81 protein-coding genes and 2 pseudogenes (2 of these 83 running past the window's edge) are annotated in these 115,343 nt (G+C 59.5%); 31 read left to right on the top strand and 52 right to left on the bottom strand.

Annotation, left to right across the window (positions count from 1 at the left end; translation table 11 throughout):
* Positions 1-1,639: pseudogene (locus tag JOE39_RS04140) on the top strand (transporter substrate-binding domain-containing protein); it begins 1,982 nt to the left of the window's first position.
* A 94-nt stretch (positions 1,640-1,733) separates the two neighbouring features.
* Here JOE39_RS04140 and JOE39_RS04135 read toward each other — a convergent pair.
* Positions 1,734-2,078, bottom strand: coding sequence for a 50S ribosome-binding protein YggL (locus JOE39_RS04135; RefSeq protein ID WP_003346101.1), 345 nt, complete (start codon positions 2,076-2,078; stop codon positions 1,734-1,736).
* Positions 2,079-2,416: 338 nt separating this feature from the next.
* On the opposite strand from JOE39_RS04135, the gene dacB reads away from it, so the two are divergent.
* Positions 2,417-3,883, top strand: coding sequence for a D-alanyl-D-alanine carboxypeptidase/D-alanyl-D-alanine-endopeptidase (gene dacB / locus JOE39_RS04130; protein ID WP_003346102.1), 1,467 nt, complete (start codon positions 2,417-2,419; stop codon positions 3,881-3,883).
* A 52-nt stretch (positions 3,884-3,935) separates the two neighbouring features.
* On the opposite strand, the gene JOE39_RS04125 is transcribed toward dacB, so the two are convergent.
* From JOE39_RS04125 to rlmKL, 3 genes are all read right to left on the bottom strand, one after another.
* The gene (locus JOE39_RS04125) at positions 3,936-6,326 is read right to left on the bottom strand and encodes a diguanylate cyclase (RefSeq protein ID WP_024693498.1); all 2,391 of its coding nucleotides are present in this window, start codon (positions 6,324-6,326) and stop codon (positions 3,936-3,938) included.
* Between the two features lie 166 nt (positions 6,327-6,492).
* Entirely contained in the window at positions 6,493-8,112 is a 1,620-nt protein-coding gene (locus JOE39_RS04120; RefSeq protein WP_210077839.1) for a methyl-accepting chemotaxis protein, read from the bottom strand.
* A gap of 514 nt (positions 8,113-8,626) precedes the next feature.
* On the bottom strand, positions 8,627-10,879 hold the full coding sequence (gene rlmKL, locus JOE39_RS04115) for a bifunctional 23S rRNA (guanine(2069)-N(7))-methyltransferase RlmK/23S rRNA (guanine(2445)-N(2))-methyltransferase RlmL (RefSeq protein WP_210077841.1): 2,253 nt from the start codon (positions 10,877-10,879) through the stop codon (positions 8,627-8,629).
* A 588-nt stretch (positions 10,880-11,467) separates the two neighbouring features.
* Here rlmKL and JOE39_RS04110 point away from each other — a divergent pair.
* Complete coding sequence (locus JOE39_RS04110; protein WP_002553055.1) at positions 11,468-11,683, top strand: ribosome modulation factor; 216 nt, start codon at positions 11,468-11,470, stop codon at positions 11,681-11,683.
* A 141-nt stretch (positions 11,684-11,824) separates the two neighbouring features.
* Here JOE39_RS04110 and JOE39_RS04105 read toward each other — a convergent pair whose 3' ends face one another.
* On the bottom strand, positions 11,825-12,856 hold the full coding sequence (locus JOE39_RS04105; protein WP_003346110.1) for a quinone-dependent dihydroorotate dehydrogenase: 1,032 nt from the start codon (positions 12,854-12,856) through the stop codon (positions 11,825-11,827).
* Positions 12,857-13,107: 251 nt separating this feature from the next.
* On the opposite strand from JOE39_RS04105, the gene JOE39_RS04100 reads away from it, so the two are divergent.
* A complete protein-coding gene (locus tag JOE39_RS04100; protein ID WP_024663903.1) occupies positions 13,108-14,319 on the top strand; it encodes a CmpA/NrtA family ABC transporter substrate-binding protein in 1,212 nt (403 codons plus the stop codon).
* 14 nt (positions 14,320-14,333) lie between these two features.
* Positions 14,334-14,909 (top strand): ANTAR domain-containing protein, encoded by a 576-nt coding sequence (locus tag JOE39_RS04095; RefSeq protein ID WP_003392969.1) that lies wholly within the window; start codon positions 14,334-14,336, stop codon positions 14,907-14,909.
* Positions 14,910-14,968: 59 nt separating this feature from the next.
* On the opposite strand, the gene JOE39_RS04090 is transcribed toward JOE39_RS04095, so the two are convergent.
* Positions 14,969-16,216 (bottom strand): glycoside hydrolase family 68 protein, encoded by a 1,248-nt coding sequence (locus JOE39_RS04090; RefSeq protein ID WP_032660683.1) that lies wholly within the window; start codon positions 16,214-16,216, stop codon positions 14,969-14,971.
* 904 nt (positions 16,217-17,120) lie between these two features.
* Here JOE39_RS04090 and JOE39_RS04085 point away from each other — a divergent pair.
* The 5 genes and pseudogenes from JOE39_RS04085 (at position 17,121) to cobA (ending at position 24,996) form a co-directional block, all read left to right on the top strand.
* A complete protein-coding gene (locus tag JOE39_RS04085; protein WP_024649053.1) occupies positions 17,121-18,332 on the top strand; it encodes a nitrate/nitrite transporter in 1,212 nt (403 codons plus the stop codon).
* Positions 18,333-18,339: 7 nt separating this feature from the next.
* Positions 18,340-20,001, top strand: coding sequence for a bifunctional protein-serine/threonine kinase/phosphatase (locus tag JOE39_RS04080; protein WP_210077844.1), 1,662 nt, complete (start codon positions 18,340-18,342; stop codon positions 19,999-20,001).
* 276 nt (positions 20,002-20,277) lie between these two features.
* Positions 20,278-21,483, top strand: a pseudogene (locus JOE39_RS04075) (FAD-dependent oxidoreductase); the annotation flags it as partial.
* Positions 21,484-21,503: 20 nt separating this feature from the next.
* The gene (locus tag JOE39_RS04070) at positions 21,504-24,224 is read left to right on the top strand and encodes a nitrate reductase (protein ID WP_210077848.1); all 2,721 of its coding nucleotides are present in this window, start codon (positions 21,504-21,506) and stop codon (positions 24,222-24,224) included.
* A 10-nt stretch (positions 24,225-24,234) separates the two neighbouring features.
* Positions 24,235-24,996: a uroporphyrinogen-III C-methyltransferase gene (cobA, locus tag JOE39_RS04065; RefSeq protein WP_024684475.1), complete on the top strand. Its 762-nt coding sequence runs from the start codon at positions 24,235-24,237 to the stop codon at positions 24,994-24,996.
* Between the two features lie 87 nt (positions 24,997-25,083).
* Here cobA and JOE39_RS04060 read toward each other — a convergent pair whose 3' ends face one another.
* The 8 genes from JOE39_RS04060 to ppsA form a co-directional block, all read right to left on the bottom strand.
* Positions 25,084-26,118, bottom strand: coding sequence for an OmpA family protein (locus JOE39_RS04060; protein ID WP_003392951.1), 1,035 nt, complete (start codon positions 26,116-26,118; stop codon positions 25,084-25,086).
* A 105-nt stretch (positions 26,119-26,223) separates the two neighbouring features.
* Positions 26,224-26,814 (bottom strand): RNA polymerase sigma factor SigX, encoded by a 591-nt coding sequence (gene sigX / locus JOE39_RS04055; RefSeq protein WP_003315686.1) that lies wholly within the window; start codon positions 26,812-26,814, stop codon positions 26,224-26,226.
* An 82-nt stretch (positions 26,815-26,896) separates the two neighbouring features.
* Positions 26,897-27,721 (bottom strand): mechanosensitive ion channel domain-containing protein, encoded by an 825-nt coding sequence (locus JOE39_RS04050; protein WP_003315687.1) that lies wholly within the window; start codon positions 27,719-27,721, stop codon positions 26,897-26,899.
* 2 nt (positions 27,722-27,723) lie between these two features.
* On the bottom strand, positions 27,724-27,972 hold the full coding sequence (locus JOE39_RS04045) for a hypothetical protein (RefSeq protein WP_024649048.1): 249 nt from the start codon (positions 27,970-27,972) through the stop codon (positions 27,724-27,726).
* A gap of 85 nt (positions 27,973-28,057) precedes the next feature.
* Positions 28,058-29,053 (bottom strand): zinc transporter ZntB, encoded by a 996-nt coding sequence (locus JOE39_RS04040; protein WP_210077850.1) that lies wholly within the window; start codon positions 29,051-29,053, stop codon positions 28,058-28,060.
* Between the two features lie 11 nt (positions 29,054-29,064).
* A complete protein-coding gene (rraA, locus tag JOE39_RS04035) occupies positions 29,065-29,553 on the bottom strand; it encodes a ribonuclease E activity regulator RraA (RefSeq protein ID WP_003315690.1) in 489 nt (162 codons plus the stop codon).
* 98 nt (positions 29,554-29,651) lie between these two features.
* Entirely contained in the window at positions 29,652-30,641 is a 990-nt protein-coding gene (locus JOE39_RS04030) for an alpha/beta fold hydrolase (protein WP_024649045.1), read from the bottom strand.
* Between the two features lie 192 nt (positions 30,642-30,833).
* The gene (ppsA, locus tag JOE39_RS04025) at positions 30,834-33,209 is read right to left on the bottom strand and encodes a phosphoenolpyruvate synthase (protein WP_004418234.1); all 2,376 of its coding nucleotides are present in this window, start codon (positions 33,207-33,209) and stop codon (positions 30,834-30,836) included.
* A 222-nt stretch (positions 33,210-33,431) separates the two neighbouring features.
* Here ppsA and JOE39_RS04020 point away from each other — a divergent pair, with 222 nt between their 5' ends.
* Positions 33,432-34,250 carry a pyruvate, water dikinase regulatory protein gene (locus JOE39_RS04020; RefSeq protein ID WP_003347114.1) on the top strand — a complete coding sequence of 273 codons (819 nt, stop codon included), beginning with the start codon at positions 33,432-33,434 and terminating at the stop codon, positions 34,248-34,250.
* 31 nt (positions 34,251-34,281) lie between these two features.
* Here JOE39_RS04020 and prpF read toward each other — a convergent pair whose 3' ends face one another.
* The 5 genes from prpF to JOE39_RS03995 all read right to left on the bottom strand — a co-directional run bounded on the left by prpF (position 34,282) and on the right by JOE39_RS03995 (position 41,307).
* The gene (gene prpF / locus JOE39_RS04015) at positions 34,282-35,472 is read right to left on the bottom strand and encodes a 2-methylaconitate cis-trans isomerase PrpF (protein WP_210077852.1); all 1,191 of its coding nucleotides are present in this window, start codon (positions 35,470-35,472) and stop codon (positions 34,282-34,284) included.
* 105 nt (positions 35,473-35,577) lie between these two features.
* Positions 35,578-38,166 carry a Fe/S-dependent 2-methylisocitrate dehydratase AcnD gene (gene acnD / locus JOE39_RS04010; protein WP_210077854.1) on the bottom strand — a complete coding sequence of 863 codons (2,589 nt, stop codon included), beginning with the start codon at positions 38,164-38,166 and terminating at the stop codon, positions 35,578-35,580.
* A 239-nt stretch (positions 38,167-38,405) separates the two neighbouring features.
* Positions 38,406-39,533, bottom strand: coding sequence for a 2-methylcitrate synthase (gene prpC / locus JOE39_RS04005; protein ID WP_210077856.1), 1,128 nt, complete (start codon positions 39,531-39,533; stop codon positions 38,406-38,408).
* Positions 39,534-39,694: 161 nt separating this feature from the next.
* Positions 39,695-40,591: a methylisocitrate lyase gene (gene prpB / locus JOE39_RS04000; RefSeq protein ID WP_210077857.1), complete on the bottom strand. Its 897-nt coding sequence runs from the start codon at positions 40,589-40,591 to the stop codon at positions 39,695-39,697.
* A complete protein-coding gene (locus JOE39_RS03995; RefSeq protein WP_024663466.1) occupies positions 40,588-41,307 on the bottom strand; it encodes a GntR family transcriptional regulator in 720 nt (239 codons plus the stop codon). Before JOE39_RS03995 ends, prpB begins: the two co-directional genes overlap by 4 nt.
* A gap of 297 nt (positions 41,308-41,604) precedes the next feature.
* Here JOE39_RS03995 and JOE39_RS03990 point away from each other — a divergent pair, with 297 nt between their 5' ends.
* The 4 genes from JOE39_RS03990 (at position 41,605) to pabB (ending at position 46,077) form a co-directional block, all read left to right on the top strand.
* Positions 41,605-42,141 carry an ATP-dependent zinc protease gene (locus tag JOE39_RS03990; RefSeq protein ID WP_003315699.1) on the top strand — a complete coding sequence of 179 codons (537 nt, stop codon included), beginning with the start codon at positions 41,605-41,607 and terminating at the stop codon, positions 42,139-42,141.
* Positions 42,142-42,145: 4 nt separating this feature from the next.
* Positions 42,146-43,681 (top strand): inactive transglutaminase family protein, encoded by a 1,536-nt coding sequence (locus JOE39_RS03985; RefSeq protein WP_003392920.1) that lies wholly within the window; start codon positions 42,146-42,148, stop codon positions 43,679-43,681.
* Entirely contained in the window at positions 43,681-44,658 is a 978-nt protein-coding gene (locus JOE39_RS03980; RefSeq protein ID WP_161420918.1) for an alpha-L-glutamate ligase-like protein, read from the top strand. The genes JOE39_RS03985 and JOE39_RS03980 overlap by 1 nt, the downstream gene beginning before the upstream one ends.
* Positions 44,659-44,733: 75 nt before the next feature.
* A complete protein-coding gene (gene pabB, locus JOE39_RS03975) occupies positions 44,734-46,077 on the top strand; it encodes an aminodeoxychorismate synthase component I (RefSeq protein ID WP_210077859.1) in 1,344 nt (447 codons plus the stop codon).
* Between the two features lie 134 nt (positions 46,078-46,211).
* On the opposite strand, the gene thrH is transcribed toward pabB, so the two are convergent.
* Positions 46,212-46,829, bottom strand: a complete 618-nt coding sequence (gene thrH / locus JOE39_RS03970; protein ID WP_003347091.1) for a bifunctional phosphoserine phosphatase/homoserine phosphotransferase ThrH — start codon at positions 46,827-46,829, stop codon at positions 46,212-46,214.
* Between the two features lie 139 nt (positions 46,830-46,968).
* Between thrH and JOE39_RS03965 the strand changes: the two genes are divergently transcribed.
* Positions 46,969-47,703 (top strand): phosphoadenylyl-sulfate reductase, encoded by a 735-nt coding sequence (locus JOE39_RS03965; protein WP_210077861.1) that lies wholly within the window; start codon positions 46,969-46,971, stop codon positions 47,701-47,703.
* 112 nt (positions 47,704-47,815) lie between these two features.
* Here JOE39_RS03965 and cysB read toward each other — a convergent pair whose 3' ends face one another.
* The 4 genes from cysB to JOE39_RS03945 form a co-directional block, all read right to left on the bottom strand.
* Positions 47,816-48,790 (bottom strand): HTH-type transcriptional regulator CysB, encoded by a 975-nt coding sequence (gene cysB, locus JOE39_RS03960; RefSeq protein ID WP_003315705.1) that lies wholly within the window; start codon positions 48,788-48,790, stop codon positions 47,816-47,818.
* A 150-nt stretch (positions 48,791-48,940) separates the two neighbouring features.
* On the bottom strand, positions 48,941-49,435 hold the full coding sequence (locus tag JOE39_RS03955) for a universal stress protein (protein WP_003315706.1): 495 nt from the start codon (positions 49,433-49,435) through the stop codon (positions 48,941-48,943).
* 76 nt (positions 49,436-49,511) lie between these two features.
* The gene (locus JOE39_RS03950; protein ID WP_003347087.1) at positions 49,512-50,432 is read right to left on the bottom strand and encodes a 5'-nucleotidase; all 921 of its coding nucleotides are present in this window, start codon (positions 50,430-50,432) and stop codon (positions 49,512-49,514) included.
* A 3-nt stretch (positions 50,433-50,435) separates the two neighbouring features.
* Positions 50,436-51,407, bottom strand: a complete 972-nt coding sequence (locus JOE39_RS03945; RefSeq protein WP_210077863.1) for a putative 2-dehydropantoate 2-reductase — start codon at positions 51,405-51,407, stop codon at positions 50,436-50,438.
* A 233-nt stretch (positions 51,408-51,640) separates the two neighbouring features.
* Between JOE39_RS03945 and JOE39_RS03940 the strand changes: the two genes are divergently transcribed.
* A complete protein-coding gene (locus JOE39_RS03940) occupies positions 51,641-52,717 on the top strand; it encodes a 3-deoxy-7-phosphoheptulonate synthase (RefSeq protein WP_003406774.1) in 1,077 nt (358 codons plus the stop codon).
* 86 nt (positions 52,718-52,803) lie between these two features.
* Here JOE39_RS03940 and JOE39_RS03935 read toward each other — a convergent pair whose 3' ends face one another.
* Complete coding sequence (locus JOE39_RS03935; RefSeq protein WP_003315710.1) at positions 52,804-53,091, bottom strand: GNAT family N-acetyltransferase; 288 nt, start codon at positions 53,089-53,091, stop codon at positions 52,804-52,806.
* Positions 53,092-53,552: 461 nt separating this feature from the next.
* Here JOE39_RS03935 and JOE39_RS03930 point away from each other — a divergent pair, with 461 nt between their 5' ends.
* Positions 53,553-53,804 (top strand): Lpp/OprI family alanine-zipper lipoprotein, encoded by a 252-nt coding sequence (locus JOE39_RS03930; protein WP_003347084.1) that lies wholly within the window; start codon positions 53,553-53,555, stop codon positions 53,802-53,804.
* 172 nt (positions 53,805-53,976) lie between these two features.
* On the opposite strand, the gene JOE39_RS03925 is transcribed toward JOE39_RS03930, so the two are convergent.
* From JOE39_RS03925 to JOE39_RS03915, 3 genes are all read right to left on the bottom strand, one after another.
* A complete protein-coding gene (locus tag JOE39_RS03925) occupies positions 53,977-54,942 on the bottom strand; it encodes a L,D-transpeptidase family protein (RefSeq protein WP_044323451.1) in 966 nt (321 codons plus the stop codon).
* Positions 54,943-55,054: 112 nt separating this feature from the next.
* Positions 55,055-55,336: a hypothetical protein gene (locus JOE39_RS03920; protein ID WP_003315714.1), complete on the bottom strand. Its 282-nt coding sequence runs from the start codon at positions 55,334-55,336 to the stop codon at positions 55,055-55,057.
* 56 nt (positions 55,337-55,392) lie between these two features.
* On the bottom strand, positions 55,393-55,998 hold the full coding sequence (locus tag JOE39_RS03915) for an arylesterase (protein WP_004418247.1): 606 nt from the start codon (positions 55,996-55,998) through the stop codon (positions 55,393-55,395).
* Positions 55,999-56,008: 10 nt separating this feature from the next.
* On the opposite strand from JOE39_RS03915, the gene JOE39_RS03910 reads away from it, so the two are divergent.
* Together JOE39_RS03910 and JOE39_RS03905 are read left to right on the top strand one after the other, a co-directional pair.
* Positions 56,009-56,692 (top strand): ABC transporter ATP-binding protein, encoded by a 684-nt coding sequence (locus tag JOE39_RS03910; RefSeq protein WP_003406778.1) that lies wholly within the window; start codon positions 56,009-56,011, stop codon positions 56,690-56,692.
* Positions 56,692-59,208, top strand: a complete 2,517-nt coding sequence (locus tag JOE39_RS03905) for an ABC transporter permease (RefSeq protein ID WP_210077865.1) — start codon at positions 56,692-56,694, stop codon at positions 59,206-59,208. Before JOE39_RS03910 ends, JOE39_RS03905 begins: the two co-directional genes overlap by 1 nt.
* Positions 59,209-59,296: 88 nt before the next feature.
* Here the strand turns inward: JOE39_RS03905 and greB are convergent, their stop codons facing one another.
* The 5 genes from greB to JOE39_RS03880 all read right to left on the bottom strand — a co-directional run bounded on the left by greB (position 59,297) and on the right by JOE39_RS03880 (position 62,773).
* The gene (greB, locus tag JOE39_RS03900) at positions 59,297-59,770 is read right to left on the bottom strand and encodes a transcription elongation factor GreB (RefSeq protein WP_004410438.1); all 474 of its coding nucleotides are present in this window, start codon (positions 59,768-59,770) and stop codon (positions 59,297-59,299) included.
* 47 nt (positions 59,771-59,817) lie between these two features.
* Positions 59,818-60,147 carry a hypothetical protein gene (locus JOE39_RS03895; RefSeq protein ID WP_003316621.1) on the bottom strand — a complete coding sequence of 110 codons (330 nt, stop codon included), beginning with the start codon at positions 60,145-60,147 and terminating at the stop codon, positions 59,818-59,820.
* Positions 60,148-60,251: 104 nt separating this feature from the next.
* Positions 60,252-60,560, bottom strand: coding sequence for a hypothetical protein (locus JOE39_RS03890; RefSeq protein ID WP_003316620.1), 309 nt, complete (start codon positions 60,558-60,560; stop codon positions 60,252-60,254).
* Between the two features lie 244 nt (positions 60,561-60,804).
* The gene (locus tag JOE39_RS03885) at positions 60,805-61,239 is read right to left on the bottom strand and encodes a DoxX family protein (RefSeq protein ID WP_003316619.1); all 435 of its coding nucleotides are present in this window, start codon (positions 61,237-61,239) and stop codon (positions 60,805-60,807) included.
* A gap of 112 nt (positions 61,240-61,351) precedes the next feature.
* Positions 61,352-62,773, bottom strand: a complete 1,422-nt coding sequence (locus JOE39_RS03880) for a transglycosylase SLT domain-containing protein (protein ID WP_003392892.1) — start codon at positions 62,771-62,773, stop codon at positions 61,352-61,354.
* Positions 62,774-62,953: 180 nt separating this feature from the next.
* On the opposite strand from JOE39_RS03880, the gene JOE39_RS03875 reads away from it, so the two are divergent.
* From JOE39_RS03875 to JOE39_RS03865, 3 genes are all read left to right on the top strand, one after another.
* Complete coding sequence (locus tag JOE39_RS03875) at positions 62,954-63,793, top strand: TatD family hydrolase (protein ID WP_003423655.1); 840 nt, start codon at positions 62,954-62,956, stop codon at positions 63,791-63,793.
* 84 nt (positions 63,794-63,877) lie between these two features.
* Complete coding sequence (locus JOE39_RS03870) at positions 63,878-65,353, top strand: methyl-accepting chemotaxis protein (protein WP_209996625.1); 1,476 nt, start codon at positions 63,878-63,880, stop codon at positions 65,351-65,353.
* Between the two features lie 107 nt (positions 65,354-65,460).
* Positions 65,461-65,703, top strand: a complete 243-nt coding sequence (locus JOE39_RS03865) for a hypothetical protein (RefSeq protein ID WP_010409510.1) — start codon at positions 65,461-65,463, stop codon at positions 65,701-65,703.
* Between the two features lie 12 nt (positions 65,704-65,715).
* Here the strand turns inward: JOE39_RS03865 and JOE39_RS03860 are convergent, their stop codons facing one another.
* The 12 genes from JOE39_RS03860 to kdpF all read right to left on the bottom strand — a co-directional run bounded on the left by JOE39_RS03860 (position 65,716) and on the right by kdpF (position 80,926).
* A complete protein-coding gene (locus JOE39_RS03860; RefSeq protein ID WP_096115892.1) occupies positions 65,716-66,513 on the bottom strand; it encodes a thioesterase family protein in 798 nt (265 codons plus the stop codon).
* Between the two features lie 119 nt (positions 66,514-66,632).
* Positions 66,633-67,394 carry a CHAD domain-containing protein gene (locus JOE39_RS03855; protein ID WP_210077867.1) on the bottom strand — a complete coding sequence of 254 codons (762 nt, stop codon included), beginning with the start codon at positions 67,392-67,394 and terminating at the stop codon, positions 66,633-66,635.
* Between the two features lie 24 nt (positions 67,395-67,418).
* Entirely contained in the window at positions 67,419-69,428 is a 2,010-nt protein-coding gene (locus JOE39_RS03850; RefSeq protein ID WP_209996629.1) for a DUF3488 and transglutaminase-like domain-containing protein, read from the bottom strand.
* Positions 69,425-70,408 (bottom strand): DUF58 domain-containing protein, encoded by a 984-nt coding sequence (locus tag JOE39_RS03845; RefSeq protein ID WP_025168229.1) that lies wholly within the window; start codon positions 70,406-70,408, stop codon positions 69,425-69,427. The genes JOE39_RS03850 and JOE39_RS03845 overlap by 4 nt, the downstream gene beginning before the upstream one ends.
* Positions 70,378-71,295, bottom strand: a complete 918-nt coding sequence (locus JOE39_RS03840; RefSeq protein ID WP_046237764.1) for an AAA family ATPase — start codon at positions 71,293-71,295, stop codon at positions 70,378-70,380. The genes JOE39_RS03845 and JOE39_RS03840 overlap by 31 nt, the downstream gene beginning before the upstream one ends.
* A 1,327-nt stretch (positions 71,296-72,622) precedes the next feature.
* Positions 72,623-72,901 carry a lipoprotein gene (locus JOE39_RS03835; RefSeq protein ID WP_003316607.1) on the bottom strand — a complete coding sequence of 93 codons (279 nt, stop codon included), beginning with the start codon at positions 72,899-72,901 and terminating at the stop codon, positions 72,623-72,625.
* A gap of 96 nt (positions 72,902-72,997) precedes the next feature.
* The gene (locus JOE39_RS03830; RefSeq protein WP_003394668.1) at positions 72,998-73,690 is read right to left on the bottom strand and encodes a response regulator; all 693 of its coding nucleotides are present in this window, start codon (positions 73,688-73,690) and stop codon (positions 72,998-73,000) included.
* A complete protein-coding gene (locus JOE39_RS03825) occupies positions 73,687-76,350 on the bottom strand; it encodes a sensor histidine kinase KdpD (RefSeq protein ID WP_210077870.1) in 2,664 nt (887 codons plus the stop codon). Before JOE39_RS03825 ends, JOE39_RS03830 begins: the two co-directional genes overlap by 4 nt.
* A 67-nt stretch (positions 76,351-76,417) precedes the next feature.
* A complete protein-coding gene (kdpC, locus tag JOE39_RS03820) occupies positions 76,418-76,990 on the bottom strand; it encodes a potassium-transporting ATPase subunit KdpC (RefSeq protein WP_003394661.1) in 573 nt (190 codons plus the stop codon).
* Positions 76,991-77,044: 54 nt separating this feature from the next.
* Positions 77,045-79,123 (bottom strand): potassium-transporting ATPase subunit KdpB, encoded by a 2,079-nt coding sequence (kdpB, locus tag JOE39_RS03815; RefSeq protein ID WP_046266406.1) that lies wholly within the window; start codon positions 79,121-79,123, stop codon positions 77,045-77,047.
* Positions 79,124-79,133: 10 nt separating this feature from the next.
* Positions 79,134-80,828 carry a potassium-transporting ATPase subunit KdpA gene (gene kdpA, locus JOE39_RS03810; protein WP_024665644.1) on the bottom strand — a complete coding sequence of 565 codons (1,695 nt, stop codon included), beginning with the start codon at positions 80,826-80,828 and terminating at the stop codon, positions 79,134-79,136.
* A 2-nt stretch (positions 80,829-80,830) separates the two neighbouring features.
* Positions 80,831-80,926 (bottom strand): K(+)-transporting ATPase subunit F, encoded by a 96-nt coding sequence (kdpF, locus tag JOE39_RS03805; protein ID WP_003406089.1) that lies wholly within the window; start codon positions 80,924-80,926, stop codon positions 80,831-80,833.
* Positions 80,927-81,168: 242 nt separating this feature from the next.
* Here kdpF and JOE39_RS03800 point away from each other — a divergent pair, with 242 nt between their 5' ends.
* Complete coding sequence (locus JOE39_RS03800; RefSeq protein ID WP_003316599.1) at positions 81,169-81,432, top strand: helix-turn-helix domain-containing protein; 264 nt, start codon at positions 81,169-81,171, stop codon at positions 81,430-81,432.
* Positions 81,433-81,511: 79 nt separating this feature from the next.
* Here JOE39_RS03800 and JOE39_RS03795 read toward each other — a convergent pair whose 3' ends face one another.
* From JOE39_RS03795 to JOE39_RS03780, 4 genes are all read right to left on the bottom strand, one after another.
* Positions 81,512-86,353: an RHS repeat-associated core domain-containing protein gene (locus tag JOE39_RS03795; RefSeq protein WP_245227468.1), complete on the bottom strand. Its 4,842-nt coding sequence runs from the start codon at positions 86,351-86,353 to the stop codon at positions 81,512-81,514.
* Between the two features lie 95 nt (positions 86,354-86,448).
* Entirely contained in the window at positions 86,449-86,934 is a 486-nt protein-coding gene (locus JOE39_RS03790) for a hypothetical protein (RefSeq protein WP_003394655.1), read from the bottom strand.
* A 36-nt stretch (positions 86,935-86,970) separates the two neighbouring features.
* Complete coding sequence (locus JOE39_RS03785; RefSeq protein WP_210077872.1) at positions 86,971-92,181, bottom strand: imidazole glycerol phosphate synthase; 5,211 nt, start codon at positions 92,179-92,181, stop codon at positions 86,971-86,973.
* Positions 92,182-92,230: 49 nt separating this feature from the next.
* A complete protein-coding gene (locus JOE39_RS03780; protein ID WP_210077874.1) occupies positions 92,231-96,574 on the bottom strand; it encodes a hypothetical protein in 4,344 nt (1,447 codons plus the stop codon).
* Between the two features lie 281 nt (positions 96,575-96,855).
* On the opposite strand from JOE39_RS03780, the gene JOE39_RS03775 reads away from it, so the two are divergent.
* The 5 genes from JOE39_RS03775 to JOE39_RS03755 all read left to right on the top strand — a co-directional run bounded on the left by JOE39_RS03775 (position 96,856) and on the right by JOE39_RS03755 (position 107,444).
* Entirely contained in the window at positions 96,856-101,916 is a 5,061-nt protein-coding gene (locus tag JOE39_RS03775) for an RHS repeat-associated core domain-containing protein (RefSeq protein ID WP_210077876.1), read from the top strand.
* A gap of 399 nt (positions 101,917-102,315) precedes the next feature.
* Positions 102,316-102,876: a fimbrial protein gene (locus JOE39_RS03770; protein ID WP_003343520.1), complete on the top strand. Its 561-nt coding sequence runs from the start codon at positions 102,316-102,318 to the stop codon at positions 102,874-102,876.
* Positions 102,877-103,028: 152 nt separating this feature from the next.
* The gene (locus tag JOE39_RS03765) at positions 103,029-103,730 is read left to right on the top strand and encodes a molecular chaperone (protein ID WP_003343521.1); all 702 of its coding nucleotides are present in this window, start codon (positions 103,029-103,031) and stop codon (positions 103,728-103,730) included.
* 37 nt (positions 103,731-103,767) lie between these two features.
* Positions 103,768-106,281 carry a fimbria/pilus outer membrane usher protein gene (locus JOE39_RS03760; RefSeq protein ID WP_210077878.1) on the top strand — a complete coding sequence of 838 codons (2,514 nt, stop codon included), beginning with the start codon at positions 103,768-103,770 and terminating at the stop codon, positions 106,279-106,281.
* 47 nt (positions 106,282-106,328) lie between these two features.
* Positions 106,329-107,444 carry a fimbrial protein gene (locus JOE39_RS03755; RefSeq protein WP_003343524.1) on the top strand — a complete coding sequence of 372 codons (1,116 nt, stop codon included), beginning with the start codon at positions 106,329-106,331 and terminating at the stop codon, positions 107,442-107,444.
* A gap of 41 nt (positions 107,445-107,485) precedes the next feature.
* Here the strand turns inward: JOE39_RS03755 and JOE39_RS03750 are convergent, their stop codons facing one another.
* The 3 genes from JOE39_RS03750 to JOE39_RS03740 all read right to left on the bottom strand — a co-directional run bounded on the left by JOE39_RS03750 (position 107,486) and on the right by JOE39_RS03740 (position 113,701).
* Positions 107,486-109,024, bottom strand: a complete 1,539-nt coding sequence (locus JOE39_RS03750) for a hypothetical protein (RefSeq protein ID WP_050585214.1) — start codon at positions 109,022-109,024, stop codon at positions 107,486-107,488.
* 102 nt (positions 109,025-109,126) lie between these two features.
* Positions 109,127-111,325, bottom strand: a complete 2,199-nt coding sequence (locus tag JOE39_RS03745; protein ID WP_210077881.1) for an autotransporter outer membrane beta-barrel domain-containing protein — start codon at positions 111,323-111,325, stop codon at positions 109,127-109,129.
* Between the two features lie 297 nt (positions 111,326-111,622).
* Positions 111,623-113,701, bottom strand: coding sequence for a hypothetical protein (locus JOE39_RS03740; RefSeq protein ID WP_209996645.1), 2,079 nt, complete (start codon positions 113,699-113,701; stop codon positions 111,623-111,625).
* A gap of 406 nt (positions 113,702-114,107) precedes the next feature.
* Between JOE39_RS03740 and JOE39_RS03735 the strand changes: the two genes are divergently transcribed.
* Both JOE39_RS03735 and JOE39_RS03730 read left to right on the top strand, forming a co-directional pair.
* Complete coding sequence (locus JOE39_RS03735) at positions 114,108-114,857, top strand: response regulator (RefSeq protein WP_010426439.1); 750 nt, start codon at positions 114,108-114,110, stop codon at positions 114,855-114,857.
* Positions 114,854-115,343, top strand: partial view of a HAMP domain-containing sensor histidine kinase gene (locus tag JOE39_RS03730; protein WP_210077883.1) — the beginning only. The gene runs 551 nt beyond the window's last position; only the first 490 of its 1,041 coding nucleotides appear in the window; it begins with the start codon at positions 114,854-114,856; its stop codon lies beyond the right edge, outside the window. The genes JOE39_RS03735 and JOE39_RS03730 overlap by 4 nt, the downstream gene beginning before the upstream one ends.

Genomic DNA, 115,343 nt, shown 5'->3' with positions numbered 1-115,343 from the left:
CGATCGACAGCTGACCATCTACCACTGGATCCTGCCGTTTCGTGATTCTCTGGGCGAAGTACAGGGCATCATCGGCGGCTGGATCGACATCAGCGAGCGTCGCCAGCTCATCGAAGACCTGCAGGCTGCCAAGGAACAGGCCGACGCCGCCAGCCGAGCCAAAAGCACCTTCCTTGCCACCATGAGCCATGAAATCCGCACCCCGATGAATGCGGTGATCGGCATGCTGGAGCTGGCGCTCAAACGTGCCGATCACGGCGAACTGGATCGGTCCGCCATCGAAGTCGCCTACAGCTCGGCCAACGACCTGCTCGACCTGATCGGCGATATCCTCGACATCGCCCGCATCGAATCCGGGCGGCTGTCACTCAACCCCGAGCGGGCGAATCTACGCCGGCTGGTAGAGTCGGTGCTCAGGGTATTCGACGGTCTGGCGCAGCAGAAGGACCTCGAGCTGGTGCTGGAACTGGACAGCAGGATCAACGCCGACGTGCTGATCGACCCGCTACGCTTCAAACAGATACTGTCCAACCTGGTCAGCAACGCCATCAAGTTCACCCCGATGGGGCGAATCAAGGTCGTATTGCAGGCAGCCGAAAGCCCGGACCCGCAACTGCTGCATCTGCACATCACCGTTCAGGACAGCGGCATCGGCATCAGTGTCGAAGACCAGCAACGCTTGTTCGAGCCGTTCGCCCAGGCCGATAACACTTGACAAATGGCGCGTACCGGCGCCGGACTCGGGCTGGTGATCTGCCGCAACCTGTGCATGATGATGGGCGGCAATCTCTCGCTCTACAGCACACCGGGGCACGGCACTCGGATCAGCATGAATCTGGTGCTGACCACACTGGAGCCTCTGACCGGGCAGCCCGTCGTTGCGCAGCCGGCAGCCGTCGCTCATCAGGCCCTCAGGATCCTGATCGTCGACGATCATCCAGCCAATCGACTGCTGCTTTGCCAGCAGCTCGGCTTTCTCGGCCATCACTGCGAAATGGCCGAAAACGGCGCGCAAGGGCTTGATCGCTGGAAAACAGATGCCTTCGATCTGGTCGTCGCCGATTGCAATATGCCGATCATGAACGGCTACGACATGACCGCTGCTATCCGCGAACATGAGCGCGCCTGCGAACGCCAACGCTGCCCTGTCTGGGGCTTCACGGCCAACGCGCAGCCCGACGAGATCGAGCGCTGCCGGACGGCGGGCATGGACGACTGCCTGTTCAAACCCATCAGCCTCTCGATGCTCAGCGAACGGCTGACAGCCATCGCCCCGCTGGCGCCCACACGAGCCCTGCCCTTCAGCCTCGACAGCGTCAGCAACCTGACCGGTGACCGTCCTGAAATGGTTGAGCGTCTGCTCGCGCAGCTGCTGCACAGTAACCACGAAGACCGGCTGTTGCTGGCCAGACTGATGCCGGAAAACAATCGTCAGAAAACCCGCGACCTGGCGCACAGGATCAAGGGCGCGGCACGCATCATCACCGCTTCACGGGTGGTCGATGCCTGTGATGCGCTCGAACTGGCCTGCGAACCGGACACACCCGATGAACAGTTCTACACCTGCCAGCAGGCAGTCGAACTGGCCATGATCGAGCTTGAGGACGCACTGATGCTGCAACAGGCAAAACCTGACTGAGCGAGCGCAGAGACGGTACAACGAAGGGGGAGATAAACGGGAGACGTGCGGGGAACAAGCAAGGGAAGCAGGCGCTGGCCTGCTTCCCGTTACATCAGGCGGCCGGATTGATTTCCTTTTCCGGGTACCAGACGTCGATCAGCGGGCTGACAGTGACTTCTGTCAGTTCGCTGCGACCCTTGAGCCAGGCTTCGACAGCAGCACGCTGCTCTTCGCTGACCGAGCCACGCTTGCTCAGGCAAACCAGACCGAAGTCGTCGCCGCCCACATAGCCAAGACCGTTGGCTTCCATTGCTTCTTTCAGGAAAGCGTCAAGGAAAGCATCGATTGCCTTGTCGTCCAGCTCTTGCTTGAAGTCCAGGTTCAGTTCAAAACCCAATTCCTGGAACTCGTCCACACACAGTTTTTTGCGCAGACGGCGGGAGCGGTTAGTGGCCATGGGACAATCCTCATCAATAAATATCGGGCGGCACTTTACCAGCTTGGCGACTTAAAAGCCCGACAATTGCGGCGTGTGATGGATATCCGGCTTTGCGACCGCCGTGCATGCCGATTCAATAAAAAATAGCATTTACCGGCTTGTCCCCCGGTCACAAGCCTGCCCCGCTTGGGGCATAATGCGGCTCGTTTCATGCGTGGCATTGTGTGTTACAAAAAAAGCCCGCCGCGCATTCACTACTATAGTTATCGAAATCGAATCGACATTTGCAATAGTTACCGAGGGAATTCATCCATGCCCTCTTTTTCGTTTCCCTCTTTGCAGTAGGGTTTTAGTCAATGATCAAGTCGCTACGTCCATTGTTGCTCGCGTCACTTCTTTTGCCCCTGGCTCTGCCCTCCTACGCCGCCGTCATCAACACCACGCTGCCCCCCAAGGTTCAACAGGCCATGAAAGCCAGCAAACTCGGCGATGACGCACTGTCGCTGGTGATGTTGCCGCTCAATGGCCCCGGCACGCCCACCGTGTTCAACGCCGACGTCTCGGTCAACCCGGCTTCCACCATGAAGCTGATCACCACCTACGCGGCCCTGGAAATGCTCGGCCCGACCCACCAGTGGAAAACCGAATTCTTCACCGACGGCACCCTGAGCAATGGCGTGCTGCGCGGCAACCTGTACCTCAAGGGCGGCGGCGATCCCAAGCTGAATATGGAAAAGCTCTGGCTGCTGATGCGTGACCTGCGCGCCAATGGCGTGCAGCAGGTGACCGGCGACCTGGTACTGGACCGCAGTCATTTCGTGCAACCGCAATTGCCGGTGTTCAACGATGACGGCAATGACGACAACAAGCCGTTTCTGGTCAAGCCAGACGCACTGATGGTCAACCTCAAGGCGCTGCGCTTCGTGACCCGCAATGACGACGGCAGGATTCTGGTCTCGGTCGAGCCGCCTATTGCCAGCATCCGCATTGATAATCAGGTCAAGGCAAGCGCCTCGAAGCAATGCACCGGGGATGTGCGCTACAACCCGGTCACCCAGGCCGATGGCAGCGTCAACGTGACGGTCACCGGCCAGTTGGGCAATGGCTGCAATTCACAGACCTACCTGTCACTGCTGGACCACCCCACCTATGCGGCTGGTGCAGTGCGGGCCATCTGGCAGGAACTGGGCGGCACCATTCAGGGCAAGGACCGCGTTGGCGTGCTGCCCGGCAATGCCAAGCTGCTGGCCAAGGCCTTTTCTCCGGATCTGGTGGAAGTCATTCGTGACATCAACAAATTCAGCAACAACACCATGGCCCAGCAACTGTTCCTGAGCCTGGGCGAAGAGTTCCGCAACGAAGCTGACGGTGACGACGGCAAGGCCGCACAGCGTGTCATCCGTCAGTGGCTGGCGAAGAAAGGCATCACCGCGCCGCACCTGGTCATGGAGAATGGCTCCGGGCTGTCGCGGGCCGAGCGTGTCAGCGCGCGTGAAATGGCGGTGATCCTGCAAGCGGCCTGGCGTAGCCCCTACGCTGCCGAGTTCATGAGCTCGATGCCGCTGGCCGGCCTCGACGGCACCATGCGCAAGCGACTCAAGCGCACCCCGCTGCTCGGCGAGGCGCACATCAAGACCGGCACCCTGAATACCGTGCGTGCGATTGCCGGCTTCAGCCGCGACAGCAACGGCAACACCTGGGCCGTCGTGGCGATCCTCAACGACCCGCGTCCGTTTGGTGCATCCTCGATACTCGACGAGGTACTGGTCGATCTGTATCGGCAGCCCAAGCTGACCAACACCACGGTCTCGATCCAGCAATAACCAATCGATACCGACAATCAGCAGGCCCGCTTGCGCAGCGGGCCTCTCTGCATCAGCCCTGCTCGGGCTCTACCCGGTCGCGACCGGCCTGTTTGGCGGCGTAGACTCCGGAGTCGGCGCGCAGCAACATCGCGTCGATACCCTCACCCTCGCGCCAGCTGGCGATCCCGAAGCTGCCTGTGACCACCTGATCGACGCCTTCGATAACCTGCTTGCGCAGTTCCTCGCGCAGGCTCAGTGCCAGTTGATAGGCCTGGGCACCCCGCGTTCCGGGGCAGATCACCATGAACTCTTCACCACCCAGACGGCAGAACACATCGTCGCTGCGCAGCCGCTGGCTGATCTTTTCCGAGATGGCCTTGAGCACCTGATCACCTGCGGCATGCCCAAAGCGGTCATTGATGCGTTTGAAGTGATCGATATCGAGCATGATGATCGACAGGTTACCGCCGTGCCGGTCGATTCTTTTCAGCTCGGCCTGCATCCGGTCCTGAAAGTAGCGCCTATTGTAGGCACCGGTCAGTACATCGGTGACCGACAGCGCACGCAACTCCTGCTCGACGCGCTTGAGGTCGGTGATATCCGATACAAAGCCATGCCAGAGCACGCTGCCATCGGCCAGGCGTTCAGGCGTTGACGCCGCGCGTAACCAGCGCAGCCCTTTGCGTGGCAGCTCGACGCGGTACTCTTCGCTCCACGGTGTCAGGTGTTCTGCACTGATCAGAATGGAGCTTCTGACCCGCACCAGGTCCACCGCCTGTATGCGTCGCAGGATAGTTTCAGAATCGCCCAGCAGATGCTCTTCGTCCACCTCGAACAGTTCGCACATGCCGGCGCTGGCGTACCTGAAACGTGCGCTGCCATCGACGGCCAGGTGGTACTGGTAAATGCCGCCTGGCACTTGCGAGCCAAGCTTTTTTAGCAATTGCCCCTTCTCGGCCAGGGCCTGATTGACGCGCTTGTGCTCGGTGACGTCGATGCACACCGCAAGGTACCCGGTCCAAAGCCCCTGATCGTCGCGCACCGCAGTGACCAGCATGTTCACCACCAACGTGCTGCCATCGCTGCGCTGCAGGGTCCACTCCTGCGAAGGGTGGTTACCGTCCTGCACGGCATCGAGAAACATCAGTTGCGAGGCGCTGATAGGTTGCCCACGGCTTTTGCTCAAGCGGCTCGCGCGGGCCTCCAGATCGGCTGACTGGTAAAAGTCCATGAGGCGGAACCTGCCCAGCACATCCTCCTGTGCATAGCCGAGCATTTTCTGTGCACCGACATTGAACGTCTTGATCAGCCCGTCAAGATCGGTCGCGATGATCGCTACTTCGGTCGCCGCGTCCAATACACTGCGCAACTGCCCATGCGCAGCCCTCAATTGCTGCTCGCGCTGGCGCAGCTCGCGGGTGCGCTGCGCCACCCGTTGCAGGGCGCGCTGACGCTGGCTGATCAGACTGTAGAGCAAGGCGCTGAGCATCAGGCTCAAAAGCCCTCCAAGCCACAACACCCGGCCGGGCATCATGATCTGGTTGTTCAGGCTGAAAATCTGCGTAGGGCGAACCTCGACCAGATAATCCCTGTCACCCAGGCTCAGCAGGCTGCTGGCGTACAGCGGACTGCCTATCGCTGGGAGCGGCGACTGGTAGACCTGCTCGGGTGTTTCCGGCGAACTCAGGTCGAGCATGGTCACGGCAAGGTTGTCTTGATCTGCCGTGCCGACGTTCATCAATTGCGTCAGGCTGATCACTGCGGTGACGTAGCCCCTCAATTGTGCAACCGGTTGGCCAATCGAGAACACGGGCGCGACCAGCAAAATGCCGTAGGTGTCAGATGGCTCCAGAGACAACAGGCGGATACGCGGCGTTGCGACGGTTCGTTTCAGCAACCGCGCACGTTCCAGCGCGGCACGGCGCACCGGCTCCGAGGCAATATCGAACCCCGCTGGCGTCGGAATGTTGCTGAGGGTCTGGATGAATCGAACCGGGAAATACTCATTTCGCACGGCAGCGACTTTCAAGGCGCCGTTTTCATCCATCTCGCGTATGGCATATCCGGGCGAGCCGTCCTCACGCGACTGCCTTTCAAAAGCCGCCCGCTCGGCCTGCAGCACCCTCGGGTTCCAGGCATACGCCTGTGTCCCAATCAGCAACGGCGCGACGAACCCGTCGAATTCGGACGGTTCAACCTGATGGGAGTAGATAAAGAAGCGAGCCAGGGTGTCGAGCCGGGTAACCTGCCTGTCCAGACGCTCCTGCAGGCGACTGAAGCGCTCCGCAGCAATGATGTCGAAACGCTGACGCAACTGGCGCTGATACAACTCATTGTCGGCCAGCGCCAGCATGATCGTCAGTGCCGCGCCGACCAGCAATGCCAGGACGGCGATAAGCCACGCTGAAAGCTGACCATTGATGAAACTCAGAATTCTGAGTTTGAAGCGTTTCACTGTCATACACACAAACTCGTGACGCCAACATACGGAAGCGTCAGGCTGGCTATGACTTCTGTTATAGCTATTCGCCAGTAATTTTCATAGGCTTATGCCTGTTTCAGGACGATCCGTTGGTCTGTCCGCAAGGTTGAAGACAGGGCTTAAGCCTTGCGGGCAGCCACTCAAGTTACATCTTGAATCGTGTAACGACGCCGTTCATTTCAATGGCCAGTCTCGACAGTTCGCCACTGGCGAGGGAAGTCTGATTGGCACCCTCGGTACTCTGTACGGAAAGGTCGCGAATACTGATCAGGTTATGGTCAATCGAACGAGCCACCTGCGCCTGCTCTTCGGAAGCTGTAGCGATCAGCGTGTTCATGTCATTGATTTCTTCGATGCGCCGGGCAATCTCGTCAAGCGCCACGCCGGCCTCGTGCGCAACCCCAAGAGTATCCTGCGCGCCCGTGCAACTTTCCTGCATCGACCGGGTAGCTTGTTCGGAGCCCTCTAGAACGGCGCCGATCATTTGCTCGATTTCCTGGGTTGACTGCTGGGTGCGATGCGCCAGTGCCCGGACCTCATCCGCCACCACCGCAAAACCGCGCCCCTGCTCGCCGGCACGAGCGGCTTCGATAGCGGCATTGAGGGCAAGCAGGTTGGTTTGCTCGGCGATGGTACGAATCACCGCAAGGACTTTGCTGATGTCGTTGGATTGCCCGGCCAGACGCTGCACATCGGCACTGGTGGCAAGCACCGTGGCGCTCAGTTTTTCGATCGCGGTGACGGTACTGGCCACTCGCTCAGCGCCGCGCACTGTGGAGGCATTGGATTCTTTCGCTGCGTCAGATGCAGCCGCTGCGTTGCGCGCGACCTCATCGACCGCTGCGGTCATTTCGTTGACCGCTGTGGCGGCCTGCTCGATCTCCTGATTCTGACGACCCAACCCGGTGCTGGACTGCACGGTGATAGAGTTCATTTCTTCGGCAGCGGAAGCCAGCTGCTGTGACGAGTTGCCGATCAGGCCAATGGTTTGTCGCAGGTTCTTCTGCATGGCCAGTGTCGAGCGTTGCAGTTCGGAAAACTCATCGTTGCCCGTGACCGGAATATCACCACGAAGATCACCGCTGGCAATACGCTCATTGACCGACAACAATGATTTCAAAGGCGTGACAATACTGCGCGTCAACAGAATCGCGAGAAATATGGTAATGATCAATGACACTATAATAATAACCACTGTGAACATAAAACCACTTTCATAAGCGGCTTCTGCACGCACACTCAGTTGATCGGCCTGATCAATATTCATCTGAACCAATGCGTCGATGGCGGCCTGCAACTCACCGGTGACGGGCACTATATTAGTATCGGTAAATGTAACTGCATCAGCGTTAGCGCCTTTCTGAACAAGCTCAAGCACCGTATCCAGAAGTGACGCAAACTTCTGGGCGGAAGTAGTAACGGTTTGATAGAGACTTGCCTCATCGGCAGCGTTTACCATCGGCGCATACGCAGCAGATTGTTTGAGCATGTCTTCTCGCGCAGTTTTCAACCGAGTCACGGTAACGGTCTGAGCCTGCAGGTCAGTCTGCGCAATCAACCGCCGGGCATCCAGTCGCAGGCGCAGCGTGGCGCTGCTTATTTTGCTGGCCTGTATGATGCTGGCCATCGCGTCCTTTTCCAGCGATTCCATGCTGGTCCGTAACTCGCCCATTTTCCATAGCGCGATCCCTCCCAGCGCGATGAGCAGGCAGGTGATCAGCATAAAGCTCATCCCGGCACGAACAGCGACCTTGACGTTTCTCATCTTGTTACCTTCGGAGGTAGGTACGGCGTGGACAATCTCGAGGCACGGTCGATACCTTCAGTCGCCCGATTGAACAGGGACTTCACTCAAGAGGTCGACAGTTGAAATTCGATAAACCGCTTTCCCGAGGAAATCATATCGGGAATAAAAGTGCGCAATCCGAGGAAACGAAAACAGACAAGAGATGCAATAAGACAGCCGTTGCATAACCGTAGGATTACGGCCGGAATACTAACAACTAAAAGTATATAGCCATCTGATATCACGAGTATAACACCGCGCAACGCCGTGCAATGCAAAAGCTTCAGACTTCGTGAAATAAATTTCATCAAAGTCCATACACTCAGACTTTTCACATCAAGTTATTGATTCACATGACGTTTATATGCAACAACAAATCAGGCGTTTGCCTTAGGTTTAAACGCGTTTGAGCACAAGGGCATGCAAACGAGTGCAAGAAGTGTCGCGAGACGCGACGAACGGACTGTTACCGATCCGTTCATCGCGTACCGGATCAGCTACGCGCCATGATTTTCCAGGCGCGGTGGATCTTGCCATTACGGGCGAAGTCCTGATCGATGGTCTGCGCGGTAATATCTTCGACCGCATAACGCTGACTCAGGTTTTCATCGAGCACAAACTTGCGGAAGTTGTTGGAGAAGTACAACACGCCTCCCGGTGCCAGACGAGCCATGGCCAGATCGATCAGCTCGACCTGATCACGCTGGACATCAAAAATGCCTTCCATGCGCTTGGAGTTGGAGAACGTCGGCGGGTCGATGAAGATCAGGTCGTACTCGTCGCGGTTGGCCTGCAGCCAGGCCATCACGTCGCCCTGCTCCAGACGATTCTTGTCAGAGAAACCGTTCAGCGACAGGTTACGACGCGCCCAGTCCAGATAGGTCCGCGACAGGTCGACGCTGGTGGTGCTGCGCGCACCGCCCTTGGCAGCATGCACACTGGCCGTCGCCGTGTAGGCAAACAGGTTCAGAAAGCGCTTGCCGGCCGCCTCGCGCTGGATACGCATGCGCATCGGCCGGTGGTCGAGAAACAGCCCGGTGTCCAGGTAGTCGGTCAGATTGACCAGCAACTTGACGCCGCCTTCGTTGACTTCCAGAAACTGGCCCTGAGCACTTTGACGCTCGTACTGCTTGGTGCCGCTCTGACGCTCGCGACGCTTGATCACCACCCGGTTCTTGTCGATGTTCAGTGCTTGCGGAATGGCCGCCAGCGCATCGAACAGTCGCGCCGAGGCCTTTTCCGGATCGATGGACTTGGGTGCTGCGTATTCCTGAACATGCACCCAGTCGTGATACAGATCGATCGCCAGCGAGTATTCAGGCATGTCGGCGTCATACACGCGGTAGCAATCGATCCCTTCGCGACGCACCCACTTGCCCATCAGCTTGAGGTTCTTTTGCAGGCGATTGGCAAACATCTGCCCGCCTTCGCTCAGGCGCGCCTGCTCGACCACCACCGGTTCCGGCTTGATCGGGTTGCCGTTCTTGTTGAGTTTTCGCTCAACGACTTCAACCTCGACAGGGTTTTCGCGTTCGATCTGACGCTGCTCAGGGGTGCGTCGCTCGCCGGTCACGAACTGGTCAGGCGTGACCTTGATCAGCAGCAGTTTGCACGGCAAGGCGCCGTTCCAGAACGAATACTGTTTGTGGCTGCGAATCCCCATGCGCTTGCCCAGATCAGGCGCGCCGGTGAATACCGCAGCCTCCCAGTTAATGCAGGCCTGACGCAGGCGCTCACCGAGGTTCTGGTAGAGATACAACAGGCTGGCTTCATCTCCCAGACGCTCGCCGTACGGAGGGTTGCAGATCACCAGGCCTTTCTGGTTCTGGTCGGGACGCGGTTCGAACGTCGCGACTTCGCCCTGATAGACCTTGATCCAGTCGCTCAGGCCGGCACGTTCGATGTTGTTGCGTCCTGGCTGGATCAGCCGCGGATCGGCTTCGTAACCGCGAATCCAAGACGGGGTCTTGGCCAACCCGGCCTCGGCGCGGGCCAGCGCTTCGTCGTGCAGCTTGCGCCACAGCGCCGGGACGTGGCCCAGCCAGGCCGAGAAACCCCAGCGTTCACGCTTGATGTTCGGGGCGATGTCGGCGGCGATCATACCGGCCTCGACCAGGAACGTACCGACACCGCACATAGGGTCAGCCAGCGCGCCGCCCTCGGAAGCGATGCGCGGCCAGCCGGCGCGGATCAGGATGGCGGCGGCGAGGTTTTCCTTCAGCGGTGCAGCGCCCTGCTGCAGACGGTAACCGCGCTGGTGCAGGCTGTGCCCGGACAGATCGAGGGACAGAATGGCTTCGCCGCGATCCAGACGCAGGTGTACGCGCAGATCGGGGTTGATCTTATCGACCGAAGGGCGCTCGCCATCCGGGGTGCGCAGCTTGTCGACGATCGCATCCTTGACCTTCAGTGCACCGAAATGGGTGTTGTCGATGCCCGAACCATGGCCACTGAATTCCACGGCAATGGTGCCGTCGGATTCGAGGTGGTCCTGCCACTCGACATCCAGTACGCCGTGGTAAAGGTCTTCGGCATCCTTCATCGGGAAGCGCTTGAGCACCAGCAACACGCGGTTGGCCAGGCGCGACCAGAGACACAGCCGGTAAGCGGTCTCCATGTCAGCCGAGCCGCGAATGGCTGAAGTGTGCTCGCGGGTCTCTTGCAGACCCAGCGCAGTGGCTTCCTCGGCAAGCAGGCCCTCGAGGCCTTTGGGGCAAGTGAGGAAAAGTTCGTAGCGATCCGACATGTGTATTCCAGGGCCTGAGCCGTCTGCGGCGGGCAACGCATTGCCCTGCCAGATTTGAACAGGCGTCTTTCATGGAGAACGCCTGCGTGGCACGTGATGTGTGCCGGTCCACCGCATGATCCTGTCATGTCATTGCGGCAGTTTTGGCGCGTATTAGAACAGATATCAGGCAAGGCGATGTCGGCAATAGAGGCGCGCAGTCGAAAGTCTTTTTTTGAAAAGTCACATTTTTGCAGCCTTGCTGTGACCCTTCGTCGCTTAAGCAGCCAAGGCATTGAGCCAGTATATGAGCCTGATAAGCGATCTCAATGAGCTCGCAAACCCCCATGTTCACGGGGCTGCAGAAAAAATCGTGGTTGAAACAGGTCAGCGCTTATTGCTCGACAGACCTGAATGTGACGTGCTTATGACAAAACGATCATTCACACCGCCCTGCGCTTTGGTTAGAAATCGTCTCAGGTCATCGCCGCAACGGTGATGGCATCAAGGCCCGCGACGCCGGCAGCGGGCCCCAACGGCAGAAGATTCTGCCCGACCTCAACACGGGGTCTCAGGGATATTACAGTCAACAGACGAGGGCATTACCCTATGAGAAGACTTAAGCGTGATCCGTTGGAAAGAGCATTTTTACGCGGTTATCAATACGGCGTTCATGGTAAATCCCGTGAGCTTTGCCCTTTTACTCTACCGTCAGTACGCCAGGCATGGATCAATGGCTGGCGCGAAGGACGCGGCGACAACTGGGACGGTATGACCGGCACTGCGGGCATCCACAGACTCAACGAACTTCACGCGGTCGGATGAGGCGATTCACATCAAAGACTTTCAGGCCTCTGTCGGGCCATACATGACTGACTGATTCACACCTGCACCATGCACGCCCGACCCGGGCGGCGGGCCAACGCCCAGGGGCTCTCTTGCAGAGCCCCTTTTTTTACCCCGGGTTCAGCGTGCGGCGCGAGGCATCGCCGCAATGGCATCCACAGACTCGCGAATCAGCGCAGGGCCCTTGTAGATGAACCCCGAATAGATCTGCACCAGACTGGCACCCGCAGCGATCTTCTCGGCGGCATGCCGGCCTTCGGTGATCCCCCCGGCGGCGATGATCGGCAGACGACCCGCGAGCTCACCGGCCAGAACCTTGACGATGTGCGTGCTTTTTTCCCGAACCGGAGCGCCCGATAAACCGCCTGCCTGATCAGCATGCGGAAGGCCTTCGACGCCTTGGCGGCTCAGCGTGGTGTTGGTGGCAATGACTGCGTCCATACCGGACTCGATCAGGGCTGCGGCCACCAGCACGGTTTCTTCGTCGGTCATGTCCGGGGCAATCTTGATCGCCAGCGGCACACGCCTGCCATGCCGTTGCGTCAGTTCCTGCTGACGCAGGCTCAGGGCCTGGAGCAGTTGCTTGAGCGAATCGCCGAACTGCAGGCTGCGCAGCCCCGGCGTGTTGGGCGAACTGACGTTGACCGTGACGTAGCTGGCATGGGCATAGACCTTGTCCAGGCAGATCAGGTAATCGTCGACCGCGCGCTCGACCGGCGTGTCGAAGTTCTTACCGATATTGATACCCAGAACGCCGCGATACTTTGCCGCTTCGACGCGGGACACCAGATTGTCGACGCCCAGATTGTTGAAGCCCATGCGATTGATGATCGCCTCGGCGTTGGGCAAGCGGAAAATACGCGGCTTGGGATTGCCCGGCTGCGGACGTGGCGTCACTGTGCCGATCTCGACGAAACCGAAGCCCAGTTGCGCGAAGCCATCGATCGCCGCACCATTCTTGTCCAGGCCGGCTGCCAGCCCCACGGGGTTGGGAAACTCAAGGCCCATCACACTGACCGGCAACTTCGCCGGGGACTTGCTCAGCAGGCCATTGAGGCCCAGCCGTCCGCCTGCACCGATCAGGTCCAGCGACAGGTCATGAGAGGTTTCCGGGGAAAGTTTGAACAGTAACTGGCGGGCCAGGTTATACATGGCGGGATGGGCTCGTGAGCAGCTGAATTCAGGGTGGCGATTATAGACGTGTGCGGGCCTGTCAGGCGAGGCGCGCGACAAACTTGTTGCTCGCCCTCCCCCGGCGATGGCATATGCCTTGCTTGAAACCGCTATCGGCACTCACTCCAACGGCGGAGCGGTGCATGGACAACGGCGTCGCTTCGACACTTGCATTGCAATGGGTCGGACGACGCCTTTTTTCTGGACGGACCTTTGATGAAGCACGCGCGATGAAAGAACGAACCGGTAATGCGCTGGACTGGGTGGCCGGTAGTGACGCCCCGGAAATGAACAGCCTGGACGTGGGCTTCATGGCGTTGACCGACTGTGCCCCGCTGGTGGTCGCGGCCACGCAGGGTTTCGCCCAGCCTTACGGCCTGAGCCTGAACCTCGAGCGTCAGACCTCCTGGGCCGGGCTGCGCGACAGACTGGTCAGCGGGCAGCTGCAGGCGGCACACAGCCTGTACGGTCTGATCTATGCGGTGGAACTGGGCATCAGCGGCGGCCCAGCGACCGACATGGCCATCCTCATGGGGCTCAACCAGAACGGCCAGTGCATCAACCTGTCCCGCGAATTACAGCAGGCCGGCGTGATCACTCCTGAAGCACTGGACAAACGCGCGCACCAAAGCGGCTCAAAGCTGACCTTCGCGCAGACCTTCCCCACCGGCAACCATGCCATGTGGCTCTACTACTGGCTGGCCAGCCAAGGCATTCATCCGCTCGATGATGTGACCAGTGTCGTGGTGCCGCCCACGCAAATGGCGCAACACCTGCAGGCCGGGCGCATCGACGGTTTCTGCGTCGGCGAACCCTGGGGCGCCAGCGCCGTACAGCAGCAACTGGGCTTCACCATGGCGACCAGCCAGTCGATCTGGCCGGATCACCCGGGCAAGGTGCTGGGCTGTACCCGTGAGTTTGTCGAGCAGAACCCCAACACTGCCAGAGCGCTGATCATGGCCGTACTGGAAGCCAGCCGCTTCATCGAGGAAAACGACGATAACCGGCGCAGCACCGCGCAACTACTCAGCGGTGCCGATTACCTGGACACCTCGGTGGACTGCATCGAGCCGCGTTTGCTCGGCCAGTACAGCGATGGTCTCGGCAATCGCTGGCAAGACCCTCACGCGGTCAGCTTCCATGCCCAGGGACAGGTCAACTACCCCTGGCTGTCTGACGGCATGTGGTTCATGACCCAGTTCCGACGCTGGGGCCTGTTGCGCGAAGACCCGGATTACCTGGCGGTGGCCAGCCGTGTGCAGCAACTCGACCTGTACCGTCAGGCCGCCAGTGCGCTGGGCATCGACGTACCTGCCGCGACCTTGCGCAGCAGCCAGCTGATCGATGGCAGGGTCTGGGACGGCAGCGATCCGGCGGGCTACGCGCGTAGCTTCAAGCTCCACTCGCTGGCCGACGACGCGCCCGCTGTGGCCAGTCGTTGAAGGAGAACGTAACCATGCTGCGTATCCTGCTTATCAATGACACGGCCAAAAAGGTCGGTCGCCTCAGGTCAGCCTTGATAGAGGCCGGTTTCGACGTGATCGACGAATCCGGACTGGTCATCGACCTGCCCGCGCGCGTTGAAGCCGTGCGCCCGGACGTCATCCTCATTGACACTGAATCGCCAGGTCGCGATGTGATGGAGCAAGTGGTGCTGGTCAGCCGCGACCAGCCACGTCCCATCGTGATGTTCACCGACGAGCACGATCCAGGCGTGATGCGCCAGGCGATCAAATCCGGGGTCAGCGCTTATATCGTCGAGGGTATTCAGGCGCAACGGCTGCAACCGATTCTGGATGTGGCGATGGCCCGCTTTGAAAGCGATCAGGCGCTGCGCGCGCAATTGCATGCCCGCGACCAGCAACTGGCCGAGCGCAAGCGCATCGAACTGGCCAAGGGACTGCTGATGAAGATGAAGGATTGCAACGAAGAGGACGCTTACACGCTGATGCGACGTCAGGCAATGAGTCGTCAGCAGAAGCTGATTCAGGTGGCAGAGCAGATTATCGCGATGAGCGAACTGCTGGGCTGAAGCCACGAAGAACGCCTGTCCGCACAGGCGTTCTTCACAGGTTACAGGGGCACAGCCTGTCAGCTCAGCTGTACATCCTTCATAGCCGGGACGTAGCCGTAGTCATACTCTTCCTGCACGAACGAGCGGTCGCCCTTCAACAGGATTCTAACCGTCGGCGCCTCGGTGCCGCCGATACGGTAGTCATCGCCGCTGGTGGGCACGCTGTCGATGAACGAAGTCACCAGGCCGTTCGGCATCACGCAGTGGGAGTACGTCTGAAAAGGCTGTGCAGGCGGATTGCCCAGCACCAGCCCGGATGCGTTCATCGGCCGGTAAGGCCCGAACAAATGCTCGCCCACAAAACCGTAAACGCCATCCGGCCCGGTTACACCGTCGGCATACGTAAACTTGTGGCTGATGGTGAACAGATAATACTTGCCGTCCTGAAAGACATAATGCGGACGTTCGGTCTGATCATTGACACCCACCGCCGTCACCAGTGGCGGCAATATTTCCCACTCTTCACCGCTGAGATCTTTAGCAACCGCCAGACCGATACAGCCCACTTGAAAACGCGCACCGCCCACTTCTTCATGGCCGGGTGGCACCGGGCCAAGTTCCGCAGCACCCACTGAATGCGTACCGCGCTCGCCGGCGACATTACCTTCAAAGACCATATACAACTTGCCATCATTGGGATCAATAAACGGACTGGGGTCGCGGAAGTTCCACGTCGAGTTCTGCGCTTCGGTTTGATAATAAGTGCCGTCGGCCTCGAACAGTTTTTTGACCTGGGTAAAGTCTTTCAACTCCACGCCCTGATCGGACGTTACAATACGGCCGCGTACTTTGGCAATTGTCGCCCCCGGTGTCACGCAGGTGTAGTAAAGATCGATATCACCCTTGTCATTCAACAGTACCGGTGTGCCCGCCCACTCACGGGTGGTGGGCGACACGCCTTCGGCCATGACCCGGCCACCGAAGATCCAGTTCTTGCCGGTACGCGAATACCAGTAGCACATGCGCGCCCGCCCGTGACGATCTTCCCAGTCGCGCTTGATGTCGTAGCGGCCGTTGGCGCCGAGATACTGCGGGTCGTCGGGGTGGCGATCAGCTGTCAGCGTGACGATGACCGACCAGCCGTTGACCGAGACCACCGTGCCGTCAAGCTCGCGCAACGGCATGGTGTCCCAGATGAAGACCTTATCACTCATGACCGGAAAGTCTGCTTTTACCAACGGTTGCGTGGTGGTCGGGTCATTTTCATTGACCTTCAACGCATCGGCACGGGACCAGATGGTAGGTGCGTAATTGATGTTACTCATGATGATGATGTCCTTTGCAGGCGCCTGTACAAGCAGCGCGGATAGGAAGGCAACACGGCAGGCATGCGTGCAATGCCGAGGTGCAGAGTGTGTCGGGCATTCAGGTGTCGAGGACAACCGGAAGCCGATAAAAGAGCGAGTAGCCGATGACTTCTTTCAAAGTAAGCATTTATCGAAATTGACTGGCAAACTGCAACTACAGATTACCGGATTGAAAAGTGAAATCACTGTCTGTTGAATAAGCGTCACAGGTTGCGACAGAAGCGATGCTCTCAGACATACCACGCAAAGTAAATTAAATATTTGCAGCGTTGTTATCGTACAACTCTGCGAGCTGCGTATTAACTTATATACATTAAGGTCATCATAGCTGCGTATCGAAACAGCATCACAATGACAGTACTTACACGTAAAACTGATGGCACATTAAATAATATTAAATAATTTGAACTTTAATAAAATATTCTTGAATCCTGTTAACTGCCTGTTTCTGTTGACTGATACGGACTGTGCAAGCCGTTATCTGGCTTTTCGCCGCCACGCCCTTTTTTGCAGCGCGCCTGCCGACCCACGCCCGGTTCGAGGTCATACATCAGTCTGCTCGCAGATCCTGAAAGCCATACAACCTGCCTGCGACGTAAGGCTGACACGCTTGCACCGCCCTTGGCCCATCTATTGCTAAAGCAATCTCACCGGTAGCCAACGGCGGCTATCACCTTTTACGACAAAGACGTCGCTCATCTCTTTCCGCCCCCGTGGACAGAGAGGCGACGTTTTTGCGTTTTGGCCCCGGCGAAGGGGCCGGTGGAGTCGCCGTCATTCGGAACACTCCACCACAGCGTCTGAATAACCCGTGTCGCGGTCATGGCCCGACTGACTAACTAGCAGATGATGAGGTGTGCACATGGATACAAGCTTCTGGAAGGCAGGCCACAAACCGACCCTGTTCGCGGCCTTTCTCTATTTTGACCTTAGTTTCATGGTCTGGTACCTGCTTGGCCCGCTGGCGGTGCAGATTGCCACTGACCTGCACCTGACCACTCAGCAACGTGGCCTGATGGTCGCCACGCCGATTCTGGCGGGTGCGGTGCTGCGCTTCTTCATGGGCCTGCTGGCCGACCAGCTGTCGCCCAAGACTGCCGGGATCATCGGCCAGGTGATTGTTATCGGCGCACTGCTGGTTGCCTGGCAACTGGGCATTCACACCTATGGCCAAGTGCTGGTGCTGGGCCTGTTCCTCGGTATGGCCGGTGCTTCGTTCGCTGTCGCGCTGCCCCTGGCGTCGCAATGGTATCCAGCCCAGCATCAGGGCAAGGCCATGGGCATCGCCGGTGCGGGCAATTCCGGCACTGTCCTGGCCGCGCTGATCGCGCCGGTGCTGGCGGCCAGTTTCGGCTGGGGCAACGTCTTCGGCCTGGCGCTGATCCCGCTGGTTCTGACGCTGATTGCCTTCACCCTGATGGCACGCAACGCCCCGCAACGCAGCAAACCCAAATCCGTGGCGGACTACCTCAAGGCGCTGGGTGACCGTGACAGCTGGTGGTTCATGTTTTTCTACAGTGTGACATTCGGTGGTTTCATTGGCCTGGCCAGCGCCCTGCCCGGCTATTTCAACGACCAATATGGCTTGAGCCCGATCACTGCCGGTTACTACACCGCTGCCTGCGTATTCGGTGGCAGCCTGATGCGTCCGTTGGGTGGCGCGCTGGCCGACCGTTTCGGCGGGATTCGCACGCTGACCGTCATGTATGCGGTTGCCGCAATCGGCATTGCCGCCGTGGGCTTCAACCTGCCGAGTTCGTGGGCAGCGCTGGCGCTGTTCGTGGCTGCAATGCTGGGTCTGGGTGCTGGCAACGGCGCGGTATTCCAGTTGGTACCGCAGCGCTTCCGCAAGGAAATCGGGGTCATGACCGGCTTGATCGGTATGGCGGGTGGCATCGGTGGCTTCCTGCTGGCGGCAGGCCTGGGCACCATCAAACAGAACACCGGCGACTACCAGTTGGGCCTGTGGCTGTTCGCCGGCCTGGCGGTACTGGCCTGGTTCGGCCTGCTGAACGTCAAGCGGCGCTGGAGAACCACCTGGGGTTCGGCCGCAGTCACGGCGGCTCGGGTCTGAAGCGCCGATGACCCTGCAACTGCAGTTTGCGCAATTCAGCGCCAGCGGACCGCGAGCGGAAAATCAGGACGCCGTGCGCCTGGTCACGCCAGTCCCGGCGCTGGCGGCCAGCAAGGGCTATCTGTTCGCCCTTGCCGACGGCGTCAGCCAGTGTGCCGACGGCGCACTGGCCGCGCAGTCGACCCTGCAGGCGCTGGCCCTCGACTATTACGCCACGCCGGAAACCTGGGGCGTGGCGCAGTCCCTTGATCGTCTGCTGCTGGCCCAGAATCGCTGGCTGCTGGCCAACGGCTTGTTGACCACCCTCAGCGCTCTGGTGCTGCGCGGTCGGCGCTTCACCCTCGCCCATGTCGGCGACTGCCGGGCTTATCGCTGGCGGTCCGGGACGCTCAAACGCATCAGTGAAGATCACGTCTGGGAACAGGCCGACATGCAGCATGTGCTCAAGCGTGCGCTGGGTCTGGATCAGTACGTGGTCATGGATTACCTGGACGGCGAGTTGTGTGAGGGCGAACGCCTGCTGCTTGTCAGCGATGGGGTCTGGGCGACGCTGGGCGATGCGAGCATTCGCTCGATTCTGGGCGAACAGCACGACCTCGACGCGGCAGTCAAAACCCTGGTCAGCGCGGCGCACCTGGCCGGCAGTCAGGACAATGCCAGCGCCCTGCTGATTCAGGTCGACATGCTCGGCGAGGATGATCTGGGGGATGCGCTGCTGCAACTGCAACAATGGCCGCTGCCACCCGCGCTCAAGGCCGATCAGGCATTCGAGGGCTGGAAAGTCGGTGGCATCGTGGCGCAGTCACGCCAGTCCATCGTTTATCGCGTCACCGATATCCACGAGCAACCCTGGCTGCTGAAAACCCTGCCGGCCAGTCGCCATGACGAAACCGGCGCCGGTCAGGGGCTGCTGCTGGAAGAGTGGTTTCTGCGCCGGGTCGCCGGGCGCTTCTTTCCCGAGATACACCCGCTGCCAGACCGGCAGCATCTGTATTACGTGATGCGCGAGTACCGCGGGCACACACTGGCCGAGCTTTTCACTGGCAAAGGGCCGTTGCCGCTGGCCCAGTGGCAGGACCTCGCCACGCGGCTGCTACGGGCCACGGGCCTGCTGCATCGACGCAACATCATCCATCGCGATATCAAACCGGAAAACCTGCTGCTGGCCGACGACGGCGAGTTGCGCCTGCTGGATTTTGGCCTGGCGTTCTGCCCGGGCCTTTCGGCGGTCAACACCGAAGACCTGCCCGGCACACCCAGCTATATAGCACCGGAAGCCTTCAACGGCGCGGAACCGCATCCGCAACAAGACCTGTACGCAACAGGCGTCACCCTGTATTACCTGCTGACAGGGCAATACCCGTACGGTGAGATCGAAGCCTTTCAGCACCGTCGCTTCGGCACACCGATATCTCCCAGTCGTTACCGACCGGATCTGCCGCAGTGGCTGAGCCAAAGCCTGGACAAGGCACTGCACGCCGACCCGAACCAGCGTTATGAAACCGCCGAACAGTGGTTGCTGGAACTGGAGCAGGCCGAGCATCGTCCGCTGGTGGCAAAGCCGCGTCCGCTGCTGGAACGCGAACCGTTGAAAGTCTGGCGAACACTGGCCCTGCTCTCCCTGCTGTTCAATCTGGTGCTGATGATCTGGTTGATGGGCCGCCACTGAGCCCTTGCGCCCCGCTTCTGTGCAACGCGCCTCAACGCAGTGCAGAAAGGGTGTGCATTATCGGCTGCACGCCGCGCAGACCGGCAAATCCGAGTTGGCACAAGCGCTGCATGGTCCTTGTTAGATAATTCATAAAACGCCGCCCTCAACGCTGAAGGCTGCGTCTCCCGAGAGAACGGGACCGGACAAAGGCGTCCTCGTCAGGCCACTGACGGGACGCCTTTTTTTGTTTGCGCTAAATATGTCGAGCACGCGCTGCAGTGACTCGGAGGCAAGATGACCAAACTCAAACTGGTGATGATCGGCAACGGCATGGCCGGCGTGCGCACACTCGAAGAGTTGCTGAAACTGAGCGAAGACCTTTACCACATCACGGTCTTCGGTGCCGAGCCACACCCCAATTACAATCGCATCCTGCTGTCGCCGGTACTGGCCGGCGAACAGAATTTCGAAGACATCGTGCTCAACGATCTCGACTGGTACGAACGCAACCGTATCCAGTTGTTGCTCAACCGTCGCGTGGTGAAGATCGACCGCATTAGACGCCTGGTGATCGCCGATGACGGCACTCAGGCCCATTACGACCGGCTGCTGATTGCCACCGGTTCGCGACCGTTCATACTGCCGATCCCCGGCAACACGCTGAACGGCGTCATCGGTTATCGCGACATCGGCCACACGCGGCAGATGATCGACACCGCCGTCACGCACAAACGCGCAGTCGTCATCGGCGGCGGGTTGCTCGGCCTGGAAGCGGCCAACGGCCTGAGTCTGCGCGGCATGCACGTCACGGTAGTGCATAACGGCCAGACGCTGCTGGAGCGCCAGCTGGACAAGACCAGCGGGCGGATGTTGCAAGCGGCGCTGGAAAAGCGCGGCCTGAGCTTTCGCCTCGACGAACAGACCAACGCCCTGCTCGGCGATGATCAGGGCCGTGTAACCGCAGTGCAATTCAACAACGGCGACAGGATCGACGCCGATCTGGTAGTCATGACAGCAGGCATACGACCCAACACCGAATTGGCCGAGCAAGCCGGCTTGCCCTGTAACCGCGGCATTCTGGTCAATGACACCTTGCAGACCTACGACCCGCGCATCTACGCGATTGGCGAATGCGTCAGCCACAGGGGCATCGCCTATGGACTGGTGGCGCCGCTGTTCGAGCAGGCCCGAGTGTGCGCCAATCACCTTGCGCAACTGGGCTTTGCGCGTTATCCGGGCTCGGTCACCTCGACCAAGCTGAAAGTCACCGGCATCGATCTGTTTTCCGCCGGCGATTTCCTGGGTGGCGAAGGCACTGAAAGCATCACCCTTTCCGACCCCATCGGCGGTGTCTACAAGAAACTGGTAATAAAGAACGATGTACTGGTCGGCGCCTGCCTGTACGGCGACACCGCCGACGGCAACTGGTACTTGCAGCAGATCCGTGATGGCCAGGGTATCGACGCCATACGCGACCACCTGATGTTCGGCAAACCCGCTGCGCCAGAGGCTGCCTGCGCATGAACAGCCTTGCCCTCCACACCACTCGACTCACGGCGTCTACCTGCTGCTATTGCGGCGTGGGCTGCGGCGTACTGATCGAACATGACGGCGAGCATATTCTTGGTGTCAGCGGCGACCCGAAGCACCCGGCCAACTTCGGCAAGCTGTGCAGCAAAGGTTCGAGCCTGCACCTGACCGGCGACATCGAAGCCCGCGCGCTGTACCCGGAACTGCGTTTGGGCAAGGGCCTGGCGCGCAGCGTCACCGATTGGGATACCGCGCTGGAGCACGCGGCCAATGTGTTCGCCGAGACCATTCGCGAACACGGTCCCGACAGCGTCGCCTTCTACATTTCCGGCCAGTTGCTGACCGAAGACTACTACGCGTTCAACAAGCTGGCGCGCGCACTGATCGGCACCAACAATATCGACAGCAACTCAAGGCTGTGCATGTCCTCGGCCGTAGCTGGCTACAAGCGCAGCCTGGGTGCCGATGCACCGCCCTGCAGCTACGAAGATATCGAACTGAGCGACTGCGTGATGATCGTCGGCAGCAACATGGCGTACGCGCACCCGATTCTGTTTCGTCGTCTGGAAGAGGCAAAAAGCTGTCGTCCGCAGATGAAACTCATCGTCATCGACCCACGGCGCACCGACACCTGCGAACTGGCCGACCTGCACCTGGCTATTCAGCCCGGCACGGACGTCACGCTGTTTCACGGCATCCTTCATATACTGATGAGCGAACGGCTGATCGACCCGGCGTTCATTGCCGCGCACACACAGGGCTATGAGGAACTGGCCACGCTGGCCCGTGATTACCCGCCTGAGCACGTGGCCTCCCTCTGCGGCATTACTCTGGAACAGCTGCACACCTGCGCCCGCTGGGTGGGCGAAGCTCCGGCTTTTCTGTCGCTGTGGTGCATGGGGCTGAATCAGTCCACGGCCGGCAGCGCGAAAAACAGCGCGCTGATCAACCTGCACCTGGCGACCGGGCAGATTGGCAAACCCGGCGCAGGCCCCTTCTCGCTCACTGGCCAGCCCAACGCCATGGGCGGACGTGAGACCGGCAGCTTGTCCAACCTGTTGCCAGGCCATCGCGACGCGGCAAATCCTCAGCATCGTCAGGAGGTTGCAGACTACTGGGGCGTCGACAGCCTGCCTGCCAATCCCGGCCTTTCAGCCATCGAACTGTTCGAGCAATTGCAGAGCGGAACGATCAAGGCCCTGTGGATCGCCTGTACCAACCCGGCACAGTCACTGCCCGACCAGACCCGCATCAGGCAAGCGCTGGAAACCTGCCCGTTCGTGGTACTCCAGGAAGCGTTCAAAACCACCGAAACCGCGCGTTATGCCGATCTGTTGCTGCCTGCCGCCAGTTGGGGCGAGAAAGAAGGCACGGTGACCAACTCCGAACGGCGCATCTCCAACGTGCGCAAGGCCATCCAGCCGCCCGGCGAAGCGCGCTCCGACTGGGCAATCACAGTGGATTTCGCCCAGCGCCTGCAAAAACGCCTGCAACCCGACGCGCCCGCGCTGTTCGATTTCGCCACACCCAAGGCCTTGTTCGATGAGTTCAAGGGCCTGACGGTCGGACGCGATCTGGACATGTCCGGAATCGACCGCGAGCTCATCGACCAGCAGGGCCCGCAACAATGGCCCTTCCCGCGTGGCGCTAGCAGCGGCACGCCGCGCCTTTACAGCGATGGAGTCTTTGCCACCGATTCAGGCCGGGCGCGGTTCCTGTCCGAGCCTTACATTGCCGCCAGGGAATTGCGCGATGCCGACTACCCGCTGACGCTCAACACCGGCAGGCTGCGCGATCAATGGCATGGCATGAGTCGCACCGGCACCGCTGCGCGTTTGTTCGGACACGTCAGCGAAGCAGTGCTGAGCCTTAATCCGCAGGACATGCTCAGCCATGACCTGCAACCCGGCGACCTGATCAAACTGATCAGCCGGCGCGGCGAACTGCTGTTGCCCGTCGGTAGCGAGGACAGCGTTGCAGTCGGACAGGCCTTTGTGCCGATGCATTGGGGCGACAGGTTCCTCAAGGGGGGGATCAATGTGCTCACCCAGCCAGCCTTCGACCCGGTCTCGAAACAACCGGAACTCAAGCACGCCGGCGTCAGGATCGAAAAAGCCTACCTGCCCTGGCAATTCTTTGCGCTGGTCGAGGGCAACGTGCAACAACGGATGGAAAAGCTGCGCCCCTTGTGCGACGCCTTCCCCTACCTGAGCATGGGCCTTGCCGGACGCGAGCGACCGGCTCTGCTGATACGCGCCGCCAGCGCACAAGCACCCGATTCAGCGCTGCTAGAGCAGATTGATCGTGTACTGGGCCTGGATGAAGGACCGGTCATGGCGTATGACGACCCCAAACGCTCGATCGGCAAGCGAGTACGTATCGACAACCAACGTATTACCGCGATTCGTCTGGCCGGTGAAACACTTGCCCGGCATTGGCTGCAGACGTTGTGGCTGGAACAGCGCGTCGATGCTTCACTGCGGCGCTGGCTGTTGGCACCGCTGAGCAGCGAACCGGGCAAAGACTCGACACAGACTCGCGACAAGACCTTGTGCAACTGCATGAACGTCAGCCAGAACGCGGTCATGAGCGCTATCGAGCGTGGCCTGGACCTGAATCAACTCAAGACACAGTTGGGCTGCGGCACCCAGTGCGGCTCGTGCGTGCCGGAAATAAGAAGACTGATCCATACCGTGGCGGTTACAGAATGAGGAATGCGGCATGAGCGCAAAAGTATGGCTGGTGGGCGCAGGCCCAGGCGACCCGGAATTACTGACCCTCAAGGCAGTGCGTGCCTTGGCTGAAGCCGACGTAGTGCTGATCGACGATCTGGTCAACCCCGCAGTGCTGGAACATTGTCCGGGAGCGCGGGTCATCGCGGTCGGCAAGCGCGGCGGTTGCCGTTCGACGCCGCAAGCGTTTATCCATCGCCTGATGCTGCGCTATGTCCGTCAGGGCAAATGCGTGGTTCGCCTTAAAGGCGGCGATCCTTGCATCTTCGGACGGGGCGGTGAAGAGGCTCAATGGCTGCAGGAGCGCGGTGTCGCCGTGGAACTGGTCAACGGCATTACAGCGGGTCTTGCCGGTGCAACACAGTGCGGCATTTCGCTGACCCTGCGTGGTATTAGCCGTGGCGTGACGCTGGTCACCGCTCACACTCAGGACGACAGCACCCTCAACTGGCAGGCGCTCGCGCAAGGCGGAACCACCCTGGTGGTTTACATGGGCGTGGCGAAACTGGCGGAAATTCGCGAGAGCCTGCTGGCAGGCGGAATGAGTGGCGAGATGCCGGTGGCGATGATCGAGAACGCTTCGCTGCCGTGGCAGCGCGAATGCCGCAGCTCCCTGAATGACATGCAACAGGACGCAGCCGCTTTCCAATTGAAGAGCCCCGCCATTCTGGTGATCGGTGCGGTTGCCGCGCACAGCAATGAGCTGCTGAATCAAACCCTGACAGACCACGCGCAGCTGAATGCCGGCTGACATCAAGCCCGCCTGAACAGACGCAATGCCAAATCGCAGGCAAAGAAAAGCCCGGCCTAAGCCGGGCTTTTCAGTACAAGCGGCTAATTACTTAGCTTGAGCTTCTACTTCTGCTTCTACGCGACGGTTAACTGCGCGGCCAGCTTCAGTTGCGTTATCAGCAACTGGCTTGCTTTCGCCGTAACCAACCGAGTTTACGCGGCTAGCGCCAACACCGTACTGGTTAACCAGAACCTGTTTAACGGCGTTTGCACGACGCTCGGACAGTTTTTGGTTGTAAGCGTCAGGACCGACGGAGTCAGTGTGACCTTCAACAGTGGTGGTGGTCTGTGGGTACTGCTGCATGAAGTCAGCGAGGTTCTTGATGTCGCCGTAGCTGTTAGGCTTGACTACGGATTTGTCGAAATCGAACTTCACGTCCAGCTCAACACGAACCACTTCGGCAACTGCTGGGCAGCCATCAGCGTCAACGGTAACGTTGGCTGGGGTGTCCGGGCACTTGTCGACGTTGTCGCACACGCCGTCGTTGTCGCTGTCGGAGCACACTTCAGCTACTGGAGCTGGTGCTGCTTCAACTTTCTTGCTGCCGCCACCGAAGTTTACACCGATACCGACGCTAGGCGCCCACTCGGTGTTGCCTTGGTCGATGTTGTACTGAGCTTCAACGCCTGCACGGGCATAGAAGTTGTCAGTGAAGTACAGCTTGGCGCCGCCGCCGATGTTGGCGAAGGTGGAACCGTCACGGCCACGGCGAGCGTCTTGACCGATGCTCTGGTCAGAGAAACCGGCAGATACGTATGGACGCAGCATGTCGCCTGGGTTGTTGAAGTGGTACAGAGCGTCCAGAGCAGTGTCTGCGCCCTTGATGTTCTTGCCGCTGTCGCTACGGACGTTGTGGACTTCGTCGTAGCCCAGACGCAGCTCAACATCGTCAGTCAGGAAGTAGCCAACGGAGCCGCCGAACAGGTTGCCGTCGTTTTTGAAGTTACGATCGCTGTCGTAGTACTCTTTCTTGGCGAAGCCTTCGATTTCGACCGCGCCTTGGCCTTGAGCCAGCGCGCCGAACGAAGTTGCGGCAACAATAGTACCAATGGCCAAGCCCAAGGTGTTTTTCAGTTTCATCCGTTAAATCCCCATCTGATGATTATTAAGCAGTCCCACACATGGGGACAACTCAGCGGCAAGTCTACCAGACCTTGCCAGTTTGTTAGAGATATTTGCACCGTATTAAGTTTCGGCGATTCCCGCAAATTTCTCTCGTAATTTATCTAAAGCCCGCTTGTAACGCATTTTCGTTGCGCTCAAGCCCATGTGCATGATGTCAGCGATCTCCTGGAATTCAAGTTCTGCAACAAAACGCAGGACCAGAATCTCCCGATCGATCGGGTTCACATACACAAGCCAGCGATCAAGTCCGCCCCGTTCTTCAGGTTTGGGCGCCTTTTCTTCCGACGCTTCCTCAAGTGGATCCAGACTCAGCGCGTCCATCAAGCGACGCTTACGCCGTTCCTTCCTGTACTGCGTGATGCATTCATTGTAGGTGATGCTGTACAGCCAGGTTTTAAATTTAGATTTACCTTCAAAATTTTTCAACCCATACAACACTTTAAGCATCACCTCCTGACAGACATCATCAGCATCGCGATCGTTCCCCAGATACCGCGCGCACACGTTAAAAAGTGTTCGCTGGTAACGGCGCATCAATTCTTCGTAGGCCCGCGTCACATTGAACAGCTCAACGTGGGCGCGCGCAACCAGCTCCTCATCTGAGAGCTCGCGTGGGTCGTAGCGCGTCGAAAACGGTTGAGGTTTATTCAAAACAAATCTTGCCGACAGTCAGGTCAATGTCCGCCATGGCCTGTATCGGCAACCTGGCGGCATACATTAGCAGGTTAACCGCTTAACGGCTGCTTACTCTCTGCTCGAGCAGGATGCGGTTGGAAAACGACACCAGCTCCCCCTCGTCTGTCAGTAGCGTTGTCTTGACCGTACCGATTTCCTCGATTTGCCCTTCCGTATCGCCTATCTGTACCTGTTGCCCGACCTGAAACAGCTCGCGGACGTAAATTCCGGCAATGATCTGCCCGGCAATTTCGCGACTGCCGAGGCCCAGGGCAAGCGCCACTGTCAGACCAACGGTAATCAGCGCAATCACAATAACGTGGTTCAGCAGGTCGGTCTTAACCTCCAACTGGCTGATCGCGACCGAAATACTGATGATAATGACCAGCCCCTGGGCAATTCGCCCCAAGCCGGCAGAGTAATCGATCCCTACGCCTTCGGCAGCACCTCGTACCAGGCCATTGACCAGTTGCGCCAACAGCACACCGACCAGCAGCACCAGCGCAGCACCAAATACCTTAGGCAAATACAGCGCCAGCATGTCGAGCGTAGCTGAGACCCGCTGCAGGCCCAATGATTCAGCGGCCGATACGAGGAATATAAGCAGAACGAACCAGTAGACGACCTTGCCGATCAGCGTGGAGACCGGCACCTTGACGCCAGCGCGGCCGATGATCTTGGTCAGGCCGGTACCGCCGACCAGACGATCAAGGCCCAGTTTGGCCAGTAATTTGGAAAGCAGTGCGTCGAGCAGCTTGGCGACGACAAAACCGAGCAACACCACAACCAGGGCGCCGAACAGGTTGGGGATGAAGTTTGCGACTTTGGTCCACAATGCAGTCATTGCAGCAAGAAGGCTCTGGGTCCAGAGGTTCAGTTCCATGCTCAATCAGCCTTATCGATAGAACGCGCACCTGTCGAGGTGCGACGAGAAACGGGAGAGACGTGGGCCGAGCCGTTGTTCACGGCAATCATCAGCGCCTGCGACCAGCGGCCCAGCAACCCGAACAACACACCGGCGCCGACCTGGCGATTGGCGGTCTTCAGGACGCGTCCCAGACATGCGTCATCATCCCGGCTGGAGGATGAAGAATTGAGCATGTCGCGTAAAGATTCTTCAAACGGATCGTGCATCAGGCACCTCACGTAATGTCATTCAAAGACGCGACGCGAAAACAACAAGTCACACAAGCTCACCAAAAAACCATCGAGGCTCACCCTATACCCAACGCAAACGGCGGAACAGCCACCACTGCCCTGCGCCCAGTGCGACGATCAGCAGACAGGCCACCAGAAAGCCGTACGAACTGGCCGAACCCGGAATGCCGCCAACGTTAATACCCAGCAAACCCGTGAGAAAACTCATCGGCAGAAAGATACAGGTAATGATACCGAAGCGGTACATGGTGCGGTTCATGTGCTCGCGCAGGCGCCGGTCCTCGGACTCCAGCAGCAGCCCCACCCGCTCGCGTGTCAGCTCGAGCTCTTCCAGATAACGGGTCAGGCTGTTGTTCAGCTCATTCCAGTAATCAGCGTCGTCATGGGCAAACCAGGACAGCTTGATGCGTGAAAGCTGACCATAAATATCCCGCTGCGGCCCAAGGAACCGGCGCAGGCCGGCAGCGCGTCGACGGATGTGTAGCAGCTTGCCATGCTCGGGATTGTACCGTTCGTCGGCGTCGTTCTTTTCTTCCTCTTCATCGACCAACTCGGTCAGTTCACCCACCAGGTCCTGAACCTTGTCAGTGAGGTGCTGCGCTAGGTGCAGGATCAGCTCCGAGGCGCTCTTCGGGCCTTTGCCCTGCCCCAGCAGCTCAATCAGTTCCTCAGTGGCGCGCAACGGACGCAGGCGCAGCGAGATCACCCGCTGCGCGGCAGCGAAGATACGCACCGAGACCATGTCTTCAGGTTCCGCATCGGGATTCAGATTCACGCCGCGCAGAAACAGCAGCAGCTCCTGCTCCGGCAACGGCAACAAACGCGGCCGGGTGTTCTCTTCCAGCAACAGGTCGCAGGCAAACTCGCTCAGACCGCTGCCGGTGCGCAGCCAGGCATGTGTCTGCGGGTGGCTACGATCCCAATGCAGCCAGAGGCTTTCTTCTGGCTGCAATGCAAGGTCCTGCAACTCGGTTCGAGCGATGAAACGCGCCCCACCCTTACCGTCCAAAACGAGGGCATGAACCAGCCCCCACTGCGCGTTTGCTTCATCGAACATGGATACTTCGCTTATTCCGGCATGGTCAGAGGTGATGGGGAAATGATGACGCCGTTGTTGTCGGCGTACAGGTACTCACCGGGGCGGAACGTCACGCCGCCAAAGGTCACCGGCACATTCAGCTCACCTATGCCGCGCTTCTCGGTTTTCTTCGGATGACTGGCGAGCGCCTGGACACCCAGGTCAGTCTGGGCGATGACATCCACATCGCGGACGCAGCCGTAGATCAACATTCCTTCCCAGCCGTTCTTTGCAGCCTTGTCAGCCAGCATGTCACCCAGCAGCGCGCAACGCAGCGAGCCACCACCGTCGACGACCAGTACCTTGCCCTTGCCGTCGAGCTCGACCTGCTCCCTGACCTTGGAGTTGTCCTCGAAACATTTCAGCGTGACGATCTGGCCACCAAACGAATCGCGGCCGCCAAAATTGCTGAACATCGGCTCCACGACCTGAATCAGGTCCGGATAGGCGTCACACAGATCGGGGGTGAGGTAGTGCATGGGACAACTCCTTTCATCGGCTATTGGGACGCGATTGATACAGACGGTTTAGTGAAACAGACACGACCGGATGAGCCTAACCATAGCGACTTTACCGGCTAACTGCCCACCGCGACCTGAAACTCTGCAACTTGTTCAGGAACCGAGCGCTCGCCAAGCCACTCGATCACGCGTGGCCAGACCTGCTGCTGCGCGGCCTTGCTGACCAGCATCTGCACATGATCGAAATCCTCGCTGAAGCCATGTTCGCGGCTCAGGCAGAGGAATTGCCTGTGTTCGCTGCCGATCTGCTCGAAGAGTTCACGGCAAGCCCACACCGGGTCCTGATGGTCGCCGGCCGCAGCGACAGCCAGAAGCGGCACCTGAACCGCGCTCAACCCTGCCCACCAGTTGTTGTCACGCTCACCGAAACGCCCGAACAACCCGTGCCAGCGCATGCTTTCCAGAACCAGGCCGATCGGCTCGTCTTCCGGCCCGCGCTTGAAACGCGGTCCGGAGATATGCTCGAAGGACCTCAGCAGCCACTTCGCAGACCATTGCAGTGGCGGGACTTTCAGCGGCCAGTAGGTGCGGCTGACCTGGCTGCCGAACAGCGCCACGGACGCTGCAGTATCAGCCCCCAGATACTGACCGCCCAAGGCTGCCGCCAGGCTTGTGCCGCCCAGCGAGTGGCCGATCCAGTGCGGTATCTGGCCACTTTGCTCGACGACGAACGCGGCAATGGCTGGCAAATCGAAACGCGCGTAGTCCGCCACGCAATTGCTGCGATAACTCAGGTTGCGAGCCGACAAGCCATGGCCGCGCATTTCAGGAATCCACACGTCATAGCCGGCCCGCGCCAGATACGCGCCCAGACCGATGCCCTTGGGCGAATACCAGAACCGCCGGTTGGAAAAACTGCCATGCAGCAGTATGACCGGAGTGCCACGCACATCCGGCTGATCGACGCGCCCCAGCCGGGTTACCGCAAGTTCGACACTGGCGTCGGGGCTGTTGGCAGGTTTGAGACGGTAGACGTCCTCGACCAGGTCGCCACGACGCTCGGCGCTGATCAAGGCCACGGGGAAAAGCTGGCTGCTGCTCTGCATATCACTCTTTATCTGGTTTGACAGACGGGATGAAACCACGCGTTCCGGGGTCTCGCGGTGCGCCATAAAAAAGGCGGCTTCCGAAGAAACCGCCTCATTTAAACACCTGAACCACATGACGGCTCAGGCCGCGTTCGCGTCACACTGGAGCCCGGTCGTTTAAGGGCCGTGCCTCAGGTACGTCGCCGCCGGTCAGACAGGCGCCTGTGCCTCGGCAAGGAAGAACCAGGTCTCCAGTACCGAATCGGGGTTCAGCGACACACTCTCGATGCCCTGATCCATCAGCCAGCGCGCCAGGTCCGGATGATCGGAAGGCCCCTGCCCGCAGATGCCGATGTACTTGCCGGCCTTGTTGCACGCCTGAATGGCATTGGACAGCAGCTTCTTGACCGCCGGGTTACGCTCATCAAACAGGTGAGCGATCACCCCGGAGTCACGATCAAGACCGAGCGTCAGCTGGGTCAGGTCGTTGGAGCCGATGGAGAAGCCGTCGAAGTACTCGAGGAACTCTTCCGCCAGAATCGCGTTGGACGGCAGTTCGCACATCATGATGATGCGCAGGCCGTTTTCGCCACGCTTCAGGCCATTGGCGGCCAGCAGATCGATCACCTGGCTCGCCTCGCCCAGGGTGCGGACGAACGGCACCATGATCTCGACGTTGGTCAGGCCCATCTCTTCGCGCACACGCTTGAGCGCACGGCACTCCAGCTCGAAGCAGTCACGGAAGTTCTCGCTGATATAGCGCGACGCACCGCGGAAGCCCAGCATCGGGTTTTCTTCTTCAGGCTCGTAGAGCTTGCCGCCGATCAGGTTCGCGTACTCGTTGGACTTGAAGTCCGAGAGGCGCACGATGACCTTCTTCGGCGTGAACGCGGCAGCCAGGGTACTGATGCCCTCGACCAGCTTTTCGACATAGAAACCGACCGGATCGTCGTAGCCGGCGATACGCTTGTCGACGCTTTCCTTGATTTCCGGTGGCAGCACCGAGTAGTTGAGCAGCGCCTTGGGGTGCACGCCGATCATACGGTTGATGATGAACTCCAGACGCGCCAGACCGACACCGGCATTGGGCAACTGGGCGAAATCAAAGGCACGGTCCGGGTTGCCGACGTTCATCATGATCTTGAACGGCAGATCAGGCATCGCATCGACCGAGTTGGTCTTGATATCGAAGCCCAGCTCGCCTTCGAAGATATAACCGGTGTCGCCCTCGGCGCAGGAAACCGTGACACCCTGGCCATCCTGAAGGGTGTGCGTGGCGTTGCCGCAGCCGACCACTGCCGGGATGCCCAGCTCACGGGCGATGATCGCCGCGTGGCAGGTACGACCGCCACGGTTGGTGACGATTGCGCTGGCGCGCTTCATGACCGGCTCCCAGTCCGGGTCGGTCATGTCCGACACCAGCACGTCGCCGGGCTGGACCTTGTCCATCTCGGACACGTCCTTGATGATGCGTACCTTGCCCGCGCCGATGCGCTGACCGATGGCACGGCCTTCGACCAGTACCTTGCCGGTCTCCTTGAGCAGATAGCGTTCCATGACGTTGGCCGAAGCACGGCTCTTCACCGTTTCCGGGCGCGCCTGGACGATGTACAGCTTGCCGTCGTCACCGTCCTTGGCCCACTCGATGTCCATCGGGCACTTGTAGTGCTTCTCGATGATCATCGCCTGTTTGGCCAGCTCGGACACTTCGGCATCGCTCAGGCAGAAACGCGCGCGATCGGCAGGCTCGACGTCGATCACCTTGACCGAACGACCGGCCTTGGCTTCTTCGCCGTAAATCATCTTGATCGCCTTGCTGCCCAGATTGCGACGCAGGATCGCCGGGCGGCCAGCCGCCAGCGTGTCCTTGTGCACGTAGAACTCGTCCGGGTTGACGGCGCCCTGCACAACCGTCTCGCCCAGGCCGTAAGCGCCGGTGATGAACACCACGTCGCGGAAGCCGGACTCGGTGTCGAGGGTGAACATCACACCAGCCGTGCCGGTTTCGGAGCGCACCATGCGCTGCACGCCTGCAGACAGCGCGACCAGCTTGTGGTCGAAGCCCTGGTGTACACGGTAGGAAATCGCACGGTCGTTGAACAATGAAGCGAAGACTTCCTTGGCGGCACGGATCACGTTCTCGACGCCGCGGATGTTCAGGAAGGTCTCCTGCTGGCCGGCGAACGAGGCATCCGGCAAGTCTTCGGCCGTTGCGGAGGAACGCACGGCCACGGCCAGGTTCGGATTACCCGCAGAGAGCTCGGCAAACGCAGTACGGATCTGGGCGTTAAGCTGCTCGGGGAACTCGGCCTCCATGATCCACTGACGAATCTGCGCACCGGTGCGGGCCAACGCGTTGACATCATCGACGTCAAGGGCGTCCAGCGCAGCATGGATCTGCTCGTTCAGGCCGCTGAGCTCGAGAAAGTCACGGTAGGCCTGGGCGGTAGTCGCGAAGCCGCCGGGCACCGAAACACCAGCACCTGCGAGGTTGCTGATCATCTCGCCGAGGGACGAGTTTTTGCCCCCCACGTGCTCTACATCATGGACGCCGAGCTTATCGAGGGAAACTACGTACTCTACCAAGGTGATCTCTCCACTAACTGTGTTTGTTGTTGGGAAAAGCTCATTCACCTGCGCCACATGCGGTGTGGCTTCAGGCGTGTCTGCCCGGACGTACAGATCGGGCGTTCAAAACCGAGTGTGCAAAACCACGCGTGCAAAAAAGCTGCACCTGCGGGCTCTCATGGCAGGCCAGCACGCCTATGATAGCCAGAATTCGTCAACTGCTTAAGGCCTGGGGCAAAAATGAAACGATCCGCTTTCTTCATCTCGGACGGCACGGGCATCACCGCCGAAACCCTGGGCCAGAGCTTGCTGGCACAATTTGAAAACATTACGTTCAACAAGTTCACCAGGCCCTATATCGACAGCGTCGAGAAGGCGCGGGCGATGGTACAACAAATCAATAATGCCGCCGACAAGGACGATGTGCGGCCGATCATCTTCGACACCATCGTCAATCAGGACATTCGCGAGATTCTGGCGACGTCCAATGGCTTCATGATCGATATCTTTTCGACCTTCCTCGCCCCGCTGGAGCAGGAGCTTAGTTCACACTCGTCCTACTCCGTGGGTAAATCGCATTCCATCGGGCATAACTCCAATTACATGGAGCGCATCGAGGCGGTCAACTTTGCGCTGGACAACGATGACGGCGCACGGACACATTATTACGACAAGGCCGATATCATCCTCGTCGGCGTCTCGCGCTGCGGCAAGACCCCGACCTGTCTGTACATGGCCATGCAGTTCGGTATCCGGGCCGCCAACTATCCGCTGACCGAAGATGACATGGAGCGCCTGCAACTCCCTGCAGCGCTCAAACAGCATCGCGAAAAACTGTTTGGCCTGACCATCGACCCGGACCGTCTCACCGCGATCCGCCATGAGCGCAAGCCCAACAGCCGCTACTCCAGCTACGCGCAGTGCGAATTCGAGGTGCGCGAGGTGGAAAGCCTGTTCCGCCGCGAGAACATCGCACACATCAATTCCACGCATTTTTCGGTGGAAGAAATCTCCGCCAAGGTGCTGGTCGAAAAAGGCGTGGAGCGACGCTTCAAGTAGGCGCTGCGGTCACCCCGTCAAGCTGACGACTTCACTCGCCTGGCTGCGGCACCCGCACCCAGCCTTCCATCAGCACGCGGGCGCTGCGGCTCATCAGGGCCTTGGTGACTTTCCAGTCACCGCCCTCCTGAACGGCCTTGGCGCCGACCCGCAATGTGCCGGAGGGATGGCCAAAGTTGACCGCACTGCGTGCCTGACCGCCAGCGGCCAGATTCACCAGCGTGCCCGGAATGGCCGCCGCTGTGCCGATGGCCACCGCAGCCGTGCCCATCATCGCGTGGTGCAGCTTGCCCATCGACACGGCGCGTACCAGCAGCTCGATATCCTGCGCAGCCACAGGCTTGCCACTCGACGCCACGTAATCGGCGGGCGCAGCGACAAACGCCACTTTGGGCGTGTGCTGGCGTGCGGCAGCTTCATCGATGTTGCCGATCAGGCCCATGCGCAGCGCACCGTAGGCGCGAATGGCTTCCAGACGGGCCAGCGCCTGCGGATCACTGTTGATATCGCCCTGCAGCTCAGTGCCGGAGTAACCGATGTCGGCGGCGTTGACGAAAATCGTCGGGATGCCGGCATTGATCATGGTCGCCTTCAGAATGCCGATGCCGGGCACCTCCAGCTCGTCCACCAGATTGCCCGTCGGAAACATCGAGCCGCCCGCGCCCTCTTCGTCCGCCGCCGGGTCGAGAAACTCCAGTGGCACTTCAGCTGCCGGGAAGGTCACGCCATCCAGCTCGAAATCACCGGTTTCCTGCACCACGCCGTTGCTGATCGGCACATGGGCGATGATGGTCTTGCCGATGTTGGCCTGCCAGATACGCACCACCGCGACGCCGTCCTGCGGAAAACGGCCCGGGTCGACCAGGCCACTGGTAATCGCGAATGGCCCCACGGCCGTTGACAGGTTGCCGCAATTGCCGCTCCAGTCGACAAACGGCTTGTCGATGGACACCTGACCGAACAGGTAATCGACATCGTGGTCGGGCCTGCTGCTGCGCGAAACAATCACGCTCTTGCTGGTACTCGACGTCGCCCCGCCCATGCCGTCGATCTGCTTTTCATAGGGGTCAGGGCTGCCGATGACCCGCAACAGCAGCGCATCCCGCGCCGCGCCCGGAACCTGTGCAGCTTCGGGCAGATCAGTCAGCCTGAAAAACACACCCTTGCTGGTGCCACCGCGCATGTAGGTGGCGGGGATGCGGATCTGGGGTGAATGAGCCATGAATTCGTTGTCCTGTTCGAAGAGCGCGCTGCGCGCTCAAAATTGGACGCAGAGCGTCCAGAAGTGTTTTTCCGCACACTTGGCGCTCCTCACGCTCCAGCGTAGCTACGATGCAGTAGCCTCCAGAAAGTCTTGAGCAAAACGCTGCAATACGCCGCCCGCCTCATAAATAGAGAGTTCTTCAGCAGTGTCCAGACGACAGGTCACCGGCACCTCGACGCGCTCGCCGTTACGGCGTTGAATCACCAGCGTCAACGTCGCGCGCGGTGTGCGCTGGCCGATCACATCGAAGGTTTCGCTGCCGTCGATGCCCAGGGTCAGACGGCTGGTGCCCGGCTTGAACTCCAGCGGCAGCACGCCCATGCCGACCAGGTTGGTGCGGTGAATACGCTCGAACCCTTCTGCAGCAATCACTTCGACGCCCGCCAGCCTGACGCCTTTGGCCGCCCAGTCACGGGACGAGCCCTGCCCATAGTCGGCACCGGCAATAATGATCAACGGCTGCTTGCGCGCCATGTAGGTTTCGATGGCTTCCCACATGCGTGTGACCACACCTTCGGGTTCGATACGGGTCAGCGAGCCTTTTTTGACCTTGCCGTCGACCACTGCCATCTCGTTGACCAGTTGCGGGTTGGCAAAGGTCGCGCGCTGGGCGGTCAGGTGGTCGCCCCGATGGGTCGCGTAGGAGTTGAAGTCTTCCTCCGGCAGGCCCATTTTCGCCAGGTACTCGCCCGCCGCACTGTCGAGCATGATCGCGTTGGACGGCGACAGGTGATCGGTGGTGATGTTGTCCGGCAGCACGGCCAGCGCCCGCATGCCCTTGAGCGTGCGCTCTCCGGCCAGCGCGCCTTCCCAGTAGGGCGGGCGACGGATGTAGGTGCTCATCGGACGCCAGTCGTAAAGCGGCGCGACCTTCGGCCCGCTGTGCTCTTCGATGGCAAACATCGGGATATAGACCTGGCGGAACTGCTCCGGCTTGACCGACGCCTGCACGACGGCATCGATCTCTTCATCGCTCGGCCAGATATCCTTGAGACGGATTTCCCGGCCCTCGGCGACGCCCAGCACGTCGTTTTCAATATCGAAACGGATGGTCCCGGCAATGGCATACGCCACCACCAGGGGCGGCGAGGCCAGAAAGGCCTGCTTGGCATAGGGGTGAATACGCCCGTCGAAATTACGGTTACCGGACAGGACTGCCGTGGCGTACAAATCACGGTCAATGATTTCCTGCTGGATCAGCGGATCGAGCGCGCCGGACATGCCGTTGCAGGTGGTGCAGGCAAAGGCCACGACGCCGAAACCCAGTTGCTCCAGCTCAGAGGTCAGCCCTGCTGCATCCAGGTACAGCGCCACGGTTTTCGAGCCGGGGGCCAGCGATGACTTGACCCAGGGTTTGCGCAGCAGCCCCAGGCGGTTGGCGTTGCGTGCCAGCAGACCGGCGGCAATGACGTTGCGCGGGTTGCTGGTGTTGGTGCAACTGGTGATCGCAGCGATGATCACCGCGCCGTCGGGCATCTGCCCCGGCACCTCGTCCCATTGCCCGGCAATCCCTCTGGCCGCCAGATCGGCGGTGGCGACCCGCGCATGGGGGTTGGAGGGCCCGGCCATGTTGCGTACCACACTGGACAGATCGAAACTCAGCACGCGCTCGTACTGCACCTCGCTCAGACTGTCCGACCAAAGACCGGTGTGCCGGGCATACAGCTCGACCAGCTTGACCTGCTCGTCCTCGCGACCGGTCAAACGCAGGTAGTCGATGGTTTGCGAATCAATCGAAAACATCGCTGCCGTCGCCCCATATTCAGGCGCCATGTTGGAGATCGTCGCACGGTCGCCCAGGGTCAGACTCGACGCACCTGCGCCGTAAAACTCCAGATAGGCACCGACCACTTTCTGCTGACGCAGGTATTCGGTCAGCGCGAGCACCAGGTCGGTGGCGGTGATGCCTGGCTGATGGCGTCCGGTCAGTTCGACGCCGATGATATCCGGCAAGCGCATCCACGAGGCGCGCCCGAGCATGACGTTCTCGGCCTCGAGCCCACCGACGCCGATGGCAATCACACCCAGGGCGTCGACATGTGGCGTGTGGCTGTCCGTGCCCACCAGTGTGTCGGGAAAGGCTACGCCGTCGAGCACCTGCACCACGGGTGACATTTTCTCCAGATTGATCTGGTGCATGATGCCGTTGCCCGGTGGGATCACTTCGACGTTCTTGAACGCCTGCTTGGTCCAGTCGATGAAGTGAAAACGGTCTTCGTTGCGACGGTCTTCGATGGCGCGGTTCTTGGCGAACGCCTGCGGGTCATTACCGTCGGACTCCACTGCCAGCGAGTGGTCGACGATCAGTTGCACCGGAACCACCGGGTTGACCAGCGCAGGATCGCCGCCCTGCGAAGCGATCGCGTCACGAAGCCCGGCAAGGTCGACCAGCGCGGTCTGACCCAGAATATCGTGGCAGACCACGCGTGCCGGGAACCAGGGAAAATCCAGATCACGCTTGCGCTCGATGAGCTGGGTCAACGAGGCATTCAAGGTCGCCGGATCACAACGGCGCACCAGGTTCTCGGCCAGCACCCGCGAGGTGTAGGGCAGCGTGGCATAAGCTCCGGGCTTGAGCGCCTCGACGGCTGCCCGAGCGTCGAAATAATCCAGTCGGGTGCCAGGGAGCGGTTTGCGAAATTCACTGTTCATTGCGGGACTCGATCACGGAGTGTTCGGAATACGGGTGGGGAGCTTCAGCGGCTCCCCTGCCCCCTTTTAGGCTCTGTACGAAAAGTGGCTGCGCTCGGTGATGCTTCGTTAAAAACAGGCTCGGATGCGAGTCCAATCGGAATGCTCATTTACAACACGTAGAGTCGAACGCGACCCCGGCCGTTCCTCGCCTGTTTTTGCCTCGCCTGACCTTCGCTCGCCGACTTTTCGTACAGAACCTAGCGCTGTTCCAGAGGTACGAACGCGCGCTGTTCGACGCCGATGTACTCGGCGCTCGGGCGAATGATGCGGTTGTTGGCGCGCTGCTCGAAAACGTGCGCGGCCCAGCCGGTCAGGCGTGAGCAGACGAAGATCGGCGTAAACAGCTTGGTCGGGATGCCCATGAAGTGATACGCCGAGGCATGGTAGAAGTCGGCGTTGGGGAACAGTTTCTTCTGCTCCCACATGACCTTGTCGATGGCCTCGGAGACCGGGAACAACACAGTATCGCCCACTTCCTCGGCGAGCTTCTTCGACCAGCCCTTGATCACCTCGTTGCGCGGGTCAGACTCCTTGTAGATCGCATGGCCAAAGCCCATGATCTTTTCCTTGCGCTCCAGCATGCCCAGCGTGCCTTTGGTTGCCTCTTCGGCCGAGGCGAAGCGCTGAATCATTTCCATTGCAGCCTCGTTGGCACCACCGTGCAGCGGGCCGCGCAAGGTGCCGATGGCTGCCGTGACGCAGGAATACAGGTCCGACAGGGTCGACGCGCAGACGCGGGCGGTGAAGGTCGAGGCATTGAATTCGTGCTCGGCGTACAGAATCAGCGAGACGTCCATGACCTTGCGGTGCAGTTCGCTGGGCGCCCTGTCCAGCAGCAGGCGCAAAAAATGCCCGCCGATGGAGTCTTCGTCCGAGGTGCAGTCGATACGTTTGCCGTCGTGACTGAAGCGATACCAGTAACACATGATCGCCGGGAACGCTGCGAGCAGACGGTCGGTTGAGTCGCGCTGCTGATCGAAACTGCGCTCCGGCTCAAGGGTGCCGAGCATGGAAGCACCGGTGCGCATCACGTCCATCGGATGCGTGTCGGCGGGTATGCGCTCCAGCACTTCTTTCAGGGCCTGCGGCAGATTGCGCAGGCGCTTGAGCTTGTCCATATAGGCAGACAATTCGGCCTGATTGGGCAGTTCGCCGTACAGCAGCAGGTAGGCAACTTCTTCAAAACGCGCCTCGGCAGCCAGATCGCGCACGTCATAGCCGCGATAGGTCAGCCCGGCACCGGCCATGCCTACGGTGGACAACGCCGTCTGCCCGGCAACCTGACCGCGCAGCCCGGCGCCGCTCAATACTTTTGCTTCAGCCATGGTCTTCTCCAATTTTGTTTTTCTGTGATGGGACGGGGCGAGGCTTCTCTTGTTAACGAAGATAGTGATTCCAACGTTGCATTATCAGAGAATATAACAACCCTTTCGCGAACAAGTTCGCGCCTACGGCCTGCGGCCAGAAGCCCGGCATTTCACAGGCATCACCCCTTCTTCTGCGCAAACAGCGCATCCAGCTTCTGCTCGAATGTGTGGTAATCGATCGCGTCATACAGCTCCATGCGCGTCTGCATGCTGTCGATCACGTTTTTCTGGCTGCCGTCACGGCGGATAGCGCTGTAGACATTTTCCGCAGCCTTGTTCATCGCACGGAATGCGGAAAGCGGATACAGCACCAGCGAGACATCCGCCTCGCGCAGCTCATCGACCTTAAACAACGGCGTGGCGCCGAACTCGGTGATGTTGGCGAGGATCGGCACGCCTGCGCGGTTGGCAAATTGCTTGTACATCGCCAGTTCGGTGATGGCCTCGGGAAACACCATGTCCGCGCCGGCTTCAATACAGGCAGCGGCACGTTCCAGCGCCGACTCCAGCCCTTCAACGGCCAGCGCATCGGTACGCGCCATGATCACGAAGCTGTCGTCAGTCCGGGCATCCACGGCAGCCTTGATCCGGTCGACCATTTCCTGCTGAGAAACGATTTCCTTGTTGGGACGGTGCCCGCAACGCTTGGCGCCCACCTGATCCTCGATGTGAATCGCCGCCGCCCCGGCCTTGATCATCGAGCGCACGGTCCGCGCCACGTTGAAAGCCGAAGAGCCGAAACCGGTGTCGACGTCCACCAGCAACGGCAGATCGCAGACATCGGTGATACGCCGCACATCGATCAGCACGTCTTCAAGACCGGTGATCCCCAGGTCCGGAATACCCAGTGATCCTGCAGCGACTCCGCCACCAGACAGATAAATGGCCTTGAACCCGGCACGCCTGGCGAGCAGTGCGTGATTGGCATTGATCGCGCCGACCACTTGCAGCGGCCGTTCGCTGGCGACGGCATCGCGGAAACGCTGGCCGGGAGTGTTGTTGTTGTTATGACTCATTGTTTACCTCGGTCGGAAGTCGTCTGGGAAGCGGCCTGATAGTGGCGCTCGATGTTGCGTCTGGACGCGCCGATATGGCGGCGCATCAACAATTCGGCCAGCTCACCGTCGCGGTCGGCGATGGCGTCGAGAATGCGGTGATGTTCGGCAAAGGCCTGGCGAGGCCGGTTGGGCGTGGTGGAATACTGAATGCGGTACATGCGCACCAACTGGTAGAGCTCACCGCAGAGCATCTGGCTGAGGGTGCGATTGCCGCTGCCCTGGATGATGCGGTAGTGAAAGTCGAAATCACCCTCTTGCTGGTAATAGCCGATCCCAGCCTGAAACGCGGCGTCGCGTTCGTGGGTATCCAGAACGCCGCGCAACTCGTCGATTTCGGCCTGGGTCATGCGTTCGGCGGCCAGACGACAGGCCATCCCCTCCAGTGACTCGCGAATTTCATAGAGTTCGATCAGTTCGGCATGACTGAGCGACACCACCCGGGCGCCCACATGCGGCACACGAACCACCAGGCGCTGCCCTTCGAGCCGGTGGATCGCTTCGCGCAGCGGTCCGCGACTGATGCCATAGGTGCGAGCCAGTTCCGGCTCGGAAATCTTGCTGCCGGGGGCAATCTCGCCTTTCACGATGGCCGCTTGAATGCGTCGGAAAACGTTCTCGGAGAGGGTTTCCGAGTCGTCGGCAACCGTAATTGTTTCTTCGACCACCTGCAGCATTGTCGACACCTCATGACTATATGCGCTCAAATCTAGCCATATTTGCTCAATACGTCAAAGCCAAACCCTGTATTGTCGACAATCAGCCAAAACGAGCAAGCGCTGCTCGACACAGCAACCTGAACAGCCACACAGGTTGATCACTGGCAGCTGCAGGGCTTCATGCTAGAATGCGTCGCGTCCGTACAGCGCGCTCCGCAGCGGAGCAAGCGTCTGCGAACCGCCTGCCCTACCATCATCAGGTCAATTCCATTTGCGCCCTGACCCTGAAGTTGTTCGCTCATCGCGCCAGGATTTATGAGACTGACTACCCTCCCCACACTGCTCGGCCTTCTGTTTTTGCCCGGCCTGACCCTGGCCGCCAACAAGACAGTCTATGGCCTCAATGAATACGCCAGGCTGAGCGAAATCGATATCGAGATCGCCGCCAAGCTCGACACCGGCGCCAAGACCGCCTCACTGAGCGCCCGCGACATCAAACATTTCAAGCGCGATGGCGAAAGCTGGGTGCGCTTCTATCTGGCCAGCGACAGCAAGCATGTACACCCCATCGAGCGCCCCCTGGCGCGGGTCAGCAAGATCAAGCGGCGTGCCGACGATCTCGACCCGGATGATGACAATCGGTATTCGTCACGTCCGGTAATCAGCCTCGATATCTGCATGGGTGAATCTTTACGCACCATAGAAGTGAACTTGACTGACCGAAGTGCTTTCCAATACCCGCTTTTGATCGGCTCCGAAGCCTTGAAACGCTTTGATGCGCTGGTCGATCCAAGTCTTAAATATGCGGCAGGGAAGCCCGGCTGCGCTTCCGTCGCTCAAAACGCAGAGTAAATCCATGCGCTCTCTTACACTCCATCTGAAGATCCTGATCACTGCCCTGGTGACCCTCGGCATCGCGATCACGGCCTATCAGATTCTGGCGCTGGGCATACCCGTCAGCGAAGACGAAACCGATGACCTGTGGAATATCGACGCCAAAGTCGAGTTCGTCGCCAATCCCAAGGATTCGGTGAAGGTGCAAATGTTCGTGCCGCCGCTGGCCCACGACTACATCAGCCTCAATGAAAGCTTCATCTCGAACAATTACGGCGTCAGCGTCAACCGCGCTGACGGCAACCGCAAGGTCACCTGGTCGGCCCGTCGCGCTACCGGCAACCAGACCCTCTACTACCGACTGGTGCTGACCAAGCGTTACAGCGGTGAAAAGCCCAAAGTCAAAGGGCCTATCTTTCGCGACAGCATGACCGTCGAAGGCCCGGAAAAGATAGCCGCCGAAGCGCTGCTGGCACCCATTCGCCAGCATTCGGCGGACGTGGAGACCTTCATCACCGAGGCCATCAAGCGCGTCAATAACCTGAATGACGATAACGTCAAACTGCTGCTGGCCGGTGATACCTCGGCGTCCAACAAGGCCCGGGTCACCGAGCTGCTGCTGTCGATCGCCCACGTACCGCTGGAAAAAGCCCACACCATTCGCCTGGATGCCGAGCAGCAGACACCGGAACTCTGGCTGCGCAGCTTCAACGGCAAGGAATGGCTGTACTTCAATCCCGACACCGGCGAAGCCGGCCTGCCGGACGATCGGCTGCTCTGGTGGACCGGCGAGGAAGGCCTGGTCAGCGTCGAAGGCGGCAAGAAGGTGCAAGTCACGTTCAGCCTCAACAACAGTGAAATGAACGCGATGCGCCTCGCCAAACTGACCGACGCCAGCACCGACTCGGACTTCCTGGCCTATTCGCTGTACGGCTTGCCGCTGCAGACCCAGCAGACCTTCATGATCATGGTCATGATCCCGATTGGCGTACTGGTCATCCTGATCCTGCGCAACCTGATCGGCCTGCAGACACTGGGCACCTTCACCCCCGTGCTGATTGCGCTGGCGTTCCGGGAAACGCAACTGGGCTTCGGCATCGCACTGTTTACCGTGATCACCGCGCTGGGCCTGTCACTGCGCTCGTATCTGGAGCACCTGAAACTGCAAATGCTGCCGCGCCTGTCGGTGGTACTGACCTTCGTCGTGGTGCTGATCGCCGCCATCAGCCTGTTCAGCCACAAGCTCGGGCTGGAACGCGGCCTGTCGGTTGCGCTGTTCCCGATGGTGATTCTGACCATGACTATCGAACGCCTGTCGATCACCTGGGAAGAGCGTGGTGGCAGCCATGCCATGAAGGTTGCCATCGGTACGCTGTTCGCCGCGTCGCTGGCGCACCTGATCATGAGCGTGCCGGAACTGACCTATTTCGTCTTTACCTTCCCGGCTGTGCTGCTGGTGCTGGTCGGCTTCATGCTGGCGATGGGCAGATACCGTGGCTACCGGTTGACCGAACTGGTGCGCTTCAAGGCATTCCTGAAAGAGGAAAAGGCCAAGTGATCGGCTGGTGGAAAACCTGGAAGGCGCTCGAAGCCCGCGGCATCATGGGCATCAATCGACGTAACGCCGACTACGTGCTCAAGTACAACAAGCGCAGCCTCTATCCGATCGTCGATGACAAGATCATCACCAAGGAGCGCGCCATCGCCGCAGGCATTCATGTGCCGGAGATGTACGGCGTGATTTCCACGGAAAAGGAAATCGACAGGCTCGACGAGATCATCGGCGCGCACAGCGACTTCGTGATCAAACCCGCACAGGGCGCAGGCGGCGATGGCATTCTGGTGATCGCCGACCGTTTCGAAGAACGCTTTCGCACCGTCTCGGGACGCATCATCAGCCACTCGGAAATCGAGCATCAGGTATCCAGCATCCTTACCGGCCTTTATTCATTGGGCGGCCACCGCGACCGCGCACTGATCGAGTACCGGGTCGTGCCGGACCCGATCTTCAAAAGCATCAGCTATGAAGGCGTACCGGACATCCGCATCATCGTGCTGATGGGTTATCCGGTGATGGCCATGCTGCGCTTGCCTACCCGCCAATCAGGCGGCAAGGCCAACCTTCACCAGGGCGCCATTGGCGTGGGTGTGGACCTGGCCACCGGCGTCACCCTGCAAGGCACCTGGCTGAACAACATCATCAGCAAGCACCCGGACACCACCCACTCGGTGGATGGCGTGCAACTGCCCAACTGGGACGGCTTCATGAAGCTTGCCGCCGAGTGCTACGAGTTGTGCGGCCTGGGCTACATCGGTGTCGACATGGTGCTGGACCAGGACAAAGGCCCGCTGATTCTGGAGCTCAACGCCCGTCCCGGCCTGAACATCCAGATCGCCAACGACAGCGGCCTGACCCATCGCACTCAGGCCGTCGAGGCGCGTCTGGAGCAACTGGCTCTCGAAGGACGCCAGGAATCAGCGCAGGAGCGGGTCAGCTTTGTCCAGGACCTGTTCGGTCACGTGCCTGGCGTCTGAACCGACATACCGCTAGGACTGCTGCATCGGCAAGGCTACAATCGCCAGCCGCGTTTCCAAGACCGATATTCGACGATGCCGATCTGTTCGATACACCCCCTGCCCTACAGCGCCGACCCGATCGCGTTCTTTGCGCGAATCCGCGAAGCGCCGGGTGCGGTGCTGCTCGACAGCGGCAGGCCGACAGCCGTGCGGGGCCGACATGACCTGCTCAGTGCATGGCCGCTGCAGGAACTGAGCGTTGCCGATGATGAAGACGGCGCCGCCTACCTCCAGCGCTTGCGCGACAGCCTCAAGGCGCTCGGCGCAGCGCAACTGCCTGACGAATGCGAGCTGCCCTTCGCTGGCGGCCTGATCGGTTATCTGAGTTATGAATTTGGTCGACGCCTGGAGCCGTTGCCGGATCAGGCCATTGACGACCTGCAACTGCCCGAGGCCCGTCTGGGGCTCTACGCCTGGGCGCTGATCAGTGATCATCAGGAGCAGACCAGCCAGCTGATTTTTCACCCGTCCCTTGTCGCAAGCGAGCGCAAACGACTGATTGAGCTGTTCTCTGCCGATATCCCTGAGCCGCACACGGAATTCCGCCTAAGCCAACCGTTTCAGGCCAGCATCAGCGCGGATAACTATCGCCATGCTTTCGAACGCATTCAGGCCTACATTCAGGCCGGTGACTGCTACCAGGTCAACTTTGCACAACGCTTTCAGGCGCAGTACGTCGGTGACCCATGGGTCGCCTATTGTGCGCTGCGAGCAGCTTGCCCGACGCCGTTCGCCGGCTACCTGAACCTGCCTGGGGCCGATGCGATTCTGAGTCTTTCTCCCGAGCGCTTCGTGCGGGTCAGCGCTCGGCAGGTCGAAACCCGCCCGATCAAAGGCACGCGGCCACGCAGCGCCGACCCGGCGCAGGATGCTGCCTTCGCCGCCGAACTGCTGGCCAGCGACAAGGACCGCGCAGAGAACCTGATGATCGTCGATTTGCTGCGTAACGACCTGGGCCGCAGCTGCCGCATCGGCTCGGTGAAAGTCCCCGAGCTGTTCAGCCTGGAAAGCTACCCCAACGTGCACCATCTGGTGAGCAGCGTGACCGGAGAGCTGGCCGCTGGCAACGATGCACTGGACCTGATCGGCGGCAGCTTCCCCGGCGGCTCCATCACCGGCGCCCCGAAGATCCGCGCCATGCAGATCATCGACGAGCTGGAGCCGACCCGCCGCAGCCTGTATTGCGGCTCGCTGATGTACCTGGACGTGCGCGGCGAAATGGACAGCTCGATCGCCATCCGCAGCCTGTTGGTCAAGGACGGACAGATTTCCTGCTGGGGCGGTGGCGGCATCGTCGCCGACTCGGACTGCGAGGCGGAATATCAGGAAACCTTCACCAAAGTCCGTGTACTGCTGGAGACGCTTGAAGCACTCTGAACCGCTCTGCGTCGCAAAGAGGACGCAGAGCGTCCAGAACGGCATACCGACGCAGAGCGTCGGCACGATAGCCAGATCATTTCGTGACGCTCTGCGTCAACTGTCTCCAGTCGCGTGCAACCGAGGCTTCGCCCTCAAAGCATCAAATCCCGATTCGAGGCCTTGATGAATTCCTTTTTCAGGTCATCAAAAGTGTGCACCGCCGGAAACTGCGGGAATTCGCGAATCACGTTGTCGGGAGCGTGGAACAGGATGCCGGCATCGGCCTCGCCCAGCATGGTCGTGTCGTTGTACGAATCGCCGGCAGCAATGATCCGGTAATACAGGCTCTTGAAGGCCAGCACCGACTGTCGCTTGGGGTCTTTCTGGCGCAACTGGTAACTGACCACCCGGTCGGTCTCGTCAGTGATCAGGCGATGACACAGCAGGGTCGGAAAACCCAGTTGCCGCATCAGCGGCTGAGAGAATTCGTAGAACGTGTCCGAGAGAATCACCACCTGAAACCGCTCGCGCAGCCAGTTGACAAACTCCACGGCGCCCTCCAGGGGCTTGAGGGTGCCGATCACTTCCTGAATATCCGCCAGTTTCAGGCCATGTTCATCGAGAATGCGCAGGCGCTGCTTCATCAGCACGTCGTAATCGGGAATGTCCCGCGTGGTGGCACGCAGCGATTCGATGCCGGTTTTCTCGGCAAAGGCGATCCAGATTTCCGGGACCAGCACACCTTCGAGGTCCAGACAGGCAATTTCCACAGCACACTCCTCAGACTATTCACTCTCGACGGAAGCGGCACTCTAGCCGCTGGCGACGGCCACTGAACAGCGGATTTTGTTACCATTGCCGCCATCACGAGCGCTTAAGCGCCACTCTTGCATTTTAGGAAGCCGCCTGATGAGCCAACCTTTCGACGTCGCTGAACTGGCGACGACCTATGCGAACAAGTCTGCACAAGACATTCTGAAACTGGCTTTCGAGCACTTCGGCGACGAACTGTGGATCTCTTTCAGCGGTGCCGAGGACGTGGTTCTGGTCGACATGGCCTGGAAGCTGAACAAGAACGTCAAGGTCTTCAGCCTCGATACAGGGCGCCTGCATGCGGAAACCTATCGTTTCATCGAGCAGGTCCGCGAGCACTACAAGATCGAGATCGAGATCGTTTCGCCCGATCACAGCAAGCTTGAACCTTTCGTCAAGGAAAAGGGCCTGTTCAGCTTTTACCGGGACGGCCATGGCGAATGCTGCGGCATCCGCAAGATCGAGCCGCTGCGGCGCAAACTGTCTGGCGTCGCCGCCTGGGCAACCGGCCAGCGCCGTGATCAGAGCCCCGGCACGCGCAGCGCCGTTGCCGCGTTGGAAATCGACAGCGCTTTTTCGACAGCCGAGCGCACGCTGTACAAATTCAACCCGTTGGCGCAAATGAGCAGCGAGGAAATCTGGGGCTACATCCGCATGCTGGAGCTGCCCTACAACAGCCTGCACGAGCGCGGCTTCATCAGCATCGGCTGCGAACCCTGCACCCGCCCGGTATTGCCGAACCAGCACGAGCGCGAGGGTCGCTGGTGGTGGGAAGAAGCCACGCAGAAGGAATGCGGACTGCATGCGGGCAACCTGATAGCGCGCGACTAATGTCGCGAGCGGCAAGCTACAAGCTACAAGCTACAAGCTACAAGCTACAAGCTACAAGCTACAAGCTACAGCCTGCGCGCTTTTACTTGCAGCTTGTAGCTCAAAACTGCCTCTAATGCACCGGCAGCTCGACATTGGCAAACAGCTCTTCCATTTCCTGCTTGTTATGGCACTGAATCGCCTTGGCCATGACTTCACGGGTCAGGTGCGGCGCAAATTTCTCGATGAAATCGCACATGAAGCCACGCAGGAAGGTGCCGCGACGGAAAGCGATTTTTGTCACGCTGGACTCGAACAGATCACTGGCATCGAGCACCACCAGGTCGCTGTCCACTGCCTCGTCTATCGCCATTCTTGCCACGATACCCACTCCCAGGTTCAGCCTGACGTAGGTCTTGATCACGTCGGCATCCGCCGCCGTGAACACGACCTTGGGCACCAGCCCGCGATGGCTGAACGCTTCGTCCAGCTTGGAACGACCGGTGAAGCCGAAGACGTAAGTCACGATCGGGTATTCAGCCAGCAGTTCCAGCGTCAGCTTCGGCGCCTTGGTCAACGGGTGCCCCTGCGGCACGACAATGCAACGGTTCCAGCGATAGCACGGCATCATCACCAGATCGCTGAACTGCTCGAGCGCCTCGGTGGCGATGGCGAAGTCAACCGTCCCGTCAGCGGCCATTTCGGCGATCTGCATCGGTGAACCCTGGTGCATGTGCAGCGCGACATCAGGGTATTGCTTGATGAAGTTGCTGATCACCGGCGGCAAGGCGTAGCGCGCCTGAGTGTGAGTGGTGGCAATCGACAGCGTGCCCTTCTTCTCGTTGGAGAACTCCTGGGCAATCTGCTTGATGCTCTCGACCTTGCGCAGGATCTCGCCCGCTGTCGTGATGATGCGCTCGCCTGCCGGTGTCACACGCGTCAGGTGCTTGCCACTGCGGGCGAAAACCTCGACGCCCAGTTCATCTTCAAGCAGACGGATCTGCTTGCTGATGCCGGGCTGGGAGGTGTAAAGGCTCTGTGCCGTCGCGGAAACGTTGAGGTCGTGGTGCGCCACTTCCCAAATGTAGCGCAGTTGTTGGAGCTTCATATGTATCCCTCAAAGCAGATAAACCCTATGGGTATCGGCGACGGTATATAACTGGATTAATGGTGAGACGAATAATTCTAGAACTTTTTATCACCTTTGTAAGGTGATCGCACGCTCGATTTCATTAAAACCACCAATTGGACCTTTCCTCTACCCCCGCCCCTTTTTCAACATCATCGGAACCATGTAGACCGGCACATCGGAAAACTGCAGGACCCTGGCAGCCGTGCGGCCTACCGAGGTGCCCTCTTCCATCCTGCGGCTGTGACTGCCGACCACCAGCAAATCCACATTCAGCCTGTGCGCCTGTTCGAGAATCACGCTGGCAGGCTCGCCCTGAACGACACGCACCGTACGAATCAGGGAAAGGTCCGAGTGCCCTTCCCCCAATTCTTCACGAAACCCGTCGAGCATTCGTTGCTCTATTCCACTCAGAAACGCATTCACACCTTTGCCGCGAAGCTCTTTCAGCGCTTCCTCGCCCAGGTAACTCTGCAGCACCGACTCGGCGAACAGGCCCAGAGGCTCGACGACATGGATGACGTACAGCTCGGCGTTGAACGTTCGAGCCAGCGCCAGCGCGTGCTGCGTTACATAAGGCGCGTACAGACCGAGGTCTGCGGCATACAGCATCGAACGGACCATACAACCTCCCGTACAACCGGAATGGCGGAGATTGACTCAGCGTAGCAGCGCATCATCGGCTGCGACGGCGGACTTCTCAGCCCCCGTCGGCAAGCGGCACGATTTCGTTGCTGATGCCGTGCGGAACGTGCCCCGTCGCGACCACATCACGCGCCTTCTCGCAGTGGCCAGGCTGATCGTCGAAAAACACATCGGCGGCGAACGCTTCAAGGAAGGCCGACTTTTGCAAACCACCGAGAAACAGCGACTCGTCCAGACGAATATCCCATTCGCGCAAGGTACGAATCACGCGCTCATGAGCAGGTGCCGAGCGAGCCGTGACCAGCGCGGTGCGAATCGGGCAGCTCGCGTCGGGAAACTCGCGCTGCAGCTGATTGAGTGCGGCGAGAAAGGGCTTGAAAGGTCCGCCGCGCAACGGTTCGCGAGCCCACTCACGCTCGCTGGCCTGAAAGGCTGCCAGCCCGCCGCTCTGGTACACGCGCTCTGATTCGTCGGAAAACAATACGGCGTCGCCATCGAAGGCAATCCGCAACTCGGCGCTGGCTGCACGCCGTGCACCACCCGAAAGGATGGTCGCGGCCGCGAACCCGGCATCCAGGGCGCTGCGTACATCCTCGGCATGCGTGGAGAGAAACAGGTGGCAGCCAAACGCTGCGAGATAAGGATAAGGACTGCGCCCGCCGGCAAAGGCGGCGCGGCTGATGTCGAGGCCATAATGCTGAATCGAGTTGAAGACCCGCAGCCCGGTATCGGCACTGTTGCGCGACACCAGCACCACTTCGACGCGCGCCTTTTGCAGACTGGCATTGAGGCTCAGCAATTTTTCGACCAGCGGGAAGGCATCGCCCTGCGCGAGGATTTCGTCCTCATGTTCGATCTGATACTTGCGGTAGGCCTCGACCCCATCGGCCATGTACACCTCATGACTGTCGCGCAGATCGAACAGCGCACGCGATGAAATCGCCAGTACCAGCTTGTGGTCTTCAGCTTCTGTCATGAATCACTCCTTGCTTGCCGGGTGGTTGCCCCGATCAATGAACGCCAGTGCCTGATAAAGCGCCCGCACGCGAGGCATGTCAAACCCGGCGGCAAGCGCTGCTGCGAGGGGCCTGGCATAAATGGCGTCCAGCTCCAGCGGGCGTCTTTCGGCCAGGTCGTGGTACATGCTGGGTCTGTAATCCGGCATGCTTTCGGTCACTGTAAACAGATGCTGCGCGACACCCGGCGGCAAGGCATGCCCACAGGCCTCGGCGCCCTGCACGACCTCGTCCATCAGCGCACGGATCAAGGCCTGGCTGTCAGGGTCGGCCATCAATCGGCCGGTACTGGTCTGCAACAAGGCCGACAGCCCGTTGTAGGGCACATTCCAGACCAGCTTCTGCCAGCGGGCCTGTTGCAGATTGGCCATGACCGGCGCGTCGATGCCGGCTGTCCTGAACAGGGCCGCGCAGGCTTCGACAACCGCCATGCGGCTCGCCTCATCTTCCGCCGGGCCGCTGTGATAGCCGACACTGACCGCGCCGAAGGCTTCATGGGCGACGACGCCGGGCGCAACCCGGTTGACGCAGACGAAGCACAGCCCGCCGAGTATGTGCAGGCTGTCGGGCAGGACATTACGCAGCTGGTCTTCGACAGCCAGACCGTTCTGCAACAGCAGCACGCTGGCGTTTGGCGCAGCCGCCTGGCGAATGATCGGACCGAGCGCGGCATTGCCGGTGCTCTTGGTGCCGACCAGCAGCCAGTCACAAGACGGCATTTCAGCCGCCGAGCGATACGCCTGAACCGGCTTGAGGGACAGCTCGCCATGCACGGCGCTTTTGACCTGCAAACCTTCGCGCGCCACCGTGTCAAACTCGCTGCGCAGCAGAAAATGCACATCGTATCCGGCACGCGCCAGCATCAATCCGTAAAAGCCCCCGATGGCACCCGTACCTATGATGCCGACGCGCGGACGACGGGAATCAACACCCATGACCTCTCCCTTGACTGTCTCGCTATTTGCGGCCGTACACTATCCGTCGCAGCGGATTGTCTTGCAATAAGGCAGCGCATCTCGGCCAAAGACCTGGCCGATACCTCGTTTACTTATTGTCGAACAACGCGATAACGCGCTAAGGTTCGGCTCCCCGCTGCGCTCAAACCTGCTGGGCACCGCCGCACGGGGGACCGTTGGCGGCCAGTACCCGCGACCTGATGAGTAACACGATGGCTGATTTACCGATTGACGACCTCAACGTTGCCTCCAACGAGACTCTGATCACTCCGGATCAGCTCAAGCGCGACATCCCCCTGACCGATGCTGCCCTGCAGACCGTCAGCCAGGGCCGCGAAGTGATTCGCAACATTCTCGATGGCCATGATCACCGCCTGTTCATCGTGATCGGCCCGTGCTCGATCCACGACCTGAAGGCTGCCAAGGAGTACGCCGAGCGTCTCAAGGCGCTGGCGGCGGAAGTGTCTGACACGCTGTATCTGGTGATGCGCGTCTACTTCGAGAAGCCACGCACCACGGTAGGCTGGAAAGGCCTGATCAACGACCCGTACCTGGATGACTCGTTCAAGATCCAGGATGGCCTGCACATCGGTCGCCAGCTGCTGCTGGATCTGGCCGAGATGGGGCTGCCCACCGCGACCGAAGCCCTGGACCCGATCTCTCCGCAGTATCTGCAGGATCTGATCAGTTGGTCGGCCATCGGCGCGCGCACCACAGAATCCCAGACTCATCGCGAGATGGCTTCGGGCCTGTCCTCGGCAGTCGGTTTCAAGAACGGCACCGACGGCGGCCTGACGGTTGCCATCAACGCCTTGCAATCGGTATCGAGCCCGCATCGTTTCCTGGGTATCAACCAGGAAGGCGGCGTGTCGATCGTGACCACCAAAGGCAATGCCTACGGTCATGTGGTACTGCGCGGCGGCAACGGCAAGCCCAACTATGACTCGGTCAGCGTTGCGCTCTGCGAGCAGGCGCTGAACAAGTCCGGCATTCGCCCGAACATCATGGTCGACTGCAGCCATGCCAACTCCAACAAGGACCCGGCCCTGCAACCGCTGGTGATGGAAAACGTCGCCAACCAGATCCTCGAAGGCAACGAATCGATCATCGGCCTGATGGTCGAGAGCCATTTGAACTGGGGCTGTCAGGCGATTCCCAAGGACCTTTCGGAATTGCAGTACGGCGTGTCCATCACCGATGCCTGCATCGATTGGCAAAGCACTGAAAAGACCTTGCGCAGCATGCACGCGAAACTCAAGGATGTGCTGCCAGCTCGCAAGCGCAAGTAATCGCCTGACCGACTGCACTGCAATAACGAAAACGCCGAGCAAATGCTCGGCGTTTTTTTATGCTTGCTGTCGGTAGCTACAGGTCTTCAGAGCTTGGCCGCCTGCGACTGCAGATCATGCAGCTCCATATAGCGCTCGACATAAGAGCAGGACGGTATGACGGAATAGCCCATGCTGTCGGCATAGTCGAGCGCCTCCTTGGTCAGGGCGGCGGCAATTCCGCGACCCCGCAAGGCGTCCGGTACGAAGGTCCGATAGAAGTCCAGGGTCTGTTTGCCGAGATCCATATACGTCAGATACGCACGGTGGCCGTCGATAATGATTTCGAAATGGTGGCCGACTTCGTCATGGTGGATGGACAACGCCTCGCTCATCGCTACTCCTCGCGGGTCTTGGAATTTGACCCCTACCTTACCGGTCTTTTTCAGGCGAAGGAACATCTACGCCACCCAGTGTCTGTTTTCGACACCGGTAGAGCACTGCCGATCTCGACGGACATCACATTGAGATAGTAGGCGCCATTAGCGACTATGCTCAAGCGCGGTCGATGTAAAAACACCTGGAAATGCTCACGTGCCGACCGACAGTCAATCAGGCATGGTCTTACGCGTACTGTTCGGAACGCCTTAGCAAGGCAAAGGTCCAGTTAAAGTGGATAGTTTTTGTACAGAACGCTTGAGAAGTAACGCGGAACGCTTTCAAAGCGAGGAATTTTAGCAGCTTCTTGCGCCGGGTCCGTTTACTTACTACAAACAATGGGTACTATGTACGCCGGTCGTTTTCTCATTTTCGAGAGATGACTAATTTGAAAAAAAATTCCTTGAAGGTGAACACGATGAACAACGTTCTGAAATTCTCTGCTCTGGCTCTGGCCGCAGTTCTGGCTACCGGTTGCAGCAGCGTATCCAAAGAAACCGAAGCTCGTCTGACAGCTACCGAAGACGCAGCAGCTCGTTCGCAAGCACGTGCCGACGAAGCCTACCGCAAGGCTGACGAAGCTATGGCTGCTGCTCAAAAAGCTCAGCAAACTGCTGACGAAGCCAACGAGCGCGCTCTGCGCATGTTGGACAAAGCCAGCCGCAAGTAATAATCCCCCGGGATTATTGAAAGCCGACCCGGCAACGGGTCGGCTTTTTTTTGCCTGTTTTCTGGCTCGGTGATTGCGTGCGCAAGCCTGAATGACTGTTCTGCTGTATCAGGAAGATAACTAATTTTTGCCAAAGCTCCGCATTGGCACGAGAGCAATTGCTGGCGACGATTTACTGAAAAATCACCGGTTCTTCAGCACTCGCAGGCGCTTTGCCCGGTTCTGCGATCTCCACCGGCATGCCGTCTTCGGCCGCAACCACATCACGTACCACGTCCCAGTTCATGCGCAGGTTGTTGGCCAGGTCGTCACGCTTGAGCAGCGCATTGATCACCGCAGTGTGCTTGTCGACCACCGACGGGTTGCCCAGGTCATCAACCGGCGTGTGCGCTTCGAGATAGACCTTGCCACCGCTGATGCCGAACTTGTAAGGCTCGCTGATGATGCGCACAGTCGTACCGACCGGGGCCATGTCGGCCAGTTCCAGCACGTTATTGTTGTACATGCGGAAACAGCCATGGCTGGTGCGCATGCCGATGCCGAACTTCTTGTTCGAGCCGTGGATCAGGTAGCCGGAAAGCCCCAGACCGAACTTGAACGGCCCTAGCGGGTTGTCGGGTCCGGCAGGCACCACGTCTGGCAGCGGATCGCCATCAGCCGCATGCTCGGCCTTGATCGAGGCCGGCGGCGTCCAGGTCGGGTTCGGCGTCTTGGCCGTCACCTTGGTCACGCCAATCGGCGACCCCCAGCCTTCACGACCGACACCCAGCGGATAGGTGTGCACGACATTCTGCCCCTTGGGGTAGTAATACATGCGGTATTCGGCAAGGTTGATGACAATCCCTTCGCGCGGACCCGGCGGCAGAATGAAACGGGTCGGCAGCACGATGTCCTTGCCTGCACCCGGCAACCAGGGATCGACGCCAGGGTTGGCAGCGATCATTTCCAGGTAGCCCAGATCATATTGGGTGCCCAGATCGGCGAAGGTGTCTTCGTATTTGGCCTTGATGACCTGCACCTGCCCCACGATGTCTTCGCCGGGCGGCGGCAACGGAAACTCCAGTGCATGAACAGAGCTCGCCGCGCACAGAGCAGCAAGCGACAGACAGCGGGTAACGGCTGGAATGCGCGACAACATCCGGGAAGATCCTTCGGGTAACGACTAAAGAGATGGAAGCAAGAACTGAAGTGTACACCGGCCCTTGCCAGATCGGGGATATCTGCGGCTGGCCTTCCGGCAGTGATGACAGCTAGAGTTCAGGCCAGATCGGATTCATACCCCTGCGCTGCGCATCCATGATGGCCTTGCACAAGGGACACAGACGCTCATCGCGCATGGCCTGCAGTTCGACGGCGCGCATTTGCGGCTGGGCCGGCAACAACGTGCCACACAATGTACGGTCGATCGAGCCGCCCAGCTCCAATTGGCGAGCGATCAGATGGACGCGCACTTCCTGACAGGCGAACAGATCCAGCTGCTCATCGGGTTCAAGCATTTGATAGGCATACAGGGACCAGGCGGGACGCGGCATGGGGGGCTCCAGATCGGGGGCGCCACATTAGCCGAAAGCCCCCGCCCGGGAAAGCCTCAAAGCAGCGGTTTCAGGCTCGGCCAGACATTTTCCAGCAACTTGCCCTGAGCGGCCGCCGCAGGATGCAGACCATCGGCTTGCATCAGTTCGGGCACCCCGCCTACACCTTCGAGAAAGAATGGCACGAAGGGGACCTTTTTCTCCTTGGCCAGGTTGCTGTAAACCTCTTCAAAGGCCTTGGTGTAGCGTGGCCCGTAATTGGGCGGGATGCGCATGCCCAACAACAGCACTTTGGCACCCGCCGCCTGCGAGCGGTCAATCATCGATGAAAGGTTTTGTTGCAATTGAGCAGGCTGCTGGCCGCGCAGGCCGTCGTTGCCACCCAACTCCAGAATAACCAGTTCCGGCTTATGCTCTGCAAGCAGCGCAGGCAAACGCGCCTGGCCGCCTGCGCTGGTGTCGCCACTGATCGACGCATTGACCACCTTGTCGTCGAATCCCTCCTTGCTCAGACGCTGTTCCAGCAGGCTGACCCACCCCACGCGGGTATCCAGCCCGAAAGCCGCACTGATACTATCCCCAACGATCAACACCGTGCCCGCCAACGCGCCCTGTGACAGCAGCAGTAACCCCAGGCCAGCACTTAAAAACAACGCACGCATCGGATTCTCCATGAGTGAAAGTATTCTCAGTGCCCAAAGCCTCAGCAAAGTAGTCCCCAGCACCGAAGGTGACCTGACCATCCTGCACGAACTCTCCCTGGAACTAAACAAGGGCGACACGCTGGCCATCGTCGGTGCCTCCGGTTCGGGCAAATCCACCCTGCTCGGCTTGCTGGCCGGGCTGGACCTGCCGAGCGCCGGTTCAGTCATCCTTTCGGGGCGCAACCTCAGCGAACTGGATGAAGACCAGCGCGCCAGAGTGCGGGCCGAGCACGTCGGGTTCGTGTTTCAGTCGTTCCAGCTACTCGACAGTCTGAACGCGCTGGAAAACGTCATGCTGCCGATGGAGCTCGAAGGCCGCAAAGACGCCCGTGAAAAAGCCCGCGACCTGCTGGAACGGGTGGGCCTTGGCCAGCGCCTGACCCACACGCCGCGTCAGTTGTCGGGTGGCGAACAGCAACGGGTCGCCATTGCCCGCGCCTTCGCTGCCGACCCCGACGTGCTGTTCGCCGACGAACCCACCGGCAACCTCGACAGCCACACTGGCGAACGCATCAGCGACCTGCTCTTCGAACTGAACAAGGAGCGCAACACCACGCTGGTGCTGGTCACTCACGATGAGCGTCTGGCGCATCGCTGCCGTCGCCTGATCCGTCTTGAAGGGGGCCGACTGGTCGCCCCGCTGGAGCCTTGATGGCACGTTTGCCTTTTGCCCGCCTGCTGAGCCTCGCTGTCCGCCAACTGATGCGCGATGCCCGCGCCGGAGAATTGCGGGTGTTGTTCTTCGCCCTTCTGGTCGCCGTGGCGGCGAGCACCGCCATCGGTTATTTCGGCGCCCGTCTGAACGGCGCGATGCTGCTGCGGGCGACCGAGTTCCTGGGTGCCGATCTGATCCTCGAAGGCTCGAGCCCGGCGCGTGCCGAGCAGGTCGAAGAAGGCAAACGCCTGCAACTCAAGCATGCGCAGATCGTGGTCTTTTCCAGCGTGATCGCGACCGACGCAGGTATCCAGCTGTCGAGCATCAAGGCAGTGGACGACGCCTACCCACTGCGCGGCGAACTGAAAAGCGCCGCAGACCTGTACCAGCCGGAACAGGCTGGCAGCGGTCCGCAACCGGGTGAAGCCTGGGTCGAGGCACGCCTGCTTCCTGCGGTCGACCTGAAGGTCGGAGACGACCTCGATGTCGGCTCCAAAACCTTGAAACTGACCCGCATACTGACTTACGAGCCAGACCGGGCAGGCAACTTCTACAGCCTGACCCCGCGCGTGATGATCAACCTGCAGGACCTTGCCGCCACCGGCGTGGTACAGCCGGGCAGCCGGGTCACCTATCGGGAAATGTGGAGCGGCCCGCCGGAGGCACTGGCGGCCTATCGCAAAGCCATCGAGCCGGGTCTTGAGCCGCATCAGGAAATCAAGGACGCCCGCGATGGCAGCCAGCAGATTGGCGGCGCACTGGGCAAGGCCGAACGTTATTTGAATATGGCCAGTCTGGTCGCCGTGTTGCTGGCGGGCGTTGCCGTGGCGCTGTCGGCATCCCGATTCGCAGCAAGGCGCTTCGATGCCAGCGCCCTGCTGCGCTGCCTGGGACTGTCGCGCGGCGAGGCGATGACCCTGTTCAGCCTGCAACTGGCGATCATCGGCTTGCTGGCCAGCCTGAGCGGTGCCTTGCTGGGCTGGCTGGCACAGCTCGGTCTGTTCGCGCTGCTGCAAAATCTGCTTCCGGCGACCGTTCCGCCAGGCGGCGTACTGCCTGCACTGGCCGGCATGGGCACCGGGCTGGTAGCGCTGGCCGGTTTCGCCCTGCCGCCGCTGGCTGCACTGGGTCGCGTGCCGCCGCTGCGCGTCCTGCGTCGCGACATGTTGCCAATCCCCGCCAGCTCCTGGCTTGTGTATGGCGCAGCGCTGCTCGCGCTGGGCTTGATCATGTGGCGTCTGAGCCTGGACCTGGTCCTGACCTTCGCCCTGCTGGGTGGCGGCATCGTCGCCGCGCTGCTGCTCGGCAGTCTGCTGTTACTGGCGCTCAACAGCCTGCGCCGCCTGCTGTCCGGCGCCTCGCTGCCCTGGCGACTGGGTTTGGGGCAACTACTGCGTTACCCGCTGGCCGCTGCCGGACAATCACTGGCTTTCGGCCTGATTCTGCTGTCGATGGGCTTGATCGCGCTGCTGCGCGGCGAGCTGCTCGACACCTGGCAAAATCAGCTGCCCAAGGATGCACCGAACTATTTCGTGCTCAACGTACTGCCAGCCGATAAAGAAAACTTCGCCCAGACCCTGAGCAAGCTGTCCACTCACGCGGCGCCCCTTTACCCGGTGGTGCCAGGACGCCTGACCAGCATCAACGGTGAACCGGTCAGCAACTTCGTGACCAAGGATTCGCGCGGTGAAAATGCCACGCGTCGCGACCTGAGCCTGACCTGGGCCGCCGAGCTTCCCGAGGGCAATACCCTGACTGCCGGCAACTGGTGGAAAGCGTTGCCTGATTCTGGGCAAAGCGATGCAATGCCCGGTGTCTCGATCGAGGCCAAACTGGCCGACAGCCTGAAAATCAAACTGGGCGACCGCCTGAGCTTCATCGTCGGCGGACTGACCCGCGACGCCGTGGTCACCAGCCTCAGGGACGTGAACTGGGATACCTTCCAGCCCAACTTCTTCATGATTTTCCAGCCCGGTACCCTCGCCGACTTGCCGACCACTTACCTGACCAGCTTTTACCTGCCACCCGCCCAGGACAAGCAGATCGTCGAGCTGTCGCGCGCCTACCCCTCCATCAGCATTCTGGGTGTAGAGGCCCTGCTCGCGCAGGTACGCAGCATCCTCGATCAGGTGACCCTGGCCGTGCAGTTCGTTCTGCTGTTCGTGCTGGCCGCAGGTATCGCGGTGCTGTTTTCCGGATTGCAGGCCACGCTGGACGAACGCATCCGGCAAGGCGCACTGCTGCGCGCACTGGGCGCAGAGCGAGCGCTGCTGATCAAGTCGCGGCGCATCGAATTCGGTTTGCTGGGGGCTGCCAGTGGCGTACTGGCGGCGTTGGGCTGTGAGCTGGTGAGCTTCGTGCTGTACCGCTACGCCTTTTCGCTGGAATGGCAGCCACATCCATGGCTACTACTGCTCCCGGTGATCGGCGCCTTGCTGGTCGGTGGTGCCGGTGTATTCGGCACCCGCCGCGCACTGAACGTCAGCCCGCTGACCGTGCTGCGCGAGGGTTGAGGCTACTCACAAACCTAGTGGGAGCTAGTTGGGTATAGCGATCAGCGCTCCGCGTGAGAATGCAATGCCGGACGCTCTGCGTCCGGCCTCACTTCTCGTAATCAATCGAGTTCACGAACCACAGTTTCTCGCCTTCGGGCGTATTGACCAACACCTCGTCGCCCACTTCCTTTTTCAGCAAGGCGCGAGCCATGGGCGAGTCGATGGAGATGTAGTCGTTGCGCCCATAGATTTCGTCATAACCGACAATGCGGAATTTCTTGAGATCGCCCGCTTCGTTCTCGATCTCGACCCAGGCACCGAAGAACACCCGCCCTTCCTGCTCCGGCGAATACTGCACGACACGCATGTCTTCGAGGCGCTTGCGCAGATAGCGCACGCGTCGGTCGATCTCACGCAGCAGCTTCTTGTTGTACTGGTAATCGGCGTTTTCGCTGCGATCCCCGAGCGATGCCGCCCAGGCGACCTTTTGCGTAATGTCGGGCCGGTGCTCTCGCCACAGGTAGTCGAGTTCTTTCTTCAGGGCTTGATGCCCGTCACGGGTGATGATCTTTGTACTCAAGAAGTTTCTCCGGCCCGGCAAAAATCAGTTCGACAGGCGACAAAGACTCAACGTCGCGCCACCTCATGCTGGATGCAGCCGTCGTAATAGACCTTGGTCACCGCATCAGGCTTGAGCCGCGACTCGCTGTCGTAGGTCTGTTCCGTGATACGCAATGCCATGGGCCGCATCCATTGTTTGGCAAACTTGCGCGCCTGCAGCTTCTGCCGCGCGCCATAGCGAGTAACGCCTGACAACTTGGAGGCCTGCGCACCGCCCGCAATAGCCGAGCCCCAACGACACAGATAACGCTCGTTTTCCGTGGCGTTTCTGGCCTGTACGGAAAACGCCAGCCCGGAAAGCGTCAGGCACGCCAGAGCACAATAGACCAAACGCATGCGAAAACCACCTAATCCTTTGATAAGGCGGCGATTTTGCCTGTCCGTTCACGCGTCGGGGGCCAGCAATATGCCTTCTATGCCCATTAGCTGAATCAGGCGATTCAACCCAGCGTAATCAGACCCTGCCGGGCGATGCGCGTCAGGTCATGAATCACTTGCCCGACATCATCTGCCTGCGGCGATTGCACCACGGCGAGGTCGAATTGATCGTCGGCAAAATGACTCAGCGACTGGTGGGTCTCGGCGAACTGAATCAGAAACGCACAGGAGCCGCCACGCCGACGCGGCCAGCCGTCGAGATAGCGCAACAACGTGGGCTGATGGGAACCGCTGAGAAGGATTTTCGGGTTCTTGCGGGACAAGACCGTGCTGATCGGGGAAAGACGAATGAGGGGGCGCAGGTTGTTCATGATGGTTTCTCTGCCTCGCAAGATCCGCTGGGCAGCGGTGAGAGGCAACACCGAACCAACGTTTTAGCGGTATTTCGACAAGACTTCAGCCTTGCCAGGCGCCCCGCAAGTAGTTGTTAAATCGGCGCTTGAGCACGCATCCTAGAGAAACGTCCCATTCATTGTCAATTGCCATTCATGGCGGGTGCCTGCAAACGCACAAGGCCCGCTACAAGAGCGGGCATTGCACAGCAAGCGTAGCCGGTTATCGGGCGATGATACGGTCCAGCGACAACTTGCCTGCACCTTCGATGAGTACTGCCACGGCACCGCCAAGCAGTGCCAGCGCGTACTCGTAGCCGTTGTTGGCCATGAAGAAGCCGTTGTGGATGTGCACGGTGAAGATCGCCACCAGCAACAGCAGGATCACCACGACCGCAGCGGGACGAGCCAGCAGCCCCAGCAGCAGGCCCAGGCCACCAAAGAATTCGGCGCTGCCCGACATCAGCGCCATCAGGTAACCCGGCGTCAGGCCCAGGCTTTCCATGTACTGCGCAGTGCCTTCGAGGCCATAACCACCGAAGGCGCCGAACAGTTTCTGGCTGCCGTGCGCGATGAACGCGATACCGACGATGACGCGCAGGACAGTCAGGCCGTAACCGGCGCGAGTGGTGAGGACCGACTTGATCAATGTGTTCATGCGAGACTTTCCGTAAGTGATGGGTGATTAACAGCGAGTGGCGCCATGATAATCAAATTCACTCATGTAAAAACCGCAAATAACGGCGTATAAAAATCGAATAAATCGATCTTTAGCGTTTTACCGCTGGTTTGGGACCGCTCTTTTCCAGCGAGTCGCGCTCGCGATCAAAGGCCAGGTAGTACTTGTTCACGCTGTTCACGAACGCCACGACATTGGCACCGCCCTGCTCCATCGCCACGCGCTCGGTCTGGAAGAACCACTGGTTCGGATTCAGCCCGCGACGCCGCGCTTCCTCGCGCATACCCTGCACGCGCTCAGGTCCCAGGTTATAGGCGGCCATCACGAATGCCATGCGCTCGCGTTCGTTGACCCGTTTACTGGAGAAATACTTGCGCTGGATCAGCGCCATGTAGCGCGAACCGGCTCGGATGTTGTCGTCAGCGCTCTGGATGCTCGGCACGCCAACGCTTTTCGCTGCCGAAGGCGTGATCTGCAACAAGCCTGTGGCGCCGCCACTGCCCTTGGCAGACGGGTCGAGTTTGGATTCCTTGAACGCGAGGGCTGCCAGGTCAAGCCAGTCCATGCCCTGCGCATCGGCATGGCGCTGCAGCATCGGACGCAGTTGTTCAAGACGCTGCAGGTTGTTGCGCACTAGCGGGTTGTTGACCTTGTAGGTGTTCTTGTACGCGTTGGCGAACACCTGATCCTGCTGGGCCGACGGCTTATAGTCTTTGAGGAAATCGTCGACACTGGCCCGCAACTGGGTGGCGTTGTCACGTACGAACCAGCTGATATCACCGTGGGTCTGCAAGGTCAGGCCGCGTTCGATGCGCAGTTTGGGCATGATCCTCGCCCAGCGCTCGGCAATCGGCTGCTCGACCAGCGTCATCGGATAGATTCCGGCCTGGACCATTTCCAGCACATCCTCGACGGCCAGACTGGGGTCGACCCATTCGATTTTTGCCAGAGGCAGCTTGCGCAGCTCCAGTTGTCGATTGACCTGATGCAAGGCTTCGTCGGCAGCACTGCCGGTGGGCAGGCTCAGGGTCTTTCCGGACAATTGATCCACACGGCGCACACTGCGCTGACCGCGAACGCCGACCAGCACCAGAGGCACGTCATGCACGATCGGTGCGCTGGCCTGAATGCCCTTGGCGTCGCTGACATCGAGCAGCTCGCCGGGGGCGATCATGTCGCCTTCTCCGCGCTGCAAGGCGGTGAGCAGCTGGTTCTTGGCCTTGGGGATGACCTTGATCGTGATCTTCTGCCCCGCACGGGAGTGGCTGTTAAGGTACTGCTCGAAGGCTTGCAGGCGATGGTATTCGACGCCGATTTCCTGACCCTTGACGTCGCCGGAGCTGTTACGGCTCTGATTGACCAGCACGCGCAGCACCTTGCTGCTGCGAATCGCCGGTAAATCGCGCACCTGCACCGTGTGCTGCACGACCTCGGGACCGGTCTGACGAGCAGAAACCTGCAAGGGCAGCAGCGGTAACAGGCACATCAAAGACACAAGCGCGGATCGGATCATTCACTTCCCCAGGGCAATGCCGGAAAGAAACAGGAAAAAGGAAATCTTGAGGTCACGCAGCAGCATCGAGCAGCGAAGGAAATCGTTGAACCCTCAGGTTCAATCGCTTGAATACCCAGCGTTTTCTTGTTGTGGCCAGAGCTCTGGTATGCTCGGCAGCCTTCAGCTGGAGGTAGCACCATGCAACTCATCGACATCGGCGTCAATCTGACCAACGCAAGCTTCGCCTCGCAGCGACAGGCGGTACTCGACCGCGCCTACGCCGCAGGCGTCGAACAACTGGTGGTGACCGGCACCAGTGTCGAGGGCAGCGAACACGCCTTGCAGCTGTGTCACGAGCTGGATGAAAGCGCGCAACGCCTGTTCTGCACGGCGGGAATCCACCCGCATTCAGCGAGCGATTGGACCGGCGACACCGAGAAACAGTTGCATGCCCTGCTCAGGGAAAATCGCGTTCGCGCCGTGGGTGAATGCGGCCTGGATTACAATCGCGATTTCTCGCCTCGCCCCCAACAGGAAAAGGTCCTCGAGGCGCACCTGGCCATGGCTGTGGAACTGCAATTACCGGTGTTCCTCCACGAACGCGACGCCAACCAGCGGTTGCTGGAGATTCTGCGCGACTACCGCGACCGCCTGCCCGCGGCAGTCGTGCACTGTTTCACCGGTGAGCGCGCCGCGCTGTTCAGTTACCTGGACCTTGATCTGCATATCGGCATCACCGGCTGGATCTGCGACGAACGACGCGGCACCCACCTGCATGCGCTGGTGGGCAACATCCCTCGCGGCCGGCTGATGCTGGAAAGCGATGCGCCCTACCTGCTGCCACGCAGCCTGCGCCCCAAACCGAAAAACGGTCGCAACGAACCGGCATACCTGCCGGAAGTATTGCGCGAAGTGGCCTTGCACCGGGGCGAAACGCAGGAAGACCTCGCACGCCACAGCACTGATTGCGCGCGGCAGTTTTTTGCCTTGCCGGTGCTGAAGGACACCTCAGAGGATGAAAATCTGCAGCTTTGTTGACCCGCATCAAGGCTCTCTTCGTTGGCTGAGGCACAGTGATGGCATCTTGCTGCTATCTCAACCGATTACCGAAGAAGACCACTCATGGGCTCATGGCTTGGCAACCTGTCACTGAAATATAAGTTCTGGGCCGTCAACGCGGTCGCTTTCGTCACCACCCTGTTGCTGGTGCTGTACGCCATGCAAACTGAACAACACGCGCGCACGGATGCGTCGCGTCAGGCAGCACAAGCGCAGGCGCGCCTGCTCGCCGCCTGGCCCGTCGACGCAGCCCTGCCCTCTAGCAATACATTGCTGACGTACCGTCAGGGTCAGACACCGGTTGTCGATGGCCTTGCGCTGCCGGAACTGGCTGACGCCCGCGACTGGGTGACGCTGGACAAGCCCGCTGGCGATCAATGGCTGAGCGGTGCGCAGATCATCACCCGAGGCGCCGAGCAACGGATTGCGCTACTGGCATTCACCCCGACCTTCATGCAAATCCTGCTGGATCGCTTCACGCACTACGCGATGGCGGTTTTTGTGCTGATGTTATTGATGCTCTGTGCCTCGCAGCTGCTGATCCGCTTCCTGCTCAGCCAGCTCAACGCACTCAAAGACGTGATGCTGCACGTCGAAAAAAGCGGCGACCTGGCGGCCCGTGTTCCCAACCGCAGTGACGATGAGGTCGGGCAGATGGCCAAGGCCTTCAACGCCATGCAGGCCGGTTATCAGCGAGTGGTCAACACTGTTTCGCAAACCGCTGGCCGCCTCGATCAGGGCGCAGCGCATCTGGCGGCGGGCATGAAGGAGGTGCGCCAAGGCATGCTCGGTCAGCAAAGCGAAACCGATCAGGTGGCCACGGCCATCAACGAAATGACTGCCACGGTCCATCACATTGCCCAGCACGCTACAGCCACCCGCGATCAATCGCAGACGGCAGACGCACTGGCGGGCAGCGGCAAAGTAGTGGTCGACCGTGTGCAGGTGTCCATCGCGGGGCTTTCCAGCGGCGTGCAGCAAACGGCGGAAATGATCCAGCGCATGGCCGAAGACAGCCAGAAGATCAACGGCGTGGTCAACGTGATCCACAGCATCGCCGAGCAGACCAACCTGCTCGCCCTCAACGCAGCCATCGAGGCCGCACGCGCCGGGGAAATGGGTCGGGGTTTTGCCGTGGTCGCCGATGAGGTACGCAATCTGGCGAAGCGGGTGCAGACCTCCACCGATGAAATCACCACGATGGTCTCGACCCTGCAAAGCGGCACCCGCGATGCCGTGGATTTCATGCAGGAAAGCTCGCACAAGGCTGACGAATGCGTGCAGCAGGCGCGGGAAGCCGGTGATGCGCTGGCGGCGATTGCCGGTGCCGTGGCACAGATGCGCGAAAGCAATACGCAGATCGCCGTGGCGGCCCAGCAGCAAAGCCAGGTCGCCGAGGAGATGAACCGTGCGGTGGTGAGTATCCGCGATGTCACCGAACGCACGGTGATCCAGACGGTTGACTCGGCCAGCACCAGTGACGAGCTGGCTACGCTGGCAGGCGAACTGAATGCCGCCATTGGCCAGCTCAAGCTGTAACAGGCTATCGCCGCGATAGACAGGCTTGACTCGTCAGCCCTCTGCGCGCGGGCCTATCCTTCAGGCATTGAACGACGCTTTACGCGTTGCCTGAAGAGGACCGCATCATGAACAAGCCACTTTCCGATCTGCAATTGAATCCATGGCGTGACAGCAACGACAGTCAGGAGCACTCGACCAGTCTGGCCCTGTACCTGATAGCCGTACCGCTATTCATTCTGGCGGCCCTGCTGATCCTCAACGGCCTGTTTTCCGAAAGCCTTTCATCGGTTGCAATCGGTGTGATTGGCTTGGTGGCGGCGCTGGGTTTTCAGCGCCAGAACGCCGCACGGGCCGCTCGCAAACCTTGATCCGGTTGCCGGTCAGCCAAACACGGTGACCGTCTGGCGACTGATTGCGATCAGCTCGCCGTCGGGGCTCCACAATGCCGCGGCGGTATGACCGTAGCCATCGCGGGCATGCTCGATGACTGCGCGATAGCTGCACCACTGCAGGGTATCGAGCGATGGCTGCGGCTGGACGAACTCAATGGTCCAGGTCAGTGAACTGCCGGGGGCCGGCTTGTCCAGATGCGGCAATATGGCAGGCGGCCAGGTGTCCACCAGCGCCAGAATGTGCGCTTCGCTCATGGCCATGGCGTGCGGCTCACCGCGAAAGCGCACATAGCCGCCTATCGCCGGCGATGGGGTATTGCTGAACGGCATGCCGCCCAACGCCCAGCGGATATCCATGAAACGCAGGTAGTCAGGCATTACGCCGCTAGCGAACGGCAACTCCGGGCATTGTTCAACCGGTTTGAGGACCGGCGCGGCCTCCGCGGAAAAGGTGATCATTGATTCCCGAGGGGCACCGAAGCTGCCTTGTATCAGGGTCATTACCTGACCGTTCTGCATGGCGCGTCCCAGCACCTGACTGACTGCCTTGCCATGACGCAGGATGTCGACCTCGAAAGCAATCGGCACCCCGGGCGCGGCCGGCCCGACAAAGGTGATCGCCAGCGAACGAACCGGCCGCCCTTCCGGCACCTCTGCACGCATCGCTTCATAGGTCAGCGCAGCCATGAGTCCGCCAAAGCAGGCACGCCCCTGCGACCACTCGGCAGGGATCGTGACGGAGCGCGGATCACGATGCAGCGCATCGATCAGTTCAGAAAAGGTCATGCTCACTCCACACGTCAACACACAAGTGAATGGATGATAACCATCCGCTTAGTCAACGACACGCCGCATAATGGCCATTTTTGCGGCCTGAATGACTTGATCCACAACAAATGACTGGATCAGAAGCAGGCCTTGGCCAGGCGTTTGAGCGAGGCTTCGGCCTTGCGTTCGGCGCGTACTATGCCGATTTGCCAGCCCGGCACACAGGGAGCCAGATCAGGTTGTTCGGCAGCCTGCTCCAGCCATTGCAGATGATCATGCCAGTCGCCCAGTTCGCCTTGTGCGGACTTGAGCCGGGCCTGCATGTTTTTCGGCTGATGACTGAGTAGCGGATAGGCTTCGGCAGCGTATCGCACGCGCTTGATCAGCAAGCGCAGGTCATGCCGATCGTGCCCCGGCTCGGCGATGGCCACACGCAGCTTGTGCCATTGCTTGTCCATGCGTTTTTCAATGGTCTTGCGCAGGCCCCGCAACATGCCTTGACGCTGTTGCAGGCGCAGCAATTCCGGGAACCGGTCAATCAGCTTGAGCAGACGGGTCAACTCGGGCGAGCTGGCGACCTTTGGGCAGGCGCTTTCCAGGTAGCGGTTGCGTGTGAATGAGGCCTCGTTCAAACCCTGCTCTTCAAGAAACCCGGCGAGCACCTGCATATCACGCAGCGGCGTGGTCAGTTGGCCGACCGCCTTGGCCGCGTCTTCCAGCTCTGCCGCACTCGGGTTTTCCCTCAGGGGCCGCAGTACGCTGCGCAGACGGCGCACCGTGGTACGTAAATCGTGCAGCGCTTCGCTGTCAGTCGAAACGGCAAGACGTGCCTGACACGCGAGCAATTTGACATCCAGCGCCAGCACTTCGGCGACCAGATGATCCACCATTGAAGACATGCAATTCCCCTTCGACAAACTGATTCATGAATGCCTGTCCCTGACGGCTGACAACCTCCATGGCAAACCCCGGCGCAACGTGCTCAGTGCCTGCCTCAAGCGGCTTGCCGAAGCCAGCCGCCCAGCGTAGCGCTGCGCTTGAAATTCGCGGATGAAACCTTCAATGGCCTCGGCATGCTGCGGAAAGTAGAGCACCGCCCTGCGGCAGAATGCGTCAGCGCCTTCACCCGGCATACGACGCAGACCATGGCGGGCGAGCAAGCGTTCAAATGCGTTGAACACGCGCAGTTGCGAGTCGCTTTCGCGTTGCCAGGGTTTGAACAGCCATAATGCCACCAGGCCCAGTGAAAACAGGCTTCCCAGGACAAAAACCGGCGCCTGGAAGCCTGAAAACCAGCGACCGAGAATTTGTAACTGCTGTTGTCCCTGATAGCCCAGCACCCAACGCTGCCAGCCGTAATTGAGGTTATCCCAACTGAGGCGCAGGGCGTTGACCCAAGGCACGTTGCGGTAGCGCAACGCTGAATAGGGCGAGTCCTGCAGAAACGCTTCGTCCGCCGCCAGCGCCTGCTCCAGGCCTTGCTCGATACGTTGCGGCGCCACCGCTGCAGTCGGGTCGACGCGGCGCCAGCCCAAGCCCGGCTGCCAGTATTCCACCCAGGCATGCGCGTCGAACTGGCGAACCGTCAGGTACTGCCCATCGGGGTTCAGTTCGCCACCCTGATACCCGGCCACCACCCGCGCCGGAATGCCCGCCGCGCGCAGGACAAAGGTCATGGCACCGGCATAGTGGGCGCAAAACCCCTGACGACTGGCAAACAGGAATTCATCGATGCTGTCATTGCCCAGTGGCACCGGCTTGAGGGTGTAGTGAAACGGCTGATCGCTGAAGTAACTGAGCATCGCCGCGACCATGGCGTCCGCAGTAGTGTAGCGGCGGCGCAGTTCATCGGCCCATTGCCGCGCCTGATCATTGCCCTTGGCAGGTAATTGCAAGTCCTGACGCTGGATCTGTTCGCTGAACAGCGGATCCCGTACGCTTTGCGGCCATGAGTTGACGGCGTACAGCAGCGACTGCTCGACGGGGCGTCTGCGCTGCAGGCGGAAGTCGCTCATCTGCCGCACATCCGGCAACGTGGTTTCTGCCACGTCGAGGCTCGGCAGCCAGGGCCGGCCGCTGGCTTCCATGACAACGCTGTAGGCCAGCGGCTCACCGCGTTTCTCCCACTGCGCAATCTGTACGGTCTGGGCACGTGCCGACTGCGACCAGCGACGTCCATCGAACTGCTCAAGGGTCAGACCACGCCAGTACAGCTGGTTGCGCGCCGGGATAGGCACTTCGAAACTGGCGCGGAACACCAGCGCAGGCGATTTGCTCAGCTCGGCCATGTCGCCGGGTGCCATATTGTCCGACAGACCGGTGACGCCTTTGTTGCTCGGCTGCGGCAGCGACCAGAGTGGGTCCAGACGCGGAAAGAACAGAAACAGCAGGAGCATCAACGGCAGTGCCTGCGCCATCAGCTTGAACGCCAGCTTGAGCGTATCGACCGACCTGCCGGCCAGGTCCGTGTGTTGCAGGCCGATCAACGCAGCCAGCAGCGCGCTGACCGGCAGCAGACTGAAGAGCGCCCACAGCAGGTTGTCTTCGAACAGATAGCCGACCGCCACACAGAAGAAACCAAGAAAAATCAGCACACGCGCGTCACGGCGATTGTTCATTTCCAGCATTTTCAGAACGAATGCCGCCACCAGTAACGCAGCCCCGGCGTCCAGCCCGACCAGGCTGCCGCGCGCCAGATACACGCCACCTGCGGTGCCCACCAGCAGCCCGGACTTGACCCAGGTGCCAGGCAATCGCACGCGCATGCGGAACGCTTGAACGCGCCACACCGTGCAGCCCAGCCAGAGGATCATGATCGACACCGGGACATGCAGCGCGAACGGCAACACCACCAGTGCCTGCGCCACCAGCAGCCAGGTCAGGCTGACACGCGGAATGGGCGCGGCGGGAACTGCCTGGACCTTGTCGTTCATGATCGATGGCCGTACAGCGCAAGGGCGCGCAGGCAGACTTCGCGGTGTGCGTCACCGCTGTCCACTGCCGACAAAAAGCCCGGTAACCGCAGGGCAAACGGCTGCTGCCGTTGCGACAGCTCCAGCACCCAGTAACACAGGCGCGACAGGCGCTCCTCGATATCCCCGCCCAGCGCCATGAAGTCCAGGCACAGGTCATGGCCACTGAGGTCGGTAAAATCCTTGATCAGCAGTCCCTGCCCGCGGGAATACGCTTTCCAGTGCAGACGACTGCGGTTGTCACCCGGCTGGTAGCTGCGCAGGCCCTGATAATCATCGACACCGGCCCCTTGGGTGGCATGACCATCGTCCTCGGCATGCGGCTGCACGCCTTTGAGCAGCGGCATGGTCCCGGACAAGGGTCGAGGGTAGATCAAGGCGCTCTGCTCCAGATCGAGCCAGCTCCAGGCGCAAAAGATACCCAGCGGAAACACACTCTCGATCCTCAGCCTTGGCGCACGCAGCCAACCGCGCTTTTCGGCGGGCAGGGTCAGCTCCAGGTCGGTCAGCCCACGGGGCAGCACATCGCCTGACTGCAACGCTGTCGCGCTCCAGCCCAAGCCCAATGCGTGGTGAGCCTGCCCGGCACTTTCCAGGCGCAGGCGCAATTGCACCGGCTCGCCGACGAATACCGAACGCGCCACGCCCGCACTCAGAACCAGACCGCTGACGTTGCGGTAGGTGTGCAGGATGGCCAGCACGCCTATCGACAGCAACAGAAAGGTCAACCCGTAGGCCAGGCTGTTCTGGTAATTGATCGCCACCAGCAGCATGAGCACCAGCACTAACGCGTAAATCATGCCGGTGCGTGTCGGCATAATGAAAATGCGTCGGTGGTCGAGAGTAATGCGTGACGCTGGAGGAATTCGCCTCGACAGCCAGCGTTGCCAGAGCGGTTTGAGCGGTTCGATCAAAGCACGGGCACCTCGCGCAACAGCCATTGCACCAGCGCACCGCCGCCATGCCCGGTCGGATCGCTGCGTTCACGCAAGCGGTGGCCGATCACCGACGGCAGCACCGCCTGCACGTCCTCGGGAATCACGTAATCACGCCCCAGCAACATCGCCCAGGCCCGTGCCGCAGCCAGAACCGCCAGGCTCGCCCTGGGTGATAGCCCGTAGGCGAACTGCGGCTGACTGCGTGTCGCCTCGACCAGTCGCAGGACATAATCAACCAGCGCATCACTGGCGCGCACCTGCCGCGCCTGCGCCTGGAGCTGACCAAGCTGGGCGTGATCCAGAATCGGTTGCAGACGCGGCAACAGCTCGCGGCGCGACTCACCCAGCAGCAGGGCTTTCTCTGCGGCTCTGGCCGGGTAGCCCATGGAAATACGCATCATGAACCTGTCCAGTTGCGACTCGGGCAAGGCAAAAGTGCCGCCGGAACTGAACGGGTTCTGAGTCGCGATCACAAAGAATGGATCGGGCAACAGACGCGTCGCGCCTTCAATGGACACTTGCCCTTCTTCCATGGCTTCCAGCAACGCGCTCTGGCTCTTGGGTGTGGCGCGGTTGATCTCGTCGGCGAGCACCAGCTCGGCGAAAATCGGCCCAGGATGAAAGGTGAACTGCCCACTGTCCCGATCAAATACCGAAGTCCCCAAGATGTCACCTGGCAACAAGTCAGAAGTGAACTGAATACGCTGATAACTCAGACCGAGAATTTTCGCCAGCGCATGACTGAGAGTGGTCTTGCCCATCCCCGGCAAGTCCTCGATCAGCAAATGCCCGCCGCCGACCAGACACGTCATCGCCAACCGTACCTGCGCCTCCTTGCCCAGCACCACCTCATTGATCGCGCTCAGGCACGCATCGAGTTTTCTACCCATCGAAAGCCCCTTCCGGCAACTGCTTCATGACTGTGGGACTGCAAGCGATGCCAGTGTCCGAACACTTTAAATTGAGCGTAGGCCGTTTCGCCAGAGTTGGTTAGGCCTACCGTCTCGCCAGGCTGAAGATTTGTGACGCAGAGCGTCACGAACGGCATGCCGACGCGGAGCATCGGCACGATAGTCACAGGTCGGCTGTGTTTCGAGCCATGCGAATGCCATGCGGCACTGATGACCTGGTGGGAGCGAGCTTGCTCGCGAAGACGGTGTTTCAGTCGATGCATTTTCGGCGCTTGTGCAAACTCTTTCGCGAGCAAGCTCGCTCCCACAGGTACGGGGTGTTTTCGGGCGATGTAAAACACTCACACAGGGCCGGGGTGTTTTCGGGCCATGTGAAACACTCACACAGGGCCGGGGTGTTCTCGGGCCATGTGAAACACTCACACAGGTCCGGGGTGTTTTTAAGCCATGTGGATTACTCATACAGGTCGACGGTGTTTCGAGCCGTGCGAATGCCCTGCGGCACTGATGACCTTGTGGGAGCGAGCTTGCTCGCGAAGACGGTGTTTCAGTCGATGCATTTTCGGCGCTTGTGCAAACTCTTTCGCGAGCAAGCTCGCTCCCACAGGTACGGGGTGTTTTCGGGCCATGTGAAACACTCACACAGGTCCGGGGTGTTTTCAAGCCATGTGGATTACTCACACAGGTCGACGGTGTTTCGAGCCGTGCGAATGCCCTGCGGCACTGATGACCTCGTGGGAGCGAGCTTGCTCGCGAAGACGGTGTTTCAGTCGATGCATTTTCGGCGTTTGTGCAAACTCTTTCGCGAGCAAGCTCGCTCCCACAGGTACGGGGTGTTTTCGGGCCATGTGAAACACTCACACAGGGCCGGGGTGTTTTCGAGCTATGTGGATTACTCACACAGGTCGGCTGTGTTTCGAGCCATGCGAATGCCATGCGGCACTGATGACCTGGTGGGAGCGAGCTTGCTCGCGAAGACGGTGTTTCAGTCGATGCATTTTCGGCGCTTGTGCAAACTCTTTCGCGAGCAAGCTCGCTCCCACAGGTACGGGGTGTTTTCGGGCCATGTGAAACACTCACACAGGGCCGGGGTGTTTTCAAGCCATGTGGATTACTCACACAGGTCGACGGTGTTTCGAGCCGTGCGAATGCCCTCCGGCACTGATGACCTGGTGGGAGCGAGCTTGCTCGCGAAGACGGTGTTTCAGTCGATGCATTTTCGGCGTTTGTGCGAACTCTTTCGCGAGCAAGTTGGCTCCCACGGCCTTCGGCCAGAATCAAGAGCAGACCTGTGTATCGTCAGGTGTCAACGGCCAGCGCGGGACTCGCGGATGTAGAAGCGGGCTTTCTCGGACTTCTCGGTGCAGCCTTCAAACGCCTCGAACTGCTGCTGAGTCTTGGCACCCGTCAACAACGACAAGGCCTTGGAGTAACTGACCGTTCCGGCGAAACCTTCAGCCTTGGCCAGATCCAGCTCATGCCAGGCAGCGTCGAGCTGAGTGGCGCAGCTGTCGCGATATCCGGTCTTGCCAGCACAACCCGCAAGAACCAAAACAAGCAATGGCAGACAGATAAGGGCTTTCATGCGGGTGTTACCTCAAAAGAGAACAGGGAGTGTGCGGCTTTGACGGTGGGCGGCAGTAAAAGTGCCGCAGCACGGGGCTATGCTCGCTTTTTTCATCTAGTGATCAGCCAGCAGACGATACCCTATTCCAGGCTCGGTGAGGATGAACCGCGGAGCGGTCGGATCATCTGCCAGCTTCTGCCGCAAATGCCCCACCACGATACGCAGATAGTGACTGTCTTCGGTGTGCGTAGGCCCCCAGATATCCTTGAGCAATTGCTGCTGGGTAATGACCCGTCCGGGGTGCCGCGCCAACTGTGCCAGCACCGCGTATTCCTTGCGGGTCAGCGCCACTTCCTGACCGTCGAGCAGCACACGCCGATAGGCGAGGTCGACGGTTAGCGGCCCGAACTCAAGCGCAGAATCGGGCTTTTCACTGCCCGACGCCTGCCTGAGCAGCGCCCTGATTCGAGCCAGAAACTCTTGAATGCCAAACGGTTTGGTCACGTAGTCGTTGGCGCCGGCGTCCAGCGCCTGAACTTTCTGTGCCTCGCTGGCGCGCACCGAAAGCACCAGCACCGGCACGGCCGACCACTCGCGAAACTCGCTCAGCACCTGCTGACCGTCCATGTCCGGTAACCCAAGGTCGAGCACCAGCAAATCCGGTTTGTTCAACGCCGCCTGAGTCAGACCCTCGGCGCCCGTGGCGGCTTCCAGCACCTTGTAGCCCTGCGACACCAGACTGATGCGCAGGAACTTGCGAATCTGCGGCTCGTCGTCGATGACCAGAATGGTAGTCGCCTGGCTCAAGCGGACTCCTCCAGTTCCACATCCGGCTGCGCCTGCAGCGGCAGAAACAGAGTGATGCGTGTACCCAGCCCGTCGATGCCCTCCTCGACCGTTAGCCGCCCACCGTGCGCGCCGATCATACCCTGACAGATCGCCAGCCCCAGCCCCGTGCCCTGCCCGCCGCGATCGCCGCGGGCGGCGGTGTAGAACATGTCGAAAATCTTCGCTCGTTCGTCCTCGGGAATACCGGGGCCTTCGTCACTGACCGAGAAAAACAGTTCACTGTCGACCACACCGGCCGCTACCTGCAAGCGTCCATCGACCGGCGAAAAGCGCGCAGCGTTCTCAAGAACATTGACCAGCGCCTGCTCGATCAGCGCCGCGTGCACGTAAAGCAGCGGCAGCTCGCCGGTCACCTGGGTGCTGACCTGCAATGGCGCCAGTACGGCACGCAGCCGATTGAGCGCGCTGCCGACGATATCGGCGGGCGACACCCAGTCGCGGGCCAGCTTCAGCGCACCGTGCCCCAGACGCGTCATGTCCAGCAGGTTCTGGATATAGCGGTCCAGGCGCTCGGCTTCATCGCGGGTGCCTTCCAGCAGCTCGCGGCGATCCTCCAGTGGAATGGCTTCACCCAAGGCCAGCAGGCTGTCGATGCTGCCGCGCATCGAGGTCAGCGGGGTACGCAAGTCGTGGGATACCGAAGCCAGCAAGGCGCTGCGCAATTGCTCGGTTTCGCCGTGTAGACGCGCGGCTTCAAGCTCCTGGGCCAATTGCGCGCGGGCCAGCGCCTGCGCCAGTGGCTGGGTGAGCGCCGCCAGCAGACGTCGATGCTGCGCAGTGAACGACTGGCCTTCCCGCGCGCATACCCCAAGTAAAGCCAACGGCCCTTCTTCTGCGGTGATCGGCCACCACCACCAGCGTCCGGACGGCAAGGTGCCAGTGCCACTGCCCGCGGGTTGATCGTGCTTCCAGGCCCAGTCGGCAGCGGCACGCTCGGCTTCCGAGAAGGTCAGCGGCCCGCCGGTTTCGACCACCCAGCCGCCCTCTCCGTCGCGGTCGACCAGACACAGGTGCAGTTCCTTCCAGCCGGAGAAATGCTGTTCTGCTGCGCTGAACACCGCTTTACCGTCAGTGGCGGCAGTCATCTTGCGCGACAGGTCGAGCAGCTCACTGGTCTGCTCCTGGGTATCGCGCAACGCCTGCAACTGCCTGCGCTGACGTGCTGCGAGCTTGCCGGTCAGGGCCGACATCAGCAGGAAGAACAACAGCGTCAGCACGTCTTCTTCGCGCTGGATGTTCAGGGAAAAGCTCGGCGGAATGAACAGAAAGTCATACGCCAGGAACGATAACCCGGCACAGGCCAGCGCCGGGCCCATGCTGCTGCGCACGGCGACCAGCAATACCGCAGCAAGAAAGATCAGGGAAATGTTCGGCAGCGCCAGCACGCCTGCAACGCCCCAGGCCACCAGACTGGCGATCAACGTGGCGACGAAAGCCAGGCCGTAATCGAACCACACCACTTCGCGAGGCGGGCGCGCACGCGGCGGCTGATCGGGCAATTCCTCGCTGTCGTCGAGCACCGAGATTTCCAGCCCGTGCCCTTCGCGCAGCAAACGCGCAGCCACACCGCCACCGAAGATCTTACGCCGCCAGTGCCGACGCGACTGGCCGACCAGCACCACGCTGGCACGCCGTTCGATGGCATGCTGCACCAGCGTTCGAGCAACCTCCCCGGCGCGCAGCGAAACCGCTTCGCCGCCGAGCCGCTCGGCCAGTTGTTGAGCGCTTTGCAGACGCGCGCGGGACTGCTCGTCGAGGGTTTGGCCGTCGTCCACATGCACGGCGCTCCAAGGCAGATGGCGACGCTGGGCAACCCGACTGGCGTGACGCACCAGACGCTCGGCATGGATATCACCGTCGATGCCCACCAGCATCCGCCCGCGAACCGCCGGGGCCGACTGGCCCAACTGCCGATAGCCCTGCGCCAGATCGTTATCGACTTGCGCCGCCGCCGTCTGCATGGCCATTTCGCGCAGCGCGGTGAGGTTGGTCTGGGTGAAAAAGGCGTCGATGGCCGCGCGTGCCTGTTCCGGCACGTAGACCTTGCCGTCGCGCAGGCGCTCCAGCAGTTCACGGGGCGGCAGGTCGATCAGCACCAGATCAAAGGCTTCCTGCAACACCCAGTCCGGCAGCGTTTCACGCACCTGCACGCCGGTGATGCCGCGCACCTGGTCATTCAGGCTTTCCAGATGCTGGACGTTGACGGTGGTATACACATCAATGCCGGCGGCGAGCAGTTCCTGAATATCCTGCCAGCGCTTCGCGTGTCGACTGCCGGGCGCATTGGTGTGCGCCAGTTCGTCGACCAGTACCAGGCTCGGCGCAGCCTTGAGCAGCGCGTCGAGGTCCATTTCTTCGAGGGTCATGCCGCGATAATCAGTGCGCAGCAAGGGCTGTTGCGGCAGGCCGTTGAGCAGCGCCTCGGTTTCTGCGCGGCCGTGGGTTTCGACCACGCCCGCCAGCACCTTCACCCCTTGGCGCAGCTGCGCGTGAGCCGCCTGGAGCATGGCGTAGGTCTTGCCGACGCCTGGCGCAGCCCCGAGAAAAACCTTCAGCCGCCCGCGCCCCTCGCGGGGCAGCTGGGCCAGCAGTGCGTCAGCTCGACCGGAATCACTCACGTTGGTTACCACCCTCTTTCTGATCAGCTACAGCTTAGTGAATCTGCTGCGTACACGGCGCACTTTGTTACAGCTGCGCGTTGCGCGGTGCAGACGGTAACTGATTCAGGCTCATATTCAAGGCCAATACGTTAACCACGGGTGGACCGATCAGCGGACGCTGAGTATTGGCGTCGATCAGCGCCTGCACTTTGTCCAGTGGCAACTGGCGCGCCGCTGCAACACGCCCGGCCTGCCAGGCCACCGCTTCAGGCGAGAGGTGCGGGTCAAGTCCGCTGCCGGAGGTGGTCAGCAAGGCCATTGGTATCGGTTCCTGCGAGACGTTGGCCAGTTTCGCGGCGTCCTCTTTCACGCGTGTCGCCAGCGCCGGGTTGCTCGGCGCGAAGTTACTCGCGCCGCTGGCCACGGTCGCGAATGCGCCAGCCGAGGGGCGCGACTGGAACCACTCATCGCCGGTGAACGACTGGGCGATCAGCGCCGAGCCACGCACCTTGCCCGACGCGTCATACACCAGGCTGCCATTGGCCTGCTCCGGAAACGCCACTTGCGCAACCCCGGTGACCACCAGTGGATAGGCCACGCCGGTGATCAGGCTCATCAACACGATCAGGCTCAAGGCCGGACGCAATACATTGGACATCTGCACATCCTCAATCAGGTGAGGCTGCACGCCGACCGGCGTGCAGCACAGGCTTCAAACAAGGCCGAGTGCGACCAGCAGCATGTCGATCAGCTTGATGCCGATAAACGGCACGACGATGCCGCCCAGGCCGTAGATCAGCAGGTTGCGACGCAGCAGGTGAGCCGCGCTGGCCGCCTGCACACGCACGCCACGCAGGGCCAGCGGGATCAGTACGACGATGATCAGCGCGTTGAAGACGATGGCCGAGACAATCGCGCTCTGCGGGCTGGCCAGCTTCATGACGTTGAGCACACCCAGTTGCGGGTAGATCGAGGCAAACAGCGCGGGCAGCACGGCGAAGTACTTGGCCACGTCGTTGGCAATCGAAAAGGTGGTCAGCGCACCGCGGGTAACCAGCAACTCCTTGCCGATCTGCACCACGTCCAGCAACTTGGTCGGGTCGCTGTCGAGGTCAACCATGTTGGCCGCTTCGCGTGCGGCCTGGGTGCCGTCGTTCATCGCCATGCCGACGTCGGCCTGGGCCAGTGCAGGTGCGTCGTTGGCGCCGTCGCCACACATCGCCACCAAACGACCTTCGCCCTGCTCCTGGCGAATTCGCTCCAGTTTCTTCTCCGGCGTGGCTTCAGCCAGCACGTCGTCGACACCGGCCTCGGCAGCAATCGCTGCGGCAGTCAGCGGGTTGTCGCCGGTGACCATCACGGTCCGGATACCCAGTTTGCGCAGTTCTTCGAAGCGTTCGCGAATGCCTGGCTTGACCACGTCCTTGAGATGGATCGCGCCCAACAACCGACCGTTGGCGCAGACCAGCAGCGGTGTGCCGCCGGTCTTGGCGATCTTTTCGACCTCGCGGGCCAGTACAGGCGGCAGCTCGCTGCGCTGCATGTCGATAAAGGCCAGCAGCGAATCCACCGCGCCCTTGCGGTACACATGGCCCTGGTAATCAACGCCGGACAGACGTGTGTCAGCGCTGAACGGCACAGCCGTCACCGAGCTCAGGGTCGGCTCGTTCATCGGGTGCAGGTTGCGCAGAAACTCGACGATGGATTTGCCTTCTGCCGTGTCGTCGGCCAGCGAGGCCAGCAAAGCACCCTCGCCCAGTTCCTTCGGGGTCACGCCCGGAGCAGCGTAGACGGCGGCGCAGCGACGGTTGCCGAAGGTGATGGTGCCGGTCTTGTCCAGCAGCAGCACATGCACATCGCCTGCGGCTTCCACGGCGCGACCGGACTTGGCGATCACATTGAGGCGCACCAGGCGGTCCATACCGGCAATGCCGATGGCCGACAGCAGGCCGCCAATGGTGGTGGGGATCAGCGTGACCAGCAACGCTACCAGAAACACCAGCGGCAGGCTGCCACCGGAAAAGTGGGCGAACGGCTGCAAGGTGATGACCACCAGCAGGAAGATCAGGGTCAGCCCGATCAGCAGGATATCCAGCGCGACTTCGTTGGGGGTCTTCTGTCGTTTGGCGCCTTCGACCAGCGCGATCATGCGGTCCAGTGTCGACTCACCGGGGTTGGCGCTGATGCGTATCAGCAGCCAGTCGGAGACCAGCCGGGTGTTGCCGGTCACGGCCGAGCGATCGCCACCGGATTCGCGAATCACTGGCGCGGATTCGCCGGTAATCGCAGCCTCGTTGACCGCAGCGATGCCTTCGATGACTTCGCCATCACCGGGAATCATTTCGCCGATCTCGACGCGCACCACATCACCCTTGCGCAACTCGCTGGCATTGATGATGCGCAGGCTGCCGTTGTCGTCCCTGATACGTGCCTTGAGCCCTTCGCTGCCCGCCTTGAGACTGTCGGCGCGGGCCTTGCCGCGGCCTTCGGCCAGCGCTTCGGCGAAGTTGGCGAACAGCACGGTGAACCACAGCCACAGGGCGATCTGTACGCAGACCGAAGTCGGCACCTGCGGGTTGGGGATGACGCACAGCACGGTGGTCAGGATGGCGGTCAGTTCCACCACCAGCATGACCGGCGAACGCTTGAGCTGACGCGGGTCGAGCTTGACGAACGCCTGCACCAGCGCCGGACGCCACAGGGCGGCGATGCCGGTTTTTGCCGATTCGGTGGCCTGCGATTCAGTAGATTTCGCAGCAGCATTTTTTGCAGGATTAATAGGTAAGTTCATGATCGGTTCCTCAGAAACCCAGGCTCAGGTGTTCGGCAATCGGCCCCAGTGCCAGGGTCGGCAGGAAGGTCAAACCACCCACCAGCAGAATCGTGACGGTCAGCAGGGTGACGAACAGCAGGCCATGGGTCGGGAAGCTGTTCTGGCCCTGCGGCGCGGCCTTCTTCATGGCCAGGCTACCGGCCAGGGCCAGCACCGGCAGGATGTAACCGAAGCGGCCGATGAAAATCGCCAGGCTGAGCATCAGGTTGTGGAACACCGTGTTGGCACTGAAACCGCCGAACGCCGAGCCGTTGTTGGCCGTCGCCGAGGTGTAGGCGTACAGCAACTGACTGAAGCCGTGCGGGCCAGGGTTGCTGACGGCACCGGCCGGGCCTGGCAGGCTCGCGGCAATCGCGCCCAGCACCAGTACGCCGACCGGCATCACCAGCAGGGTCGCGACCAGCAGCCGGACTTCCTGCGCTTGCAGCTTCTTGCCCAGGTATTCCGGGGTACGGCCAATCATCAGGCCTGCAAGGAAAACGGCAATCAGTACGTTGAGCAGCATGCCGTTGAGGCCGACACCAACGCCGCCGAAGATCACTTCGCCGACCATCATGTTGACCAGCGCGACCATGCCGGTCAGCGGGTTGAGGCTGTCGTGCATGCCGTTGACCGAGCCGTTGGAGGCCGCAGTGGTAGCGACTGACCACAGCACCGTGCCGGTGGTGCCGAAGCGGGTTTCCTTGCCTTCGAGCGGTGCGGTCTGCTCGACACCGGCGATGTTCAGCGCCGGGTTGGGCTGGTACTCGGCCCACAGCGAGACCGCACCGCCGATCAACAGCAGCGCCAGCATGCAGCCGAGGATTGCGCGGCTCTGGCGCATGTCCTTGACGTAGTGGCCGAAAGTGAACACCAGTGCAGCCGGGATCAACAGGATCGATACCAGCTCGAACAGGTTGCTCCAGGCCGTGGGGTTCTCGAACGGATGCGCCGAGTTGACGCCGAAGAAGCCGCCGCCATTGGTGCCCAGTTGCTTGATGGCGATCTGACTGGCCGCAGGGCCCATGGGCAGGCTTTGGTCAGCGCCTTGCAGGGTCAGTGCGTCGATGTAGTGGCCAAAGTTCTGTGGCACGCCCTGCCAGACCAGAAACACCGCCAGCACGATACTGATCGGCAACAGCCCGTAGAGCGTGGCGCGGGTCATGTCGGCCCAGAAGTTACCCAGGCTCTGCGATGAACGACGACTGATGCCGCGACACAGCGCGACCAGCACTGCCAGGCCGGTCGCCGCGCTGACGAAGTTCTGCACGGTCAGGCCGACCATCTGGCTCAGGTAGCTGAGCGACGCTTCGCCGCTGTAGGCCTGCCAGTTGGTGTTGGCGACAAAACTCATGGTGGTGTTGAAGGCCAGCGACCACTCCATGCCCGGCAATTGCTGCGGGTTGAGCGGCAGCATGCCTTGCAGCATGAGGATGGCGAACAACACGACAAAGCCCGCCAGGTTGAACGCCAGCAAGGCCCAGGCGTATTGCTTCCAGGACTGTTCGGTTTTCGGGTCGACGCCGGAAATCCGGTAGCAGGCCCGCTCGACCGGCCCCAGCACCGGGCTCAGCCATGTGCGCTCGCCTTCCATGACCCGGTAATAGAAACGTCCCAGCCACGGCGCAGGGGCCAGCAGCAGGACCAGAAAGGCCAGGATCAACAGATAATCGTAACTGTGCATGATCACTCCTGACTCTGGTCGGCGCGCAACAGCGCCACCAGCAGATAGATGAACAGCCCGACTCCCATCAACAGAGAGATACCATCCATAACGCTCATTGAAATTTCCCCCATCAGGCACCACCGGTACGGCGAAGGCCGCGTGGGGTGATTGTCCACAGGCAGGGTGTAAAGGCGCGAGATCGACAGGCTGGCCGGGGCGTAAAGAAGCTGTAAAAAAGCGCTACAGCCTTGACGGCGCAAGGCCTTCACGGTCCTGCGGCGCTGTCATTTATGTCAGGTTCGCGTTAGGGGATGCAGGGGTATCGTGGTGCGGCGATCTTCAGGGAAAGGACTTCACCATGCTTCGCGACAATGGAAAACCACCCGGCACCACGCCGCCCTCCCCAGCCCCCCCCGCCACCGTCCAGCTGACTGTCAAGGAACGACAAGTCCTGGAATGGGTGGCGATCGGCAAATCCGCCTGGGAGATATCCCGAATACAAGGGTGCTCGGAAGCGACCGTGCACTTTCATACCAGCAATATCCGCCGCAAGTTCGGGGTGACGTCATTGAAGGCCGCGCTGGTGATGGCGATCAGGCAGGGGGTTATTTTGGTGGAGTGATGCAGACACATAAAAAAACATCAAGATAACAAGCGTGGCTTTAACAGCCACGCTTGTCTGACACAGCTAGTTGAAACTATTAATTGAACCTGCCACCAGGATGAGGTGCTCCAAAGAGCCCTCGTCTTTCACGCCCATGCCCAAGTCCTGCAGCTTCTCGACTTCGATAATTCTCGACAAAGCGAATTTCTTCCATTGCGTCAGCAAACGCTCCGCTGTTAATTTTATTGTTCTTTTCAATTTTAGCACTCAGCCTCTTGGCCGTTTTTCTGGAAGGTCGCGTTATACCCAAACTGCCAACATTGTTTTGTGCATAGTTTCTTGCCAGATTTGCTTGTTGAGACTCAACTCCTGCCTGATAAATCTCATCAACCCCGGACGTGAACCAAGACTGACGCTGTATTCCCTCTTCGACACGAGAGCCTTTTAATCCACTCTTAGCAGAAGTTATTTTTTCTTGGAGAGCTTCTTGAAGAGTCGTAACTCTGCCTGCTTTATCGCTCGCAATTTTATCAAGATTACTCACATCATTACTATCAATAGGATACAAAGCCCTCTTAGGCTTACCCCTTAACAACTTGAGATCTCCTGGAACCTGCTGTGCGAGCGCAGATTTTGTAGTTGCAACCTTACTAAATTTTCTGACAACAGCTTTGTACAATCCAGAAAAAATACCATGCCCCGTCGGATCCACGCTATTCACCGGATCCCCCTCAACATACGCATAAGCATTCACCCCACCCTCGCCAAACGGACTCCAGCTATCAGGACTGTTGAAGCGCATCAACACAGGGCTGTAGGCCCGATAGCCATTACCCAGCATTTGCCAGCCGGTATCCGCCTCGGCCAGTTCGCCGTTGAACCCCAGTCTGCCGTGCGGTGGATTTTCGCCGCTAGCGTGGCCGTAGGCCGTATACCACCTCCGATTGATCCCGTTGGCATCGACTTCACCGAGCACGCTGTCACTGTCGTTGGTGGCAAGCAGCACCGTCCGATCGATCTGCTGTTCGGCCAGCAGGTAGTCGTCGCCACGCATGAAGGTGCTCTGGACATGGCTACCGAGTTGATTAGCCAGCTCCCCGTCACGATAGAAGCGCAGATCCCTGTCCTCCCCGCGGGTCTCCCCTGTCAGTTGGTCCTGGGGGTCATACTGGTAGTGAACGCCGGCTGAGGGCGTGCCTACTTCGATCAGGCGGCCGAGGGGATCGTATTTAAGCGTGCGACCGGCTTCGTCGATGTCCAGATTACCGTCCGGGTCATAGTGGAGTTTGATTTCAGGCGGGTAGTATTCGCCGTTACTGTTCGTTACCCGGCTCAACTGTACGGGGTCGTCACCTTCGTAAAAATACCGGGCGTTGTTGGTGCCGCCATCGAAGCGGGTCGTGACGACCGTCAGGTTGTTCGCGCCATCGAAAGTGAAGTTCTGCGCCAGCAGAGTCCTGCCATAGGGGTCCACCGGCCGCTGAGTGCCCGTGCATTGATATTGAGTCAGGCGGCCGGAGGCATCGTACTTGTAGTTTTCGTCACGGAGTATTTCCGTGCCCTGGCTCAGGGTGCGCTGGACCATGTTATCCACATCGTCATAGACCTGAACCATCTGCTGCTTGACACCATCGAGGTCGAATACACGACTGACTTCCCGTCCCAGATCATCATATTCAAGGCTGATCGCGACGGTTCTCTCGCGGCTGCCGTTGGTCTTGTCGGTGGTGGTGATTTTTGCGAGCCGACCAAAGGCAGTGTCATAGTCGAACGTTGAATACACCTCACCCAGCGAAGTTTCGTAAAGACGACCGCAGTTGTCATAACGATTGACCTGCTCCTGTCCCAGTACATCGGTGTAAGACAGCAACAGGCCCTGTCGGCTGTAGCTGTAAAACATCTCGTAGGCTTTGCCTGCAGAGGTGCGCGTCTCGCTTTTCAGCGAGCCGGTACTGTAATAAGCGCGATCCAGTATCTCGCCCTGCTCCTCGGAATGAATCAGACGGGCGTTCTGCTGATCGTAACTGTAATCGGCGGCCACACCCGGCTCCGCAGTCTTGCCAGGCGCTGGCGTCGTCGCGGACTCTCTCGGCAGACCGGCCTTGCAGGTGGTTTGAGGTTCAGGCTCCGCTTCGGACTGCACCCTGCGCCACGGCTCATCGCCCACCTGGGGCTTGTATTCATAGTCGATTCTCCGCTTGCTGGGCAGAGTTACCGTTTTGGGTTGCAGCAGACCGGGGTCGTAAACAAGCGTACGTTTACGCCCACCGGTGACAGAACTGACCAGACGATCCAGCCCATCGAACTCCTGCTCTCCCAACACAATGCTTTTGCCGTTGTGCTCGATGCCGATACTGACAGGCAAGTCTTCGCTGCTGTAGCTTGCGTAGCTGCGACGCACGATGGCCCGGCTTGGCAATGTGGACTCGATCACCCGATCGAAGACGTCATAGAGATAGGTGGTGCGCCGGCCGCCGTTTGCCACCCCGATAACTTCCTCGACACGGCGGCCAAGACCGTCGTAATGGTACTGGCTCAGACTGACCGAGTTGCCCGCCTGATCCAGGCGCTCACTACGGGTCGGCTGTTCGAACAGGCTCATCCAGGACTCGGTGAACTCGCTCTTGCCGACGCCACCGGCGCCCTCGATCCAGCTACGCTGAATTGGCCCTTGCGATTGCAACGTACCAATGGGGTCGGTCTCTTCGACCGTCTTGACGTTATCCGGCCCGGTGACGGAACGCTGTTCGCCCCAATCGTCGTATTCGAAGAGGCTCTTCAGAGCCAGGTTTTGCTCATCCAGCCAGTCGAATTCGGTTTCGCTGATCATCAGCCCCCATGCGTCATAAACGGCAGCGTAGGTCTGTCGAGGTATGTCGACACGTGCGGGGGTATCTGCGTCATCCCGCTCCTCGTAGATAACCCGGTTGAGGCCATCGAAGTGACTGCAGGTTTTTACCTTCTTGACGTCGATGAGTGTCTGCATGGCCTGATCAGTGGCCTTGGCACATAGGCGATACTCATAACTTCTGGTCGCCTCATAGAGATCATCATCTGGCGCCACGGTTTCACTCAGTACACGGCGCAGACTGTCGTAGACATAACGGATTTCCACGTTGTTGTCGTCGCGATTGAGCAAGGGTTCGCCGTTGAGCAAAGAGTCCTCCAGTGTAATGACCTTCTTCGTGTTATCGAAGCCGGTCACGGTCTGTTTGGTTTGCAACACAGTCTTGCCATAAATCTCGCTGTCAGGGGTGCTGTAGGCATATTCTGTGCTGGTTGCATTCTCACCCATGATCACCCGTTGCAGTTTGAGCCGGCCGTGCAGGCGTGCGTTGTTCGGCTCATTGAAGTATTCATAGGTGGTGAGGCGCTGCTCGTGCTCATCATCAGCGGCCTGCATCAGTAACGTCTCGCTTTGCGGTGCAAGCCATTCCTGCAGCTGACCGCCATCCACCGCAGGCAATGCCAGGTAACGATAACGGGTGATCATGACCGGAGCATCGCCGTAGCCGGATGCCGCCGGAATAACCTGGCTGCTTTTCATCCAGCGCACGAAGCCTTCAGGGTCTGGCGGGCATCCGTCCTCACCGTCGGCCGGATACCACTCACTGACCTCGACCACACCGTTGGCCTGAGTCTGAGTGAGCAGGTTGCCGTGCTTGTCATAGGTGCTGCTGACGACTTCACTGCGCGGCACACTGCCGTCTGATGACAGCCGCCAGGTGGTCTCGACCTCTTTGGGTAACTGACAATAGGCGGGCTGAGTCAAAAAGGGTTGCCCCGGCTCGATGTAGTAGCGAGTGTCCACCTGCATGACCGTAAGGTTCTTGCGCGTGGTTTCTCGAGTAAGCAGGTGAAACTGGTTGAACGTCCGTTCGATGCTGCGCTCGGCGTCAGCCTCGCCTGCAACCTGAACACGCAATGTCTCAGTCGACGAATACTCGTACGGCTCCGCCCCGAGATATCGATACAGATTGTCCAGACCGTTATCTTCCCAAGCGATATCCAGCCCGGCGCCCAGAAAGTTGCGCTGGCGCCCGGCGCTGTCCTGATAGGTGTAATGGACGTCCATTTGTGCCTGACCGAATCCGGGCGTTGTGCGATGACGCGTGACTCGGGGCAAAGGGTCACGTGCCGCCTTGGCAGGAAACTGATGGCCGCTGTCGGTGTAAAAGATCTCCTCCCGACCGCCGACGGGTGTTTCCACCGACGTCATGCACAAATGGTCACGGATCCGACTGTATGCAAAACGCCAGGAGGCCGCATTGTCAGTCGGCAATTCGATACGATTGACACGGTGATCCGATCCGCCCAGCACCATTACAAATGTCGCATACGGTTCCTCGCCAGTGGTCATACGCAGCTTCACCGCTGTCTCTTCGCGGCTGACACCGAGCAATATCTGGCCCGAGTCATCCTTGATTTCGCTGAGCATCTGATGCCCGCCGAAAGAGGTGTAATCCAGTGTGACGCTGTGACCTTCAGGAGCAAGTACGCGCACCGGCAGCGCGACTCTGTTGGTCCCGCTGCCACGCATTTCAAGCCGCTCCACCAGACCCGACTTGTGCATCACCCGGTAGTGGGTCTCGTCCTCCTTGTAAAAGTGAAAGCTGTCGATTTTCTTTTCCGACATCAGCATCTGGCCGTCGCCGGTGCCATCGACCTTGAATGTCTCACCGCTGCTCAGCGATATGATCTGACTACCCGGATCGTACTGCGACAATTGCAGATTCCAGCCCAGACCAAAGCCGCTGTCCTGTCGGTTGAGAGGGTTATAGTGGAGTGCCAGCGGCACGCCCGGGCCACGTAATCCGTTGGTCTTGACGTCGGGCAAGGTAATCGCCACCGTATATTGCCCGGTACGGGGGTCAACGCCGCTCTGTACATAACTCAGAAAGTTGAACGCGTTGGAGTGTACGGAAGTCGATGCTGTCATGATTCATGAACCTCGAACTTTATAGAGTGGATAATCGTCACCCCATGCGGGTGACGATTAACACGTTGGCCTGACAGGTCCGGTGGTGCTGAGGGCTAATCCGATACATCGACACGCACGCAGGACAACTTGCCTTTTATGTTTTCACCTCCGCTATACGCCTTGGTCAAAACAACGCCGCGAGTGATAATGCTTTCGACCGGTTTGCTTCTGAGCTGGTCGATAGAGATCCAGGCTGTTGTAACGGGGTCGATATAGGTTTCGAGTCCAAATACCCAGCCTCCCGGATCATCGCAATCTCTGGACTCCAGGAGTATCTTCATGGCCGAACGCACGTTATCCAGCTTTATAAAACTCATCTGATCGTTTGTGCATTCATGATCACCCTTGTTGAGACGAACCACGTCGTCCTTGGCGACAAACGTGCAGTTCTTGCCGCCGCCATCGGAGGTTTCTGCGAGCATGATGAGACGAACCGGCTCTGCCGGGGGCTTGGGTACGGGCCTGTGGGACGGGACTAACGTACAGCCTGCCAACCCCGCAAGAGCCAGGTACGCGAGGGTTTTATTCAGCGCATTCATGGTGATGACTCCCTGTCAATTTGTTGCGTCAATGCCTCATTGAGGCCGGGTTTCCGAATACAAGGTATGCATGAGGCGGTTGCGCCTGCCGGAGCCGCTGGGCAGAAAACTGATTCGCCGTTTATGGGCATTGCCCTGCTTATCGATCAACAGGACTACCAGTGCACTCGGGGCTGCCAGTGTCCCCATCAACTTGTCGCGGGCGGGATCTCCTTCCGGGATATATGTAAGGCCCCGGAGGCGATGCAGGCTGATAATCAGTTTGCCGGTCTCGAATACGGACGTATCGACGTCAATGTCCAACGTGTGAACGTCCCCCATCACATCCTTGAGCACTTCGTCAAAGCGCACCTTGCTCACATCGCCTTTGACCGCCGGGTCGTCGAAGATAAACCCCGTCCAACTGAACATTACTTCTGCTGCCTGCCTGCTTTCCCAGAGAATGATCGAGGTATTGATCACGTCACTGTCGGGCCTGTAGGGCAGAAACTTCAGCGTCTCGAACTTTACCTCTTGCTGGGTATCGGGGTTAGTGACATTCAGCTTCCAGTAATCGGTGGTATTGAAGTGCATATCGAAAGGATCATCTGGAGAGCCTTCTGGAGGCGGATCAACCGAAGGATCTGTGCCATTGTTATCCAGACGTTTCGGAACGAAGGTGTAATTGCGGGTATCGAACGTGGGCAAACGTCGCGGGTTGATTTCGACCTTGCTGTTAACCTCTTCGTACTGCACCGAGGTCCACCACTTGCCGTTGTCATCCTGAAAGGTCGCATAGAAAACACCGCTGAAACCGGGTTCTGCCCGACTATGCAGGTAGAAGTCCTGGGCGACTGGCCGTGGAACATCCAGACCCGACTCAGCAGCGAAAACGCCAGCCCCGGACAACTCGAAGCGGTTATGTTGTTTACGCACGCGCCAAGCCTGGTCATCACCTTCGGGCATGCCGTCCAGAGTGGGGAACACTGACTCGATGTTTTGTCCGGTGATATCGTCTACCAGACGCATGGAAGCCATTTCGGTGGGGCTCAGCTGGTAATCGACACCGTCCACCGGCATCACCTGGGTCTTGACCTGCAGCCTGAGCTGCTGATAACCGTTGGGGTACAGACTACCCGTCCTTTGGTCACCCGACGACGTGCCGGGGACCATAACGGTGAACATCGACATTTCTTCCCAACGACCTTCGTCGATCACTTCAGACAATTCGATGACGCTATAGCCACACGCAAGAACCACCCCGTTGTTCACCACTTCACAGCTCACCACGCTGCTGGCGACAAGCCTCTGGTCGGGCGGCATGAAAAGCCCTTGCCGATCCACCGTGCCTGGTCCGCCCACCACCTTCCAGCGTCGCTCAAGACCGGGCAGCAGTGCACGGTCATCCTGTAACTGCACCGCCACCGTTGGCCGTGCTCTGGGGACGAAAGCCGGCTCGATGCGCAGCATTTGTTGCCCATTGGCGACAAGCACGGTAGCGATGCCATAATCATTGCCCAACGCCTCGATCTGTTGCACGGCCAGCGCTCTTTTCCCGGACCTGGCGTCCGGACTGAAGAGCGCGCCCTTGTCGGCCTGACTCAACCTGCCAAGCTCAGCACCCAGCAGCGTCCAGCTCACCGGGCTGCCGTCAAGCGTCGAAGCAGCCAGCGAGACCGTTTGCAGCGTAGCCCCTCCCGGAACTACCGTTACACGCGGCACCAACTCCATGCTCCGTGATACCACACTGACCAGCGCCGAGACCTTGACGACAGCGCCTGACTCTTGATAGGCGGCGGTGATCACCACGCGAATCGCGTCATGGCCGATCGCCTCAAGATCCGCTGCCGTGTAAACGCCGCTGGAAGAGATGCTGCCGCTTCCGGCAGCCACGTGGCTTTGAATGCTTAACGCACTCCAACTGGTGGCCGGTATTTCTTCGCCTTGTGAGTTGCGCAGGACGAAACGCTGGGTCTGCCCGGCCGCCAGGGTCGAGAACATTGGCGTAATGCTGGCCTGTGTTGCACGAAGGCTGCCAAACAACAGCAGGTCATGTGCGCGATGCTGCTCAAGCGGTTCAAATACGCGCCCACCGGTGAACTTCAGGATGTCCAGCATCTGCAAGCGTTCACGTTCGATCATCGACAGGGTCTTTTGCGCGAGCATCAACACGGTGCCGTATGCTGGCTGATTGTCTGCCCCGCGATCATCAGGTATCGGATAAACGAAAGCATCTGTCGGCGGAAACAAGCCTTCGCCCTCGCCATCCTGCGCGTGCATGAACAGCATAAGCGCGCCATCACCCGCAGTGTCCGTGTGCGCATCGTTTGAACGCGGCGCGGCGCGGGCAAGAAGCCGCAAGCTGCCTGGAGTCTGAACGTGGTATTGATTGAGCTGTGCCTGCAGCACTGAGAAAACCCGGCGATGAAGTGCGGTCTGCTTGAGCTCCTGAGCAAAAAAATCTGCCAGTCGCTGATTGATCACAGCATCGATGCCCCCCAGATTACAGGTAACGCCCGCCCCGCCCGCCAGATCGAGCAGCACATGGCCCTCCTCGCCCACGAAGAGGTCAACCGTCATCGCCAGCCTGAAGCCCATCGGCTCGCTGATGATGAAGCTGCCGGACACGGTGGTCGCGCTTCCCTGCGGCTGATGCAGGCCGCTGTAGCGGCCAGACACGATACGCATCGTGACCAGAACACTGCTGTAGCCCGGCGACTCAGGCAGAAACGACAGGACCGGCACACCCAGTTCGACCTGCTTCAGACGAACAGTGTCGCCTTGTCGCTCATCCACAACGATGTCGCCGGTGAACAACGGCAAGAAGTCCAGCTCCTGATAGCGCTCAATGTATTGCTGTTCCATATGCCGGTTGAGATCGCTGCGACTGACCGCTGCGACGCCTCCCCAGCCCTGGGTCAAAGCACCGGCACCGGCGCGCTGCACAATACCGCTCAATGAACGAGGCATTGCAGTGCCCGCCGTACCCAACGCTGGCTGCCCGGTCAGTGCCTGCAGCACCCCGGTCGAGTCACTCAATGGCAGCGGCAGAATCAGGTGCCCGGCCATCATGCCAAGTGTGTCATCGAAAAGTTCTGCGAACACGACAACGAAGCGCTCAGGTGCGTTGGCATCACTGCTGTACACACCCTCGGGATCTATCCAGCCCGGCCCGCTCCAACTCCAGGTAACCGGGAGGACTCTGCCGTTGACGACGACTTTCAGCTCGGCACGCTGATCGTTGACGCTAACCAGCGTGATGGGCAGCATCGGTGAGTGGCGAAGAACCAGTACCTGGATTGACTGGGTGTGCTGATCGTCGCTGACCGTTATTGTGTCCAGAACATAGGTATTCCCAGCGCCCCCTGGGCCGGCGATGTAAAACTTCTCATGCGGCGCATCGATGCCATCCTCGAGCGTCCCGCTTTGTCCGGGCACCGGATCGACCACGGTCCATTTCAGGGGAGTTGTGCGCGAACTGCGTGCTGAGAGCGCTATCCGTTCACCGTAATTACACACCTGAATCAACGGGCTGACGCTGACGCTGCTGGCCATCACCGTCAACAATGCCGTACTGCAATGTCCGGACACCGGGTCAGTTGCCTTGATCAATACGCGTTGAAAACCCTGCCTCACGGGCAGCGCTGCAGGAGCCGTATACATGCCTTGCGTATCAATTTCTCCCGGACCTTCAGTATCGCCGTCCGCTGCATTCGTCCGGGACCAGATGAGGCCTTCGCGCGCAGGCCGGGTGGTAAATTGCAGCGTTTCTCCCGTGCCGATCATTGCCTTTTGTTCGGCGATATTGAATGTGGACGCACCGGGTTCAATACGACCGAACACGGCCAGGTCATAAGGCAGACTTTTGAGTAAAGGGTGCAGTGCTTGCTCGTCAGGCAATATCCAGCCGCCCAGAAAACGCTCGGCGCCGGTTGCATCCAGGGTGTTGCTCAACCCTTGCAACAGTGCGTGTTTGACGGTGTAGGCCACGAAACCGTTGATCTGCTCCAGTTCCCCGGCACTCAGGTTGTCCAGCGTTCCCGGAACGGCGCTGACTTCATGATCGAACAGATAAGGCGCATAAAGTTGCCCTTCCATTGCCTGATCATCTGACTCACTTTCAATCAGATGAAACTCATGCTTGAGGCTGATGTTGAACGTAGCGTTGTGCGATTGCCATTGATCGCTGTCCAGCGCCCTGTAGCGAAAGCCCAGCGTGCAGGGGAATTCCCAGGTCTGCATGGTCTGGGTGTACTCGAAATCAATGGTCAGGGGATGCTGGGTGTTGAAGGCCTGAACACTGAAAGGCTCCGATTCGAAGACATAGTCCGCACTTCGATAGTCTCCAGCAGGAACTGCAAACGTGCCGGCCCGGGCGACCATCCGCTGCAGCGGTTTATCCTCCGAAACGATGAAGCTGAAGTCGGGTGCCTGGAGCATTTGCATCACCGCATGGCCAAAGGCAGCACGGTGCAACGCGTGGGAGGAAAACACGGCGGTCGCCGAATACGAAAGCTGAGCATCGTTGGGAATCAGGTAACGGAAGTCGGACTCGTCACCCGGAATCCCGCCACTGACGCCGTACTCCATGGTCGTGAACAGTAACAAGGCGCCTTTTTTATGCACCGATGTGGCATCGGAGCTTTCAAGCTGTGAGCGCACATCAATTCTGCGTACGTTAAGCAATTCGTTGCTCTGCTCGTTGAAAATGCCCAACCTGAACAGCTGCTGCGGATTTTCCGGGTTGATCAACCAACCCTGAAAAAACTCGCCTACCTTGCTTTGTTCGGTAGTCCCGCCCGGAAAATCCAGCGTAAGGTTTTCAGCCAGACCAAGATCCACAACCAGATCCGCGCTCTGACTGCTCATTTGCAGATCAAAATCCAGGTGCGGCGCGTTCAGCGGATCGTAGGTAGCGATTCTGTGAACATTGTGCTGTCCTTGAACGTTCTCCAGCACGGTATGCAAACCGGCGATTACTGAAATGCGCCAGGCCAGCTGGGAATGCTCCAGCGCACTGTGTTTGAACGACAAGGTTGGCGCACCGAGAACACAGCCCGAGAAAAAGTGAGAGTCATGCGTATCGGGAATCGCGATACTTCCATCCGGCACCGGACGCGACAGCCCCTGAGCCACACTCTTCTGGTAAAGGTGGTCAAGCAGCTCGTTGACCTTGTCGCCATCCAGCGCAATGATCGCGTCCCAACCTCTCAGACGCGTGGTATTTTTCATCCATGCCAGCAGACTTTCCGCTGAATAACCAGCCATGACATCACCTCCTGTGATGTAGATAAACATAAGACCGGCTTACGCTCGGTTATGACGTCTGTACTTTTTTGTCTTTCATCAATTCCAGATCTCCGGCAAACCGGTCCAGCGGCAGCGGCAATATGATATGCCCTTCTATGATGCCAAGGATTGAATGCGGGGCCTCGACAAAGATCAGCACAAACCGGTCAGTCGAAGGTACGTCGGGGGTGTACAGGCCGTTAAGGACGTTCCCGCCCCCGACGCCGACTCTCCACCGGGTGCCTGGCATCGGAACGCCATTGGCAAACGCTTCCAGTTGAACCTGATCGGCGCGAATGTTCACAGCGTTCACGCGCTTCCAGAGGGTCACAACTTTTGGGCCTTTCGTGCCTTTCACAACCCTTAAAACTTTCAATGTTCTTACCACGTCCAGAACTTCCGAAACCTTTACGGTGTTGACGACTTTCACGGTTAACAGGGGTGTCTGATGCTTTACCAGTACCCACGAAGAAACACTCGCCTGCCCGCTGGTCACGACGATCTGATCCAATACGTAGGTTTTGCCGGGCACCTTTGATGCTGCGACATAACGGTGATCACCATCAGCCAGTGCGCTGGGCTCCAGAACACCGCTTTCGCCAGCCACCGGATCCTTGATCGACCAGTCCATTTCCTCTGTGCCGAGCGAACCTGCCTCCAGCTCCACCGTCGCCCTGGCGTCACACACCTGGATCAACGGATTGAGAGTGATCGGATTGGTCACGATCGTGACCAGGGCCGAACTTTGATAGTTCGAGTCGGTGTCAGTGGCCGTCACCCGAACACGTGTGAATGGAAGCTCGGTTAGAGATGTTTCTGGCGCGTAGTACCTGCCGGAGTTGTTGATGGCGCCGAAGTTCTGTGCATCACCCTGCAGAAGTTCGGCAGTCCACCTCACATTCGCACCCGGCGGTTGAATGGCAAACGTGGTGGAACTGTCGACGGCCATCAGGTGCTCCGCAGGGCTGACGACAAAGTCTGCCCCGGAACTGTTGATACGGCCGAAGACGGCAATGTCTCTGGGCGCACGCAGTACGTCAGGCACAATGGCTTCGTTGAAACTGAGGTCGATACTGTCCCGGATAAACGAGCTGATCGGCACACGAGTAGCGAGTTTGCCTTCCAGTACGGCCCTGATGTCGGACTCGAACGGATGCGTATCCAGCGTCTCGAAATTGTTCTTTACCGACAGTATCAAGAAAGCTAGTGAGAGGCTGTTTACTGGTGGATCGTTCTCTGAGACATCCGGTTCGCTGCTGGTGGTACTTATCGTGAGACTGGGGATCAGAACGAGGTCGTTGTTTTCTTCGGCGAAGTTATAAATGCACCGTATCTCAACCGTGATGACCTTGCTCATGACCAGTAGCAGCACACCGCCTGGCAACGTAAGTATTACGCTGGGGGTCGCTTTGGGCTTCCAGGTCAGTTCCACCATGCCATCGCCAATGAGCTCCACCGACAAAGGTGCGCTCCCGAACGCGTCAAGCGAGGTCTCGCTTTTGTAGACATTTGCCTGGACTGGCACGCCATCGATTTGAACCGTGACATTCTGGCTGCTCGAGTCGGACGTTTTCAGTCTGCCCGACGTGGCCGTCGCCTTGACCGGTCGGCCGGAGCCATCATGGAACGTGTTGAACACCACGCCTTCAATAATCGAAGCAATGGTCCTGGTCACTTCACCGATGAACAGTGCCGCCTTGAACGTACGCTCCGCACTGAACAACACCGTGGCCGAATAATCTTTACCAACATCATCCGGTATCAGGTATTGGTACTCTAACGGGATGTCGCCGCCTTCCTGACTGCCTTCCAGGCGAATGAACACCAGCACGGCCCCGTCGCCGTAGTTGGCGGCCTGCGGGTCGAGAGGCGCGGCAGGATTGGTCTGGGTGCGCAGTTTGAAGGACTGGGGGTGCATCAGATTATTGGTGCCACGCTTGATCACGCCCAACGTCCATACGCGCTGCTCGTCCGGCAATGCAGTGAACAGGGCTTTGAAAAAACTTCCGCCGAGTACCCGGTCAGCCCTGTCAACCGCGAAGGTCAGAATGAAATTGTCACTGTCCTTGAGGTCGAGCCGCACCCGCCCATCACTCTGGACACTGCCAGGAACCTTTTCCAGCGCAAGATCCAGTGTCAGTTTCGGACCTTGAAGCGCATCGATATGAATCACTCTGTCGGCTTCCCAATTATCGACGTTATTTCTCATCGTCAATTGCGTTCCGCCCAGAATGGAACAGGTCAATGTCGCATGAGACTGACCCAGGTCATTGTTCGAGAACGTCAGCCTGGGCGTATCCAGAATGAAATTGTGAATACGTTCTTTGAAGCCGTCGCTCAGTGCCACCTCTCCGCTCACAGGCTTCAGATAAGCGTTCGACGAAAATCGCGCGATGTATTCCTGAAGCAACAGGTTATTCACCTTGCCCTGGGCCATTGCGGCGATGGAATCCCAGCCCCACATAACATTGTTGTCGGGGTTTTTCATCCACTCGGTCAGGCTGTTCAGCGAATTATTGGCCATACGATCACGTCCATGTAAGTGTGGGGTCATGCCGGTGCCTGTCGCGTCATGCGCCAGCCCGCCGCCCTGTAAAAAAAGATCGTCCAGCACCGTGAAACCGATGGACGGAAACTGCGTGTAATTCGCCCCTTCATCAAAGCTGACTTCAACCTTCACGGTGTTGGTCTGAGTGTCTCTTTGCAGACTTTCCAGAAAATCCCTCGGGATAATCACCGATACCTTCCTGGCATCGTATTCCGCCTCACTGAGCGGTTCGGCGGCGCCGGTACGTAGCCCGACCGTCTGCTCCGAGCCCGATTTCAACAAGCCAGTGGCCTTGATTCGTACCCGTTGCCCGGGCGCCATGTAGACCCAGGAATTCAAGTCAAGACCAGCGCCTTCTCGCGGTACCTCGGCCAGTGAAAGCCGGCCGTCGGTGGCGCGTGGGCGCATGATCTGGATGTACGGCCAACCGAAGCCCTGAGCTCTGAGTTCCAGATCGAATACTTTCGAGGTGCCCGATTGCGTTGCTGAAACGACCTTGTAATACACGGCCAGACGCTTGCCCATATTGGCCGGGACTGCTGTGGCCGGGATGAGGAACAGGCGCGGATCGTCTGGCGAAGGATCAGCGATAAAGCTGCCCGTGCTTCCATAACCGTCCCAGTACATCTGTACCGTGGAGTCTTCTCCTATGACCGCTTCTTTCGGTATGCGAATCTTCACACCGGTCTCCAGCTGCGAGGCAAAGATATAGCCCTTCACACCCCCTTCAACGGGATTCTCAATGATCGCGTCTTCGATAACGGGCACCGGCAGATCGAGTGGCCGACTCAGAATGACCTTGCGCGGCAACGAGCTGGCTGCATGGCCGGGTCGCGCGTACTGGTACACCAGCTCGATTTCCTTGCCGTTATTGGCATAAAGCCAGGCCTGAGCCAGCGAGAACTGCAGTACGCCACTGTCGAGATTAGAGATGTCAGCCCTGAGGGTCTGCACCAGCCGATTGCCGCTGGAGACGTAAACCACGACATCGTCATCGATCTGAATGCCGAAAGGGTCGATCAGCAGGGTGATGCCGTCAGGAAAGGCCTCCGGGTCCAGTGAGCCGCCGCTGAAATCCTTGATGGTCAAGGCGGGCAATAACGCCGCTGAGGGTGCGACGATGGCCAGAGACTGGGTGACCGAAGCCGTTGTCGATGTGGAATCGGCATATTCGATGCAGTAGCTCATCAGAGCGAAGCCATTTTCAATTGCCGCAAACTCGTTGGTTTCTATCGGCCACTGCAAAGGCTGGCCCACCTCTTTCAGTGTCAATACCTGGGAAAAGAACAGAGGGTACAAGTAATCGCCTTCAGCGAAATAAAGATCCAGCGTGAGGGTCACCCTGTCGCCCTCGCGCATGGCCAGATACGGCGGCGTTACGATCAGCACCTCATCGACTTCCCACAGCAGGTCGGGATCAAGCTTCAGATCGTGAGACTCCCTGCATTGCGGCACCCCCAGCCCGGCGGCCGTTGACGGCGGTTTACCGACATAGAAGAACAGGCGCAGGGATTCATCGGGGCGACCAACGACGATGTACGAGTAAAACACCCACCCCTTATCAAGCCTCACCAGCAGCGGATTATTGATCAACAGGGGCATGCCTTCAGGCTGCAATCCCACGACCTCGATCAAATCGTTGATATAGTCCTCCACTGCGCCCAGAGCGCCGCAACCTCGCCAGTTGGGCATGAACCGATCGCCGTTCTTGATGCCTGGGTAGTTGATCCAGGTAATCAGGTCGGCACTGCCCAACTGTTCCAGATCGAGGTAGTTCCCGGGCTGCAGGTCGGGCACCTTGGGGGCGGGAAGATCCAGCGCCATGAGTGAGACTCCTTTCTCGTTTCCGCCTGAAATGGGTATATCGCAAGGGTTGCCCCTGAGGATGCGAGTAGGATTTTTTTACGCCGATGCACATCAATTGCCCACTAGCACTACTGCTAGGTTGTTGCGTGGGTACGGACTGTTAGGGTTAGGCAAGACCTCCAGCCACACCGACGCCCAAGGTGTTCAGGCTTGGGGGTCGTCATTGACCAGAGCGCAAGGACTGCACAATCGTCAGACACCGCTGCGCTTGTCACGCATCAATCAGCGAGGTCCGCTCCATGGCTGCTTCTACTTCCGTGCACTCCAACGCGCTCAATTTCATGAGTTGTCTGAAAAGCGGCGTTGACCCACGCACCGGGCTGTACAACATATCGATCAGCATGCCCGATCTGCAAAGCAATGACCTGCGCGGGCCAGGGTTCCGACTCGACATGTCCTACAGCCAGCTCAATACGCTGGACAGTGGCTATGGCCTGGGCTGGAACCTGCAGTTGTCACAATACGATCCTGCCACTCAGATCCTGTCCCTCAGCACGGGCGAGACCTTCCGGGTCGACGGCACCAGCAGCACCGGTCAGCTGACCATGACGGAGAAGAAACTCGACACCTTCCACTTCTACAAGCTGGACCAAGAGTCTTACCGGGTGGTGCATAAATCAGGTCTGGTGGAAATCCTCAGACTGCACAGCAGCGGCAATAAAAAAATGGCCTGGGCGGTAAAAATCATCGCGTCGTCGGGGCACAGCATTGCGCTCAAACACACGGCGTTCAACAGCAGCACCTACAGGCTTGATTCGATCACTGACGACCTGGGTCAGACGTTGCTGGAAATCGCACGCAGCAGCACCTCCGTCGAGCTGAACCTGCACCCGTATGCCGGCACTGGCGGCACTCCGCTGGCACGCTTTTTAATGACACTTGCCGGCAGCGACAAACGCGTGTCGCGCATCACCCTGCCCACCGACAATAATGCGTCCTGGCGCTTCGAATATTGCCTGAAGAATGGCAATCAGTTATGCGTCAAGCATGTAGAGACACCTACAGGAAGCAGCGAAGACGTTTACTACCAGGACGAGGGCCATACGTTTCCATCCAGCGCCGCTCGCCTGCCCATCCCCAGAGTGACAAGACACGTCATCGATCCCGGTCTCAAGCTGGCAAAGCTCGATGTGCGATATACCTACAAGGACGGCCAGCAACGCTCACGAAATTTTCTCGGTGCAGGGTTGCCCATCGCCTGGGAAGACAATGGCCTGGACAACCTCTATAAATATTTGCAGGACTACGACTATGTCTGCACCGAAAGCCTGTGGGTCGACAACAAGGCCGTGCGCAGCATAGAGCGGACCTTCAACCGCTTCCACTTGCAGACCATTGAAGTCACCACCCAGAACAACAACCAGCAAACGGTCACGACCGACTACAACATCCTGCAGGGCGTGCATTACTCAAAGCAGCCCGCCGATTGTCAGCTACCCAGCAAAGTCACCACCCGTTGGCAACGGCTCGACGAGCCTGAGCGGACCCGCACAGAGACCGTCACCGATACCTATGACAGTTACGGCAATCAGCTGGTGCATACACGAGCTGACGGGATGGCAGAAATCAGCAGCTGGTACCCGGCCGGCGGTGACGATGGTTGCCCGGCCGATGCGGAAGGGTTTGTCTCCCGACTGAAAGAAAAAGTGTTCAAGCCCGCCCTGTCGTCGCAACCCGGGGCCCCTACCCTGTCCACGCGTTATCGCTACCGCATATTGCCCGCACTGACCGGCAGCGGCTCACCCGACTGGATTGTGCCGGAAGGCGAAACACTGCTGCAGCTTGAAAGCGATGGAACCTCTGTGGAGCTGCAGAGGATCCTGCTGGAGTACATCAACCAGCCGGACGCGCCTTTCCAGCATGGTCGAACCGGGAAAAATATCGAGTCCCTGAGTGGAAACGACACCGTTACCGTCTATGAGTACAGCAATAGCGAGAGCGAGCAACTGAAAGTCCCGGTACAACTCATCGACATCATCACTATCGGTTTCGACAACGCCCGCATAAGCAAGCAGCAACAGCAGTCATTGTTGACAGGCCAGGTGCTGCTGACCCTGGAAGAAGGCGTGGAGACCCGCTATATCCATGACGCGCTCAACCGGCTGATCAAAGAAACGATCGCACCGAATTCGACTGCCGGTCATGAAGCCAGTCGCGAGTACCTGTACACCCTGTGTTCCGCTCCGGCGCAGCAGGCAGAACAAGTGCTGGTCGATGCCCGCAAGGTCAAGACCCGTTCTGTCATGGACGGTCTGGGCCGGGCAATACTCGAAGAAAGGGACCACATCGACAGCAATAATCCGCACGCGATGCACATGATCCATACAGCGCACTACAACGCCTGGAACAACGTGCAATACGAAACGGATTACGACTGGTTCGACAACCAGCAACGGTTCACCACGCGTAACACGTACACCTACGACGACTGGAACGGCCAGTCTGTCATTACCACTGATCAAGGCGTGCAGACCCACCAGTACTACGACCCCATCGGCAATGAAGAACATGATGGTCCTATTCAGAGGCGCTGGGTGCAAAGCGGTGAAGCAGAGCCTCTGATCAGTGGCCGCAGCGAGACCTGGCTGAACATGTTCGGTAAGCCGGTCAGGATCAAGAGCCAGAACGCAGCTGGGATGGACCTTGGCTCACAAAGCTTTCTCTACGACGGACTGGGACGCTGCACAGAGCAGACCGACGAGTCAGACCACAAAACGCAGTTCAGTTATGACGCCTGGTCGCGCATGGTCAGCACACGCTTGCCAGATAGCAGCGTGGCACGCCGTGATTATGCACCGCACAGCAACACCGAGCTGCCGATCGGCCTGGAGATGATTCATCCGGACGGTATTACCAAAACCCCGGCAGGTAAACAGACGTTCGACGGGCTCGGGCGCCTGACACTGGCTCAGGCTGGGCAACGTATCGAGCGTTACGAGTATGAGGACGGTCACCGGCAGGTCAAAACACGCACAACGGCCAAGGGTGACGACATAAGCTACACCTACAACCTGGCACTCACCGACCAGATCGTCTCCAGTACCGCACCGGATGAAACCGCCGGGTTTGGCTATGACAAGGTCAGCGCCCGCCTGACCTCTGCCACCAATCAGCAGGGTAAGCGCGGTTACGCTTATGACGCGCACAACCAGTTGACCAAAGAGACCTGGAAAGATCGACAAGACCGGACCTGGATAACCCAGTATCGGACATCCTTGCAGGGCCGCACGATGTCTCGCACCGATGTCGAACAAAAAGAAGTCAAAAGCCCGGGGAAAGGCGTCGTCAAAGGCCGGCTCAAAGGCGGCGTAAAGCATCGCGTCAAAGGTGTAGAAACGACTTACCGGTACGACGGGTTCGGCCAGCTTAAAAGCGTCGTCCAGGGCAACGTGAAGGTAACCATCATGTATGACCCACTCGGTCAGCCCAGAGAGATGACAACCCACGATCAGGCCGCAGGAACCAGCCTGATAACCCGCATGGAGTATGACGACCAGGGACAGGAAGTGCTCAGGACGCAGATTGCAGGCGATCACCCGGTACGTACGCTGGAACAGCAATGGCAGCCCGACGGACTCATGCAAAGCCGTCACCTGCAGGAAGCGGGCAACAGGCTGCTGCTGGAAGAATTCAGGTATGACGCTCGAAGTCGTCTGACCGGCGTCAGCTATTCAGGCAGTAAATTGCCGGTGCACGCCTCCGGCAGGGCGATACTCAAGCAGACGTTCAACTTCGACGAGCTGAACAACATGACCCTGAACCATACCGAATTTGCCGATGAGAGCACCGAGACAGCTATCTTCCGCTATGGCAAAGAGGGTGACCCCGACTCCAGGGACCGATGCCAGTTACTCGGCATCACCTACCGGCCTGCGCGGAGCACACCGGATCCGACGTTCCGCTATGACGCCAACGGCAATCAACTCAATGACGAGCACGGCAACCAGTTGGACTACGACAGCCAGAGCCGCCTTTCACGGGTGGCGAAACCGACGGGGGAGCCGATCAATACATACGCTTACGACGGCCATGACCAGTTGGTCACCACCCGCAATGGCAGTGACAGCGAAATACTGCGTTTTTATCAGGACCAGCAGTTGAGCAGCACGGTGCAAGACAACCGACGCACTCTGTTTCTGCACATCGATGAGCAACCTGTCGGCCAGCAGACCGTCGGAGAATCGGCAGAAACCCTGCTGTTGCTGACAGATGCGAACCTGAGCGTTCTCGCCGAGTTCCAGCAGAACACATTGCGAACAGCTGTATACAGCGCCTACGGAGAACGCCACAGCGATGACGCGTTGCTCAGCGTCGCAGGGTTTAACGGCGAGGTATGCGAAAAAGACACGGGCTGGTACCTGCTCGGCAATGGCTACAGAGCCTACAACCCCGGCATGATGCGTTTTCACAGCCCCGACTCCTTGAGCCCCTTCGGCGCAGGCGGGCTCAACCCCTATACCTATTGCCTGGGCAATCCCATCGCCTGGCGCGACCCCACCGGGCATGACGCCAGCTCCCAGAGCGGCAGGCTGCGACGGCCCGATGAGGATGCGATACCGGCAGAGATGCCGGGGGGCATGGGAATAGAGTCCTGGGCCATGGTGGCGGTTGGCGTAGTGTTCACCGTACTCGGTGCCTACGCGACAGTTGCCACGCTTGGATTGGCCACACCCGTCTCGGGCCCTGTAACGGTTCTGGGTTTATCGATGAGCGCACAGGCGGCTGCCTACGTTACAGCCGGAGTGTTGGCGACAGGGACCACTCTCAGTGCGGCATCCACTGCTGCCAGTGCTTATGGTGCGGCGACGGGAAACAATACAGCAATTCAAGCAGGGCAGTACCTCGCCTACGCGGGGGGAGCTTTAGAGTTCGGTGGGGGGTTCTTGCAAAGTGCGGTTAAAAGCGCGATCAAGGCTGGGACCAAGGCACTCGGTCGAGCAGCCTATCAGACAAGACTGGGCTCGGCATTCAGCTCAGTAAACGCAACGTCTATCTCGCCTGTGAACGGCGTCGACCAGCTACCAGGATTGAAAGGAACCTTGAGCAGAACGCAACAAGGCGCAGTCGACGCATTGACGACCCTGCTCAGAAACAGGAATAACGTACCGCTCGCTGGCAACCCTACCTCAATAAAAACCGCCTCGACTCCATTTGCCAATGTTCCCGCTGGTGGAGTACTAGGTATGCCAAGAGCTACAGCACCAGCAGCGCCACCGCCGAGCATTAAATTTACGGAGTATCTCCCCCGCGTCGAGATGAGCGGCGTCTGGCGAAAAAACGTCTTCCTAATCAGAAGGTGAAGTCCGATATCTCGCCATCGACAGCTATAAGCGCTTGTCGGTGGCATCTTGGCCTGACTTGCCAAGCTGATTGCCAATACTGAATCATCCATTATCCAGACCTTCTAATGCGTTATGCCAAGTATCAAGACGTGTGTAATTTATGCCAGGCCGTAACCTGCGAACGTTTTAAATCTGGCATATAACGAAGCACACATCCGCAAACAACAATATACGACACTAGTTTAGGAAATATCCTACACCCCCCGCCATTAAACAAAGCCTTCCAGAGACTTTGCAACTAACGCCTCTGCTGTAAACTCCCGCCCCGTCATGACACGCAACACAAACGGTCTCTCAAGACACCATAAATAGTTACATTTTCACTCTTGTAACGTTAATACTTATAAGGTTTTTATCGTGAACAAAATGCTATCCGTACTGGGCCTTGCTCTGGCGACTACATTGAGTGCCACTGTCGTATCCGCCAACCCCGGCACCGGCACCATCCGTTTCGAAGGCAAGATCACCGCCACCACGTGCCCTATCGAAGTGGTCAATCCGGGCGATGGCTCTATCGGCAACCTGGTGAACATGGGCTCTGTCGAGGCCAGCCGCTTCACCGGCATCGGTCAGGAACTCTCTGGCAAGAGCTTTGCCCTGCGCGTCAATGACGACGGCAGTTGCGGCCTGACGGGCGGCGGCCCGAATGCGGCCACAGTCACCTTCATCGGTAACGCGGACAGCAGCGGCGACTACTTCGCTGTCACCCCTACTGAAGACGGAGCAAAGGGCGTTGCGATTGTCATCAAGGACCAGACCTCGACGTCCATCAAACCAGGCGGCCAATCGGCGCCTTATACACTGGTTGAGGGCGGTATCACCGACATGGTGTTCAACGCCTACTACCGTTCGACAGCGTCTACCGTACAAGCCGGCGCCGCTTCGGCAGATGTACAGTTTGTTGTCGCGATTAACTGATACATCGACCCATTCGCTCACTGTGTAAGGATCCATAGTCTTTTCACGTGAAGCATCTTCAATACGTTCAGGTTCGCTTCGGATCTGAACGTACAAGGTAACTTTCCATGATTTGCCAACAGGCTTTTAAACCACCTGCCATCGCGGGGTGCATGCTGTTATTCATGTGCGCAGCTTATATACCCGCCAGCCAGGCAGCATTGACCGTCAACGCAACTCGCATCGTGTTCGACGGCGACAAGCGCAGTACGTCGGTGGTCATATCCAACCCCAGTGATCGCCCGTTCGCGGTACAGACCTGGGTAAATACGGAAGCAGACGATACTGTCACCGTCGTTCCTTTCGCACCTTCGCCGCCACTTTTCCGCCTTAACCCGGGCAAGGAACAGCAGGTACAGATCAACGGCCTGCCCCACGACCTGCCCTCCGATCGTGAATCATTGTTCTACTTCAACGTGCAGGAAATACCTCAAGCCGACCCTTCGCAGGGCAATGTACTGAATATTGCCCTGCGTACCCGTATCAAACTGTTTTATCGCCCGGCTCTGCTGACTGACAACCCCATTGCCCGCCTCAAGGACCTGCAATGGTCGGTCAGGCAGATTGCGGGCAAGGCAGAACTGACCGCGATGAATCCGACGCCCTTTCACGTGTCGTTCATTCGACTCGACGTCTCCGGCGGTGGCAGCACTGAAAAGGTCAAGGAAGTCGCCATGCTTGGCCCGTTCAGCTCTCGCCATTACGAGCTCAGTGAAACGAAAGCGGTACCGGGCCTGCAGGTGGTGTTTTCCGCGATCAACGATTACGGCGGCTACAGCAAGCCGCTGACCGCTACAGCCACGCTGACTGACTGAAACAGCGCTGGCCCGTTTCATCCCCAGGACATTGAACATGACCCTATTACCCGATTCCGGGTTCATACCAGTGCGCCTGCGCTTTATGCAGGTGTTGATTGTGTGCGGCAGCGTTACCGTACCGCTGGAACTGACCAAGGCGGCCCCCCCTGTCAACTTCCAGTCCGGTTTCCTGCGTCAGGGCCAGGACTATGACAGTGAGGCCGCGGCCAGCGTGCTGAACCACTTGTCAGTTGTCGAAAGCCTCGGGCCAGGCGATCATTGGGTAGAAATCCACGTCAATATGCGTTATTTCGGCCAACGGCAGATCCGTTTCGATGCCGACCCGCAAGGCAACGGCCTGCAGCCCTGCCTGTCGCGAGAATTGCTGGAGCAGATCGGCGTACGCCTCGACAGTCTGGCCGACCCGGCCTTGTTGCAAGTCGCTTGTGTCGCGCTGGGGCAATTGATTCCGGACGCCAGGGTCGTACTGGACGGAGGCAGACTGCAACTGTCGATCTCGATACCGCAGATCGCCATGCGCCGCGATGCCAACGGGCGAGTGGAGCCCGCGCTTTGGGATTACGGCATCAACGCCGCCTTCATCAATTACCAGACCTCGGCGCAACAGACCACCCACAGGGAGACAGGCACCAGCAGCAGTGCAGACCTGTACCTCAACACCGGTATCAACCTGGGGTCATGGCGGTTACGCAGCAATCAAAGCGTGCGTCAGGATGCACAGGGACATCGCGAGTGGACCAGAGCCTACGCTTATGCACAGCGCGACCTGCCCGGCACGCACGCTAACCTGACCCTCGGTGAAACCTACACCGGCGGCGATGTCTTCCGGAGCATGCCGATCAAGGGCGGGTTGATCAAAACCGATCAGGAGATGCTCCCCGATTCCCTGCAGGGTTACGCACCTGTGATTCGTGGCGTTGCGCAAAGCAGGGCCAAACTGGAAGTCCTGCAGAACGGCTACCCGATCTACTCCACGTATGTCAGTGCCGGCCCCTATGAAATAGATGACCTGAACACTGCAGGCAGCGGCGAGCTGGAGATCGTGCTGACCGAGGCCGATGGGCAGGTACGGCGTTTTACCCAACCTTACTCGACCATGAGTAACCTGTTGCGCGAAGGCGTCTGGAAATACAGCGCAGCCTTGGGCCGCTTCAACGGTGCCTACGCCACCGAGCATCCCTGGTTATGGCAAGGAACGCTGGCCGTTGGAACAGGCTGGAACTCGACACTTTATGGCGGACTGATGACCAGCGTCTTCTACCATGCCGCTGCGCTGGGCGTGTCACGAGACATGGGCGTCCTGGGAGCGATGGCGTTCGATGTAACCCGGTCACGCGCCAGCATCGATCAGCCCGGTCAGTCCAGCGTGCAGGGCATGAGTTACGCCATCAAGTACGGCAAGGCGTTCACGACCCATACCAATCTGCGCTTCGCAGGTTACCGCTACTCCACCGAAGGCTATCGGGATTTCGACGAAGCCGTCAGTCAGCGCAGCGACGACGATACGTTCACAGGCAGCCGCAGAAGTCGCCTGGAGGCTTCGTTTCATCAGAGAATCGGCGCACGCAGCAGCGTGGGCCTGACGCTGTCGCAACAGGATTACTGGGGCAGCGATATCGAGCAGCGCCAATTTCAATTCAACTTCAACACCCATCGTGCCGGGATCACCTATAACTTCTACGCCTCACAGTCGCTGAGCGTAGCCAGTAACCGCGGCAACGACCGGCAGTTCGGCCTGAGCATCTCGATGCCCCTCGACACCGGCCATTCGAGTAATGCCACATTCGACCTGCAGAACAGCGCCAGTCGCCAAAGTCAACGGGGCAGCCTGAGCGGCAGCCTCTACGAAAACCGGGTCAATTATCACGCCAGCCTGAGCAACGATGGTGGAAAGCAGCAAAGTGCCAGCCTTGCGGCCGGTTATCAGGCGCCCTTCGCCAGCCTTGGCGCCGGTGTGACCCAAGGCAATGATTATCGAAGTACATCAGTCAATGCCAGCGGCGCCTTGTTGCTGCACGCCGACGGCATCGAGCTCGGCCCGAATCTGGGCGACACCATCGCCCTGGTCGAAGTGCCCGATACACCAGGCGTTGGCATACAGAACGCGACCGGAGTCAGGACCAATAGCCGCGGCTACGCATTGATGCCCTATCTGCGCCCCTACCGTTACAACCCGATCGCCTTGCAAACCGACCAGTTGGGCCCCGAGGTGGAAATCGATAACGCCAGTACTCAAGTGGTGCCTGCCAGGGGGGCGGTGATCAAGACCACCTTCGCTGCGCGCACGGTGACACGCCTGGTCATCAATGCGACCACGCAAAGTGGCAAGCCGCTGCCATTCGGCGCTCAGGTCAGCGACGCGCAGGGCAACATCCTGGGCATCGCAGGCCAGGGCGGGCAGGTGTTGTTGTCCACCGGCATGCAGGCGCAAACCCTCGATGTCCACTGGGGAGAGAAAATCGACCCGCAGTGCCGCCTGCACATCGACCCCGCCGGCATGCCTCTGACCAAGGGCTATCGAATGCAAGACATGACGTGCGCCCAGTGACATCAGGTCTGAGCCATCCGCGACATTGTTATTTCAGGAATCACCCCATGAACACTGCATTGAATGCCCTGCTCCCCAGTCTGATCCTGTTGGGGGCCAGCTATAGCGCTGCGGCTTATTCCGACGTACAGGACGACACCCCCAGCAACGATTGCTACTGGGTTTCCTCTCCGGGAATAAAGGATTACCGGCGCGACATCGGCACGCTATACGTCCCAAAAGACGCTGCAGTGGGCACCTTTATCGGCAGCATCGATATGCTTCACGCCACAACAGACCAGGCTGGCCTGGAGGCGGCCTGCAAAAATGATGGAACGGCTCTTCTGGAATTCAACGCTACGGCAACGGCTCCGATATTTTCGGGCACGGTGGAGCCTATAAACGGGGAAGACCTCACCGGCAAGATACTGCAAACCAATATTCCGGGCGTCGGGGTGCGGGTAAGACTGGAGTATCCGTATGACAGGAACTGCCCCAATTGCTTCACGCCTGTAGGTGGCAGCGCCTCTGTTCCGTTCATCGGCATCAACGACCACCAGAAAATGCTCACGAGCCTGCGTTTCCTTCATCTGAACAACTACCTCACGCTGGTCAAGACCGGGCCGATTCCTCCCGGCCCCAATGTGCTCAATGGCAGTGAACTGTTCTCCGGAAGCGTGACGACGCTTGGCAAGATCATGAAGTTCGGGCTAACCGGCACAATACTTCAGGCACAGTGCAGCGTCGGTGCAGATCCGGTCAGTGCCGACCCGGTGCAGTTGGGTGAGTGGGACAGCACTGACTTCACCGGTCCCGGCTTCACCACGCCTGCGGTGCCGTTCAGTATTGCGTTGAGTAACTGCGAGACCTACACGGGCGCAGGCTTCGTGGCAACGGCGCATATCCAGCTCGATGGTGTCGAAGGCTCGGTTCCCGAGGGCCCAGTCGGCAGCGGGGTGTTCAGCCTGACCAGCGATTCGGACGCCAAGGGCATGGGGATTCAGGTCCTGAAAGGTGACGGCGTTACGCCCATGGAGTTACAGACCGAAGTGCCCCTGATCGCGATCACACCCGGCAACGTTGTGCTGAACTTCTACGCCCGCTTCTATCAGACTCAGGCCAGCAGCGCGATCCGGCCGGGCAAGGCCAAAGGGGCACTCAGCTTCACGATGACCTACAAGTAGCACTGCACCGTGGACTGCCGACCTGGCGGTCCATGACCTTCTCAGGCGTACAACGTCGCTCTCAGTGAAGGGAAAGGCTGCCAGGAGAGCGTCTGATCGAAACTCACCCGCACTCGTACATCCAGCTGAGTGCCGATCATAAATCTGTTCAAATCCGTTTTGCTGATGTGACCGGCATCGATTTCATCGTCCACTACCGGCACCGGGTGCTCGTCGAGCACGCTGACCACTAGCAAAGCATTATCAGCGCTGCTTAAGCCATGCACCTCGACGCTGACAAACTGGTCAGTGCCCATGAATGACCAACTGTCGAGCGTGAACCGCGCGTACCCGCCCTCGGCAATGTCATGCAGGCTCAGACGCCCCCCGGATACTTTGTCACATTGCACGACTGGAAAGCCTGTCATGCCCATGATGCTCAGCGTATGCCGGTCGGAAATATGTGATGAGTCGGCGCTTTTTTCGAACACCTCGTAGAACACCGGGATTGACTTGCCGAAATGCTGGGCAACTTGTGTCGGAGGAATGCTGAACAGTCTCGAGTCTGCGATTTCCGTAAGAAAGGAGCCCACACTGCCTGGCTCGGCCCATTGAACGCGGACGGTCTCACCGGGAAAGATCACTGCATCCTCAGGTATCGATACCGTCGTGCCCTGAAAGGCATCTACCGGATCAAGCCTGCTGGCGCTTGCCGAGCCTGCGGCCTCCTGAACCCTCGGGGGCGGTAACACACGCGGGACTGGCTGAGCGCACACCAGCAGCGAAACAGCCAGCGCACGAGGCCCGGCATTGCCCGAACGATCCTTCAGTCTGTAGGACGCATAACGAATGCCATCGCCGCTCTCGAGAATCAGTTGCCTGCCGAAGGCGATATTGATTGCGCTACCGATATCGGACGCTTCGAGCGTCAAGGTTCCGGTGTGCTCCGACCCCGTCGGCGTGCTGCTCCAGTACCAGGTAATGATGTCCCCTGGGCTCGGCGAAAAATAGGCAGGCACCTCGGCCAGCAGGGTATCGCCATGAGTGTCCAGCCAGGCCGCCGTGAGACCGTCACTGATGATTTCTTCCGGAAAAATCAGCGCCCCTTCGTCTTCGAATACCGGTGCCGTTTTATCAATGACAAAGACCAGTGTTTCGGATTCGGTCTGCACCTGATTGGCGGTCTCGACGCTATAACGGAGTCGATGCTGGCCTTCGATAAGGTATTGCTGCGGGATCATGCTGAACAGATCGGCGGACTGCACAGGTTCGGTCCAGATCTTCTCCTCCAGCAGCATGTCATTCCAGTAAACGCGCAGATACTCGGGATCGCCCGGCGAGGGCCCGGAGTTCTGCCACATGGGAAAATCGACCCGCAATGGGGCGAGCCAGGCACTGCTGGGGAGCAAATTGGGCTCACCACCGGGTACATCAGGAAGGAGTTCGGCGATGATGGGCGGCGCAAGCAAACTGCTCTTGCGCCTTGAAGCCGACCTGAACAGGATTCTGATCCGTTCGAGCCACTTTGAAATGACAGACATGAGCCGGGCCTCCAGCGCGAGGAAGCGGTGGCCGACCCGTTTGCCGACCGCCATGCCCATCAGTTAACACCCTGTTTTTTTCTGCGGATACTGGCACAAGTGATAGGACCGTTGGCGCATCAGCGCCAGCGATCAAACATTATCCGCCCCGCTTCGCTGTCGCTACCAACTGTAACGCAAGCCCGCACTGGCACCCCACGGCTGCTCGATGGCATCGCCATTGCTGTAATCGAAATCAGCATGCAACTGCAGGTTGTCAGACAGCGACACCGAAACACCCGCCCCCAACTCGCCACGGGAACCGGAGAGGTCGTTGTTGAACACGTTGTCATTGACCTTGACCTCGTTCCTGTTGACGAATTCGTGAGCCACGGCCACCCGCACGTAAGGTTGCAGCGTACGTCCTTTGCCCAGGTCGAAACTGCGCCCCGCTGTCGTACCGACCTTGCCGAGCAGCGACCGGCTGCGGTCACCTTCGGCACGCATACCGTTGTCCAGTGCGTAGTCCTTGCCCTGAACGACCAGGCCCGCTAGCTGGGTATAGGGTTCGAGAAAATAACCATTGTCCAGTTTGATGTGCCGACCCAGCTCCAGCGACGCACCACCCCCCAGATTGTCGTAGTTGCCGCGCGTGCGGGAACCATCGCTGAGATTGACTCTGGCCTTGTTCTTGAACTGATTGAGTTTGATCACGCCATCGACGTAGTAGCCGCTTTCGCTGTCCAGCCAGGTGCTGTAAGCGCCCAGCGAGTAGCTGTCGACCTTGCCACTGGCACCGTGATCCAGACTGAGGTCGGACGTACTCTGCCCGATCATGACGCCTGCCAGCCATTGCCCAGACCCCATAGGCAGCTTGCCATCTGCGCCGAGAGCGACACCGCTCTGAACCTGCTGATACCCGAAGCCTGAGGCGTCGGCGACATTGAATTTGTTGCCGTAGGTACGTATCCAGCCGCCGGAACGGCCCTCGTCCATACGCAATTCGCCCATGCGCGAACGTAGCGTCGTCAACTCCCCGTACCAGACAGTCGGCGCGGTGTTGAACAACGCCATGACCGTCTGTGCGCCAGGGCTGATGGTGCGGGTGGCGGTGTCCAGATACCAGTCGTTGTCGCCCTGTTTGATCAGGTCATAGGACCAGGCGCCCAGATCCACTGCGCCGCCTGCGAGCGAAAAGCTGGCATCGCCGGCTGCCGCATGCACGACGTGCAAGCTGGTATCGCTGAGCGGATCGACACCCGTGCTGCCAATAAGCAAGGTATGACTGCCGGTCGCGTTGCCCGTGATGTCAAGAAAGTCAGTGGCCTGGCCACCGAAATCCACATCCATCATGAAGGTGCCACTCCCTGACAGGCTTGCGAGTGACAAGGTGTAAAACGCGGCCGCGTCGCCAAACCTGACCGAGCCGCCGTTCATGGACAGTTCATTCACCTGACCATTCTCGACCATCACCCACTGGCCCTGGCTACTGAGCGACAGGCTGGATACGTTCTCCAGGCGCCCGGTCAGGGTCGCATTATTTTGCAGTGACAGGCTGGCGGTACTGCCCTCACCCGCCGATACATCGCCCTGCAGATGGCTGTTGTCCACGGTCATGTGCGCCGTTGAACCGTTGATCAACTCCAGTATCTTGCCATTGCCGCCAGTCAGCGTAGAACCATTGTTGACCTGGATATCGGCAGTCGCGGGCGCGCCGGTGGGCGTTCCGACGATCAGCGCCGACCCGGTGATACCTTCGACCCGGGTTCCTTCAAGGACCAGCAGATTGCTTGAGGGCACGGCCGGGTCAGCGCGCAAGCGCACGCCATATTGCTGCCCGGTAATGGTGCTGCCGGACGCCTTCACCATGGAGTCCCACATCTCCATGCCTCTGCCATTGGTGCCAGTGGCCGTTACTGAAGTACCTTCCAGGGTCAGGTTGCTGAGCGAGCCGGCATTTATTCCGCGATTGGTGGCGGTGATCGTGCTGCCGATGACGGTGGCCGTGGAGCCGACCAGTTGCGAACTTTCATTGCCCATCCCCAGGCCATCCGCGCCGCCTGTCAGGACGCTACCGACGATCAACGCCTCTGCCCCGGTCAACGAGACGGCTGAAGAGCTTGTACCCGCACTGACCTGACTGCCAGTAAGCGTCAGCTTGGCTCCGGTGATCGTGGATATTTGCAGGGTGGTCGCGCCGTTGGCGGTCAGATTCCCGGTGCTGACAACCCGATAGCTGTCCAGCGGGCCTGTTGCATCGATGGTCTGCGGCGTACCGACAAGGATTTGCGCAAGCGCATGACTACCGGTCAGCAAGGGAGAAAGAAAAATAACGGTCTTTAGTGTCCATGAAAGCGGACGCAGCACGAATGGAGCATTCATGAGGATGCATTACCTTGAGGTAAACCAGGTTGAACCCCGTGACGACTGCCCGAAAGCGGCCTCGGGAGGGAGGCCGCAAGACTAGCGGGATCCAACTGAATGCTCTGTAGGACGTTTCCTAGGTAACAGTAGGGAGGTTCTGACAGCAGATGATCGTCGGGGAAAACACCGATAAGCGTAGGTGACATGACCCGGCACGCGCCGGCCTTCCTAAACCGTTTGGGAGCAACCTGAGCCTGCTTATACCCGGCAGGGTGACTGCGGCAGGCCGCAGGCACCGTCTGCCGGTGACCCTCCTTAGTTTTTCGTTGGTTGACCTGTTTTGAGCACGATAGGACAAGACCCGTTTGCGTCGTACATCCCTACCCGGGCGGTGGTTTCCAGCGAGGTAATGGTTTCGCCTCCCATGCTGAAGGAGTACCTGATCCTCGCGCTCCCGTTTTGGCTGCCGCCTGCAGGATTGTAGATAGGCAGAATGTGTTTATCGTAGGGCGTGACCAGCCAGATGAAACCGGTGGCCGGATGGTTGCCTCCCAGCACGATAGCCTCGTCTTTTTCGGTGCCGGAAATAGGCACGTCGCCGGTATTTCCCTCGGAGCCGTACCAGTGCAAAGTGACGGTTTCATTGTCCGACAGATATTTCGAAAGATCCGGAACGCGGACCCGTATACCTGGTTCACCCTGCCCCGGATTTTCGATGCCGTCGGCGAAGAGTGAATCGCAATTCAGCCAGCCATTAGAACTGGTGCCCTCGAAGACCGGGGCTTCCGGGATGATGACAATGGCGTCTACGTTGACCAGAGTGTCCGGCGAGTGTTGCGTGTTTTCTGAATCGGGCCCATGAATGCGGTAATGGGCCGGCAAGTCAACGCGATTGCCTTCATGATCGATGTAACTCCAGGGTATTTCAACATCACGCTCAGCGCCTGCCAGGTCGCCAGCAGCCACGGTGTATTGAGCCTCTGCTACATGGCTTGTGCCCCAGTAGAAATCTATAATTTCACCCGCTTGAAGTCTGTCATACAGCCTGAAACCGACCTTGGCAGGCTGGTTATAATCCGCCGCTGTCAGGACGTTCAACTGATTGGACGTCTGACCATAGACCTCGACCCGCAGTAATGCGTCGTTGACCGGATCCGGCCACCCAGGATCGGTTATAGGGTCAGGGCCGATAGTGGCGAAATTGACATTGACGCTGATGCTTTTCACTTCGGACGGAACGACACCACGCAGGATTCGATAACTCACATCGGTGGGCTGGTCGCCGCCGTTCGCTTGATTGTATTGCCCCTGCAGAACCAGATCAGGGACGCTGATCGAAATCGGAAACGCTGGAGAGCTGCCGACTTCGTCAGGTCGAAGCACCTCAGTACCCCAAGTGACTTCGATACGGTCGGCCGGCTTCCAGTTATCGAACGACTCGATCAACACCTCGACCCCAAGTCTCGCATCAGGCAGGTTAATCAACTTTTCTGGAGGCTGTGCCAAGGGCACGACGGGTTCTTTCAAGTGGTCGGGCAATAGCCCCAGCGCCACGTCGATGCGTTTTGGGCTGGAAAGCGAAGTGCGATTGGTGGCTTTGTCGACCAGAATGTAAATGGCGTAGTAGGGCTCGTCCCTGGACGCTTCAATGGCCGAAACGGGGAATGTCACCGTATTATTCGTCGAGCTGGCCAGTTCAACGACACCAACCGGAGCCGGCAGTTCTTCAGCACTCTCTGGCAACGGCGTGCCAACCCAGTAGAAGGCTACCTTGTCGCCGGGTTGCCAGTTGTCATAGTCAGGCAGCGTGCCGACCAGACCGCCCGGGTTTGCATCCAGAAACGCCTGGGTCAACTGATCTGTAGCCAGAACCATCTGCTCAGGCTCAAGATGCTCGCCCGGCGGCGTGGTATCGACGATGAGGTCGATCGACGGGCTGGTGGTCTCTTGATCATTCGGTTGCCTGATCCGGTAGCGCAAACTGTAAGCACCGTCTGCAGGTTTTGCCAAGCCTTGCATTAAACTACTCAGCGGAATATCGATCACCATTGGAAAGGTTTCAGGATCAACCGGTGCGGTAACGGTATCGCTAAACACTTCTTTAAACGCGTCGTTATCCGCCGCTGCACCGATAGCCCAATCGATGAAAAAAGTATCGGAGTCGCCCGGGTCAGTGACCAGTCCTGCCCACTGAGGCAGGGTGACCTTGAGAAATTCGCCAGCCAGGACATCCTTGTTCAGCGTTCCATCGGCCGGGTCCACAATGCCCGCCACCTGTGCAGGGGCAAGGTCTGCGTCGATCCCTGAACCGCGTTGACTGCGCGCCAGCCGGTAGGCGATACGCGCTTTTTTTTTGTCATCTAACGTTGCTGTTGTTTTTGAATCGACCATCATCAGCACTCCTTTGCTATCCGATTGCCGCCCTGTTTATGCAGAAAACGTACGGGCGGATTGATCATGCACCCAGGGTCTGTTGCCGTTGCATCGCGAGCCGATACAACGGCAACAAACCCTGGCCGTCTCGACAAAAGTTTGTCTGCCAGAACCGGCCATCCAGACCGGTAGCCCGTTCGATTAAACGGTAGTCGCGCGACGCTGGATACTGTCATTAGTACCAGGGGTGCGCTTTGCAAGGCACGCTCGACAGGCGCTCGTATCAATCTCGATACATTTATGACATGCGCCCGACATTCGATCACGCCACCCTACCGCCGAGCTTCCCGGCGAAGTAGCATGAGGGGCAGCGCTGATCTTCAACAGCGGCCAGTCCATGGCGGCACAAGCAGGCGACAGACGCATTATGCAAGCACTTCCCGATACCTCCCTGGATGCCACATCGACCGATCAGCGCTGGAGCGTTCGTGCGCTGATCGTCGATGACGATGTGGCCATTCGCGAACTGCTCTGCGACTACCTGACGCGCTTCAATATCAACGCCAGTGGCGTCACCGACGGCACACAGATGCGTCAGGCGCTGACCGCGGAAACCTTCGACGTGGTGGTGCTGGACCTGATGCTTCCCGGTGAAGACGGGCTGTCACTGTGCCGCTGGCTGCGCAGCACGTCGGACATCCCGATTCTGATGCTGACCGCACGCTGCGAACCGACTGACCGGATCATCGGTCTGGAACTGGGTGCCGACGATTACATGGCCAAGCCGTTCGAGCCACGCGAACTGGTCGCGCGCATCCAGACCATTCTGCGCCGGGTCCGCGACGAACGCAGTGATCAGCGCACCACCATTCGTTTTGACGCGTGGCGCCTGAACAGCGTCCTGCGCCAGTTGACCGCCGCCGATGGCCTGGTGGTGCCGCTGTCCAACGCCGAGTTTCGTCTGTTACGTGTGTTTCTCGAACGGCCGCACCGGGTGCTGAGCCGCGAGCAGTTGCTCGATGCTGCCCGCGGCCGCTCAATCGAGGCGTTTGACCGCAGTATCGATTTGCTGGTCTCGCGTCTACGCCAGAAGCTCGGCGATGATCCGAAAAATCCACAACTGATCAAGACCGTGCGCGGTGAAGGCTATCTGTTCGATGCCAGGGAGCTGGGTTGATCCGCAGATTCGACACGCTGTTTGCGCGACTGTTTGGTGGCGCTCTGTTGGCTATTCTGTTGGCGCACCTGCTGGCCTTCATCTGGTTCACGCAGTACGGCATGCGCCCGCCGCCACCTACCGCGTCCAACACCGAGCATGGGCAATTCGATCAGCGGCCCATGCACAGACCGCCGATGCTCGGCGGTCCGCTGATATTGCTGTTCTTCCAGTTCATCACCCTGATCATCGCTGCGTGGTACGGTGCCAAGGCCCTCAGCCGTCCCGTGCAGAGTCTGAGCGAAGCAGCCGAGCGCCTGAGTGAAGACCTCGACAGCCCGCCACTGGAAATCAGCGGCCCGCAGGAAGCCCGACAGGCTGCGCAGACGTTCAATCTGATGCAGCGCAAGATCCGCGAACAGATGCAGCAGCGCGGGCGCATGCTGGCTGCGGTATCCCACGACCTGCGCACGCCCCTTTCACGGCTCAAGCTGCGTGTCGAACAGA

This window comes from Pseudomonas sp. PvP100, assembly GCF_017833055.1.
In the GTDB taxonomy this organism is placed as follows: Bacteria; Pseudomonadota; Gammaproteobacteria; order Pseudomonadales; family Pseudomonadaceae; genus Aquipseudomonas; species Aquipseudomonas syringae.
The sequence above is the reverse complement of the archived record's forward strand: the minus strand, read 5'-3'. Positions and strand labels throughout refer to the sequence as shown.

Coding starts and splice junctions, on each gene's coding strand:
- JOE39_RS04135 (WP_003346101.1), bottom strand. CDS start 2,078: ATGGCCACTAACCGCTCCCGCCGTCTGCGCAAAAAACTGTGTGTGGAC.
- dacB (WP_003346102.1), top strand. CDS start 2,417: ATGATCAAGTCGCTACGTCCATTGTTGCTCGCGTCACTTCTTTTGCCC.
- JOE39_RS04125 (WP_024693498.1), bottom strand. CDS start 6,326: ATGACAGTGAAACGCTTCAAACTCAGAATTCTGAGTTTCATCAATGGT.
- JOE39_RS04120 (WP_210077839.1), bottom strand. CDS start 8,112: ATGAGAAACGTCAAGGTCGCTGTTCGTGCCGGGATGAGCTTTATGCTG.
- rlmKL (WP_210077841.1), bottom strand. CDS start 10,879: ATGTCGGATCGCTACGAACTTTTCCTCACTTGCCCCAAAGGCCTCGAG.
- JOE39_RS04110 (WP_002553055.1), top strand. CDS start 11,468: ATGAGAAGACTTAAGCGTGATCCGTTGGAAAGAGCATTTTTACGCGGT.
- JOE39_RS04105 (WP_003346110.1), bottom strand. CDS start 12,856: ATGTATAACCTGGCCCGCCAGTTACTGTTCAAACTTTCCCCGGAAACC.
- JOE39_RS04100 (WP_024663903.1), top strand. CDS start 13,108: ATGAAAGAACGAACCGGTAATGCGCTGGACTGGGTGGCCGGTAGTGAC.
- JOE39_RS04095 (WP_003392969.1), top strand. CDS start 14,334: ATGCTGCGTATCCTGCTTATCAATGACACGGCCAAAAAGGTCGGTCGC.
- JOE39_RS04090 (WP_032660683.1), bottom strand. CDS start 16,216: ATGAGTAACATCAATTACGCACCTACCATCTGGTCCCGTGCCGATGCG.
- JOE39_RS04085 (WP_024649053.1), top strand. CDS start 17,121: ATGGATACAAGCTTCTGGAAGGCAGGCCACAAACCGACCCTGTTCGCG.
- JOE39_RS04080 (WP_210077844.1), top strand. CDS start 18,340: ATGACCCTGCAACTGCAGTTTGCGCAATTCAGCGCCAGCGGACCGCGA.
- JOE39_RS04070 (WP_210077848.1), top strand. CDS start 21,504: ATGAACAGCCTTGCCCTCCACACCACTCGACTCACGGCGTCTACCTGC.
- cobA (WP_024684475.1), top strand. CDS start 24,235: ATGAGCGCAAAAGTATGGCTGGTGGGCGCAGGCCCAGGCGACCCGGAA.
- JOE39_RS04060 (WP_003392951.1), bottom strand. CDS start 26,118: ATGAAACTGAAAAACACCTTGGGCTTGGCCATTGGTACTATTGTTGCC.
- JOE39_RS04050 (WP_003315687.1), bottom strand. CDS start 27,721: ATGGAACTGAACCTCTGGACCCAGAGCCTTCTTGCTGCAATGACTGCA.
- JOE39_RS04045 (WP_024649048.1), bottom strand. CDS start 27,972: ATGCACGATCCGTTTGAAGAATCTTTACGCGACATGCTCAATTCTTCA.
- JOE39_RS04040 (WP_210077850.1), bottom strand. CDS start 29,053: ATGTTCGATGAAGCAAACGCGCAGTGGGGGCTGGTTCATGCCCTCGTT.
- rraA (WP_003315690.1), bottom strand. CDS start 29,553: ATGCACTACCTCACCCCCGATCTGTGTGACGCCTATCCGGACCTGATT.
- JOE39_RS04030 (WP_024649045.1), bottom strand. CDS start 30,641: ATGCAGAGCAGCAGCCAGCTTTTCCCCGTGGCCTTGATCAGCGCCGAG.
- JOE39_RS04020 (WP_003347114.1), top strand. CDS start 33,432: ATGAAACGATCCGCTTTCTTCATCTCGGACGGCACGGGCATCACCGCC.
- prpF (WP_210077852.1), bottom strand. CDS start 35,472: ATGGCTCATTCACCCCAGATCCGCATCCCCGCCACCTACATGCGCGGT.
- acnD (WP_210077854.1), bottom strand. CDS start 38,166: ATGAACAGTGAATTTCGCAAACCGCTCCCTGGCACCCGACTGGATTAT.
- prpC (WP_210077856.1), bottom strand. CDS start 39,533: ATGGCTGAAGCAAAAGTATTGAGCGGCGCCGGGCTGCGCGGTCAGGTT.
- prpB (WP_210077857.1), bottom strand. CDS start 40,591: ATGAGTCATAACAACAACAACACTCCCGGCCAGCGTTTCCGCGATGCC.
- JOE39_RS03995 (WP_024663466.1), bottom strand. CDS start 41,307: ATGCTGCAGGTGGTCGAAGAAACAATTACGGTTGCCGACGACTCGGAA.
- JOE39_RS03990 (WP_003315699.1), top strand. CDS start 41,605: ATGAGACTGACTACCCTCCCCACACTGCTCGGCCTTCTGTTTTTGCCC.
- JOE39_RS03985 (WP_003392920.1), top strand. CDS start 42,146: ATGCGCTCTCTTACACTCCATCTGAAGATCCTGATCACTGCCCTGGTG.
- pabB (WP_210077859.1), top strand. CDS start 44,734: ATGCCGATCTGTTCGATACACCCCCTGCCCTACAGCGCCGACCCGATC.
- JOE39_RS03965 (WP_210077861.1), top strand. CDS start 46,969: ATGAGCCAACCTTTCGACGTCGCTGAACTGGCGACGACCTATGCGAAC.
- cysB (WP_003315705.1), bottom strand. CDS start 48,790: ATGAAGCTCCAACAACTGCGCTACATTTGGGAAGTGGCGCACCACGAC.
- JOE39_RS03955 (WP_003315706.1), bottom strand. CDS start 49,435: ATGGTCCGTTCGATGCTGTATGCCGCAGACCTCGGTCTGTACGCGCCT.
- JOE39_RS03950 (WP_003347087.1), bottom strand. CDS start 50,432: ATGACAGAAGCTGAAGACCACAAGCTGGTACTGGCGATTTCATCGCGT.
- JOE39_RS03945 (WP_210077863.1), bottom strand. CDS start 51,407: ATGGGTGTTGATTCCCGTCGTCCGCGCGTCGGCATCATAGGTACGGGT.
- JOE39_RS03940 (WP_003406774.1), top strand. CDS start 51,641: ATGGCTGATTTACCGATTGACGACCTCAACGTTGCCTCCAACGAGACT.
- JOE39_RS03935 (WP_003315710.1), bottom strand. CDS start 53,091: ATGAGCGAGGCGTTGTCCATCCACCATGACGAAGTCGGCCACCATTTC.
- JOE39_RS03930 (WP_003347084.1), top strand. CDS start 53,553: ATGAACAACGTTCTGAAATTCTCTGCTCTGGCTCTGGCCGCAGTTCTG.
- JOE39_RS03925 (WP_044323451.1), bottom strand. CDS start 54,942: ATGTTGTCGCGCATTCCAGCCGTTACCCGCTGTCTGTCGCTTGCTGCT.
- JOE39_RS03920 (WP_003315714.1), bottom strand. CDS start 55,336: ATGCCGCGTCCCGCCTGGTCCCTGTATGCCTATCAAATGCTTGAACCC.
- JOE39_RS03915 (WP_004418247.1), bottom strand. CDS start 55,998: ATGCGTGCGTTGTTTTTAAGTGCTGGCCTGGGGTTACTGCTGCTGTCA.
- JOE39_RS03910 (WP_003406778.1), top strand. CDS start 56,009: ATGAGTGAAAGTATTCTCAGTGCCCAAAGCCTCAGCAAAGTAGTCCCC.
- JOE39_RS03905 (WP_210077865.1), top strand. CDS start 56,692: ATGGCACGTTTGCCTTTTGCCCGCCTGCTGAGCCTCGCTGTCCGCCAA.
- JOE39_RS03895 (WP_003316621.1), bottom strand. CDS start 60,147: ATGCGTTTGGTCTATTGTGCTCTGGCGTGCCTGACGCTTTCCGGGCTG.
- JOE39_RS03890 (WP_003316620.1), bottom strand. CDS start 60,560: ATGAACAACCTGCGCCCCCTCATTCGTCTTTCCCCGATCAGCACGGTC.
- JOE39_RS03885 (WP_003316619.1), bottom strand. CDS start 61,239: ATGAACACATTGATCAAGTCGGTCCTCACCACTCGCGCCGGTTACGGC.
- JOE39_RS03880 (WP_003392892.1), bottom strand. CDS start 62,773: ATGATCCGATCCGCGCTTGTGTCTTTGATGTGCCTGTTACCGCTGCTG.
- JOE39_RS03875 (WP_003423655.1), top strand. CDS start 62,954: ATGCAACTCATCGACATCGGCGTCAATCTGACCAACGCAAGCTTCGCC.
- JOE39_RS03870 (WP_209996625.1), top strand. CDS start 63,878: ATGGGCTCATGGCTTGGCAACCTGTCACTGAAATATAAGTTCTGGGCC.
- JOE39_RS03865 (WP_010409510.1), top strand. CDS start 65,461: ATGAACAAGCCACTTTCCGATCTGCAATTGAATCCATGGCGTGACAGC.
- JOE39_RS03860 (WP_096115892.1), bottom strand. CDS start 66,513: ATGACCTTTTCTGAACTGATCGATGCGCTGCATCGTGATCCGCGCTCC.
- JOE39_RS03855 (WP_210077867.1), bottom strand. CDS start 67,394: ATGTCTTCAATGGTGGATCATCTGGTCGCCGAAGTGCTGGCGCTGGAT.
- JOE39_RS03850 (WP_209996629.1), bottom strand. CDS start 69,428: ATGAACGACAAGGTCCAGGCAGTTCCCGCCGCGCCCATTCCGCGTGTC.
- JOE39_RS03845 (WP_025168229.1), bottom strand. CDS start 70,408: ATGGCTGTTGCGCGAGGTGCCCGTGCTTTGATCGAACCGCTCAAACCG.
- JOE39_RS03840 (WP_046237764.1), bottom strand. CDS start 71,295: ATGGGTAGAAAACTCGATGCGTGCCTGAGCGCGATCAATGAGGTGGTG.
- JOE39_RS03835 (WP_003316607.1), bottom strand. CDS start 72,901: ATGAAAGCCCTTATCTGTCTGCCATTGCTTGTTTTGGTTCTTGCGGGT.
- kdpC (WP_003394661.1), bottom strand. CDS start 76,990: ATGTCCAATGTATTGCGTCCGGCCTTGAGCCTGATCGTGTTGATGAGC.
- kdpB (WP_046266406.1), bottom strand. CDS start 79,123: ATGAACTTACCTATTAATCCTGCAAAAAATGCTGCTGCGAAATCTACT.
- kdpA (WP_024665644.1), bottom strand. CDS start 80,828: ATGCACAGTTACGATTATCTGTTGATCCTGGCCTTTCTGGTCCTGCTG.
- kdpF (WP_003406089.1), bottom strand. CDS start 80,926: ATGAGCGTTATGGATGGTATCTCTCTGTTGATGGGAGTCGGGCTGTTC.
- JOE39_RS03800 (WP_003316599.1), top strand. CDS start 81,169: ATGCTTCGCGACAATGGAAAACCACCCGGCACCACGCCGCCCTCCCCA.
- JOE39_RS03795 (WP_245227468.1), bottom strand. CDS start 86,353: ATGACAGCATCGACTTCCGTACACTCCAACGCGTTCAACTTTCTGAGT.
- JOE39_RS03790 (WP_003394655.1), bottom strand. CDS start 86,934: ATGAATGCGCTGAATAAAACCCTCGCGTACCTGGCTCTTGCGGGGTTG.
- JOE39_RS03785 (WP_210077872.1), bottom strand. CDS start 92,181: ATGGCTGGTTATTCAGCGGAAAGTCTGCTGGCATGGATGAAAAATACC.
- JOE39_RS03780 (WP_210077874.1), bottom strand. CDS start 96,574: ATGGCGCTGGATCTTCCCGCCCCCAAGGTGCCCGACCTGCAGCCCGGG.
- JOE39_RS03775 (WP_210077876.1), top strand. CDS start 96,856: ATGGCTGCTTCTACTTCCGTGCACTCCAACGCGCTCAATTTCATGAGT.
- JOE39_RS03765 (WP_003343521.1), top strand. CDS start 103,029: ATGCTGTTATTCATGTGCGCAGCTTATATACCCGCCAGCCAGGCAGCA.
- JOE39_RS03760 (WP_210077878.1), top strand. CDS start 103,768: ATGACCCTATTACCCGATTCCGGGTTCATACCAGTGCGCCTGCGCTTT.
- JOE39_RS03755 (WP_003343524.1), top strand. CDS start 106,329: ATGAACACTGCATTGAATGCCCTGCTCCCCAGTCTGATCCTGTTGGGG.
- JOE39_RS03750 (WP_050585214.1), bottom strand. CDS start 109,024: ATGGGCATGGCGGTCGGCAAACGGGTCGGCCACCGCTTCCTCGCGCTG.
- JOE39_RS03745 (WP_210077881.1), bottom strand. CDS start 111,325: ATGAATGCTCCATTCGTGCTGCGTCCGCTTTCATGGACACTAAAGACC.
- JOE39_RS03740 (WP_209996645.1), bottom strand. CDS start 113,701: ATGATGGTCGATTCAAAAACAACAGCAACGTTAGATGACAAAAAAAAA.
- JOE39_RS03735 (WP_010426439.1), top strand. CDS start 114,108: ATGCAAGCACTTCCCGATACCTCCCTGGATGCCACATCGACCGATCAG.